104 protein-coding genes and 2 pseudogenes (2 of these 106 cut by a window edge) are annotated in these 113,093 nt (G+C 66.2%); 57 read left to right on the top strand and 49 right to left on the bottom strand.

Annotated features, from left to right (window positions below; genetic code table 11):
• The 17 genes from gyrA to TVNIR_RS08445 all read left to right on the top strand — a co-directional run.
• Window positions 1-467: the end of a DNA gyrase subunit A gene (gene gyrA, locus TVNIR_RS08525; protein ID WP_015258602.1), read on the top strand. Its footprint begins 2,146 nt before the window's first position; only the last 467 of its 2,613 coding nucleotides appear in the window; the start codon falls outside the window, past its left edge; it ends in the stop codon at window positions 465-467.
• The gene (gene serC, locus TVNIR_RS08520) at window positions 464-1,546 is read left to right on the top strand and encodes a 3-phosphoserine/phosphohydroxythreonine transaminase (protein WP_015258601.1); all 1,083 of its coding nucleotides are present in this window, start codon (window positions 464-466) and stop codon (window positions 1,544-1,546) included. The genes gyrA and serC overlap by 4 nt, the downstream gene beginning before the upstream one ends.
• A gap of 13 nt (window positions 1,547-1,559) precedes the next feature.
• Window positions 1,560-2,723: a 3-phosphoglycerate dehydrogenase family protein gene (locus tag TVNIR_RS08515; RefSeq protein WP_043739533.1), complete on the top strand. Its 1,164-nt coding sequence runs from the start codon at window positions 1,560-1,562 to the stop codon at window positions 2,721-2,723.
• Window positions 2,724-2,749: 26 nt separating this feature from the next.
• Window positions 2,750-3,805, top strand: coding sequence for a prephenate dehydratase (gene pheA, locus TVNIR_RS08510; RefSeq protein ID WP_211263190.1), 1,056 nt, complete (start codon window positions 2,750-2,752; stop codon window positions 3,803-3,805).
• A gap of 70 nt (window positions 3,806-3,875) precedes the next feature.
• Complete coding sequence (gene hisC / locus TVNIR_RS08505; RefSeq protein ID WP_015258598.1) at window positions 3,876-5,003, top strand: histidinol-phosphate transaminase; 1,128 nt, start codon at window positions 3,876-3,878, stop codon at window positions 5,001-5,003.
• A complete protein-coding gene (locus TVNIR_RS08500) occupies window positions 5,000-5,881 on the top strand; it encodes a prephenate dehydrogenase (protein WP_015258597.1) in 882 nt (293 codons plus the stop codon). The genes hisC and TVNIR_RS08500 overlap by 4 nt, the downstream gene beginning before the upstream one ends.
• 4 nt (window positions 5,882-5,885) lie before the next feature.
• Complete coding sequence (gene aroA / locus TVNIR_RS08495; RefSeq protein ID WP_015258596.1) at window positions 5,886-7,193, top strand: 3-phosphoshikimate 1-carboxyvinyltransferase; 1,308 nt, start codon at window positions 5,886-5,888, stop codon at window positions 7,191-7,193.
• A complete protein-coding gene (cmk, locus tag TVNIR_RS08490) occupies window positions 7,190-7,879 on the top strand; it encodes a (d)CMP kinase (protein ID WP_015258595.1) in 690 nt (229 codons plus the stop codon). Before aroA ends, cmk begins: the two co-directional genes overlap by 4 nt.
• A gap of 100 nt (window positions 7,880-7,979) precedes the next feature.
• Window positions 7,980-9,653: a 30S ribosomal protein S1 gene (gene rpsA / locus TVNIR_RS08485; protein ID WP_015258594.1), complete on the top strand. Its 1,674-nt coding sequence runs from the start codon at window positions 7,980-7,982 to the stop codon at window positions 9,651-9,653.
• Window positions 9,654-9,884: 231 nt separating this feature from the next.
• Window positions 9,885-10,184 (top strand): integration host factor subunit beta, encoded by a 300-nt coding sequence (ihfB, locus tag TVNIR_RS08480; protein WP_015258593.1) that lies wholly within the window; start codon window positions 9,885-9,887, stop codon window positions 10,182-10,184.
• Window positions 10,185-10,191: 7 nt separating this feature from the next.
• Window positions 10,192-11,400 (top strand): tetratricopeptide repeat protein, encoded by a 1,209-nt coding sequence (locus TVNIR_RS08475; protein ID WP_015258592.1) that lies wholly within the window; start codon window positions 10,192-10,194, stop codon window positions 11,398-11,400.
• 8 nt (window positions 11,401-11,408) lie between these two features.
• Window positions 11,409-12,137: an orotidine-5'-phosphate decarboxylase gene (gene pyrF, locus TVNIR_RS08470; RefSeq protein WP_043739531.1), complete on the top strand. Its 729-nt coding sequence runs from the start codon at window positions 11,409-11,411 to the stop codon at window positions 12,135-12,137.
• A 323-nt stretch (window positions 12,138-12,460) separates the two neighbouring features.
• Complete coding sequence (locus TVNIR_RS08465) at window positions 12,461-12,721, top strand: ComEA family DNA-binding protein (protein WP_015258590.1); 261 nt, start codon at window positions 12,461-12,463, stop codon at window positions 12,719-12,721.
• Between the two features lie 65 nt (window positions 12,722-12,786).
• Window positions 12,787-13,674, top strand: a complete 888-nt coding sequence (galU, locus tag TVNIR_RS08460; RefSeq protein WP_015258589.1) for a UTP--glucose-1-phosphate uridylyltransferase GalU — start codon at window positions 12,787-12,789, stop codon at window positions 13,672-13,674.
• Between the two features lie 53 nt (window positions 13,675-13,727).
• Entirely contained in the window at window positions 13,728-14,513 is a 786-nt protein-coding gene (locus tag TVNIR_RS08455) for an FkbM family methyltransferase (protein WP_015258588.1), read from the top strand.
• Between the two features lie 31 nt (window positions 14,514-14,544).
• Window positions 14,545-15,357 (top strand): creatininase family protein, encoded by an 813-nt coding sequence (locus tag TVNIR_RS08450; RefSeq protein ID WP_043740425.1) that lies wholly within the window; start codon window positions 14,545-14,547, stop codon window positions 15,355-15,357.
• 73 nt (window positions 15,358-15,430) lie between these two features.
• Window positions 15,431-16,228, top strand: a complete 798-nt coding sequence (locus TVNIR_RS08445; RefSeq protein ID WP_015258586.1) for a RibD family protein — start codon at window positions 15,431-15,433, stop codon at window positions 16,226-16,228.
• Window positions 16,229-16,306: 78 nt separating this feature from the next.
• On the opposite strand, the gene TVNIR_RS08440 is transcribed toward TVNIR_RS08445, so the two are convergent.
• The 4 genes and pseudogenes from TVNIR_RS08440 to TVNIR_RS08425 form a co-directional block, all read right to left on the bottom strand.
• Window positions 16,307-17,116, bottom strand: coding sequence for a class I SAM-dependent methyltransferase (locus TVNIR_RS08440; RefSeq protein ID WP_015258585.1), 810 nt, complete (start codon window positions 17,114-17,116; stop codon window positions 16,307-16,309).
• Window positions 17,113-18,149 (bottom strand): annotated as a pseudogene (locus tag TVNIR_RS21260) (glycosyltransferase family 4 protein). The gene TVNIR_RS08440 and the pseudogene TVNIR_RS21260 overlap by 4 nt, the downstream one beginning before the upstream one ends.
• A 26-nt stretch (window positions 18,150-18,175) precedes the next feature.
• A complete protein-coding gene (locus tag TVNIR_RS08430; protein WP_015258583.1) occupies window positions 18,176-18,574 on the bottom strand; it encodes a 6-pyruvoyl trahydropterin synthase family protein in 399 nt (132 codons plus the stop codon).
• Window positions 18,575-18,687: 113 nt separating this feature from the next.
• Window positions 18,688-19,671 (bottom strand): zinc-dependent alcohol dehydrogenase, encoded by a 984-nt coding sequence (locus TVNIR_RS08425; RefSeq protein WP_015258582.1) that lies wholly within the window; start codon window positions 19,669-19,671, stop codon window positions 18,688-18,690.
• A gap of 155 nt (window positions 19,672-19,826) precedes the next feature.
• Here TVNIR_RS08425 and TVNIR_RS08420 point away from each other — a divergent pair, with 155 nt between their 5' ends.
• From TVNIR_RS08420 to rdgC, 4 genes are all read left to right on the top strand, one after another.
• The gene (locus TVNIR_RS08420) at window positions 19,827-20,603 is read left to right on the top strand and encodes a CDP-alcohol phosphatidyltransferase family protein (RefSeq protein ID WP_015258581.1); all 777 of its coding nucleotides are present in this window, start codon (window positions 19,827-19,829) and stop codon (window positions 20,601-20,603) included.
• A gap of 106 nt (window positions 20,604-20,709) precedes the next feature.
• Complete coding sequence (locus TVNIR_RS08415) at window positions 20,710-21,072, top strand: rhodanese-like domain-containing protein (RefSeq protein WP_015258580.1); 363 nt, start codon at window positions 20,710-20,712, stop codon at window positions 21,070-21,072.
• A 381-nt stretch (window positions 21,073-21,453) separates the two neighbouring features.
• The gene (locus tag TVNIR_RS08410) at window positions 21,454-21,813 is read left to right on the top strand and encodes a sulfur globule family protein (RefSeq protein ID WP_015258579.1); all 360 of its coding nucleotides are present in this window, start codon (window positions 21,454-21,456) and stop codon (window positions 21,811-21,813) included.
• Between the two features lie 162 nt (window positions 21,814-21,975).
• The gene (gene rdgC / locus TVNIR_RS08405; RefSeq protein ID WP_043739530.1) at window positions 21,976-22,899 is read left to right on the top strand and encodes a recombination-associated protein RdgC; all 924 of its coding nucleotides are present in this window, start codon (window positions 21,976-21,978) and stop codon (window positions 22,897-22,899) included.
• 59 nt (window positions 22,900-22,958) lie between these two features.
• On the opposite strand, the gene TVNIR_RS08400 is transcribed toward rdgC, so the two are convergent.
• The 6 genes from TVNIR_RS08400 to TVNIR_RS08375 all read right to left on the bottom strand — a co-directional run bounded on the left by TVNIR_RS08400 (window position 22,959) and on the right by TVNIR_RS08375 (window position 27,733).
• Window positions 22,959-23,309 (bottom strand): nucleotide pyrophosphohydrolase, encoded by a 351-nt coding sequence (locus TVNIR_RS08400; protein WP_043739529.1) that lies wholly within the window; start codon window positions 23,307-23,309, stop codon window positions 22,959-22,961.
• A 31-nt stretch (window positions 23,310-23,340) separates the two neighbouring features.
• A complete protein-coding gene (locus TVNIR_RS08395; protein ID WP_015258576.1) occupies window positions 23,341-24,357 on the bottom strand; it encodes a glycosyl transferase family protein in 1,017 nt (338 codons plus the stop codon).
• Window positions 24,358-24,535: 178 nt separating this feature from the next.
• Window positions 24,536-24,712 (bottom strand): hypothetical protein, encoded by a 177-nt coding sequence (locus tag TVNIR_RS08390; RefSeq protein ID WP_237251786.1) that lies wholly within the window; start codon window positions 24,710-24,712, stop codon window positions 24,536-24,538.
• A 25-nt stretch (window positions 24,713-24,737) separates the two neighbouring features.
• Window positions 24,738-25,022, bottom strand: coding sequence for a hypothetical protein (locus TVNIR_RS08385; RefSeq protein ID WP_015258574.1), 285 nt, complete (start codon window positions 25,020-25,022; stop codon window positions 24,738-24,740).
• Window positions 25,023-25,206: 184 nt separating this feature from the next.
• Window positions 25,207-26,826 carry a mucoidy inhibitor MuiA family protein gene (locus TVNIR_RS08380; protein WP_015258572.1) on the bottom strand — a complete coding sequence of 540 codons (1,620 nt, stop codon included), beginning with the start codon at window positions 26,824-26,826 and terminating at the stop codon, window positions 25,207-25,209.
• A gap of 88 nt (window positions 26,827-26,914) precedes the next feature.
• A complete protein-coding gene (locus TVNIR_RS08375) occupies window positions 26,915-27,733 on the bottom strand; it encodes an NYN domain-containing protein (RefSeq protein WP_015258571.1) in 819 nt (272 codons plus the stop codon).
• Between the two features lie 311 nt (window positions 27,734-28,044).
• Here TVNIR_RS08375 and TVNIR_RS08370 point away from each other — a divergent pair, with 311 nt between their 5' ends.
• Entirely contained in the window at window positions 28,045-28,233 is a 189-nt protein-coding gene (locus tag TVNIR_RS08370) for a hypothetical protein (RefSeq protein WP_015258570.1), read from the top strand.
• A 67-nt stretch (window positions 28,234-28,300) separates the two neighbouring features.
• On the opposite strand, the gene TVNIR_RS08365 is transcribed toward TVNIR_RS08370, so the two are convergent.
• Window positions 28,301-29,350: a CobW family GTP-binding protein gene (locus tag TVNIR_RS08365; protein WP_015258569.1), complete on the bottom strand. Its 1,050-nt coding sequence runs from the start codon at window positions 29,348-29,350 to the stop codon at window positions 28,301-28,303.
• An 83-nt stretch (window positions 29,351-29,433) separates the two neighbouring features.
• On the opposite strand from TVNIR_RS08365, the gene TVNIR_RS21040 reads away from it, so the two are divergent.
• Together TVNIR_RS21040 and TVNIR_RS08360 are read left to right on the top strand one after the other, a co-directional pair.
• Window positions 29,434-29,562 carry a hypothetical protein gene (locus tag TVNIR_RS21040; protein WP_015258568.1) on the top strand — a complete coding sequence of 43 codons (129 nt, stop codon included), beginning with the start codon at window positions 29,434-29,436 and terminating at the stop codon, window positions 29,560-29,562.
• 29 nt (window positions 29,563-29,591) lie between these two features.
• Window positions 29,592-30,131, top strand: coding sequence for a hemerythrin domain-containing protein (locus tag TVNIR_RS08360; RefSeq protein ID WP_015258567.1), 540 nt, complete (start codon window positions 29,592-29,594; stop codon window positions 30,129-30,131).
• 24 nt (window positions 30,132-30,155) lie between these two features.
• Here TVNIR_RS08360 and TVNIR_RS08355 read toward each other — a convergent pair.
• From TVNIR_RS08355 to ubiU, 4 genes and pseudogenes are all read right to left on the bottom strand, one after another.
• Window positions 30,156-31,297 (bottom strand): annotated as a pseudogene (locus TVNIR_RS08355) (NnrS family protein).
• A 212-nt stretch (window positions 31,298-31,509) separates the two neighbouring features.
• Window positions 31,510-32,019: a ubiquinone anaerobic biosynthesis accessory factor UbiT gene (gene ubiT / locus TVNIR_RS08350; protein ID WP_015258564.1), complete on the bottom strand. Its 510-nt coding sequence runs from the start codon at window positions 32,017-32,019 to the stop codon at window positions 31,510-31,512.
• On the bottom strand, window positions 32,016-32,939 hold the full coding sequence (locus tag TVNIR_RS08345) for a U32 family peptidase (protein ID WP_015258563.1): 924 nt from the start codon (window positions 32,937-32,939) through the stop codon (window positions 32,016-32,018). Before TVNIR_RS08345 ends, ubiT begins: the two co-directional genes overlap by 4 nt.
• Window positions 32,940-32,955: 16 nt before the next feature.
• Window positions 32,956-33,954: a ubiquinone anaerobic biosynthesis protein UbiU gene (gene ubiU / locus TVNIR_RS08340; protein WP_043740419.1), complete on the bottom strand. Its 999-nt coding sequence runs from the start codon at window positions 33,952-33,954 to the stop codon at window positions 32,956-32,958.
• An 835-nt stretch (window positions 33,955-34,789) separates the two neighbouring features.
• On the opposite strand from ubiU, the gene TVNIR_RS08335 reads away from it, so the two are divergent.
• Complete coding sequence (locus tag TVNIR_RS08335; RefSeq protein ID WP_015258561.1) at window positions 34,790-35,068, top strand: hypothetical protein; 279 nt, start codon at window positions 34,790-34,792, stop codon at window positions 35,066-35,068.
• Window positions 35,069-35,186: 118 nt separating this feature from the next.
• The gene (locus tag TVNIR_RS08330) at window positions 35,187-35,804 is read left to right on the top strand and encodes a YkgJ family cysteine cluster protein (RefSeq protein WP_015258560.1); all 618 of its coding nucleotides are present in this window, start codon (window positions 35,187-35,189) and stop codon (window positions 35,802-35,804) included.
• 464 nt (window positions 35,805-36,268) lie between these two features.
• Here TVNIR_RS08330 and TVNIR_RS08325 read toward each other — a convergent pair whose 3' ends face one another.
• The 6 genes from TVNIR_RS08325 to TVNIR_RS08300 form a co-directional block, all read right to left on the bottom strand.
• The gene (locus TVNIR_RS08325) at window positions 36,269-36,583 is read right to left on the bottom strand and encodes a c(7)-type cytochrome triheme domain-containing protein (protein ID WP_015258559.1); all 315 of its coding nucleotides are present in this window, start codon (window positions 36,581-36,583) and stop codon (window positions 36,269-36,271) included.
• Window positions 36,580-37,161, bottom strand: coding sequence for a DUF2231 domain-containing protein (locus TVNIR_RS08320; protein WP_015258558.1), 582 nt, complete (start codon window positions 37,159-37,161; stop codon window positions 36,580-36,582). The genes TVNIR_RS08325 and TVNIR_RS08320 overlap by 4 nt, the downstream gene beginning before the upstream one ends.
• Window positions 37,162-37,165: 4 nt before the next feature.
• Window positions 37,166-38,563 carry an ethylbenzene dehydrogenase-related protein gene (locus TVNIR_RS08315; RefSeq protein ID WP_015258557.1) on the bottom strand — a complete coding sequence of 466 codons (1,398 nt, stop codon included), beginning with the start codon at window positions 38,561-38,563 and terminating at the stop codon, window positions 37,166-37,168.
• Window positions 38,564-38,682: 119 nt separating this feature from the next.
• Window positions 38,683-39,759: a dissimilatory-type sulfite reductase subunit beta gene (dsrB, locus tag TVNIR_RS08310; protein ID WP_015258556.1), complete on the bottom strand. Its 1,077-nt coding sequence runs from the start codon at window positions 39,757-39,759 to the stop codon at window positions 38,683-38,685.
• 58 nt (window positions 39,760-39,817) lie between these two features.
• Window positions 39,818-41,050 (bottom strand): dissimilatory-type sulfite reductase subunit alpha, encoded by a 1,233-nt coding sequence (dsrA, locus tag TVNIR_RS08305; protein WP_015258555.1) that lies wholly within the window; start codon window positions 41,048-41,050, stop codon window positions 39,818-39,820.
• A gap of 485 nt (window positions 41,051-41,535) precedes the next feature.
• A complete protein-coding gene (locus tag TVNIR_RS08300) occupies window positions 41,536-41,946 on the bottom strand; it encodes a c-type cytochrome domain-containing protein (RefSeq protein WP_015258554.1) in 411 nt (136 codons plus the stop codon).
• A gap of 251 nt (window positions 41,947-42,197) precedes the next feature.
• On the opposite strand from TVNIR_RS08300, the gene TVNIR_RS08295 reads away from it, so the two are divergent.
• On the top strand, window positions 42,198-42,578 hold the full coding sequence (locus TVNIR_RS08295) for a putative zinc-binding protein (RefSeq protein WP_157092227.1): 381 nt from the start codon (window positions 42,198-42,200) through the stop codon (window positions 42,576-42,578).
• A 388-nt stretch (window positions 42,579-42,966) separates the two neighbouring features.
• On the opposite strand, the gene TVNIR_RS08290 is transcribed toward TVNIR_RS08295, so the two are convergent.
• Entirely contained in the window at window positions 42,967-43,809 is an 843-nt protein-coding gene (locus TVNIR_RS08290; RefSeq protein ID WP_015258551.1) for a LysR family transcriptional regulator, read from the bottom strand.
• Between the two features lie 740 nt (window positions 43,810-44,549).
• Here TVNIR_RS08290 and TVNIR_RS08285 point away from each other — a divergent pair.
• From TVNIR_RS08285 to TVNIR_RS08270, 4 genes are all read left to right on the top strand, one after another.
• Entirely contained in the window at window positions 44,550-45,158 is a 609-nt protein-coding gene (locus tag TVNIR_RS08285; protein ID WP_015258550.1) for a CBS domain-containing protein, read from the top strand.
• Window positions 45,155-45,694, top strand: coding sequence for an HPP family protein (locus tag TVNIR_RS08280; protein ID WP_015258549.1), 540 nt, complete (start codon window positions 45,155-45,157; stop codon window positions 45,692-45,694). Before TVNIR_RS08285 ends, TVNIR_RS08280 begins: the two co-directional genes overlap by 4 nt.
• Before the next feature lie 18 nt (window positions 45,695-45,712).
• On the top strand, window positions 45,713-46,069 hold the full coding sequence (locus TVNIR_RS08275; protein WP_015258548.1) for a hypothetical protein: 357 nt from the start codon (window positions 45,713-45,715) through the stop codon (window positions 46,067-46,069).
• 87 nt (window positions 46,070-46,156) lie between these two features.
• Window positions 46,157-46,495 carry a TusE/DsrC/DsvC family sulfur relay protein gene (locus tag TVNIR_RS08270; protein WP_015258547.1) on the top strand — a complete coding sequence of 113 codons (339 nt, stop codon included), beginning with the start codon at window positions 46,157-46,159 and terminating at the stop codon, window positions 46,493-46,495.
• A 317-nt stretch (window positions 46,496-46,812) separates the two neighbouring features.
• On the opposite strand, the gene narL is transcribed toward TVNIR_RS08270, so the two are convergent.
• Both narL and TVNIR_RS08260 read right to left on the bottom strand, forming a co-directional pair.
• Window positions 46,813-47,502 (bottom strand): two-component system response regulator NarL, encoded by a 690-nt coding sequence (narL, locus tag TVNIR_RS08265; RefSeq protein WP_043740416.1) that lies wholly within the window; start codon window positions 47,500-47,502, stop codon window positions 46,813-46,815.
• Entirely contained in the window at window positions 47,465-49,396 is a 1,932-nt protein-coding gene (locus tag TVNIR_RS08260; protein WP_237251785.1) for a histidine kinase, read from the bottom strand. Before TVNIR_RS08260 ends, narL begins: the two co-directional genes overlap by 38 nt.
• A 313-nt stretch (window positions 49,397-49,709) precedes the next feature.
• On the opposite strand from TVNIR_RS08260, the gene TVNIR_RS20970 reads away from it, so the two are divergent.
• From TVNIR_RS20970 to TVNIR_RS08205, 10 genes are all read left to right on the top strand, one after another.
• Window positions 49,710-50,957 (top strand): MFS transporter, encoded by a 1,248-nt coding sequence (locus TVNIR_RS20970; RefSeq protein WP_015258544.1) that lies wholly within the window; start codon window positions 49,710-49,712, stop codon window positions 50,955-50,957.
• A gap of 55 nt (window positions 50,958-51,012) precedes the next feature.
• A complete protein-coding gene (locus tag TVNIR_RS20965) occupies window positions 51,013-52,614 on the top strand; it encodes an MFS transporter (protein ID WP_015258543.1) in 1,602 nt (533 codons plus the stop codon).
• Between the two features lie 33 nt (window positions 52,615-52,647).
• Window positions 52,648-53,997, top strand: coding sequence for an MFS transporter (locus TVNIR_RS08245; protein ID WP_043739527.1), 1,350 nt, complete (start codon window positions 52,648-52,650; stop codon window positions 53,995-53,997).
• A 60-nt stretch (window positions 53,998-54,057) separates the two neighbouring features.
• Entirely contained in the window at window positions 54,058-57,816 is a 3,759-nt protein-coding gene (locus TVNIR_RS08240) for a nitrate reductase subunit alpha (protein WP_015258541.1), read from the top strand.
• A 1-nt stretch (window position 57,817) separates the two neighbouring features.
• Window positions 57,818-59,365 (top strand): nitrate reductase subunit beta, encoded by a 1,548-nt coding sequence (narH, locus tag TVNIR_RS08235; RefSeq protein ID WP_015258540.1) that lies wholly within the window; start codon window positions 57,818-57,820, stop codon window positions 59,363-59,365.
• The gene (narJ, locus tag TVNIR_RS08230; protein WP_015258539.1) at window positions 59,362-60,102 is read left to right on the top strand and encodes a nitrate reductase molybdenum cofactor assembly chaperone; all 741 of its coding nucleotides are present in this window, start codon (window positions 59,362-59,364) and stop codon (window positions 60,100-60,102) included. The genes narH and narJ overlap by 4 nt, the downstream gene beginning before the upstream one ends.
• Window positions 60,103-60,107: 5 nt before the next feature.
• On the top strand, window positions 60,108-60,785 hold the full coding sequence (gene narI, locus TVNIR_RS08225; protein ID WP_006747608.1) for a respiratory nitrate reductase subunit gamma: 678 nt from the start codon (window positions 60,108-60,110) through the stop codon (window positions 60,783-60,785).
• Window positions 60,786-61,077: 292 nt separating this feature from the next.
• On the top strand, window positions 61,078-61,416 hold the full coding sequence (locus TVNIR_RS08220; protein ID WP_015258538.1) for a TusE/DsrC/DsvC family sulfur relay protein: 339 nt from the start codon (window positions 61,078-61,080) through the stop codon (window positions 61,414-61,416).
• Between the two features lie 372 nt (window positions 61,417-61,788).
• The gene (locus TVNIR_RS08210; protein WP_043739526.1) at window positions 61,789-62,562 is read left to right on the top strand and encodes a peptidylprolyl isomerase; all 774 of its coding nucleotides are present in this window, start codon (window positions 61,789-61,791) and stop codon (window positions 62,560-62,562) included.
• A 110-nt stretch (window positions 62,563-62,672) separates the two neighbouring features.
• Entirely contained in the window at window positions 62,673-63,317 is a 645-nt protein-coding gene (locus TVNIR_RS08205; RefSeq protein ID WP_015258536.1) for a class I SAM-dependent methyltransferase, read from the top strand.
• Between the two features lie 75 nt (window positions 63,318-63,392).
• Here TVNIR_RS08205 and TVNIR_RS08200 read toward each other — a convergent pair whose 3' ends face one another.
• Window positions 63,393-64,256, bottom strand: coding sequence for a coiled-coil domain-containing protein (locus TVNIR_RS08200; RefSeq protein ID WP_015258535.1), 864 nt, complete (start codon window positions 64,254-64,256; stop codon window positions 63,393-63,395).
• A gap of 66 nt (window positions 64,257-64,322) precedes the next feature.
• Here TVNIR_RS08200 and TVNIR_RS20655 point away from each other — a divergent pair, with 66 nt between their 5' ends.
• Window positions 64,323-64,700 carry a WD40 repeat domain-containing protein gene (locus TVNIR_RS20655; RefSeq protein WP_015258534.1) on the top strand — a complete coding sequence of 126 codons (378 nt, stop codon included), beginning with the start codon at window positions 64,323-64,325 and terminating at the stop codon, window positions 64,698-64,700.
• Between the two features lie 65 nt (window positions 64,701-64,765).
• Here TVNIR_RS20655 and TVNIR_RS08190 read toward each other — a convergent pair whose 3' ends face one another.
• The 11 genes from TVNIR_RS08190 to TVNIR_RS08140 all read right to left on the bottom strand — a co-directional run bounded on the left by TVNIR_RS08190 (window position 64,766) and on the right by TVNIR_RS08140 (window position 79,291).
• The gene (locus TVNIR_RS08190; protein ID WP_015258533.1) at window positions 64,766-65,593 is read right to left on the bottom strand and encodes a pYEATS domain-containing protein; all 828 of its coding nucleotides are present in this window, start codon (window positions 65,591-65,593) and stop codon (window positions 64,766-64,768) included.
• Window positions 65,590-66,285, bottom strand: a complete 696-nt coding sequence (locus TVNIR_RS08185) for a TIR domain-containing protein (RefSeq protein ID WP_015258532.1) — start codon at window positions 66,283-66,285, stop codon at window positions 65,590-65,592. Before TVNIR_RS08185 ends, TVNIR_RS08190 begins: the two co-directional genes overlap by 4 nt.
• A 103-nt stretch (window positions 66,286-66,388) precedes the next feature.
• Window positions 66,389-68,944 (bottom strand): patatin-like phospholipase family protein, encoded by a 2,556-nt coding sequence (locus TVNIR_RS08180; RefSeq protein WP_211263159.1) that lies wholly within the window; start codon window positions 68,942-68,944, stop codon window positions 66,389-66,391.
• Between the two features lie 83 nt (window positions 68,945-69,027).
• Window positions 69,028-70,359, bottom strand: coding sequence for a TRAFs-binding domain-containing protein (locus TVNIR_RS08175; protein ID WP_015258530.1), 1,332 nt, complete (start codon window positions 70,357-70,359; stop codon window positions 69,028-69,030).
• A 76-nt stretch (window positions 70,360-70,435) separates the two neighbouring features.
• Window positions 70,436-72,205 (bottom strand): N-acetylmuramoyl-L-alanine amidase, encoded by a 1,770-nt coding sequence (locus TVNIR_RS08170; protein ID WP_015258529.1) that lies wholly within the window; start codon window positions 72,203-72,205, stop codon window positions 70,436-70,438.
• 38 nt (window positions 72,206-72,243) lie between these two features.
• A complete protein-coding gene (locus TVNIR_RS20200; protein WP_015258528.1) occupies window positions 72,244-72,465 on the bottom strand; it encodes a hypothetical protein in 222 nt (73 codons plus the stop codon).
• Window positions 72,466-72,766: 301 nt separating this feature from the next.
• Complete coding sequence (tnpC, locus tag TVNIR_RS08160; protein WP_052316629.1) at window positions 72,767-73,966, bottom strand: IS66 family transposase; 1,200 nt, start codon at window positions 73,964-73,966, stop codon at window positions 72,767-72,769.
• Window positions 73,967-74,330: 364 nt separating this feature from the next.
• Window positions 74,331-74,996 carry a DNA adenine methylase gene (locus TVNIR_RS08155; RefSeq protein WP_015258526.1) on the bottom strand — a complete coding sequence of 222 codons (666 nt, stop codon included), beginning with the start codon at window positions 74,994-74,996 and terminating at the stop codon, window positions 74,331-74,333.
• Window positions 74,997-75,059: 63 nt separating this feature from the next.
• Window positions 75,060-76,808 (bottom strand): ATP-binding protein, encoded by a 1,749-nt coding sequence (locus tag TVNIR_RS08150; protein ID WP_211263158.1) that lies wholly within the window; start codon window positions 76,806-76,808, stop codon window positions 75,060-75,062.
• Window positions 76,805-77,911, bottom strand: a complete 1,107-nt coding sequence (locus tag TVNIR_RS08145) for a toll/interleukin-1 receptor domain-containing protein (RefSeq protein WP_015258524.1) — start codon at window positions 77,909-77,911, stop codon at window positions 76,805-76,807. The genes TVNIR_RS08150 and TVNIR_RS08145 overlap by 4 nt, the downstream gene beginning before the upstream one ends.
• 408 nt (window positions 77,912-78,319) lie before the next feature.
• Window positions 78,320-79,291, bottom strand: coding sequence for a DUF4062 domain-containing protein (locus TVNIR_RS08140; RefSeq protein WP_083499408.1), 972 nt, complete (start codon window positions 79,289-79,291; stop codon window positions 78,320-78,322).
• A 291-nt stretch (window positions 79,292-79,582) separates the two neighbouring features.
• Here TVNIR_RS08140 and TVNIR_RS08135 point away from each other — a divergent pair, with 291 nt between their 5' ends.
• Window positions 79,583-85,237: a CHAT domain-containing protein gene (locus tag TVNIR_RS08135; RefSeq protein ID WP_083499407.1), complete on the top strand. Its 5,655-nt coding sequence runs from the start codon at window positions 79,583-79,585 to the stop codon at window positions 85,235-85,237.
• Between the two features lie 32 nt (window positions 85,238-85,269).
• Here the strand turns inward: TVNIR_RS08135 and TVNIR_RS19760 are convergent, their stop codons facing one another.
• Window positions 85,270-85,413, bottom strand: coding sequence for a hypothetical protein (locus TVNIR_RS19760; RefSeq protein WP_157092224.1), 144 nt, complete (start codon window positions 85,411-85,413; stop codon window positions 85,270-85,272).
• 74 nt (window positions 85,414-85,487) lie between these two features.
• Between TVNIR_RS19760 and TVNIR_RS08130 the strand changes: the two genes are divergently transcribed.
• From TVNIR_RS08130 to TVNIR_RS08110, 5 genes are all read left to right on the top strand, one after another.
• Complete coding sequence (locus TVNIR_RS08130) at window positions 85,488-85,916, top strand: antitoxin Xre/MbcA/ParS toxin-binding domain-containing protein (RefSeq protein WP_015258519.1); 429 nt, start codon at window positions 85,488-85,490, stop codon at window positions 85,914-85,916.
• On the top strand, window positions 85,916-86,407 hold the full coding sequence (locus TVNIR_RS08125) for an RES family NAD+ phosphorylase (RefSeq protein WP_015258518.1): 492 nt from the start codon (window positions 85,916-85,918) through the stop codon (window positions 86,405-86,407). Before TVNIR_RS08130 ends, TVNIR_RS08125 begins: the two co-directional genes overlap by 1 nt.
• Before the next feature lie 567 nt (window positions 86,408-86,974).
• Complete coding sequence (locus TVNIR_RS08120) at window positions 86,975-87,571, top strand: Uma2 family endonuclease (protein WP_015258517.1); 597 nt, start codon at window positions 86,975-86,977, stop codon at window positions 87,569-87,571.
• Between the two features lie 301 nt (window positions 87,572-87,872).
• On the top strand, window positions 87,873-91,112 hold the full coding sequence (locus TVNIR_RS08115) for a DEAD/DEAH box helicase (RefSeq protein WP_015258516.1): 3,240 nt from the start codon (window positions 87,873-87,875) through the stop codon (window positions 91,110-91,112).
• Window positions 91,113-91,227: 115 nt separating this feature from the next.
• The gene (locus TVNIR_RS08110; protein WP_043739524.1) at window positions 91,228-91,491 is read left to right on the top strand and encodes an FmdB family zinc ribbon protein; all 264 of its coding nucleotides are present in this window, start codon (window positions 91,228-91,230) and stop codon (window positions 91,489-91,491) included.
• A gap of 122 nt (window positions 91,492-91,613) precedes the next feature.
• Here TVNIR_RS08110 and TVNIR_RS08105 read toward each other — a convergent pair whose 3' ends face one another.
• Complete coding sequence (locus TVNIR_RS08105) at window positions 91,614-92,210, bottom strand: Uma2 family endonuclease (RefSeq protein WP_015258514.1); 597 nt, start codon at window positions 92,208-92,210, stop codon at window positions 91,614-91,616.
• A gap of 246 nt (window positions 92,211-92,456) precedes the next feature.
• On the opposite strand from TVNIR_RS08105, the gene TVNIR_RS08100 reads away from it, so the two are divergent.
• The 4 genes from TVNIR_RS08100 to TVNIR_RS08090 all read left to right on the top strand — a co-directional run bounded on the left by TVNIR_RS08100 (window position 92,457) and on the right by TVNIR_RS08090 (window position 94,589).
• Window positions 92,457-93,053, top strand: coding sequence for a Uma2 family endonuclease (locus TVNIR_RS08100; protein ID WP_015258513.1), 597 nt, complete (start codon window positions 92,457-92,459; stop codon window positions 93,051-93,053).
• A gap of 117 nt (window positions 93,054-93,170) precedes the next feature.
• The gene (locus TVNIR_RS21035; RefSeq protein ID WP_015258512.1) at window positions 93,171-93,302 is read left to right on the top strand and encodes a hypothetical protein; all 132 of its coding nucleotides are present in this window, start codon (window positions 93,171-93,173) and stop codon (window positions 93,300-93,302) included.
• A 102-nt stretch (window positions 93,303-93,404) separates the two neighbouring features.
• Window positions 93,405-93,545: a hypothetical protein gene (locus tag TVNIR_RS20645; protein ID WP_015258511.1), complete on the top strand. Its 141-nt coding sequence runs from the start codon at window positions 93,405-93,407 to the stop codon at window positions 93,543-93,545.
• Between the two features lie 159 nt (window positions 93,546-93,704).
• A complete protein-coding gene (locus TVNIR_RS08090; RefSeq protein WP_015258510.1) occupies window positions 93,705-94,589 on the top strand; it encodes a TauD/TfdA family dioxygenase in 885 nt (294 codons plus the stop codon).
• Window positions 94,590-94,830: 241 nt separating this feature from the next.
• Here TVNIR_RS08090 and TVNIR_RS08085 read toward each other — a convergent pair whose 3' ends face one another.
• Window positions 94,831-95,307, bottom strand: a complete 477-nt coding sequence (locus TVNIR_RS08085; RefSeq protein ID WP_237251781.1) for an EamA family transporter — start codon at window positions 95,305-95,307, stop codon at window positions 94,831-94,833.
• 501 nt (window positions 95,308-95,808) lie between these two features.
• On the opposite strand from TVNIR_RS08085, the gene TVNIR_RS08080 reads away from it, so the two are divergent.
• Genes TVNIR_RS08080 through TVNIR_RS08060 form a run of 5 tightly spaced genes read left to right on the top strand, consistent with a single transcriptional unit; the run spans window position 95,809 to window position 100,945 of the window.
• Window positions 95,809-96,000 (top strand): hypothetical protein, encoded by a 192-nt coding sequence (locus TVNIR_RS08080; protein ID WP_015258508.1) that lies wholly within the window; start codon window positions 95,809-95,811, stop codon window positions 95,998-96,000.
• Between the two features lie 30 nt (window positions 96,001-96,030).
• Complete coding sequence (locus tag TVNIR_RS08075) at window positions 96,031-96,288, top strand: hypothetical protein (protein ID WP_015258507.1); 258 nt, start codon at window positions 96,031-96,033, stop codon at window positions 96,286-96,288.
• Window positions 96,289-96,296: 8 nt separating this feature from the next.
• The gene (locus tag TVNIR_RS08070) at window positions 96,297-97,691 is read left to right on the top strand and encodes an FAD binding domain-containing protein (protein ID WP_015258506.1); all 1,395 of its coding nucleotides are present in this window, start codon (window positions 96,297-96,299) and stop codon (window positions 97,689-97,691) included.
• A complete protein-coding gene (locus tag TVNIR_RS08065) occupies window positions 97,688-99,946 on the top strand; it encodes a xanthine dehydrogenase molybdopterin binding subunit (protein WP_015258505.1) in 2,259 nt (752 codons plus the stop codon). The genes TVNIR_RS08070 and TVNIR_RS08065 overlap by 4 nt, the downstream gene beginning before the upstream one ends.
• A 12-nt stretch (window positions 99,947-99,958) precedes the next feature.
• Window positions 99,959-100,945, top strand: a complete 987-nt coding sequence (locus TVNIR_RS08060; protein WP_257720615.1) for an XdhC family protein — start codon at window positions 99,959-99,961, stop codon at window positions 100,943-100,945.
• On the opposite strand, the gene TVNIR_RS18995 is transcribed toward TVNIR_RS08060, so the two are convergent.
• From TVNIR_RS18995 to TVNIR_RS08015, 10 genes are all read right to left on the bottom strand, one after another.
• Complete coding sequence (locus TVNIR_RS18995) at window positions 100,875-101,564, bottom strand: AAA family ATPase (protein ID WP_015258504.1); 690 nt, start codon at window positions 101,562-101,564, stop codon at window positions 100,875-100,877. The two genes, TVNIR_RS08060 and TVNIR_RS18995, sit on opposite strands and share 71 nt — an antisense overlap.
• Window positions 101,565-102,178: 614 nt before the next feature.
• A complete protein-coding gene (locus TVNIR_RS20640; protein WP_015258503.1) occupies window positions 102,179-103,249 on the bottom strand; it encodes a transposase in 1,071 nt (356 codons plus the stop codon).
• Window positions 103,218-103,403 carry a transposase gene (locus TVNIR_RS20635; protein WP_237251779.1) on the bottom strand — a complete coding sequence of 62 codons (186 nt, stop codon included), beginning with the start codon at window positions 103,401-103,403 and terminating at the stop codon, window positions 103,218-103,220. The genes TVNIR_RS20640 and TVNIR_RS20635 overlap by 32 nt, the downstream gene beginning before the upstream one ends.
• 536 nt (window positions 103,404-103,939) lie before the next feature.
• On the bottom strand, window positions 103,940-104,884 hold the full coding sequence (locus TVNIR_RS08045; RefSeq protein ID WP_015258501.1) for a VTT domain-containing protein: 945 nt from the start codon (window positions 104,882-104,884) through the stop codon (window positions 103,940-103,942).
• Window positions 104,881-105,780 (bottom strand): sterol desaturase family protein, encoded by a 900-nt coding sequence (locus tag TVNIR_RS08040; RefSeq protein ID WP_015258500.1) that lies wholly within the window; start codon window positions 105,778-105,780, stop codon window positions 104,881-104,883. The genes TVNIR_RS08045 and TVNIR_RS08040 overlap by 4 nt, the downstream gene beginning before the upstream one ends.
• A gap of 946 nt (window positions 105,781-106,726) precedes the next feature.
• A complete protein-coding gene (locus TVNIR_RS08035; RefSeq protein ID WP_015258499.1) occupies window positions 106,727-107,404 on the bottom strand; it encodes an ArsR/SmtB family transcription factor in 678 nt (225 codons plus the stop codon).
• 255 nt (window positions 107,405-107,659) lie between these two features.
• Complete coding sequence (locus TVNIR_RS08030) at window positions 107,660-108,943, bottom strand: hypothetical protein (RefSeq protein WP_015258498.1); 1,284 nt, start codon at window positions 108,941-108,943, stop codon at window positions 107,660-107,662.
• A gap of 10 nt (window positions 108,944-108,953) precedes the next feature.
• Entirely contained in the window at window positions 108,954-109,766 is an 813-nt protein-coding gene (locus TVNIR_RS08025; protein ID WP_043740402.1) for an outer membrane lipoprotein-sorting protein, read from the bottom strand.
• 127 nt (window positions 109,767-109,893) lie between these two features.
• A complete protein-coding gene (locus TVNIR_RS08020; RefSeq protein WP_015258496.1) occupies window positions 109,894-112,497 on the bottom strand; it encodes an efflux RND transporter permease subunit in 2,604 nt (867 codons plus the stop codon).
• A gap of 55 nt (window positions 112,498-112,552) precedes the next feature.
• On the bottom strand, window positions 112,553-113,093 hold the 3' portion of the coding sequence (locus tag TVNIR_RS08015; protein ID WP_015258495.1) for an NAD(P)/FAD-dependent oxidoreductase. The gene runs 611 nt beyond the window's last position; the window shows 541 of its 1,152 coding nt (coding positions 612-1,152); its start codon lies off the right edge, out of view; the stop codon is at window positions 112,553-112,555.

Below are 113,093 nucleotides of genomic sequence, written 5' to 3'. Positions count from 1 at the left end.
GTGTGGCCTGCGGTGTGCGCGGGATCCGCATGGACGAGACGCACCGTGTGATCGCGCTGCTGATCGTCGGCGAGGGTTCTGCGCTGTTCGCGAGCGAGTTCGGGTATGGAAAACGAACCGGGTTCGATGAATTCCCGGTCCACCGGCGCGGGGGACAGGGGGTCATCGCGATCCAGTGCGCCGGGCGCAACGGCATGCTGGTGGGGGCCGCGCGCGTGCTCGACGATCAGGAAGTGATGCTGATCACCGATGCCGGGACGCTCGTGCGCACACCGGTCGCGCAGATCCCGCTGATCGGGCGCAACACGCAGGGCGTACGCCTGATCCGCCTGAGCGAGGACGAGAAACTCGTGGAACTCGCGCGCGTGGAACGGCTGCAGGGCGAGGATGACCCCGAAGAGGCGGATGACGACACGGAGCTCGGTGCCGAGGCACCGCCCGAGACCGACAATGGAGAAGCAGAATGAGTCGAGTATTCAATTTCAGCGCCGGACCCGCGGCCCTGCCCGAGAGCGTGCTGCAGCGCGCCCAGGCCGAGTGCGCCGATTTCCGCGGTGCCGGTATGTCCGTGATGGAGATGAGCCATCGTGGCAAGATTTTCATGGAGGTTGCGGAGAAGGCGGAACGGGATCTGCGTGCGCTGCTGAATGTCCCGGACGACTATGCAGTGCTGTTTCTGCAGGGTGGCGCGACCGGGCAGTTCGCGGCAGTGCCGCTGAACCTGCAGCCGGGTGGCCAGGCGATGGATTACCTTGACACTGGCGCGTGGTCGGGCAAGGCGATCAAGGAGGCCCAGAAGTACGGCCCGGTGAACATCGTTGCCAGCAGTCAGAGTCACGGCTATGCGTCGATCCCGGATTCGTCGACCTGGAAGCTGGACCCGGGCGCGGCCTACGTCCATTACACGCCGAACGAGACGATCGGCGGTGTCGAATTCCATTTCGTGCCCGAGACCGGCGATGTGCCGCTGGTCGCGGACATGTCCTCGACCATCCTGTCGCGGCCGATCGACGTCGCCCGCTACGGGGTGATCTACGCGGGTGCCCAGAAGAACATCGGCCCTGCGGGCCTGACGGTCGTGATCGTGCGCAGGGATCTGATGGAGCGCAAGTCGGCCGGGGTTCCGGCGGTGCTCGACTATGCGCTGCAGGTCAAGAACGACTCGATGTACAACACGCCGCCGACCTTTGCCTGGTACCTGGCGGGCCTGGTGTTCGAGTGGCTGATGGAGCAGGGGGGGCTGGCCGGAATGGCCCAGGTCAACGAGCGCAAGGCGCGTAAGCTGTACCATTTCGTCGACAACTCCGAGTTCTACCGCAACCCGGTCGAACCCTCGGCGCGGTCGTGGATGAATGTCCCGTTCATTCTGGCCGACGATGCGCTGGACGGCAGCTTTCTGAAGCAAGCGGAAGAGGCCGGACTTTCCGGCCTGAAGGGCCATCGGTCGGTCGGCGGCATGCGTGCAAGCATCTACAACGCGGTGTCCGAGGCGGCGGTGGATGCGCTGATCGAGTTCATGGCGGACTTCGAGCAGCGACATGCCTGAGCGGGGGGAGAACATGTACCGGATCCAGACGTTCAACAACATCGCCATCCGCGGTCTCGAGCGGTATCCCCGGGAAACCTACGAGGTCGCGTCCAGCCTGCCGGACCCCGACGCGTTCATGCTGCGCTCGCACAATCTGCACGAAACCCCGATTCCGGATTCGGTGGTGGCGGTCGGCCGCGCCGGCAGCGGCGTGAACAATATCCCGGTCGATCTCCTGTCCGAACGCGGCGTTGCGGTATTCAACGCCCCGGGAGCCAATGCCAATGCGGTCAAGGAACTGGTGATCGGCGGCTTGCTGCTGGCGGCCCGCAACCTGATCCCGGCGGCGGAATACCTGCGCGGACTCGACGGCGATCTGCCAGATTTCGAGAAGCGGGTCGAGGACGGCAAGAAACGTTTCGTCGGATTCGAACTCCCGGGACGCACCCTCGGGGTCATCGGTCTGGGCGCGATCGGCGTGAAGATCGCGAACGCCGCACGCGGGTTGGGCATGCACGTGATCGGCTACGATCCGAAGATTACGGTCGAGAGCGCCTGGCGCCTGGCGTCCGACGTCGAGCGCGCGCGCAGCGTCGACGCAGTCGTCAGCCAGGCCGACGTGATCACCTTTCACGTACCGCTCAACGACCAGACCCGCAATATCCTGGACGCGACCCGCATTCGCTCGTTGAAACCCGGTGCGATCGTGATCAACCTGGCGCGCGACGGCATCGTCGACGATACTGCGCTCGGCGCGGCGCTGGACGCAGGCCGCGTGCATGCCTATGTCAGCGATTTCCCGACCCCCGCGCTGATCCGGCACCCGCGGGTAATAACATTGCCGCACCTCGGGGCCTCCACGGTCGAATCCGAGGAGAACTGCGCGGTGATGATCGCCGATCAGCTCCGCGACTACCTTGAGCACGGCAACGTGGTGAATTCGGTGAACCTGCCGGCGCTCAGCCTGGAACGCAAGGGCGATTCCCGGCTTGCGATCGTGAACCGGAACCTGCCGGACCGGGTCGGTCAGATCTCGCATGTGCTGGGTCAGAACGGGGTGAATATCGTCCACCTGGTGAACGAGTCCCGCGGCAACTTGGCGTACACGCTGCTCGACGTCGAAGGGGCGGTCGACGCCGCGACCGCAGAGGCGATTGCCGGCATCGACGGAGTGCTGCGCTTCCGGATCCTCTAGTGAGCGGTTCCGACGAACTCGAGCGAGTGCGGGAACGCATCGACTGGATCGATGCGGATCTGCTGCGCCTGCTGAACGAGCGGGCCCGGTGCGCCGAGGACGTTGCCGCGGTCAAGCGCGGCCAGGGGAATCCCGTATTCTACCGGCCGGAACGCGAGGCGGTGATCCTGCGCCAGGTGCGCGAACGCAATCCCGGGCCGTTGCCGGGCGATGCGGTGGTTCGGCTGTTCCGCGAAATCATGTCCGAGTGCCTGGCGCTGGAGCAGCCGCTGCAGGTCGCCTACCTGGGGCCGGAGGGGACGTTCACGCACCTGGCGACCCGCAAGCATTTCGGCCATGCCGCGACCCTGCTGCCGCTGGCGTCGATCGATTCGGTGTTCCGCGAGGTGGCGTCGGGACGGGTGCAGTTCGGGGTCGTGCCGATCGAGAACAGCACCGAAGGGGTGGTGTCGCACACGGTCGACTGTTTCCTGGAATCGCCTGTGTTGATCTGCGGCGAGGTGGTGCTGCCGGTGCAGCACCACCTGTTGTCCTCGAGTGCGCGCCTGGAGGATGTCCGGCTGGTGATGGCGCATCCGCAGGCCCTGGCCCAGTGCCGGCAGTGGCTGGACCGACGATTGCCCGGCGTCGAGCGCCGCCATGCACCGAGCAACGCGCGCGCGGCAGACGACGCGGCCGGTGTGCCGGGCGCCGCCGTGATCGCCAGCGAGGTCGCGGCCGAGCGCTACGGACTGGAGATCCTGGCGCGCAACATCGAGGATCGGGGCGACAACACGACCCGATTCCTGGTGATCGGAAGGATCGAGACCGATCCAACTGGGCGCGACCGCACCTCGATCATGCTCAGTACCGCCAACCGTCCGGGCTCGCTGTTCCGCCTGCTGAAACCCATCGCCGAGGCCGGGATCAGCCTGACCCGGATCGAATCCCGGCCCTCGCGCTGCGTGAACTGGGAGTACGTGTTCTTCCTCGACCTGATCGGACACCAGCAGGATCCGGCGATTGCCGCATGCCTCGAGGAACTGCGGGAAAGCGCCGAAATGCTCAAGATCCTGGGAAGCTACCCCCAGGCGGCGACCTGAGGCATGGACGGCGAGCGGATGGCCGATATGCGGGGATGCCTTCGAAACCCTTTCCGAACCCTGGGGCACGATGACGATGACTGATTTTTCTTCGTTGGCTGTCGCGGGCGTGCAGGCGCTCCGTCCCTACGAGCCCGGCAAGCCGGTGGAAACTCTCGAGCGCGAACTGGGCATCCGTGAAGCGGTGAAGCTCGCGTCGAACGAGAATCCGCTGGGTCCGAGCCCGAAGGCCGTCGCGGCGATGCAGGCGGCGCTTGGGGGCGTGCACATCTATCCCGACGGCAATGGTTTCGCGCTGAAGCAGGCCCTGGCGGATCGCCACCGGGCGTCCCCGGCACAGATCACCCTGGGCAACGGATCGAACGAGATCCTGGAACTGGTCGCCAGGGCCTGGCTGGCCCCGGGACGCAGCGCGGTGTTCTCGCGCCATGCGTTTGCCGTCTACCCGCTGGTGGTGCAGGCGGTTTCCGCCGATGCGCGCGTCGCCGAGGCATTGCCCGCGGGCGCGGACCAGCCCTTCGGCCATGACCTGGGCGCAATGGCAGCGCTGGTGGACGAGTCCACCCGGGTGGTATTCATTGCCAACCCGAACAATCCCACCGGCACTTGGGTCGGGGGTGCCGAACTCGAAGCCTTCGTCGCTGGCGTTCCGGCACAGACGCTGGTGGTGGTCGACGAGGCCTACGCGGAATACGTCGAGGTGGCCGACTACCCGGACACGACCCAGTGGGTGGCGCGTTTCCCGAATCTGATCGTGACCCGCACCTTTTCCAAGATCCACGGCCTGGCCGGTCTGCGCCTCGGGTACTCGGTGTCGTCCGAGCCCGTCGCCGAGCTGCTGAATCGCGTACGCCAGCCATTCAACGTGAATACGCTGGCACAGGCTGCCGGCCTCGCCGCGCTCGGGGATCCGGGTCACGTGGAACGGAGCGCACGGGTCAACCGGGAGGGCCTGCGCCAGCTCGAGGCCGGGCTGCGCGAACGCGGCCTGGATTTCATCCCGTCGGTCGGCAACTTCCTCACCTTCGATGTGCGCCAGCCGCCCGGTCCGGTCTACGAGCGCCTGCTGCGCCAGGGCGTGATCGTGCGTCCGGTGGTCAACTACGGCTTGCCGACGCAGTTGCGGGTGACCGTGGGCCGGGCCGAGGAGAATGCGCGTTTTCTGCAGGCGCTGGACGCGGTGCTGGCGGCGGCATGATCCAGCGCCTGGTCATCTTCGGTGTCGGCCTAATCGGAGGGTCGCTGGCGCTGGCATTGCGCGAGGCCGGGGCCGTGGGCGAGGTCGTCGGCTGTTCCCGCAACCCGGAGAACCTGGAGGAGGCGCAGCGCCTCGGCGTGATCGACCGCTGGACGACCGACCCGGTCGAGGCCTGCCGCGACGCCGAGGTGGGCGTGCTCGCGGTCCCCCTGGGGTCGATGCAGGGCCTGGCCGCCGCGCTGGCCGGACACTGGCCGAAGGACGCGCTGCTGACCGACGTGGGCAGCAGCAAGCAGGCGGTGATCGACGCGGTGCGTTCCGGGTTCGGGCAGTTGCCGCGCAATTTCGTTGCCGGGCACCCGATTGCAGGGACCGAGAAGAGCGGCGTCGCGGCCGCGTTCCCCGAACTGTTCCGCGGGCGGCTGGTGATCCTGACCCCGGCGGACGAGACCAACCCGATCGCAGCGGACCGCATCGGAGCGATGTGGCGCGCGGCCGGTGCCCGGGTCGAATTCATGACCCCGGGGCATCACGATCACGTGCTGGCCGCGACCAGCCACCTGCCACATGTGTTGGCCTTCGCGCTGGTGGAGTCGCTGGCGCGACTGAGCGAGAGCGACGAGATTTTTCACTACGCCGCCGGCGGGTTCCGCGATTTCACGCGGATCGCGTCCAGCGACCCGGTGGTCTGGCGCGACATCTGCGTGGCCAACCGGGACGCAATCCTCGAGGTGCTCGAGCGCTTCCAGCGCGACCTGGACAGCCTGCGCGAAGTGATCGTACGGGGCGACGCACGCAACCTCGAGGCGCGTTTCGCGTTCGCGAAACAGGCGCGCGACCGTTTCAGCGAGAACATGCAAGTACAACTGGACCAGTGATCCCATGACATCGACCTTCCACCTCGCCCCCGGAGGATCCCTGCGCGGCAGCCTGCGCGTTCCGGGCGACAAATCCATCTCTCACCGCTCGATCATGCTCGGTGCGCTGGCCGAGGGTCGCACCACGGTCAAGGGCTTCCTCGACGGCGAGGACTGCCTGGCCACGCTCGCCGCGTTCCAGGCGATGGGTGTGCCGATCGAACGACCGGAACCGAACACGGTGATCATCGACGGCGTGGGCCTTCATGGGCTTAGCGCGCCGTCGGCTCCCCTGGACATGGGCAATTCGGGCACCGCGATGCGCCTGCTCTGCGGCGTGCTCGCCGGGCAGTCCTTCGACACCGAATTGGTGGGCGATGCCTCGCTGACCCGCCGCCCGATGCGTCGTGTGACCGCGCCGCTGACCACCATGGGAGCCCGGATCGACACCAGCGAGCAGGGCACGCCGCCATTGCGGGTACACGGTGGCCAGCGTCTGCATGGCGAACATCACACGCTCGAGGTGGCCAGCGCCCAGGTCAAATCGGCCGTGCTGCTGGCCGGGCTCTGGAGCGAGGGCGAAACCTGCGTGACCGAACCCGCGCCGACTCGGGACCACACCGAGCGGATGCTCGCAGGCTTCGGCTACGAAGTGCGCCAGGACGACCGCACCGCCTGCGTGACCAGCGGAGGGCGATTGAGCGCCTGCGCGGTCGATGTCCCTGCCGACATCTCCTCGGCCGCGTTCTTCCTCGTCGGTGCGAGCATCGCCCAGGGGTCGGACATGCTCCTGCAGCACGTGGGCGTGAATCCGACGCGGACCGGCGTGATCGATATCCTGCGCCTGATGGGTGCGTCGATCGAGGTGCTGGACCGGCGGGAAATCGGCGGCGAGCCGGTGGCCGACCTGCACGTGCGCTGGGCGCCGCTGCGGGGTATCGCGATTCCCGAGGAACTGGTGCCGCTGGCGATCGACGAGTTCCCGGCGCTATTCGTTGCCGCAGCCTGCGCCGAGGGCGAAACAAGGCTGACCGGCGCGAGCGAACTGCGGGTCAAGGAGAGCGATCGCATCCAGGTGATGGCCGACGGCCTGGCCACGCTCGGCGTGGAATGCGAGGTGCGGCCCGACGGGATCCGCATCCAGGGCCGGGAAATGCTCGGCGCCGGTGCCATCCAGAGCCACGGGGATCACCGTATCGCGATGTCGTTCGCGATGGCCGCGCTGCGGGCGACCGGGCCCATCGTGGTGCACGACTGTGCAAACGTCGCCACCTCGTTCCCGGGCTTCCCCGAACGGGCACGCGGGGCAGGCCTGGCGATCACCGCGGCATGATCCCGGTTCTGACCATCGACGGGCCCGGCGGCTCGGGCAAGGGAACGGTCAGCAAGCGTCTGGCGCGCGAACTCGGCTGGCACCTGCTGGACAGCGGCGCGCTGTACCGGCTGGTTGGCCTCGCGGCCCGCAACCGTGGGATCGACCTTGCAAATGACATACAACTTGCGGAAGTTGCGGAAGGACTCAATGCCCGGTTCGTGGTGCCCGACACCGGCGAACTGGTCCAGACCTGGCTCGACGGCGAGTGCGTCGACGAGCACCTGCGTTCCGAGACCGCGGGTGCGGATGCCTCGGTCGTGGCCGCGCTGCCGAAGGTCCGGACCGCGCTGCTGGCGCGCCAGCGGGCGTTTGCCCGCCCTCCTGGCCTGGTCGCGGACGGCCGCGATATGGGCACCGTCGTGTTCCCCGAAGCGACCCTCAAGGTCTTTTTGCACGCCAGCGCGGAAGAGCGCGCGAGAAGGCGTTACAAGCAGTTGATGGAACAAGGACTTAGTGCTAACCTTCGCGCCCTTCAGGAAGAAATGGAGGTGCGGGACCGCCGGGACTCCGAGCGTGCCACCGCGCCCCTGAAGCCGGCGGCGGACGCCTGGATCCTAGATTGCACCGATATCGGCATCGAGACGGTGGTTTCCATGATCCGGGAGCGCCTGCAGCAGGTGCTGCGCGCCGCAGACATGCAGTAGACCAGGCAGTATCCGTTCCCGCAGGTGCGGGGTGTGTTCAATCCAAGCCCGGCTGTGGCATCCCGCTGCAGACCGTTCCAATCACAGGTTCAACAAATCCATGACCGAAAGTTTTGCGCAACTGCTCGAAGAGAGCATGGCCTACACCCAGATGCAGCCGGGTGCGATCCTCAGTGCCACCGTCATCGATGTCGGGCCCGACGTCGTCCTCGTCAACGCCGGTCTGAAGTCCGAAGGCGTGATCCCCACCGAGCAGTTCATGAACGAGCGCGGGGAACTCGAGGTCATGGTCGGTGACGTGGTCGAGGTCGCGCTGGAGACCCCAGAAGACGGCTTCGGCGAAACCCGCATGTCGCGTGAGAAGGCCAAGCGCGCGAAAGCCTGGGATCGCCTGGAACACGCGATGGAGGAAGAGAAGTACGTCGTGGGCCAGATCTCCGGCAAGGTCAAAGGCGGGTATACCGTCGAACTCGGCGACATCCGCGCGTTCCTCCCCGGTTCGCTCGTCGACGTGCGCCCGGTGCGCGACACCGCGTACCTGGAAGGCAAGGAGCTGGAGTTCAAGCTGATCAAGCTCGACCGCCGTCGCAACAACGTGGTCGTGTCCCGTCGCGCGGTGGTCGAGCAGGAATACAGCGCCGAGCGCGAGGAGCTGCTGAAGAACCTGCAGGAAGGCATCGTCGTCAAGGGTATCGTCAAGAACCTGACCGACTACGGCGCATTCCTGGACCTGGGCGGTATCGACGGCCTGCTGCACATCACCGACATGGCCTGGAAACGGGTCAAGCATCCGTCGGACGTGGTCAACATCGGCGACGAGGTCGATGTGAAGGTGCTGAAATTCGACCGCGAGCGCATGCGTGTCTCGCTGGGCCTGAAGCAGCTCGGCGAGGATCCGTGGGAGAACATCGCTCGCCGTTACCCGACCGGAACCCGCATCTTCGGCCGCGTGACGAACATCACCGACTACGGCTGCTTCGTCGAGATCGAGGATGGTGTCGAAGGCCTGGTGCACGTCTCCGAAATGGACTGGACCAACAAGAATGTGAACCCGGGCAAGGCCGTGGCGATCGGCGACGAGGTCGAGGTGATGATTCTCGACCTGGACGAGGAGCGCCGCCGCATTTCGCTGGGCATGAAGCAGTGCCAGGCGAACCCGTGGGATGACTTCGCTGCCAATCACAACCGCGGCGAGAAAGTCCGTGGCACGATCAAGTCGATCACCGACTTCGGCGTGTTCGTCGGCCTGGACGGCGGCATCGACGGCCTGATCCACCTGTCCGACCTGTCGTGGCAGCAGCCGGGTGAAGAGGCGATCCGCAACTTCAAGAAGGGCGACGAGGTCGAGGCCGTGGTGCTGTCCGTCGACCCGGAGCGCGAGCGCATCTCGCTGGGCCTGAAGCAGCTGGATCGTGACCCGTTCTCGAGCTTCGTCGCCGAGCACGCGAAGGGCAGCATCGTTTCGGGTGTGGTGAAGGAGGTCGACGCCAAGGCCGCGGTGGTCGAACTGGCCGACGGCATCGACGGCATCCTGCGTGCTGCCGACATCTCGCGGGACCGCGTCGAGGATGCACGCACGGTGCTGAACGTCGGCGACAAGATCGAGGCCAAGTTCATGGGCGTGGACAAGAAGACCCGAGCCATCAGCCTATCGATCAAGGCCAAGGACGTCCAGGAAGAGGCCGAGATCATGCAGGACTACTCGAGTTCGACCGCCACCACCTCGCTGGGTGCGCTGCTGAAGGAAAAGATGGGCGGCGGCAAGAGCGACTGACCCCGGTCGGCGCTCGCTCCGGGGGGCTGCGGCCAATGCCCCGGAGCGCCCCATCCGGCCGCCGGGTTCGCCGCCTTCGGTGTCTTGTGCGCCAGAGGCGGCGTGGCCGGGGCCCGGCCGCGGGTGGGTGCAGAAAAGCACGACCGGACATCGGCAAGCCGGCATCTGACCGGCGGGGGCAGCGCTACGAGCCCTTCCGAAAAACGAAGAACACTGCAAGGGGGGAGTGGAATGACCAAGTCGGAGTTGATCGAACGGCTCGCGGAAAAGACTCCCCACCTGCCCGCCAAGGACGTCGAACTCTGCGTCAAGGCGGTGCTCGAGCGAATGAGCCAGGCCCTGGCCCATGGCGACCGGGTGGAGATCCGCGGTTTCGGCAGCTTCTCGCTGCATTTCCGTCCCCCGCGGATCGGCCGCAATCCCAAGACCGGCAAGGGTGTGGCGCTCGCGGGCAAATATGTCCCGCATTTCAAGCCGGGCAAGGAACTGCGGGAACGTGTAAACCAGGCCTTCGTGGAGTCGGACCCGTGATGCGCGCATGAGCGTGCACTGGCTTCTGCTGTTGTTGCCCGTCGCGGCTGCGAGCGGGTGGGCGGCCGCGCGCTATTCGTCGCCGCGGTCGAGCGCCGGGCGGGAGCCGCCGGTCGATCGCTACCTGGAAGGTGTGCGCTACCTGCTGGACGACCAGACGGATCGTGCGCTGCAGGCGTTCATCGAAGTGGTCGAGATCGACCACGAGACCTTCGAGACCCACCTGATCCTCGGCCGCCTGTTCCGGCGCCGTGGCGAGGTGGATCGGGCGATCCGTATCCACCAGAATCTCGCAGCGCGTCCGACGCTTACGGATGTGCAGCGGGCACGTGCAACTTTCGAAATGGGGCGCGACTTTCTTCTAGCCGGCGTGCTGGATCGGGCCGAGGCCGTGTTCCGGGAACTCGTGGATTCCCCGTCGATGGGTGTGCCGGCGCTGGAAGGCCTGCGTAGCGTGTACGAGACGCAGCGCGACTGGGTCCATGCGGTGGAGACCGGCCTGCGGCTGAAGGCGCACGGGGTCGCGTCCGAGGGGCTGCGCATCGCCCACTACGAATGCGAACTCGCGTTGCTCGAACTCGAGCAGGATCGACCGGACCGTGCGCTGTCGCACGTCGATCGTGCGCTGGGGCTTTGCCCCGGCTTGTCGCGGGCCCTGCTGTTGCGCGCGGAAGTCGCAGAGCGGAACGGTGATGTCGCGCTGTCGATCCGGCTGGGGCGCGAGGCCATCGAGCGGACTCCGGCGCTGGCCACGCTGGTGGTGCCGAAGCTGGAACGCCTGTACCTGAATTCGGGGCTGCCGGGGGCGACCGCCAGCCTCGAGGACACCCTGCAGGCGCTGGCGAGCACGCACAAGATCACGGTAGCCAGCATCGCGCTGATGCGCCTGTATCGACGCACCAACCGCCTTGAAGAGGCGCTGACCCAGCTGCACCGCATCCTGGCCCAACGTCCGGTGCCGACTTCCGGTCTGCTCGAGGCGGTGCGCTGGATGAAGATCCTTCCCGCGGTGCACACCTACAGCAGCGAGTTCGCAGCATTCGAGAAGGCATTGATGGAGCAGTTGCGCAGCCAGCCGCTGTACCAGTGCACCAACTGTGGCTACCAGGGGCGGGCACATGTATGGCAATGCCCGAGTTGCCGACGCTGGGACACACTGCGCGGCATCGACCTCGACCTTGACCAGCCGCCGAACCAGACTTTCAAGACACCATGACTGAACGCATGCAGAACGTATCGCAACCATCGGATCCGAGGCTCATCGTGGCGCTGGATTTTCCCGACGCCCGCGCCGCGGTGGATCTGGCGGGTCGGCTGGATTCCCGTCACTGCGCGGTCAAGGTCGGCTTTGAGCTGTTCGTCGCCGAAGGGCCCGCGTTGGTGGAACGCCTGCAGGAAATGGGCTTCCGGGTGTTCCTCGACCTGAAATTCCACGACATTCCGAATACGGTGGGTGCCGCCTGCCGGGCTGCCGCGCGGCTCGGCGTCTGGATGCTTAACGTGCATGCCGGGGGTGGGCTGGAGATGATGCGCACCGCGGCGGACGCGGTGCGTGCGGTCTCCCCACAGAGCCGCTTGATCGCGGTGACGGTGCTGACCGCGACCGATGCCGCCACGCTGCAGTCGGTCGGGGTCGACCGCAGCCCCGACGAACAGGTCATGCTGCTCGCGGATCTGGCGATCGCGCAGGGCGGTCTCGACGGGCTGGTCTGCTCGGCTCTGGAGGCCGAGCGGCTGCGCCGGACCCTCGGCCCGGCGCCGTGCCTGGTGACGCCAGGAATCCGGCCCGCCGGTGCCGGCGTCGACGACCAGAAGCGAATTTCGACGCCGGCAGCCGCGATCCGCGCCGGGGCCTCGCATCTCGTGGTGGGGCGCCCGATCACCCGGGCGCCGGACCCGGCGCAGGCCGCCGCCCACCTGCTCGCCGAGATTGAGACGGCTTCCGGGGGCTGAACCGGCCGCGCGACCGGCGCTTTCCCGTAACCCCCATGGATTGCATCGCGTCCCCGAAGTCTTCGGGATTGGCCCATATTCGCGCCAGAAAACAGCCCCTTGGCACAGATGGTTGCGATGCAATCCATATCCATGCGGAAGAGCGCAGCGGCCGCGGTGAACCCGGCGAGGGAACGGTGGATGACGGCCTTCGGCCCCTTTCGCCCCACGCGTCCACGTTTCTTTCGGTTTCGGGGGTGGTGGCCGAGCGCTGCGCCGGTTAGGATAACCGTGGTGCCTGGATCGGCACCGACCGTTTGAACCATGACATGGAGGTTGTACCCATGAAGAAGAGCTTTGCCGCTGTTCTGATCCTGCTGTTTTTCTGTCTGCCGGTAGCCTGGGCCTCCGGTCCGGTAAACCCGAACACGGCCTCGGTTGAGGAGTTATCCCAGCTCACCAACATCGGGCCGGCCAAGGCGCAGGCGATCGTCGCCGACCGGGAAGAGAATGGACCGTTCCGTTCGGTCCAGGAACTCACCCGGGTGAGCGGGATCGGCGAGCGCACGGTGGAGATGAATCTGGATCGGATCCAGCTGGACTAGGCCCTCGGCGGGCCGGGGTCTCCGCGGAGGCCCCGGCCTGCACCGGACAACCGCGCGGAGACAGAATGACGAAGAATGAGCAGCGTATTCGCATGGCGGTTTTTCCCGTCGCAGGGATGGGCACGCGCTTCCTGCCGGCGACCAAGGCGAATCCGAAAGAGATGCTGCCGATCGTCGACAAGCCCTTGATCCAGTATGCAGCGGAAGAGGCGGTCGCGGCGGGAATCGAGACACTGGTGTTCGTGACTGGACGCAACAAGCGCTCGATTCCGGATCATTTCGACAAGGCCTACGAACTCGAAAGCGAACTGGAACAGCGGGGCAAGACCCGGATGCTGGAACTGGTTCGAAACATCCTCCCGCCCGAGGTGACCTGCGTATATGTTCGGCAGGCGGATGCCCTCGGCCTCGGCCACGCGGTCGGCTGCGCCCGGCCGATCGTGCAACACGAACCCTTTGCGGTGATCCTCGCCGACGACCTGATTGAAAGCGAGCGGGGCGGTGCGCTGGCGCAGATGGTCGAGCAGTTCAACGACACCCAGTGCAGCGTGCTGGGGGTGGAGGAGGTGCCGCGGCAGGACACCGGCAAGTACGGCGTGATCGACCCGGTGGCGACCGATACCCCGGGCCTGTGGGACGTGAAGGGGATCGTCGAGAAACCCCGGCCCGAGGACGCTCCCTCCAGCATGGCCGTCGTGGGCCGCTACGTGCTGACGCCCCGCATTTTCGAGTTGCTGAAGGCGCAGGAGCCCGGAGCGGGAGGCGAGATCCAACTGACCGACGCGATTGCCCGCCTGCTGGAGCAAGAGCGTGTCACCGCCTTCGAATTCTCGGGCAGGCGTTTCGATTGCGGAAGCAAGCTGGGGTATCTGCAGGCGACCGTCGAATTCGCCCTCCAGCACCCGGAGTTGAGCGAAGATTTCAAGGCCTATCTGGACGCAAGAAGAGCCTGACCTCGCACCGTCGGACGTCCGCGGCGCGCAACCAGGGGATTTTCCCGGCCAACATGGCGCGGCACGACTGGCAGACCGGGTTCGGCATCCTCCGCTCGCTGGTGATCTACTGGCGTCCGGGCCGGCAGCGATCGCTGCGCCGTCTCTACCAACCGTTCGTCCCCGCGGGCGGTCTGGTCTTCGACATCGGCGCCCATCTGGGCGACCGCACCCGGGCCTTTGCGGACCTCGGGGCCCGCGTCGTCGCGCTCGAGCCGCAGCCGCAGCTCGAGCGCTGGCTGCGGCGTCTCGTGGGGTCACACCCGTCGGTCGTGGTTCGCCCGCAAGCGGTGGGACGTGCTGCCGGGCAGGCGCGGCTCGCGATCAGCCGCCTGCATCCGACGGTGTCGACGCTTTCGGCTGACTGGCAGGAAGGGCTCAGCCGTCGCAACCGCTCGTTCCGTCGTGTGGCCTGGGACCGGACTGTCTCCGTCGAGGTCACCACTCTCGACGCCTTGATCCGGGAGTACGGGGTACCGGATTTCTGCAAGCTCGATGTCGAAGGCTTCGAGGCGGAGGTGCTGGCCGGTCTCAGCCGGCCGTTGCCCGCGCTTTCGCTGGAGTTCGTGTCCGGTGCACTCGAGGTCGCCCGGGACAGTGTGCGCCGCCTCGCCGAACTCGGCCCTTATGCGTTCAACGCAATCCCCGGCGAGCGGCGCGAATTCCTGTTTCGCGGGTGGCGGCCACCGGACGCGCTGGCAGCCTGGCTGGAAGCGGGCGCAGGGGGTATCGCGTCCGGAGACCTGTATGCGCGGCTGCAACCCGCACGTGCCGGCAGTTGGCCCGGGCATGGCGCTTGACATCGCGGCATCGCAGACGAACCATGCGCTGATGACGCCGACCGGATTTCCGCTCTGGCAGCAGATGACCAGCCCCGAAATCGCCGCGGCTGTGACGCAGGATCCCGTCTTGATCCTGCCGCTGGCGGCGATCGAGCAGCATGGGCCGCAACTGCCCCTGTCGACCGATCTCGAAATCGGGCTCGGGCTGCTGGATACCGCGGCGGTCGCACTCGGCGACGACGTGGCGGTCTGGGTGCTGCCGCCGTTGGCGGTCGGCACCAGCATGGAACACGACGGCTTTCCCGGAACGCTGAGCCTCGAACCGGAGACTGCGCTGGCAGTGATCGAGCAGTACGGTGCAGCCGTAGCGCGGAGCGGGGTACGCCGGCTGCTCCTCTGCAACAGCCATGGGGGCAATACCCAGGTCATGGATCTCGCGGCGCTTCGGTTGCGGCGCGACCATGGCCTGCTGGTGGTCAAGTGCAGCTACTTCCGACTCGGGCACCCGGACGGCATCGGTCTGCCCGCGACCGAGTTGCAGCACGGGTGGCACGGCGGGGCCATCGAGACCGCGATGATGCTGCATCTCGCACCCGATTCGGTGCGTGCCGAAGGCGGCCCGGACACCGGATCGCTCGGGCAGCGGCTCGAGCACGAGTTCGCACTGCTGGGTCCGGAGGGGCGGGCTTCGTTCGCCTGGATGGCGCGGGATCTGCACGTATCGGGTGTGGTCGGCGATGCGAGCCTGGCGGACACAGCGCTGGGCGCACGTCTCGTCGCGTACTACGGCGACGCGATTGCACGCGTGATTCGTGAGACCCGGGCGTTCCCGCTCGGGGCACTGCGCCCGCCGGTCGCATGAACGCGCGCGTTGCTTCGGACCAAGAGGAGGGGCGCCGGGGCGTGCGTCCGGGTTTGGCCACCGGTAGGCCCGGATGAGCCCGGGGTCGCCCGAGGATGCCGCCTGGCGCGCGATCCTGGACCGGGTTCCCGGGCGCACGGGGGCGAAGTCCGGCAATGTGTCTCCCGCGGGTGCCGGATCTCAATCCGGGATCGAGTCGCTCTGGCAGATCTATCTTCCGCTCGCGTCCTGCGAGACGCTGGCAATCGCGCAGCTGGGGCAGACCCTGGATGGCTATATCGCGACCCGCACCGGGCATTCCCGGTACGTGACCGGGCCCGAGGACATCCGCCACCTGCACCGCCTGCGCGCACTCGTGGACGCGGTGGTCGTCGGTGCCGGAACGATCGCTGCCGACGATCCGCTGCTGACCGTGCGCAAGGTGGTGGGACCAAGCCCGGTGCGGGTGATTCTGGATCCCTCGGGTCGTGTGGATCCCCGCGCCCGAGTGTTCCGGAATGCCGAAGCCCGGACGCTGTGGTTGCGCAGTGCTCGGCGCGCTCCGTCGGTGCCGGCACCGCCGTCGGTGGAGACGGTCGCGCTGGAGGAACGGGAAGAGGACGGGTTCGCGCCGGCGGACATCCTGCGGCTGCTGGCAGAGCGCGGGTTGCCGCGGGTCTTGATCGAGGGCGGAGGCATCACGGTTTCGCGGTTTCTCGCCGCCGGCGTGCTCGACCGGCTGCATGTAACCGTGGCGCCGGTGGTGCTGGGTTCGGGGCGCGCTTCTCTGACCCTGCCCCCGGTGGACCGCCTGGACCAGGCACTACGTCCTCGCTGCCGTTATTTCCCGCTCGGCAATGACATGCTGTTCGACCTCGACCTGCGCCCGTGACCGCGCCGGCGTCCGCCAGGGCTCGGCGGAAGACCCGCGTACGGGCGCGATCCCGGTATCCAGGCAGCCTCGGCGGGGTCAGGGAGCGACCGATGGCAGCGCCAGCAGATCCAGGTGGCCGACGCAGAACCGAACGCGTCCGGAGCGGATGTCGCGTTCCCGCCGCTGCGCCCATGCACGGTAGCGTTCGCGATCGGCAGGAACCTGCTCGCAGGCGGCCGCCAGCCAGCCGCGAATCAGCGTGGTGGCCAGTTCTTCGCTCTCGCTGCCGAGATGCCAGGGGCTTCGCGCGATCAGAACCCGAAATCCGGCGGCCCTGAAACCTGCGGCGGCACACGCCGCGGCGCGGGGACCCAGCGCGGGGCCCAGACCCTTGTCACGCTGCTGGTGGGCGTTCACCGCCCGCCTCACGGCGCGGTCGTCGGGGTCGGGCGGCGCCCCCCACAGGCGTCCGTCGTAGCTGAGTGCGAACAGGGCGGCCGCGCCCATTTCGCGGCAGCTCTGAACCAGATCGTCGAGCCAGGACGCGCCCACGAGATCCAATAGCGCGGCGGCGGTGACGAGGTCCGGGAGCCGGGATTCGCCCAGTACGCCGCGCCACTGGCGCAGGTCGGCGCAAACGCTGCGCACGGTCGGTCCTCGGTCCGGGATATGCACCCGCGCGAGCAGCGCAGGATCGTGGTCGATCAGCGTCCAGTATTGTCGCACCGGCAGCTGCGGGGCCAGAAAGCGCAGGTTGGCGCCGGTGCCCGCTCCGAGATCGACGACGTGGAGGGGGTCGCGGCCCCGACTCCAGGCCCGGAACCCCTCGACCAATCTGGCCGACCGTGCGCGTCGATCGGCGGGTTCGCGCAGCGACAGCCAGTCCGCCTCGAACCGGCTGCTCATGGTCCCGCCAGCTCCCGGATCGCCGACGCGAGGCGTTGCGCGACCTCCGGCCAGTCGGGCAGCGTGCGGGCATGGCGCCGCGCCCCCTGGCCGAGACGGGCGCGGGCCGACGGATCCTGCAGGAGATCGGCAAGGGCCTGCGTCAGCGCTTCGAGATCCCCCGGGGCGACAAGGACTCCGGCGTGTGCCGGAACGGTATCCGGGATCGCGCCCCCATGTGTGCCGATCACGGGCAGACCGTGAGCCATTGCCTCGGCAAAGGCCATGCCGTAGCCCTCGTACCAGGAGGGCAGCACGAACAGACCGGATGAGTGGTACAGATACTCGAGTCGAGCCGAGGTGCATTCGCGGACCAGGTGCACCCGGTCGTCGATCCCGGCCTGGCGGATCTGCTCCCGTACCTGGCGCGCAAATTCCGGGTGCCTCTCCAGACTGCCGGCAATCACGCAGTGCCAGGGGATGTCGCGCAGCGCAGTGAGCGCGCGCACCAGCAGGTCCTGGCCCTTGCGGGGATCACCGTTCCGACGCAGAGGATGCGCGGGGGCGCGTGGGCACCCGGGGCCGGTGCCTCGATGGCCGCGGCGGTACCGGGCAGCACGCAGCGAATACCGATCCGGTCCGGTATCCAGGCCCGGAGCCGACGGGCGGTGTAGGGGCTGCTGACGATCACGCCACGGCAGTGAGCGAGGGCGCGGCGCTCGAGTGACTCCAACTCTGCAGCGCGCGCGGGCGACAGACCGGTTTCGTCACGGAGGGGGTGGTGCACCAGGGCGATCGGGTGCAGCCTGGATGCGTGCGCTGCCAGCGGGTCGGGCAGACCTCCGAGCGCCAGCCCGTCGATCAGCACCGGCGCTCCATCGGGCAACGCGGCGAGAAGTCGTGACAGCGCACGTTCGGCCTCCGGATCCGGACCCGGGAAACGCCCACCGAGTCCGTGAACGAAGACCTGCCACCCGAGCGCGCGCAGGCCTTCCGCCATGCGTGCGTCGTAGAGGTAGCCGCCGGTTCGCTGATTCGGCGGGCCGGGAACCACCAGGTGCAGGGTCGAGGTAGCCGGCGTCAAAGCGGTCCTTCGAAACTGGCCCAGGCCACGTGAGATTCGTGCAGGGTGACGCAGAGGGCGTCGATTCCCGACGCGGATGGGCCGAGTTTGCCGCGCTGGATCGCATCGGCAAGACGCTGATGGATCTCGCGGGCCAGGAACTCGGTGGTCGTGTTGCGGCCTTCGAAGTCGGGGTGATCGTCGAGGTTCTGATAGTTCATCCCGGCCAGCACCGCCCCCAGCTGGGCGCCTGCCAGAGCGATGTCGACCACCACCCCGTCCGCGTCCAGTTCCCTCCGACGGAAGGTCGCGTCGACGACATAGGTCGCGCCGTGGAGCCGCTGGGCGGGTCCGAACGCTTCGCCGGTGAAGCTGTGGGCAATCATGAAATGGTCACGGACGTTCACGCTATACATGAGGGCCTCCTCGGGGCCAGCCGGGAAAGGGGAACATGATCATCGAAAGGAAGCCCGGTGGCACCGGTTTCGGCCCGCCGAGCGCGGCCAGTGCGGTGGGTCGACGCCCGGGTTCACGGGTACCGCACCCGGTGGCAGAGCGTGTCTCCGGGGTCCGAGGCAAGCCGTGCGATGACCCACGGCAGATCCGCGAACCCGTCCTCGCCGGTCACCAACGGGTCGATGCGCTCGTCGCGCAGCAGTTCGAGAGCGAGCCGTATCCGGCGCGCATGATCCCAGCGTGCGGCGCGCGCCGCCGGGATCCGGCCGACCTGGCTGCTGCGCAGCACCAGGCGCCGGGAATGGAAGGCCTCACCCAGCGGCAGGGCCACCATGCGGTCCCCGTACCAGCTGAGTTCCAGTACGGTCGCCTCGATAGCGGCCGCGCCCAGCGCCTGGACCAGCCCTTCCGGCTGCCCGCTGGCGTGGATCACGAGGTCGGCGTTCATGTGCTCGACCGGCGCATCGCGGAACTCGAGTCCGAGGGCCGCGGCGAACCGATCCCGCCGCGGATTCGTGTCCACCAGCGTCACCTCGGTACCGGGAACGCGGCCGCATAGCCAGGCGGTCAACAGCCCGAGGACACCACCGCCGATGACCAGGATGCGGTCTCCAGCCAGAGGCGCCGCATCCCAGAACGCGTTGACCGCCGTCTCCATGTTTGCGGCCAGTACCGCGCGTTCGGGAGGCAGGCCCTCGGGCAGCCGAATCGCCGCGGCTCCCGGCACCCGGTACAGGTCTTGGTGCGGGTACAGACAGAAGACGTGTTCCCCGATACGCTCGGCCGGGCCTTCCTCGATCCGCCCGACATTGATGTAGCCGTACTTGACCGGCCCCGGGAATTCGCCGGCCTGGAACGGCGCGCGCATTGCGGTCCGCTGACTCTCGGGAACGCGTCCGGTGAACACCAGCGCTTCGGTCCCCCGGCTGATCCCGGAGAAGAGGGTGCGAACCAGCACGTCGTCTGGTCCGGCGTCCGGCAGGGACTCCTCGCGCAGTTCACCGCGGCCGGGGCCGAGCACCCAGAAGGCTCTTGCGGTTTTCGAGGCGGCGCGCATGGGGGTTCCAAGAATGCCTGAGTTCGTCGAATGGTAATCGGCGCCGCTGCCGGGTGCCAGCAAACCAATTGAGCGCGCAGGGGTCGAAATCGAGTGGACCGCCGCCCCGTCCCGGCCCGCGCAGTTGCTGACGGGTTCTTCGCGTCCGGAAACAGATGAACGCACCCAACGAACACGACTTTCCCGCGACGCCGCTGCGGCGGCTGCCCGCGCAGGCGAGCGCCTGGCGCCTGCAGCTGGCGATCGGACTCGGGGCCTGTGGAGGCACGGCGCTGCTGCTGGTCCACGCTGCGGACGTGCCGGGGACGGTCGCTGCGTACTCGCTGTTCGCGTACGCGTTGCTGGTGGGCGGGCTGCTGTATCGGTCGCCTCCCGTGTTCCTGCGACAGGGCCCGGGCGCCGCCAACGGCATCACGCTGCTGCGCGCCGCGCTGGCAGCGCCAGTCTCGATCGTGGCGCTGCATCCCGGCTCATGGGATACGCTCACCACGGTCTGGCTGATCGGCATCTCGGCCCTGGTCGTGACGCTGGACGCGGTCGATGGAGCGGTGGCCCGGCGTACCCGGCGCACGGGCGCGTTCGGCGCCCGCTTCGACATGGAGGTGGACGCATGGCTGATCCTGATACTGTCGCTGCTCGTCTGGCGTACCGGGCAGGCGGGTGCGTGGGTGTTGCTGATCGGGTTGCTGCGCTACGCTTTTGTTGTGGGTGGCTGGTATTGGGCCTGGCTCAGCGCGAGGTTGCCGCCAAGCCGCCGCCGTCAGACGGTCTGCGTGCTTCAGTCCCTGGCGTTGCTGGCGGCACTGGCACCGGTGATGCCCGCGCAGGCCGCCAGCATCGTGGTGTTGGCGGCGCTTCTCTCGCTGAGCTACTCGTTCGCGGTCGATGTCCTGTGGCTGTACCGCCACGCCAATGGCGCCCCGACACGGTAAGCGGGGGTTCGGCAGGCCGGCAATGCCGGATCCCGGGCAGCGGTGATCCGGGGCTCGCGGACCTTCGCGGTCGGTGGCTGTATCCCGCGATGGCTGGAGGCGCTTGATGATGATCCTCGACACGATTCGCAGCTGGTGGCCCTTCGGGGCCGTTCCGGAAGTCAGTGCGGAGGAACTCCGCAAGCTGTCCACGCGCGGGGGCGTCCAGATCGTCGACGTCCGCACCCGGCTAGAATTCCGGTATAGCCGTATACCCGGGGCGCGGAGCCTTCCGATCACGCATTTCACCCGTTCCGGCCTCCGTTCCCTGGATCTCGATCCCGGGCGCCCGGTCGTCGCGGTATGTTTGACCGCGCATCGCAGCGTCCCCGCGGTGCGCATCCTGCGCCGGCAGGGCTATGACGCTCGGCAACTGCGTGCCGGCATGCGTGCCTGGTGGCGCGCCGGGCTTCCCTGCGAAACCGGCTAGCGGTGAAGGCGCGCGACTGCTACTCCGGGCAATGAAGGAATCGGGGTAGGGTGAACCAAGCGCATCGGGGGTTGGCGGTGCCGACGCAGGAGCAGGAGGCACAACAACGCGCGCCCCCACAGCCTCCGATCCAGGGTCATTGTGCGGCGCCCGCGACTGACTTCGTGCCTTCGGCACCACTTGCGGCGGTGGGTGCGGGTGGGGCTTCACTTTTCTGAAGATTGCCATATAATTCTTTCCTAATGGATGGTTCGGGAACGCGATCAAGGGTCCCAACCCCCTGGACGAAAAACCGGCATTGCTTCAACCCGCGACGTGCGGCCCTTGGCGAAGCGGGAAAGATATCCAGCAAGGGCATCTTCGCAAGAAAGGAGAAACGTCATGCGCAAATCTCTGAAAGTTCTCGCTGCCTCCGCTCTCGTTCTGGCTTTTGCGGCACCGATGCAGTCCAGCGCCCAGTGGTGGGGGCCGGGCTATGGTTATGGCCCGTACTACGGTCCGGGATACGGCTACGGTCCGGGCTGGGGCCGCGGCATCGGGGACTGGTTCGGTCTGGGTGACCTGTTCGGTGATTTCGGTTTCTCGATACGCGGCAGTGGCCGTGGTCTGGGTCGCGGCTACGGCGACGGCTATGGCTACTATCACCCCTACTACCGCGGCTACGGTTACGCGCCGTACTACGGTCCGGCCCATCCCGCTCCGTGGGCGGCACCCGCTCCGCAGCAGGACGAGTCCGAGTAAGCTCCCGACCCGGGGGTGCCGTACGGAAAAGCCCGGTCCTCTGGACCGGGCTTTTTTTCACCCGGGAATCGGATGACCCTGCTGCCCCGGCATCGGGGGCTGAAGCGATGGTCGGGATCGGGTAGGCTTGCGCGTCCCAAAACTGCCCAGGAAGGGGTTGCGATGTGGTTCAGGAATCTCCGGCTGTACCGGCTTGCCCAGCCGTTCACGACCTCGCCCGAGGAGTTGCACGAGGCCCTGCAGGCCGCCGCGTTCCGTCCCTGCGGCAGCCTGGAACCGGAAACCGTTGGCTGGGTGCCGCCGCTGGGGCGGCAGGCGACTCAGCTGGCGCACGCCGCGGCAGACGCCATTCTGGTTTCCGCCCGCAGGGAGACACGCATGCTGCCCGCGTCGGTGATCAACGAGACACTGGCGGAGCGGATCGAGACGCTGGAGGCCGCCGAAGGGCGGGATATCGGACGCAGGGAGAAGAGCACCTTGCGCGAGCAGATCGTGCACGAACTGCTGCCCCGTGCGTTCACGCGGTCCAGCGTGACCGCGGCGGTGGTGCTGCCGCAGGATGACTGGCTGCTGGTCGACACGGCCAGCAAGGCCCGTGCGGAGGAGCTGCTGAGCCTGCTGCGCAAGGCGCTCGGGTCGCTGCCGGTGGCACCGCCGAAGGTCGGGACCGATCCCGCGAACTTGATGACGTCCTGGCTGAACGGTGCCACATTGCCGGCCGGGCTGGCGCTCGGCGACGAGTGCGAACTGAAGGAGGCCGGAGACGATGCCGGCGTGGTCCGTGTCAAGCGGGTCGATCTGCTCTCGGACGAAATCCGGACCCACCTGGACGTCGGGCGCCGTGTGTCCCGCCTGGCGCTGGTGTTCGAGGATCGGATGCGTTTCGTGCTCGACGACGAGCTGAATATCCGCCGCCTCGGCTTCGAGGACGAGGTTCTCGAGTCACTCGACGATGTCGACAGCGACGACGAACTGGTCCAGCTGGATGCGCGCTTCGCGCTGCTGAGCCTCGAGGTGCAGCGCCTGCTGCCGCAGCTGGTCGGGTGGTTCGGCGAGGCGGCTGAGCCGGAGAGCGCAGCGGCCTGACAACGCGCCGGCGGACCGCCGATCCAGGCGCCGGCCGTCGCGGGCCGGCGCCTCGTGTGCTACCTGGAGGGGTCGTAGTCGGTGTACTTGCGCGCGCTGCCGTAGACCTTCTCGACCGGGTACTTGCGTTCGTTCACCACGATCTTGTTTTCGACCGCGTCGGCGATGCTGACGCCGAGCTTGTCCGCCAGCCGTACCAGGTAGATCTGGATATCGGCGATCTCGGAGGCGACCTTCTCCAGTGTGCGCGCATCGAGCTCGGCGCTTTGCTGCTCGGTCAGCCACTGGAAATGCTCGATCAGCTCGCCGGCCTCTCCGGCGAGCGCCATCGCGAGGTTCTTCGGGGCATGGAACTGGTCCCAGTCACGGCGCTCGGCGAAGTCGCGCATCCGCCGCTTCAGATCGTCCATTTCCTGCCATTCCACCCGAAATCCCCCGGGTTCAGGCTGCGGCCGGAAGGCGGTCGCGGCGGCGCGCCTGCCACATTTCGCGCGCCAGCGCGGTCGCCGCCTCGGGTGTGGGCGCCCGGTTCATCAGGTGCAGCGCGATCGCCGCGGTGCCGACCACCGCGGCCTCGCCGTATTCCTCCTCGGTCTCGCCGCGCCAGCACCGGACCAGCCGATCGATGTCGAGCGTGTCTTCCCGGGGATGGCGCCGGGCGAACATCGCCGGCCATTCTTCTTCCTCGAGCACGCCCTCGCGCACGCGCTGCACCAGACAGGGCGAATCGGGATTACGCTCGATCTCGCCGCCTTCGCCCTTGATCACCGCGACATTGGCCTCTCCGAGCAGCATCGCCGCCTCCTGGTGCACCGGCCGGTAGCCGGGGTGGAAGATCCCCTGCATCACGTAGGGTGCACCGAACGGGTTGATGCTCCGAGCGACGGTGTGCACCGGCGAGCGCAGGCCCATCAGTGGCCGCAGTTCGATGATCTCGTGCAGTCGGGGACAGAGGTATTCGATGTCGAGATAGGCGAAGTTCTCCCGCCCCATGCGCTCGCAGGCCTCTTCGATCGACCGCGACGGGGGGATGCCCAGAGCGCCCAGCACGTCCCGGGTATAGATACGGCCGTTGGTATGCCCGCTGGCCCCGTGCATGAACGTGGTGATCCCGTTTTGTGCCAGCAGCAGCGTGGACAGCAGGTACCAGGGCAGCACGCGGCGCTTGCCGGCGTACGAGGACCAGTCCAGGTCGACCTCCGGGGCATCGGCAGGCACCCGGATGGCGTCGCGCACGGCGCGCACGAAGCCCACCAGCTCCTCGCGCGTTTCCTCCTTGACCCGCATCAGCATCATGTAGGCACCGAGCTGGACCGGTTCGACCTTCCCGTCGAGGATCATGCGCATGGAGTCGAACGCCTCCTGCTCGGTGAACGGGCGGGTACCGTTCTTGCCCTTGCCGAGGATGCGCACATACTGCGCGAAGGGATGTTCTTCGTACTGCGTGGGCTGGACCATGGGGTTCCTCCGGATTCGGGTTGCCGGATCCCTCTCCGGGGTGGGAAGGGGCGGCGCTGGCGCAGCATCATACCGGCGAGGAATCGGCGCGCAAGAAACGCCCCGGTGAACCCCCAGGATTTCAGCGCGATCGCACGGACGCCGCTGTGCCTGGCTCCCCGGGGGCGGCCGGGCGATGTCAGCGGCGATCCGGACCCGGGCCGTCGCCCGGGTTGTGTTTGGCCGCGGCCTCGGCCGCCGCCGAGGCATCCATCAGCCGCTTCATCAGGCCACCGATCAGGAACTTCAGGCCCACCAGCACCACGACCAGCGCGAGCGCAACCCAGACGAAGTGTTCCACCAGCCAGGCGGCCATCACCGGCACTCGGTGCGACCGGGCATCAGGAGGCCTCTCCGGCGACGGGCCGGAGCGCCCGGCGCGTCGTTGCGACTGGCTCGTCCGGGCCGCGCAGGCGGCGCAGTTGATGCGGGCGGGCATCGACGACGATGCCCTCGGAAGCCAGCACCTTGACCCGGTAGCTGGGACTGGTGCGGTAGCGCATGGACAGCAGGTCCATTGAAGTCCGGGGGGCGAGCGGGCTTACGATCACTCCCAGCGCACCGTTCCATTCCGTGTAGTAGCTGGCGTTCTGCATGATCACGAGTTCGCCGACCTTGAATGTCATTGTGCCTGCTCCCGTTCGACGGAGAGTTTCCAATCCGGCGCATGGCCCGTGGGCCGGTCCGGCTTGCCCTGCGGCCGGGCGACGCCGCCATGCCCCGGGAAGCGTCGATGCGCCGCGGTGCGATCCATGGGTCGAGTATAGCGGACGCGGCGCGCCGGACCGTGGTGCACCGGTGTGCGCGGGTTCATGGCCGCGGGTCGTCGAACCCGTGGATCGACTCGACATCTTCGGGCCAGGACACCACATAGCTGAACAGTATCGTTCGCGACTCGCCTGGAGCCCAGTCCCCGGTCCAGGCCAGCACCCCGAGACGGCCGTCGACGTCGCGCTCGGTGGGTGGCGTCGCCGCCGGGCTCAGCTCGACGGTAATGCGCTGGTCGCGGGGGACCGGCAGGCGGTCGAGCACCGTGACCTCCAGCGCGCGCTCGTGGCGATTGTCCACCGTGATCCGGTACCCCCGTTCGAGCCGCTGCTGGCGGCGCAGAAGGCCCTCGCGGCCGATGCTGTCACGCTCGATCTCCCGGTGAACCTCGATCCGGTCGTCGACGCCGAAGGCGAGCCTGAGGGGCGCACCGGGCGCCAGCGCGTCGAGGCGCGCCTGTCCTGCAAGCTGCCCGTCCTGGAACAGCGTCAACGGCCCCGGCAGCAGAGGCGCCTCGCCGGCAAATTCGGTTTCCGCGAACAGGTAGGCATGGGGCGAGAGCACGGGCACCGCGCGGCCCGAGATCGCCGCCTCGTGGCGGTGGCTCGCGAGGACGAACCGTTGCTGCCGGCCGTCGGGCGGCAGGCTCACGCGGCCCGGTACCCGGTAACGGGTGGCGAACCCGGTCGTTTCCAGCATTGCCTCGCTCACCGCCGCGGGCGCACGGACGGCCATCGTCTCCGGTGTGGCTGTGTCGTCGCGCATCAGGGCCCGAGGCGGCGGCCGAATGTCGATGAACCAGGGCGACAACCTGGGCAAGCGGCCGCCGAGCGCCGGACGAGCGGTCGCCAGATGCAGGATCACGTCGTCCCATTCCTCGCCGGTGTTCTGGCGCACCTCGGCACGCTGGACGAATTCCAGCAGCCCGTCCGCGGTATCGAGGCGCGCCTCGTAGACCGGTTTCCAGCCTGCCCCGGGGATCTCGTACTCGAGCGTGACCCGCGCCTCGCCCGCGGCGTTGGCCTGGTAAAGGATCGCGACCTCTGTGGTGTCGCGCCGCCCGGTGCGCAGGTTGTTGAGCTCGCGTTCGATGCGCTCGATCTCGGCATCGATATCGCGCAGGGCGATGTCGATTCGCGCGATCTGTTCGAGCACGTCGCGGGCGCCGTCACCGATCAGGCCCCAGGCACGGTGCCATTGATCGGGCGGCAGCCCGGGTTCCACCGCGCCGGCATGCTCGGTCAGATGCTCGATGAACGACAGCGTCATGGATTGGGCCTGCCGATCGTCGGCGAGCCTGCGGCGCTCGTCCCGAGCCACCTGCAGGGCCTCGGTCAGCGCACGTTCCTCGGGGTGGGCCAGATCCCGGCCGTGGACGGTCCGCGTCTCGACATGACTGAGGATCAGACCGTCGGGGCCTTCGGCACGCACTCGCAGGCTGTCCGGAACCAGCCGGGGAGGGAGCGGGTGAATGCGGATCGTCCCCTCACCGGCCACGATCGCCGCCTGGTGCTCGCGGATCACGGTGGCCCGGTCCGGATAGACGGTGACGGCGCGCACGCCAGCATCTGCAGCCAGAGATCCCGGGACGGAGAGCAGGACGGACAGGCACAGCAGCAGCAGCAGCAGCGGCGGCGCCGCACGATACATCGCGGATTTCATCGGCTGGGTCCTCCGGCACTGGGGGTGCTGGCCGGCGGGTCGCCGGCCGGTTCGAATCGTGTATGCGTCGCTACCGGGGCCACAGAATTCAGTCCTCGGTCAGGATGATGTAGCCCCCGGAGCGTTGGTCGCGCTCGAGGCCGATCAAGCCGGATCGGCCGGCTTCCTCGAGCAGTGCGCTGAACGAGCGAAATCCGTAGTAGCTTTCGTTGAACCCGGGTTTGCGGCGCTTGATCGCCTGCTTGACCATCGAGGCCCAGACCGGCTCGTCCTCGCCACGCTCGGCGTGCAGGGCCTCGGCGGTCTCGACGACCAGGTCGAGGGCCTCCTGCCGCCGGTCCTCGCCGTTCGGTTCCGCCGGCCGGGACGCTGCTTCGTCGCGGTCGCTGGCCTTCGCGGGCTTGCGCGCCTTGCGTTTCTGGCGGGCTGCCTCGCGCACCAGGTCGTCGTAGTAGATGAATTCGTCGCAGGCCGCGGTCAGCAGGTCGGAAGTCGATTTCTTGACCCCGACTCCGATCACCAGCTTGTTGTTCTCGCGCAGCTTGGCGACCAGGGGCGAGAAATCCGAGTCGCCGCTGATGATCACGAACGCATCGACATGTCCTTTGGTATAGCAGAGGTCGAGTGCGTCCACGACCATGCGGATGTCGGCCGAGTTCTTGCCCGACTGGCGCACGTGGGGGATTTCGATCAGCTCGAATGCCGCCTCGTGCATCGGCGCCTTGAACTCCTTGTAGCGGTCCCAGTCGCAGTAGGCCTTGCGCACCACGATGTTGCCCTTCAGCAGCAGCCGTTCGAGCACGCGGCGGATGTCGAACTGCGGGTAGTGGGCCTCGCGCACCCCGAGGGCGATATTCTCGAAGTCGCAGAACAGGGCCATGTTGCGGATTTCGGACGCACCGGGCATCAGGACGGCCCCCGTCGGAGTGAGTGGGTTTCAGAGTAGCAAGCGCATTCGGTGCAAGGCCACCGCAAGCGCTGTCCGTAAGCCGCCGCTCGCGGAACGGCGCTTCGGCTGGTGCGCCGAGCTGCATCCCGGAGGGCATCTCAGGGAGCGGCACTCGCCTTTCTTGACGGCTGTGCGGAGGCGGAGTAGGGTCGCGTGAACCATAGAAGGGCTTTAGCGAAGGGCTTTAGAAGGGCTTTGTTCCCGGGCCTGCCGGCGTGCCTCGCTCGTCTCCAGGGTCGGTCTTATCCAGCAAAAGCTCCGGAGGAGTGATGGAAGCAATCGCCACTGCAGTGCTGCATCCGCAGGTCTTCATCCTTGCGGTCATCGGTTTCATCGCCTTTTATTCGTCCTGCTCGGTCGGTATCCGTGCGGGCTGGCTGGCGTACCACCCCTCGGTATGCGGGACCGTCGGTGCATTCGGCGGCGCCGGCCTCGGGCTGCTCGTAGCCTCCGTCTAGTCTTCCCCCGGTAGCCGCCTGCCCGCGCCTGTCGCCGGGCGCGGGCAGGGTGCATGACGGGTCGCGGTCATGCTCCTTCCGGGAGTTCCCGGGCCGCCGAGCGCAGCCGGTAGTCGAGAGCCTGCCCGTCCAGCGGCTCGCGATGCACGACTTCAAGACGGCCCTCGCTGGCCCCCGTCGCGCGGGGTTCCAGGTCGCCGTCGGCGCCCACGCGGTTCAGCTGCATCCAGCCGTCATCGGTGCGCAGCACGCCCTTGACGCGGTCGTAATTCGCCGCTGCGATCCATCGTGCGAGGCGCTTCCGGTCGAAACACACACCGGGCCCGAATCGCCAGCTGCAGGAGTGAAACCCGTCGCTGCGACCTTCGACCCGTTGCCAATCGCCGGCGGCGACAGGGGCGTCGGGCGCTGGAGGCGTATCATCGCCGCGCTCCGGTGGCACCCCGAACACTGCCCCCGGCGCCGATCCCTCGGCCTCGCCCGGCCGCCGGGGCAGATTCAGCCACTCCGGATCCAGTGCGCCGTTCACGACCATCGGGATCTGGTGCGGGGCCGGCTGCTGCCGTGCGGTGAACCGAGCCCATGCCTGCCGGTCGTCCTCCGTGTACAGGTCCGCCTTGCTGGCCACCAGCACGTCGGCGACGCGTACCTGATCCTGCCAGGTGGCGTGCTCGCGGTGGCGCGGGGACGACAGGTGGCGGGCATCGACCAGCGTGATCGTGGCTCGCAGGTCGAACACGCCCCGGTAGCGATCTCCGGTCAGCGTCGCAATGACCTGGTCGGGATGCCCGAGGCCCGTGGGCTCGATCAGGATGCGGTCGGGGCGCTGCTCGCGAACCAGTCGGTTCAGGCCGACGGAAAACGCCTGGCTCGATACGCAGCACAGGCACCCCCCGGGTACCTGGCGCACAGCCACGGCGTCTGCTTCCCCCTGCAGCAGGGACTCGTCGACGCCGACCTCGCCGAACTCGTTCACCAGCACCGCCCAGCGCTCCGTTCGGGGCCGCAGCCGCAACAGGTGACGGATCGCGGTGGTCTTGCCCACGCCGAGAAAACCGGTGATCAGGTTCACCGGGATCGGCCGGGACACGAAGGTTCGCTGGGGCGGTGCGGGCATTGCGAAATCCGGGGACGGGCGAGGGGTGACGCACGGTAACCGCTGCAGCGGGTGCAGCAGACACCGACGCAAGCCTATCACGTGTGTGGCCGGCGCAGCCTCTGTCCCGCATCGGCATCGGCATCGGCATCGGCATCGGCATCGGCATCGGCATCCGCATCCGGATCCTGGCCAAGGTCAAGGGCATAGGTGCCGGCTGCATGGCACGATAGAGTGCATGTCACCGGGAGGAAAACCGAACATGCTGGAACTGCCCAAAGCCGCGCCTGGCTTCGACGATCCGATTGGCCTGCTGCGTGCCTGCCACGCGCGGATCAGCGAGCGCCTGGACCTGTTGGAGCGACTGCCCGAGTACCTGGATACCCATGGCCCGGATGCGTCGGCCCAGGCCGCAGCCCGGCGCGTGCTGGACTATTTCGACAAGGCCGCGGCCCACCATCACGAAGACGAGGAGCACGACCTGTTCCCGCTGCTGCGTGGCGCGGCGGGACGCCCGGGCTGGCAGGCGGAACTGCCAGCGGTGCTGGATCGCCTCGCCGCGGAGCACGGCACCCTCGCGCAGGACTGGGCCCGGCTGCGCCCCGAGCTCGATGCGCTGGCCCGGGGCGAGTCTGCGGCGGATCTGCGCTGCGAGGCGGTGATCGCCGCCTACCGACAACACATGGCGCTCGAGAACGAGCGGGTGTTTCCGTTCGCGGAGCAGCTGCTCTCAGCTCGCGAACGGGCGGCACTGGGCGCATCCATGCAGGCACGGCGAGGGATCGCGCCGGCCCCGGAGTAACCGGCACGGGCCCGGCACCGGGGCTCAGGTCTTGCGGGGGGTCAGCAGGATCGGCGTGTAGTACAGGGCGAACAGCGCGAACGCGCCGGACCAGAGCAGCCCGGTGGCCAGCAGCAGCCAGCCGGCCACCGGGAACGCAGCCATCGCCAGCCGGGCCAGCGCAGCCAGTGCGATCAATGCGAAGACAAGGACGATCACCGGGGGGGCTCCAGCGGCCGGCCGGTGTGGCCCAGCGACACTCGCGACATCATCCCAAGGATCAGCCCGCCCAGGGCTCCGACCATCAGCGCGTGGATCCCGATCGACCACGGTACCGGGGCGCCCAGCAGGTGGAGGCCCTGCAGCAGGAAGCCGACCGGGATCCAGAAATAGGAGACGTGCAGGATCCACAGCAGCGGCACGCCCGCCGTGCCCCAGGGTCGCCAGGCGACCAGCCGCACCAGGTTCAGCACCGCGGCGGCAAGCAGCAGCGGCGCCAGCACCGGATCGCGGCCGAGCCAGAGGTAGCCTGGAAGAATCGCGAATGTCGCCAGCAGCGTGGCCCAGTCCACCGCCGGCCAGCGCCGCACGCGCAGCTCCGGCAACCGGCGCTCGGTGAAGTAGGGGATCACCCGGCCGCCCATGAATACCAGCAATCCGGTCACGAGGTACACCGTCAGATGCAGTGCCGGCATCCCGATGCCTGGCAGCAGCCCGTGAAAGTCCAGATGGATCGCGAGATTCAGCGCCGCGAAGGCCAGCAGCAGCGGCACCAGCAGGTAGTTATTCCGGTTGCGGGCGCGCCAGAGCACGCGCGCGACGATCAGCGCCAGCAGCGGGAAAAAGGCAAGGTCGGCCACGCTGGTGAGCCACAGCGGGATCCAGTCGGGAAACAGGAAGCCGAGCCGGGCCAGCGTCCAGACCGCGAACAGCGCGCCGAGGCTCGCGGGGGTGGTCGACGTAAGCCCGGTCCAGTTCTGCGATGCGGTCAGCAGGAATCCGGCGATCACCGCCGCGGCCAGGCCGTAGAGCATCTCGTGACCGTGCCATAGGATCGGATGCAGGCTGCCCAGCGAAGGGCTGCCCTTGAGCAGGAAGCTTACCCAGAGCAGTACCCAGGCGGCGCCGAACCAGCCGGCAGCGAGGAAGAACGGGCGAAAGCCGATCGAAAACAGCGTGCGTAACATGCGCGGGAATCCTGAGGAGGCGCCGACGGCAGAGGGCATGGTTCCGGCCACCCCGACCATCAAAGACGCGTAGGGCAGCAGAAGCCGAAGGCCGTCATCTGCCGCTCCCGTGCCGATGTTGCACCGATCACCGGTAAAGGTCCAGACGCTGCGGGGGATGACGCTGCACTCTTGCGCCGGTAGCCCGAAACGTCACTCGTGCGATGGTCACGTCAACGGGGTAGGGCCGGCGTGGAAACTGATTGCGCTCGTCGCCGTTCGACGCCGTCGGCCGCGTGGTCAACCAGCGCCTGCAGTGGCGCTGGAATCCGTGTTAAATCAATGGTATCAAGAACATTTTTCACAGCTAAACCGAGCTCAGTGTCGCCGGAGAGGCGCAGGCGCCGGTGGAAGAACAGCGTGTCCGGGTCGGTCCGGCGCGCGACCAGCAGCAGGAGGTCGTCCGCGCTCGCCGTCACCGTCACGTCCGCTGGGCCTGCCCCGGCGCTGTGCAGGCGACCCCGGTCGAGCGTGAAACGCATCCGCAGCGTCGGCTCGGAGACCGTCACCGCGAGGATCCGACCCTCCAGCAGCTCCAGCGAACCGTCTTCCAGGGCCTCCGACAGCAGTTGCTGGGTCGCACGCGCGACCAGCGCCTCCGCCAGGGGATGAGGTAGCGCGCCGAGCGGCCACAGCAGGACGGCCGTGGAGGGGGCGGGCAGGTACGGCAGCGGGAGGGTCATCGCGTTCGCTCCAGAGGTGTGCGAGCAGGCGCCACGGCCGTCATGCCGGGCTGTCCGAACCAGTAGCCGTTGCAGCTGACGGCGGGTTGCCGGCCAAGTTCGTCGGCGGCGTCGGGATCCCCTTCGCGCGCCCGGTGCAACGCGTCCAGGGCCTCCAGCGTACCGCCCGAAAGCGGGCTGAAGCGCAGGATCTCGGCGCCCGCAGCCACCAGGTCGCGCCAGGCCGGCACCAGGTCGCATACCCGGCCCGACTGGGTCTGGATTCCGTTCAGGGTCAGGAACTCCTCGCCCTCGCGCGTAGCCACCGTAATTCCCGCCGGGTAATCGAGGCAGCGCAGCCCGCACTGGTCCTTCGGGAGGTCATGGTAGCGGGCGGTGAAACAGCGGGCCGACCAGGCCAGCGGCAGCCGGCCGTGCACGAGCACCTCGGTCTCGACCCAGGGCAGGGCGGCGTCGTCCAGGATGTCCTGCAGCGCGTCGCGCCCGAGCTCGACCGGCAGCACCCAGCGGCGCAGCCCCAGGCGGTGGTAGTGCCGCAGCGTCGCGGCGTTGTAGATGTTCACCGAAGGGCCGGTGGCGAACGGCAAGCGCTGTTCGTGCAGCACCTGCATCGCGGCCACATCGTTCGCTTCCACCAGGAATTCGCCGTTGCTGCACAAGCGGCGCACCACGCCCATTTCCGAGCGCGCCTCGATCAGCGTCAGCGTGGACAGCACCACCTGCTTGCCGGCGGCAGCCAGCTCGCGCCCCAGTGCGATCCAGTCGTCCGGGCGCAGTTCCCGGCGCTTCGCGCAGACGGTCTCGCCCAGGTACACGATGTCGGCGGGGCTGTCGGCGACGGCGGCGTAGAAGGCCTCGACCCGGTCGCGGGGCCAGAAGTACTGGCAGGGGCCGATCGAAAGGCGCGGGGTCGGATTCATCGCGGCGGCTTCCTCGTCAGTGCCAGGGGCGGTGGTAGGCGCCCAGCGTGGTCTGGCTACCCTCGGAGAGATCGGCCAGCGTGCTTTGCCATTCCGGGCGCGCGCGGTACGCCTCGCGATTTGCCAGGCAGGTGTCGATCGCCGCGCGCCAGATCGCGGTCACCTGCGCCACATAGGCTGGGCTGCGTTGCCGGCCCTCGATCTTGATCGCGGTGATCCCGGTATCCAGTAGCTCCGGTAGCAGCTCGAGCGTGTTCAGGCTGGTCGGTTCCTCGAGGATGTGGCCAACATGGTCCCGGACCTGGAAGCGGCCCTTGCACAGTGTCGGGTAACCGGCCCGCTCGCCGGCCTGGAAGCGGTCGATCAGCACCCCGTTCAGACGCGTCTCGAGCCTGCCGTCGGGCAGGTCCTGCCAGCGCACGTGCGCGGCGGGCGAGCAGGCGCCGACGGTGTTCGGGGATTCGCCAGTGGCATACGACGACAGCAGGCAACGGCCCTCGGCCATGATGCACAGCGAGCCGAAGCCGAACACCTCGAGTTCGATGTCCGTGTCCTGTGCCAGCGCCTTCACCTGGGCGAGTGACAGCACCCGGGGCAGTACCGCCCGGCGGATCCCGAACTGCTGCCGGTAGAACGCGAGCGCCTCGCCGCTGGTTGCCGACGCCTGGACCGAGAGGTGACGCGGCAGTTCCGGGTGTCGATCGGCCGCGTAGCCGAGCACCCCCGAGTCCGCGAGGATCACCCCGTCCACGCCCAGCGCCGCGGCATGGTCGACCGCCGCGGTCCATTGCGTCCAGCCCTTGGGCTGCGGATAGGTGTTGATCGCCATTAGCACCCGTCGCCCGCGAGAATGCGCATATTCCACGCCTTGCGCGATCGATTTCGCAGTAAAGTTTAACCCTGCAAAGTGTCGGGCGTTCGTCGCATCCTTCAGCCCCGTGTACACCGTGTCCGCGCCGGCATCGACCGCCGAGCGCAGCGCGGGCAGGCTCCCCGCCGGACAGACCAGTTCCATACAGCAAGACTCCGTTCGAACGATCCCGCAGTCTGCGAGGGGTGGTTCCAAGAAACCTTGATCTGCATCAATGCCGCGGGCGATGGGGACGTAGGCATCGATGATCTCTGGTTGCAGGCCTTGGAGCTTGAGGCGCTCGAGGTGGTTCCCGTACATCCGGTTGAAGTCGGACGGAGTTGCTGGTCTCATGGTCGTGCAGTCTCACGGTTCTTCCCGGAACGGCCCGTCAGCAATGAGGGGGCTGCATTCTGGATGTTACCCGGCGCGGCCGCCCTTCGCCGCGCAGCGGCTTCGTCCAACTGCTGCGTCCCCACCACGGTGTGCACCAGACCGGACACCGCGTTCACACCGAGTCGCCGCGAATTCCATGGCGGAAAAGCCCATCTGGGTCATGCACTTGCCTCCCGCCCATTATCCCATGCACCGGTGGTGGGTTCAGCCTCGGCAGCCACTTGGCGGCCGAATTGGTAACAGGCGCTTCGGGATTTCCGGAGTATCGTTCGGAGGAAGGAGTATCGTTCTGAGGAAATGGCCGCTTGAGCGGCTGAAACGAATGGGGCCGTGCATGCGGCTTCCCGGGCACGGACAAGGATCTCACCCTCAAGATCCCACGGGCCGACGTCGCCGACTTCATACTGAAGCAGTTGACGGATCGGACATACCTGCGCAAGGCTCCGGGGCTTTCGTAGTGAGTGCGTGACGGCATCGGGAAGCATCGCGGGTGTATCGGGAAGGATTGCGCGTCGAGGTGCAATTCCAGCGTGGATGCCGCTATAGTCCAGCTCGTTGCCACGGGACCACGGATCTGACGATGAAAGGAAGGACTGCGCAGGGCATGACGGCGGTGCTGGCGCTTCTGGGAGCCGGTATCGGGATTTCAACGGCGCAGGCAGGCGTGACGCCGGGTCTGTCGAGTGAGAAGCCGGATTCGCTGCACACGGCACAGGTGCCAGCTCCGGATTCGCGTCAGATCAAGATCGACGGAGTCGACGGCGTGGGTGTTCCCGCATCGCGCCAGCCGAGGATCGACGTTGTGGCACCTCGCGAGTCGAACCAGATCAAGTGGGAGTATGCACCTCACCGCGAGCGGCACCAGCTCAAGCTCGATCGTTGACGCGGAGGCGTTTCGGTCGCGGTGGCGCGAGCACGTGCCGGCGTTTCCGGCCGGCTCCCAGGTGGCACGGGCGATCTGCGCGGCGGGCAGGGCCGGCGACGAACCGGCAGGGTGAACGATGACCGGCGAGTTGTCCCGCACCTCGGCGTTTTCGTACGAATGCAAGGCCTGTAACCGCTGCTGCCGCGACAAGAAGATCCAGTTGAATCCGTACGAACTGGCACGGCTCGCATTCGCACTCGAGTTGCCGGTCGTCGAACTGATCGAGCGATTCACCATGGACGGCGTCCATCTGCAGCAACGGCCAAAGGGTACCTGCGTGTTTCTGGGACCCCGCGGCTGTTCCGTTCATCGGCATCGCCCGCTGGTCTGCCGCCTCTACCCGCTGGGGCGAATCGTAAATCCGGAAGGGGAGCGTTTCGTTCCGGTGCAGCCGCACCCGCGGTCCGAAGGCATCCACGGTGAGCACGGCCGCGTGGCCGACTACCTCGTCGACCAGGGTGCGGCGCCGTTCATGGCCGCGGCGGACGCCTACTATGCGCTTTACCTGCAGTTGGCCGATCTTGCTGCCGACGCGGCAGCGGATATCGACCGCATGGAACTGCTGGATCTGGACGCCACGGTCGTCGCGGACTGCAAGCGCCGCGGTGTAGCGCCGCCGGCGACGCTCGAGGAGCGCGTGCAGCACCACGTGGCCGTGCTGGTCGCACGCTGCGACAGCACGCAACGAAGCTGAACTCCAACGAGCTGAGCAGCAAGGGGGATCCCTTGGGTACCCGGTAGCTTGGCAGCGAGATCATCAAGGCCCTGAGCGACGTATGAGCCGCGAAAGCTAAAGCGGGTAGGGAGCACGTTTGACCCGCTTTCCGTTACCACGTGACATTCGGGCCCGGCACGCAGCCGGGGCCGGTATCCGGACCTGGTCCCCGCCTCTGTTGTGCCTGCCGGCACAACCTACGCTACCTGTGGAGCGTCCGAGTCTGGTCAGTCTGCGGGAAAACCCCCTGGGCACCACATCATCTGGCAGTCCGTGCGCCGGCCGGATCTGTGCGGTAGAGAGGATGTTCACCGAGCGCGGGTACGCGACAAGGGGCGCAGGAGTTCTCCGACGCGCTTCAGGCGCCACTCGGCGGCGCACGGCGCAGGCAATATTGGGTGACTTCATCATCGGCACAACCTTTCCGGGGAACACCCGGCAACTCACCAATCGTCCTGGTGGCAGCTGTCGCAATTCCCGCGGGCTGCGAATGCGGTCTCGCCGTCGTGGCAGCCGAAGCAGAATTGGTCGCTGCGGTGGTCGGCGCGGCTGATGCGCGCGGAGCGGCTGACGTCGAAGATCGACAGGTGACAGTTTGCGCAGCGCAGATCGGCGTCGGCGTGGGTGGTGCCAGAGAAGGTCACGTCGCCCGCGTCGTCGTTCAGGAAGTCGAGCGTCAGGCCCGGCGGCACCGCCTGTAGGGGACCGGCAACGGTGGCGAGCAGGGCGAGCAGGGACAGGAACACGGCGGTTTTCATCGGTCAGCCTCCCTGAACGGGGTGCCTGCTGGCGCCCGGCGGGCGAGGATTGCGATGGCCAGCATCGCAACCACGACGATGGCCTGGACCACGAAAACCCAGCTCGGGAAATAGAAGGTCGCGTAGACCTCCCAGCCGACCTCGCGCAGGATGTCACTGAGGTAGGTAGGGGCGCCGTGGAGGTGGCCGCCCAGCGTGCCGGTGATGGTCAGCAGTCCCGCGCCCAGCGCGCCCAGGCCGAGCATGATCAGGCGGTTGAGCAGCCCGTCCCAGACCCGTTCGCCGGCCCACCAGCGCAGCACCAGCACGGCGGCCCAGTAGAACAGCGACCAGGTCGCCGCCATCATGTGGTTGCGCCCGAGCGGGGTGGTCTGCAGCGTGTCGGGCGGCCAGACCATCAGGCCGATCGCGTAGGCGAGCACGCCGGTGATCACGCCGAGCACCAGGAACGGCACCAGCACTCGGTCAAAGGCCTTGGCCAGCGGTCCTTGCGACAGCGCGCGGACGATGAGAATCACGGCTGCGGCGGTCCAGAACGCCACCGGAAAGTGCACCATCAATGCGTGATAGGGACCCATTGCATCAGCTCCTGTCGCGGCCGAGAATCAGGCTGACCGAAAGCACGAAACTGGCGATCAGCAACAGGCCGGCCACGAGGCTGATCCACCATTGCCGGCGGATCTCGTTTTCGAACTCGATCTCGACTCCGTACTGTGCGAGCTGTGCCTCCTTGTGCCGGAATTTCACCGGCACGCCCTCCGCGATGTAGGGTGCGCCGGCGTGGATCTCGCTGGTCAGCCGCGGCCAGCTGACCTGGCCGGGGTAAAACAGGGTGATCTCGCGAACGTCGACGCGATCCCAGTCCGGTAGCTCGCCGTCGAATCGGGTCGCGACCCATTCCGCGGGCCGCTCGAGCCCGATCTGCAGCGGCATCGACACGTAGTGCCAGCGGCTCGCGGTCCCGTCCCGGTGCACCGCGACCGCGACATCGTAGATGCCTTTCGGATGCAGGATCTTGTCTTCCAGGGGGTAGCCGGTATCGAGGGCGCGGCGCAGCGTCACGTCCCAATGCCCGTCGGCCCAGCGGCCTTCACCCTGGACGCGGATCGCGGCGCGCGCCCCGGTCGGTTCGCGCAGGACCTGGCCCGGGATCACGGTGCCTTCGCGCCACTCGTGCCGGGAATCGAACCGGACCGCGGATTGCTCTTCAAGGTAGTAGGGTGTGGCGTCGTCGGTGCGGCCGGAGGTCACGTCCTCCCAGCGTAGCGCACGGATGCCGGTGCGCTCCGGGTCGAACATCAGCCGTGGCTGCTCAGCCGTGCCGTCCCAGTTGCTGGTGAACGGCCCGTCGCCCGAGTCGTAGAGACGGTACCAGGAGATGTGCTGGTCGTCCGAGCGGCCGATCGGGTTCGACAGCTGCGCCCGCCAATGCCAGAGATCGAGGAAATAGCCGGCGCCGTGCAGGCCGTCCAGCGTGGCGGCATCGGCGATCGAGTACCAGTCGTTCGCGTCGGTTCGGGTCGCAGGGAGGTACTTGCGCCGGTATCCGTCGTCTTCGCCGAGGGCGGGATCGTGGCGCGTGAAGTCGCGCATGTCGGCGCCGACCGTGATGTAGCCGCCGTAACGCTGGAATTCGGGCACGCTGCCGTCGTCGACCATCATCGTCAGGCGATCTTCGGTCAGGCCGTGCGGATCCGGACCGACCGGGGGGCGGTCAACGCGCTGCCAGCGGCCGTCGGTGTAGTGCAGCAGGTCGGCGAAGCGGTGCGGACGGTCCGCCGGCCAGCGGTAACGGAAAAGGATTTCCTCTTCGTTGAACGCAACCTGAAGCTGCAGCGGGACGGTCAACCGTTCCGGAATCCAGATGTTCCGCTCCGGATCGTTGTGGACCACGCCAGTCCCGTGCACGTACAGCGACAGGAGCATCACGCCCACGAACAGCAGGGAGACGGCGAGCAGCGCGGATCGGCGCCGGAGCATGGACGACCTCCTTGGGCCTTCGGGCCCTTCCGTTCAGGCGCCGGTCGGAACTGGCGCTGCGCCCCTCCCGGCCGGGGACCGGGAGGGGGGTTACAGGGCTGGCGCGTCCGGGACGCGGCCTAGAACCGGATGTGCGTGGAATGGTTAAAGGTATAGCGGGCTCCGGTCCAGGTGTCGACGTGAAAGCGCGTGAACGGCAGGCCGGTCAGCTCGAAGAACCGCGGCCAGCCGATGCGCTCCACCCATTCGCCCAGCCGTTCCCAGTCCCTCGCATCTTCCTGGTAGACGCGGAGAATCTTCTTTACCAGCGCGGAGACTTCCGGCCAGCGGGGGGGGTTGTTGGGCAGACCGGCGGCGACCAGCTTCTGGAAGCTCGGGCGGGAGCGCGCGTTCGAGTTCTTGCCACCGATCCAGATCGCGAGCTTGGAATGCTCGGGATCGTTGATCTGCATCGGCGGGCAGGGCGGGAAGCAGGCGCCGCAGCAGATGCATTTGCGCTCGTCCACTTCGAGCGTCGGTTGCCCGTTCACCAGCGCCGGCCGGATCGCCGCAACCGGGCAGCGTGCGACGACCGCGGGGCGTTCGCAGACGCCGGCGACGAGGTCATGCCTGATTTTCGGCGGCTTCGTGTGTTGCACGTTGACCGAGATGTCGGCCTGGCCGCCACAGTTGATCTGGCAGCACGAGGTGGAGATGCGCACGCGGTTGGGCATGCGTTCATTCACGAACTCGTCGTACAGCTCATCCATCAGCGACTTCACCACGCCGGAGGCATCGGTGGCGGGAATATCGCAGTGCAGAAACCCCTGCGTGTGCGAGATCATCGACACCGAGTTGCCGGTGCCGCCGACCGGGAAGCCTTCCTGCTCGAGCTTCGCGACCAGCGGGTCGACCTGAGCCGCGCTGCTCACCATGAACTCGATGTTGCTGCGGATCGTGAAGCGGACGTGCCCCTCGGCGTACTCGTCGGCGATTGCGCAGAGCTTGCGGATCGTGCCGGTATCCATCTGACGCTGGGTGCCGGCACGCACCGTCCAGATTTCGTCCCCGTTCTTCGCAACGTGGTGCAAAACGCCCGGCCGCGGCCGGTCGTGCCAGTCCCACTGGCCGTAGTTCTTGGCCATCAGCGGGTGCATGTAAGGGAACGCGTCTGGGACGCCGCTCTCGATCGCCTGACGGAATTGCTGTTCTGACATGATGTTCGACTCCTGATCTGGAACCCAATGGGATATGGTGTACCGCCGCTCGGGCCGGTCAGGCCGCGCCTTCGGCCTGGCGGGCGCGCCATTTTTCGGCTTCTTCGTCCCACTTGTCCGTACGGATGTAGGAGCTGGTGCGTGGGTGCACGATCATCGACGGATCCACATCGAGGCCGATGCCCTCGAGGAAGTTGGCGAGCCCGATCCGGTCGATCATTTCGCCGCAGCGCTCGTGCTCGAGCCCGTTCTCGGCCCAGAAGTCGATGATGCTTTCGCCCAGTGCGACCAGCCGGTCGAGGTCTTCCTCGGTGTCGAGTTTCATGAACGGTACGATCACGGTGCCGAACAGGTCACCGATCTTCAGCGTCCGCTTGCCACCGACGAGAATCGTCGCACCGCGGTCCTGGCCCGGTGAGAGCGCCTTGGTCATCACGTTGATGCAGTGCATACAGCGCACGCAGTTGCGGTTGTCGATCTCGATCGTGTCATCGTCCTTCAGCGTGATGCAGCGCGTGGGACAGCGGGTGATGACGTTGTCGATGACTTCATGCCGACCGCGCTCCTGCACGAACTTGCGCACTTCGTCCTGCTTGACCTGGATATCGTCGCGCCAGGTTCCGATCACCGCCATGTCGGCGCGTTGGATCGAGTTCATGCAATCGTTCGGGCAGCCCGAAAACTTGAACTTGAACTTGTAGGGAAGCGAGGGACGGTGCAGATCGTCAACGAACGAGTTCATCACTTTTCGATGCGCGTTCGCTTCGCTGTAACAGGAATGTTCACAACGTGCGCTACCGACGCAGGACATGGAAGTGCGCACCGACGGTCCGGCTCCGCCGAGGTCGAACCCCAGCTCGTTGATCGCATCGAACGCGGGCTGGACCTGTTCCGAGCGGGCACCCTGGAACATCATGTCACCGCTCTGGCCGTGCAGTGCGAGCAGGCCGGACCCATGCTCGTCCCAGACATCGCAGAGCTTGCGCAGGATGTCCGTATTGTAGTGCATTCCGGGGGCCGGCATGATGCGCAGGGTGTGGAACTCGGCCGCATCGGGGAACTGGTCAGCCACTTCCGAAAAGCGCGGGATCACGCCGCCGCCGTAGCCGCGCACGGTGAGGGTGCCGCCTTTCCAGTAGCCCTTGCGAGTCTGGTAGGAGTGTTCGAGCTGCCCGAGGACATCGCCGATCATGTCGCTGCGTTCGGCGAGCCGCTTCAGGCCCGTGACGAAGCTTGGCCATGGGCCACTCTCCAACTGGTCGAGATTGGGCGTTTCGTGTTTCTTTGCCATGGGTCACTCCGTCGTTGTAGTCAGGGCCCTGCCAGGCACGTGTAGAGACCGGATTGATGCCGGTGTGTGGTCCCGTCTACCTTAACAGTGTGAGTTCCTGCATCCATTTCCCGGTGTGCATAGCCAGATGGAGGTACCACGCGTACTCATTGAGCGCTTTGCAACACGTCATTATCGGCAAGTCATGTTGCAAGGATTGAGAAAATGAATCAGTGATCCGGATAGACTCGATGTGATCGGTCGGCGTTATCGCGTGGGCCTGAGAAAACCAAAGGGGGCATGCCTGGCGCTGCCCTGTTGAAAGGCGAGGCAAACGATGGCGGACGGACCGCAATCGACGGTTCAGCCAGGTACGCCTCTGGGGTTGCCTGGCTCATGCCAGCGTGGGAGCAAGGGTGCGACGCGCAGGTCTTTCGCGTCCGCCGGATGGTGTTGAGGTACTTCGGTGGTGCGGCCGGGAGGGATTGCTCGTCTCTGGCGAGCCGTCAGTTGTCGCGGGCGCCTTGTGCGACCCAGTCGCGCAGAGTGGCGATCTCGGAGTCGGGAAGCCGCTGGCCGCCATGCGGCATCGCGATCGAGGGATCCGCGCGGCCTTCCACCAGTTGGTTCAGCACACTGATCAGCGGATCGCCTGGCTCGACGATGGGGCCGTACCGGGTGCCAGCCATCAGCGCGGCGTAACTCGTGAGCTCGAGACCGCTGGCTTCGTATCCTGGCTCGCCCGGAACGTGGCATTCGACGCAGCGCTTGTCGAGGATCGGCTTCACGTCGGCGCTGAAGCTGACGACCCGCTCGCCGCAGCCAATGACGAGCACGGCACCCGCGAGGGTGATGCCAACCGCGTTCAGCACAGTGCGCGGTGAGCGGTGCGGCAGGGTCGTTTCGTTTCGATTCATCGATCCTGTCTCCCTGGAGGCGGGCACATCGAGGGTGGAGGCGGCCATGTACCATGAAGGTAGCCGGAGCGGGTGGTTCAGGCAAGGCGGTGCGCTCGATCACGGCCGGGTGGCTGCGGTGACGTAAAAGGTCTGCCGGTACGGACTCCTGACCTTGCATGCAGCTCTAGTGCCAGCGTGTCAGCGGGGGCAGATGGCTGTGGCCGTCCAAGTAGTTCGATGATGCACGTTTTGGGAACGGGGGAGGAGCCTTGAACGCGAAAAGAGATGCGAAGCCACGGGTGCTGGTCTATTCCTGCTCGGGTTGCTCGGACGTGGCACAGCTTGCCAATGAGGCCGCTCTGCGGCTGGACCATGCCGGGGTCGCGGAGATGTCGTGCATCGCGGGCGTCGGCGGCGGCGTGCCGGCACTGGTCAAGACTGCACGCTCGGGGCGCCCGATCATGGCGATCGACGGCTGTCGTCTGCACTGCGTGCTAGCGAGTCTGGAACGCGTCGGCGTACAGCCGTCCGAGCACGTCCGGCTGTACGAGCGGGGCTACCGAAAACGCCGGGGGCTGCGCTATTCCGAAGCCGATGCGGAGCATGTGGTCGCAGAGCTTGCCGAGAGGATCGCGGCGCTCGACTCCTGACCCTCCATGGCCTCGGGCGCGAGGGATCCCGAAGCATGACAGCGGCGGGCGGGACAGGCCGAAGGCCGTCATCCGCCATCGAGCACCAGGGGTGCCGCGGGCGCTACGCCGCTCCGAACGTCGCACGGCGGATGACGCTGCGCTCTTCCGCCCTACCCGTCGCTTCGGAAACCAGTCGTGTTGTTTCACGTCAACTGTCATGGCCAGCGGCCACCCTGCAAGATGAAAAGGCGAGCCACGGAAAGCACGGACAGACACGGAAAAAGGATTTGATCCGTTTCATCTTCCGTGATTTCCGTGCTCTTCCGTGGCTGGATTTCACGCTACGGGCGACGATATCGGGTGGGGCGGCGTGTGCGGGGTCGATGGGCGCGGCCTGCAGCCCCGATCAGTAGCTGGCGCAGAGCTCCCGCAGGCCCTCGAGCGCGGGCTGCAGCATCGGGGAATCGCTGTCGAGTGCGTAGACCACGTAGGCAGGGAGGCTGAAGCGGGGACTTCCAGGCGGGATGAACAGCTCGCCAGCGGCGATCCGGGGCGCGGCCATGCGTTCGGGAACGAAGCAGGATCCGCCGTTCTCGAGAATGATCTGCAGCCCCAGCCAGCCGATGTTCGCGGTCAATGCCGGCCGTTCGGTGTCGGGGAAGCTTGCGCTGTGCTGGGCGAAGAACGCCGGTCCCCAGTCGACGTGCACGTAGTTCTCGTCGAGCTGGCGTTGCTCCGGGTCCGTGCTCAGCAGCACCAGCTTCTCGTCGAACAGGTGCTCGACGTGGAGCCCGGGGCTGTGCTGCGGGGTGTACATCAGAGCGAGGTCCAGCGTCCCCTCCACCGCCCGGCGCATCAGGTCTTCCTCGAAGCCGATCTCGGTGCGTATGGAAAGCTCGGGAGCAATCCGGCGCATGTGTCCGACCCAGGCCGGCAGGTAGCCTTCCCAAAGGGCAATGCGCGCGCCGATGCTGATCGAGCTGGTGAACCGGCTTGGCAGCCCGACGTCGTGACGCGCCTGTTCGAGCGTCAGCATCAGGGCTTTCGCATGCCGCAGGAGCTGGCGCCCTGCCGGGGTCAGCGTGGCACCGGACCGGTTGCGAACGAACAGGCGGACGCCCAGGTAATGTTCCAGCCCCTGGATGCGGGTGCTCACCGTGGACTGTGTGACATGCAGCCGCGACGCGGCGTCGACGAAGCTGCCGTGTGCCGCAACCGCGAGAAAGGTCCGGATCTGTTCGGTTTCCATGCCCTCTCCGTGTGAACTGTGGGTGCGGTGATATCGGGAACAGTGATGGTAAGGCCGGTTGGATCAAGATTTCCATCAGGGATTGGTTGGGTTGATCTGTCGACAGGCGTGCTCCGCTGCTCTGGCGCAATTCGGTTGCAAGAAAAATTGCCCACCGGGGCATGGAAATCCGTGAGGGAAACGCTGAACAAAGGGGTTCGTCATTGCGAGCGAGGCGCAGGTCTTACGCGCGTAGCGCGTTGAATTGAACAGTCGCAGGCTGGCCCGCAGGGCAAGCGCAGCGAGTAATCCAGTCGCAGAAGGCAACATCCGTGCCTTATGGATCACCGCGTCCCGCCGCGCTGCACGCGCGGCTAAAGCCTGCGCTCGTCGCGATGGCGCATTGATGAGCACTCTCTGAGGGAAGGAAAGAATTGTGTGCGAACGCGCGAACGGTCACGGGCTCGGCAGTTGTCCAGTGCCTGAGCAGCGGCCGCGAGGCGGGCTCCCCACCGGGCACGAAATGGCAAGTGATGTGCGGGATCTGCGACCTCAAGCATCGAATTGTCGAATATCAAGCACAGATAAAATTCGTTTGTCATATCCTAGGGTGATCGATATCCTGAGTGTCACGCAAGGAATTGGTCATCCGCCCGCAGATTCTCGGTGCAGCTCCAGCCGACCGAGATTCCGCACCCGATGCCGCACTGACCGAGCTGCAGGCGCCGACCAGATTCAGGCTAAATGCGATCGGGAGAAACATGTTGCACGAGGACACAGGATTCCCCAGGCAGACGCAGATCGACCTGTCCGACGAGGATATCCGGGCCGCGATGAACGAGATTCCCGGCTACCTCGACATCAGCATGGGAGACTTCCGCGAGCTGTACCAGCACGCGTTCCGGCACGCGTTGGAACGGCTTTCCGGCTGTACCACGGCCGGGCAGATGATGGTCCAGCCGACCTGGACGGTCGGTCCCCACATGCTGCTCGACGAGGTCATTCACGGCATGGCGGAACGGGCGCTCAAGGGGTTGCCGGTGCTCGACGACAAGCGCCGTGTCGTCGGGGTGCTGACCGAGACGGACCTGCTGCGTCATTTCGGCGTGGCGACTTTCACCCAGTTCCTGCACCGATACCTGGCCGATCCCGACATACTGGAGCACTCGCTGTACGAGACCCCGGTGTCGGCGATCATGACCAGCCCGGTGCTCACCGTCGAGGTCGATGCGCGCTTCAGCCGGATCGTCGAGCAGTTTCATGCGAAACACTCGAACCGGCTGCCGGTGGTCGACCGCAATGGCGTGCTGGTCGGCGTGCTGTCGCGCAAGGATTTCATCCACGCCTTCCACCTCGAGGGCCTGGTATGAACTACTTGCGCAAGATGCTGGGCACCACCCGCGGCAACCTGCCGAGGGTCTCGAACACCGAGGTGTTCTGGTCCTGGTGCGGGGCGTTCATCGGGATCGCGGTGGTCGGGCTGCTGCATCAACAGTTCTTCGAGGGCACTGCCTACCTGCTACTGATCAGTTCCTTCGGTGCCTCGGCCGTGCTGCTGTTCGGGGCACCGCGAAGCCCGCTGGCGCAGCCCCGCAACCTGGTCGGCGGGCACCTGCTGTCGGCATTGATCGGTGTTGCCGCGTTCAAGCTACTGGGAGGCCAGATCTGGCTCGCCGAGGCGGGCGCGGTGGCGACCGCGATCGCGGCAATGCACCTGACGCGCACGCTGCACCCGCCGGGCGGGGCGACGGCCCTGCTCGCGGTGATGGGAGGCGAACAGGTCCACAGCCTCGGATTCCTGTTCGTACTGCTTCCGGTGGCCGCAGGCGCGCTGATCCTGCTCGCCGTGGCCGTTCTGTTCAACAACCTGCCCAAGACCCGGCGTTATCCCGAGGTCTGGCTGTAACGACAAGGAGAAAATGACATGCGCCGCCTGCGCCGATCCAGCCGCAACCCGACATCGGGGGATCCGGTCATCGACCGCCAGAACCAGGCGTTGTCGCGGATCCTGTTCGACATGGGTGACGAGCTTCGCGCGACCGAACACTGCCAGGACATGAACGAGTTCTACGACGACCTCGTGGACCTGGCGGAGCAGCGTTTCGACGCAGCGGCGGCTGGCACCCTCGACGTTCCCGAGGCCGACGAAGAGATCCGGGAGTTTCTCGCCGAGCGCATGCCGTTGCCCGCCCGCGACGGACCCGCCTGCCGCGACTGCGGGCTGTGCGAGAAGCTCGAGGATCGGGTCTGCGCATGGCTTCCGGAAACGGTGGAAGCCTGAGATTTGCCGCAGGGCAGGGTGCCTGTCTGCCCTTGGCACCAACCCGATCCCTGCATTGATTCGACATACCGACAAGAGGAGGCCGAGATGGCAACCGAGACGATCGAAAGAACCTACGTGACCGACGAAGAGGGTTACCTCGTCGATCCGGAGTCCTGGACGCCCGAAGTGGCGGAGCAGTTCGCCGAGCAGGAGGGCATCGCGCTCAGCGACGAGCACTGGGCCGTGATCCGCTTCATCCGCGAGTACTACGACGAGCACCAGATCGCGGTGGATGCCCGCTTCGTGATCAAGTTCCTCGACGACGAATTTGGCTACGGCGCCAAGGCCCACAATTACTTGTTCAAATTGTTCCCCTACGGCTATGTGAAGCAGGCCTGCCGGATCGCCGGCATGCGCCGCCCGCGCGCCTGGAGCACCGGCTGAGACTCGCATCTGCCGCCCCACACGAGTCCCCGCTGTAGGGCGGAAGAGGCCGAAGGCCGTCATCCGCCATCCGGGCGTTGGGGGTGGCACAGACCTTCGGGCTCCGGCACGCGCCGACCGGCGGATGACGCTGACGCTTTTCCGCCCTACAGATCGCCACGGCAAGGTAGGGCGGAAGAGGCCGAAGGCCGTCATCCGCCATCCGGGCGTTGGGGGTGGCACAGACCTTCGGGCTCCGGCACGCGCCGACCGACGGATGACGCTGACGCTTTTCCGCCCTACAGGTGGGCCGCGCGGGCGGTGGCGCGGTTATCGCGTCAGTGTGGCCGCCGCTGTTCGACCATCCAGACCGCGGCTTCGACCCGCGAGCGCAGATTCAGCTTGCGCAGCAGGTTCTTCACGTGCACCTTCACCGTGCCCTCGGTGATGTCGAGGTTGCGGGCGATGTGCTTGTTGCTCAGGCCGTCGGCGATCTGATTCAGGATCTCAGTCTCGCGTTCGGTCAACCCGGCCCGGTCCAGCGGCGTGGGCTCGTGTTCCCGACGCACGGCGCGCGCGAGATGCTCGGTCAGCCCTTCGCTCAGCACCAGATGCCCTTCGAGCACCTGGCGCAGGCGGTCGAGCAGGTCCTCCGGCTCCATGTCCTTCAGCAGGTAGCCGGACGCCCCGGCCCGCAGCGCTTCGACGAGATCCTCCTCGCGGTCGGAGACGGTCAGCATCACGACCCGCATATCCGGATCGGCCTGATGCAACCGCCGGAGCGTTTCGAGGCCGTCCATCTCGGCCATGTTCAAATCCAGCAGGACGAGGTCCGGCCTGATCTCGCCTACCCGGCGCAGACCTTCGGCGCCGGAACTGGCCTCGCCGACGACCTCGAAGCCGGTGCCTGGCTCCAGCAGTTCACGCGCGCCTTTCCGGAACAGGGGATGGTCGTCGATGATCACCACCCGGGCGTCGGCTCGGGGCTCGTCAGGTTTGGGACTGGGCTTTCGGGAGTGCTGTGGCATCATCCGTGGTGGTCTCGTGCAAGGGTTCAGTATAGGCCGCGGGAAGCGCGGCGGGTTCGAACAGCACCGTCACGATGGTGCCGCCATCTGCCCGCGGCAGAATGTCGAATTCTCCGTTCAGGTTCCGGGCGCGCTCGCGCATGATCGCGAGGCCGTAGTGGCCGCGTCTTCCGGCAGGCTGGGGCATGCCGCGGCCGTCGTCCTCGAGCGTCACCCGTATTCTGCCATCAGTTGCGGTCTCCAGGCCGACGGTTGCGGAACGTGCACCGGAATGCTTGATCACGTTCGAAAGCGCTTCGCGCACGATTTGCAGCACGTGGATTTCCTCGTTCACCCCGATCTGTCCGTCCGCCACCCGGTTGTCCAGGCGGATCGACAGCTCCCCGCGGTCGGCGAACTCGCGTACCGTTGCCTCGAGTGCCCGGTTCAGGCCCTGTTCGTCCATGCGGATGCGGAATGTGGTCAGCAGTTCGCGCAGTTCGCCGTAGGCGCTGTTCAGTCCTTCACGCAGGTCGCGCAGCGTAGACTCCATTTGGAACTCGCGCCCCGGGGTCTTCAGCATCCCCTGCAGGCGGCTCACCTGGATCTTCATGTACGTCAGCGCCTGAGCGAGCGAGTCGTGCAGCTCACGCGCGATGGTCGCGCGTTCCTCGAGCAGCGCCAGGCGGTTGAGCTGATCCGCGCGGAGTTGCCGGCCGATCGCGGTCCCGAGGTGCTGTGCGACACCCTCCGCGAGCTGGATCTGCCAAGGTTCGAGCGTGATGCCATCGGGAACCTGCATCCGCAGCAACCCGTGGGTGCGCTCGCCGTCGCGCAGCGGCACGGTCAGCACGCGCCCGTTCTCGGCCTGGCTTCGGGCGGGGCGGTTGAGACGCGTCCGCCCGTCCTCGAGGCAGTCGCGGCAGGACTCGAGGGTGCAGAACACCTCGGGCCGTCCGGCAGAGGATTCCGATGTCGCCATGCGGAAGCCCTTGCGGCCGTCGGGCTCGACCACGCAGACGCTGCCCGCACCCAGCCCGAGAAACCGCTCGAGCTCCCGCAGCGTGCGCGAATAACTGGCGTCCGCGGGATGAGCATCCTGCAGGTGCATCAGCGACCGGTACATCAGCGCGAGCGAGCGGTTGCTGCGCTCGAGCGCCCCGGTCTTCTCGCGGACCCGCGCCTCCAGTTCCTCGTAGGTCTGGGACAGGTCTTCAGCCATGAGGTTGAAGGTCGTGCCGAGACGACCGAGCTCGTCGTCACCGGTGTGCAGGGTCCGCCAGCCGAAATCGCGGCGCCGCACTGCCTCGGCGGCACGCAGCAACTCGCGCAGGGGTTGCAGCACCTCGGTCCGTACGAAGTACATCGTGATGAAAATCACCACAAGAGTCAGGAACAATGACAGGCCCTGCGTGAAGCGCAGCAGCTGCACCTTGGATTCGGTCTTCTGTTCGAGCAGGCGCACCAGTTCGTCGATCTGCCCCACGAATGCGTCGACCTGCTCCCGCAGATCGGCGACTTCTTCCGGGATCAGTGGACCGTCGACGGCAGCGAGTATTCCGGGTCGTATCGCCTGGTGCCAGACGCGACCCACCTCGTCGTAGGCCTGGCGGGCGGGCTCCGTCTGGCGTCTGGGCACGATGCGGGTCAGCGCCTCACTACGGTAGCGCGAGTCGAACCGGTCGAGGGCGCTCTCGACCCGTGCACGGCGGGCGTCGGATGTCTCGGCACGGGGTTCCAGCAACTCGGTGCTGATGATGTACGTCTGCATGCGCAGCGCACCGGCGCGGTTGATGGCGGTCGCCTCGCCGCGCAGCGTCTCGGCGATGATCACCGAGGAGATGATCCCGAACAATGCCAGCACCGCGATCAGTGTGAACGCGAGGCCGAGACGCAGCATCAGGGAACGTTTCATGTCGCGCACCATAGTAACCCTCTGGCCCGGGCCGCGCACAAAGCCCCCGCACGAGCCCAGCCAGTGGGTTCTCACCGGGGTTTTCCGGCATACCCATACCGGATTTTTCGTGCTGTGCAGGCGCCGGGACGCGCGCGTGGCCTGAGTAAAGAATAACGCAGATTCAAAGTTTTGCAGGATGTGGTCAGGAGTACCCACAACGGGTTAGTCGAGCAGGGAACCCCCCGCACCGGTACCCGAATGCGCATTTACCGCCCGGTGTACGGGGCGTAGAAAAGGCTGCAAGCCCAGCTTCAAAACAAGGGGAACAACCGTGGCGACCCCCCGCTACCAGCAGATCTCCGTACTCACGATGAACACCCTGGCCTTCACGGTGTGTTTCGCCGTGTGGACCATGTTCTCGATCATCGGCATCCCGTTAAAGGAAGACCTGGGACTTTCAGAGACCGAGTTCGGCATCCTGGTCGCGATGCCCATCCTGACGGGTTCGCTGATCCGGCTGCCCCTGGGCATGCTGACCGACCGCTACGGGGCGCGGATTGTGTTCACCGTGCTGATGGCGGTCACCATCGTTCCGATCTGGATGGTGTCGACCCTCGAGCAGTACTGGGCGCTGCTGGTCGCGGGCCTGTTCGTCGGCATGGCCGGCGGTTCGTTCGCGGTCGGCATCTCCGGTACCGCGCGCTGGTTCGAAAAGAAGAACCAGGGTTTCGCGATGGGGATCTTCGGCGCGGGCAATGCGGGGGCGGCGGTCACCAAATTCGTCGCACCGACGCTGGTCGTGGCCTACGGCTGGACCATGGTACCGCGTGTCTATGCGGTGGCAATGGCGGTGATGGTGGTTCTCTACTGGTTCTTCACGTTCAAGGAACCGGTCAGCCACCTGGTCGACAAGTCCGTGACGATCCGCGAGCAGCTCGCGGCGCTGAAGGATCCGAAAGTCTGGAAGTACAGCCAGTACTACTCGCTGGTGTTCGGCGGCTACGTCGGCGTCTCGCTGTGGATGACCAAGTACTACATCAGCGAATACGGCATCGGTATCCAGGTTGCCGCGCTGCTCGCCGCGATATTCGTACTGCCGTCGGGGGTGATTCGCGCTCTCGGCGGTTGGCTGTCCGACCGTTTCGGCGCCCACACCGTGACCTGGTGGGTGATGTGGACCAGCCTGATATGCCTGTTCTACATGGCCTATCCGCAAACCGAGCTGGCGATCCGCACGGTCGACGGCGGGACGCTGACCTTCAGCTTCGGCGGCAACATCTACCTCTTCACCGCGGCCCTGTTCGTGATGGGCATCGCCTGGGGCTTCGGCAAGGCCTCGGTGTTCAAGTACATCGCCAACGAGTATCCGCAGAATATCGGTGTGATTTCCGGGATCGTCGGATTGATCGGCGGCCTCGGCGGATTCCTGCTGCCGATCATGTTCGGCGCCCTCGTGGACGTCTTCCAGTTCAACCAGATCGTCTGGTGGTTGCTGTTCGGTGCCACCGGCGTGTCGCTGATCTGGATGTGGTGGACCGAACGCAAGCCGGCCGCCCCGGCGGCGGTGGGTACCCGGTGACGGCCGTGCCGGAAAACAACGACAAAGATAGCGACTGACATGGGAGCCAACTGCAATGGCCGCTGATATCAAAGAATGGGACGTCGAGGACAAGGCGTTCTGGGAATCGAAGGGCAAACGTATTGCGAACCGCAATCTCTGGATCTCGATCCCGAACCTGCTCGGTGCCTTCGCCATCTGGCTGATGTGGGGCATGATCACGGTGCAGATGATCAACCTGGGGTTTCCGTTTTCCCAGGCCGAACTGTTCACCCTGACCGCGATCGCCGGCCTGACCGGTGCGACGCTGCGCATCCCCGCCTCGTTCATGATCCGCGTCGCCGGCGGGCGCAATACGATCTTCCTGACCTCGCTGCTGCTGATTCTGCCCGCGCTCGGGGCTGGCTTTGCCTTGCAGACCCAGGACACACCGCTGTGGGTGTTCCAGCTGCTCGCGCTGCTCTCCGGCGTCGGCGGCGGCAACTTCGCGGCGTCGATGAGCAACATCAGCACCTTCTTTCCGAAGAACCGGCAGGGTCTGGCGCTGGGATTGAACGCCGGTCTCGGCAACTTCGGCGTGACCACGATGCAGATCCTGATCCCGGCCGTGATGACCGTCGGCCTGTTCGGGGTGATCGCCGGGGATCCAATGACCCTGCTGAAGGACAGCGGCACGCTGATCGGCAGGATCCCGGCGGGCTCCGAAACCTGGATCCAGAACGCCGGCTTCATCTGGGCGGCGATCATGATCCCGCTGGTGGTGCTGGCCTGGTTCGGGATGAACAACCTGCGGCCGATCACCCCGGAACCCGGTCACGCGATCACGGCATTCGGCAAGATTCTCAGCCTGTACCTGATCGGTTTCCTGACCGCCGGCGTCGGCCTGTACCTGTACCTGCCACCCCCGACCGGCCTCGGCATCCTGAACATGTGGATCGCGATGCTGCTGATCATCGTCGCGACGCTGTTCCTGATGCGCATCATGCCCGGAAAGATCGGGGCCAACTCCAAACGCCAGTTCACGATCTTCAAGGACAAGCACACCTGGTCGATGACGGTGCTGTACATCCTGACCTTCGGATCGTTCATCGGCTTCTCGATGGCATTGCCCCTGTCGATCACGGTCATCTTCGGCTTCAGCAGCGTCGAGGTGGACGGGGTGATGGAACGGGTCGCGAACCCGAACGCCCCGTCGGCGCTCACCTACGCCTGGATCGGGCCGTTCGTCGGCGCGCTGATCCGCCCGGTGGGTGGCTGGGTCTCCGACAAGGTCGGCGGTTCGATCGTGACCCAGATCATCGCTGGGGTGATGGTGATCGCCTCTGCCGCGGTCGGCTACATGATGATGCTGGCGTACAACTCGCCCAACCCGGAGCAGTACTTCTTTGCCTTCATCGCGCTGTTCATCGTGATCTTCGCGGCGACCGGCATCGGCAACGGGTCGACGTTCCGCACGATCGGCGTGATCTACAACCGCGAACAGGCCGGCCCGGTGCTCGGCTGGACCTCGGCGGTCGCCGCCTACGGCGCGTTCGTCGCTCCGCTGGTCATCGGTGAACAGATCCGCGGCGGCACGCCGGAGATGGCGATGTACGGCTTCGCGGTCTTCTACGCGCTGTGCATGGTGCTGAACTGGTGGTTCTACCTGCGCCGCAACGCCTACGTGAAGAACCCGTGATCCGCAAAGACGACCATTGCTGCGTCGACCGTGATGAACGCCCGCGCCATCGACTCCTGGGCCCCGGACGACCCCGCCTTCTGGCAGTCCCGGGGCAAGCTGATCGCGCACCGGAACCTCTGGATCTCGGTGCCGAACCTGCTGGTCGCGTTCGGGGTGTGGACGATCTGGAGTGTGGTCGTGGTGCTGCTGCCGCCGGCCGGGTTTGGCTACTCGACCACCGAGTTGTTCCTGCTGGCGGCAATGCCGGGCCTGAGCGGGGCGGTCCTGCGCCTTGCCTACGGGCTGGTGGCGACACGGGTCGAAGGCCGGCGCCTGACGATGATCACGACGCTCGCGCTGCTGGTCCCGGCGGTCGGGCTCGGGGTCGCGGTGCAGGATCCGCAGACGCCATACCCGGTGATGCTGCTGCTGGCCGGATTGTGTGGGCTGGGAGCCGGGAGCTTCGCGTCGAGCATGACCTCGCTGACTCTGCTGTTCCCCCGCTGGGAACTCGGCAGTGCTCTCGGCCTGAACTCGGGAATGGGCAACCTCGGCGTCAGTATGGCGCAGTTCCTGGTGCCGATCGTGGTGACGCTGTCGGTGTTCGGGGCATTGGCCGGGGCGCCGCAGACGGTGGAGTTGCGCGGCGACGCGCAGCTGCTCTGGCTGCAGAACGCGGGGTTCGTCTGGGTTCCGGCGATCCTTCTGTGCGCGCTGTTTGCACGTTTCGGCATGCACGAGGTGCCGTTCCCGCCCGCGCGGGAGGCCGGTGTGTCGGTGTACGCGCAGCGCCGGTACTGGGTGTTGTCCCTGATGTATCTGGGGACCTTCGGTTCGTTCATCGGCTTCACCGCCGCTTTCCCGCTGTTTGCGCACACGCAATTCCCGGAGATCGACGTGCTGCAGTACGTGTTCCTGGGGCCGTTGTTCGGTGCGCTCGCACGTCCGCTGGGCGGCTGGCTCGCGGACCGCTACGGCGGCGGGCCGGTGACGTTCTGGGCCTTCGCGCTGATGGGGTCCTCGGTGCTGGTGTCCATGAATTTCCTCCCGGGGTCGGCCACGGCAGGGAGCTTCTGGGGGGTGATGGCCGCGTTCATGGTGCTGTTCCTGGCCGCGGGACTGGGCAGCGGGTCGATGTTCCGCATCGTGCCCGACCTGATCGAGGGCGAGCGGCCGGAGCCGGCGCCGCGGCGTTCGATCCGCGAGTCGGGGCAGGTCATCGGCCTGGTCTCGGCGGTTGGGGCGCTGGGTGCGTTCGCGGTGCCGGTGTTGTTGGCCCTGGCGCTGGGCACCTCCGGGGGAGTGCACGGCGCACTGACGATGTTCGTGTTGTTTTACCTGGTTTGCATGGCGCTCACCTGGTGGTGTCACGTCCGTACGCGGTCGGACCCCGACTGGTGAGCCTCGACGACGAATGCGGTGGGCGCGCCGTGCCCACCCTGGTGTAACAGGAGAGTCCGAATGAGCCATTTTCTCGACCGACTGACGTTCTTCAACCGGGTCAAGGACCATTTCTCCAGCGGGCACGGAGAGGTCACCCGCGAAGACCGCCGCTGGGAGGACGGATACCGCCAGCGCTGGCAGCATGACAAGATCGTGCGGTCCACCCACGGAACCAACTGCACCGGTTCGTGCAGCTGGAAGATCTACGTGAAAAACGGGCTGGTGACCTGGGAGACTCAGCAGACCGACTATCCCCGGACTCGCCCGGATCTCCCCAACCACGAGCCCCGCGGCTGCCAGCGCGGTGCGAGCTACTCCTGGTACATCTACAGCGCGAACCGGGTGAAGTACCCGCTGGTCCGCAGCCGGCTGGTGAAGCTCTGGCGCGACGCGCGGCGCACGCTGGGCCCGGTCGAGGCCTGGGAGAGCATCGTCGAGGATCCGGCGAAGGCGCGTTCCTACAAGTCGATGCGCGGCCTCGGCGGTTTCGTGCGCGCGGAATGGGACGAGATCAACGAGATCATTGCCGCCGCGAACGTCTACACCGCCAAGGCCTACGGGCCGGATCGCATCTACGGGTTCTCGCCGATTCCTGCGATGTCGATGGTTTCCTACGCGGCGGGTTCCCGGTACCTGTCGCTGATCGGCGGCGCCTGCGGCAGCTTCTACGACTGGTACTGCGACCTGCCGCCGTCGTCGCCGCAGACCTGGGGTGAGCAGACCGACGTTCCCGAATCCGCGGACTGGTACAACTCGACGTTCCTGATGATGTGGGGTTCGAACGTGCCGCAGACGCGCACGCCGGACGCCCATTTCATGACCGAGGTGCGCTACAAGGGCACGAAGACCGTCGTGGTCTCGCCCGACTACGCCGAGGCGACCAAGTTCGCCGACATCTGGCTGCATCCGAAGCAGGGCACTGACGCCGCACTCGCGATGGCGATGGGCCACGTGATCCTCAAAGAGTTCCACGTCGAGAACAAGAGCGAGTACTTCACCCAGTATGCGCGCGAGAAGACCGACTTCCCGCTGCTGGTGCTGCTCGACAAGCAGGACGGCCACTACGTGAACGGCCGCTTCCTGCGCGCCTCCGACCTGAAGGATTCGCTGGGCCAGAAGGCCAATGCCGAATGGAAGACCCTGTCCCTGGACGAAACCTCGGGCCGGCTGGTCGTGCCCAACGGCTCCGTAGGGTTCCGCTGGGGTGAGACGGGCGACGATGTCGGCCGTTGGAACCTGGAAGCGAAGGATTCGGCCACCGGCGCGGAGGTGCAGCTCGCACTGACGGTGATCGGCGATTCCGATGAAGTGGTGCCGGTCGCGTTCCCGTATTTCGGCGGCGCGAAGCATCCGCATTTCACCCACACCGACCATGACACGCTTCAGGTTCGCAACGTGCCGGCGAAGAAGATCCAGCTGGCCGACGGTTCAGAAGCACTGGTTGCGACCGTGTTCGACCTGACCTGCGCGAACTACGGTGTGGACCGTGGCCTCGGCGGTGGGAACGTCGCCGCGAGCTACGACGACGACGTGCCCTACACGCCGGCCTGGCAGGAACGCATCACCGGCGTGAAGCGTGATCAGGTGATCACCGTCGCGCGCCAGTTCGCGGAGAACGCGGACAAGACCCATGGCAAGTCCATGGTGATCATCGGCGCGGCGATGAACCACTGGTACCACATGGACATGAACTACCGCGGCATCATCAACATGCTGATGATGTGCGGCTGCGTGGGCCAGAGTGGTGGCGGCTGGTCGCATTACGTGGGGCAGGAGAAGCTGCGTCCGCAGACCGGCTGGCAGCCACTGGCATTCGCGCTCGACTGGCACCGCCCGCCGCGGCACATGAACAGCACCTCGTTCTTCTACATCCATTCGAGCCAGTGGCGCTACGAAAAGCTGTCGATGCAGGAGATTCTGTCGCCGACCGCGAAGCCGGAGGACTGGACCGGGAGCCAGATCGACTACAACGTGCGCTCGGTGCGCATGGGCTGGCTGCCTGCCGCGCCGCAGCTTTCCGAAAACCCGCTGGCGGTGTGCCGCGAGGCCGACGCCGCGGGCAAGGCGCCCGCCGAGTACGCGGTCGAGCAGCTGCGCGCCGGCAAGCTCGGCTTCGCGTTCGAGGCCCCGGACGATCCGAAGAACATTCCGCGCAACCTGTTCGTCTGGCGCTCGAACCTGCTCGGTTCTTCGGGCAAGGGCCACGAGTACATGCTGAAGTACCTCCTCGGCACGACCCACGGGGTGCAGGGCAAGGACCTCGGCGGCGAGGGCCGCGAGAAGCCGGAGGAGGTCGTCTGGGCCGACAAGCCGATCGAGGGCAAGCTCGACCTGCTGGTGACGCTGGACTTCCGGATGTCCACCACCTGCATGTACTCGGACATCGTGCTTCCGACCGCGACCTGGTACGAGAAGCACGACCTGAACACCTCCGACATGCACCCGTTCATCCACCCGCTGACGGCGGCGGTGGACCCGGCCTGGGAGTCCCGGACCGACTGGGACATCTTCAAGGGGATCGCGAAAACCTTCTCGAAGGTCTGCGAGGGTCACCTCGGTGTCGAGAAGGACCTCGTCGCGTTGCCTCTGCTGCACGACACGCCGGCCGAACTGGGTCAGCCGCTGGAGGTAAAGGACTGGAAGCGCGGCGAGTGCGACCTGGTTCCCGGCAAGACGATGCCGGGGCTGGTGGTGGTCGAGCGTGACTTCCCCAACACCTACAAGAAGTTCACGGCGCTGGGGCCGCTGATGGTCAAGGCCGGCAACGGCGGCAAGGGCATCAACTGGAACACCGAGGAAGAGGTCAAGGCGCTCGGCGACATCAACTACGTGGTGACGGAAGAGGGCGTCAGCCAGGGGCTGCCCCGGATCGAATCGGATGTCGACGCGGCCGAGACGATCCTGATGCTCGCGCCGGAAACCAACGGCCACGTGGCGGTGAAGGCCTGGGACGCGCTGGGCCAGATTACCGGTCGCGATCACAAGCACCTAGCATTGCCGAAGGAGCACGAGAAGATCCGCTTCCGCGACGTAGTCGCGCAGCCGCGCAAGATTATCTCCTCGCCGACCTGGTCGGGACTCGAGGACGAGCACGTGTCCTACAACGCCGGCTACACCAACGTGCACGAACTCATCCCGTGGCGCACGCTGACCGGGCGCCAGCAGTTCTACCAGGATCACCCCTGGATGCGCGCCTTCGGCGAGCCGCTGTGTGTCTACCGCCCGCCGGTGGACATGAAGACGGTCGATCCGATCATCGGCACCAAGCCGAACGGCAACGGTGAGGTGGTGCTGAACTTCATCACTCCGCACCAGAAATGGGGCATCCACAGCACCTACACCGACAACCTGATCATGCTCACGCTCTCGCGGGGTGGGCCGATCATCTGGATCAGCGAGGTCGACGCGGCGAAGGTCGGCATCGAGGACAACGACTGGATCGAGGCCTACAACGTGAACGGCGCGATCGCCGCCCGCGCGGTGGTCAGCCAGCGGGTGCCGGAAGGCATGTCGCTGATGTACCACGCGCAGGAAAAGATCACCAACACGCCCGGATCCGAGACGACCCAGACGCGCGGCGGCATCCACAACTCGGTGACCCGCGCGGTGCTGAAACCCACCCACATGATCGGCGGCTACGCCCAGTTGAGCTACGGCTTCAACTACTACGGGACCGTCGGTTCCAACCGGGACGAATTCATCATCGTCCGCAAGATGAACAAGATCGACTGGATGGAAGAACGCGCCCCAGCCGCTCAAGCCGTGGAGGCTCGCTGAGATGAAGATTCGTGCACAGATCGCAATGGTGCTGAACCTGGACAAGTGCATCGGTTGCCACACCTGTTCGGTCACCTGCAAGAACGTCTGGACCTCGCGCGACGGGATGGAGTACGCCTGGTTCAACAACGTCGAGACCAAGCCCGGCATCGGCTATCCGAAGGAGTGGGAGAACCAGGACCGCTGGAACGGCGGCTGGCGCCGCCGCGAGGACGGGCATATCGAGCCGCGCATGGGCGGCAAGTGGCGGATCCTGGCGAACATCTTCGCGAACCCGGACCTGCCCGAGATCGACGACTACTACGAGCCCTGGGACTACGACTACGCGCATCTGCAGGACGCGCCGGAGTCGAGGGCAATGCCAGTCGCTCGCCCGCGTTCGCTGGTGAGCGGGAAGCGGATGGAGAAGATCCACTGGGGGCCGAACTGGGAGGAGATCCTGGGTACCGAGTTCTCCAAGCGCTCGAAGGACTACAACTTCGAACAGGTGCAGAAGGACATCTACGGCCAGTTCGAGAACACCTTCATGATGTACCTGCCGCGCCTGTGCGAGCACTGCCTGAACCCGGCCTGCGTCGCATCGTGCCCGAGTGGCGCGATCTACAAGCGCGAGGAAGACGGGATCGTGCTGATCGATCAGGACAAGTGCCGCGGCTGGCGCATGTGCGTGTCCGGTTGCCCATACAAGAAGATCTACTACAACTGGAACACCGGGAAATCGGAGAAGTGCATCTTCTGCTATCCGCGCATCGAGGTGAGCCAGCCGACGGTCTGCTCGGAAACCTGCGTCGGACGCATCCGCTACCTCGGAGTTTTGCTGTACGACGCGGACAAGATCGAGGAAGCTGCCAGCGTTGCCAGCGAGCGGGATCTGTACGAGAAGCAGCTGGAAATGTTCCTGGATCCGTTCGACGAGAAGGTGCTCGCTGCCGCCCGCAAGGAAGGCATCCCCGAGTCCTGGCTCACCGCCGCCCAGCAGTCGCCGATCTACAAGATGGCAATGGAGTGGAAGATCGCGTTCCCGCTGCACCCGGAGTACCGCACGCTGCCGATGGTGTGGTACGTCCCGCCGCTGTCGCCGATCCAGTCCGCCGCCGAGTCCGGGAAGATGGGTATGAACGGCATCATCCCCGACGTCGACTCGCTGCGCATCCCGGTGCGCTACCTCGCGAACATGCTGACGGCCGGTGACGAAAAGCCGGTGACGCTGGCGCTGAAACGCATGCTTGCGATGCGCGCCTACATGCGCTCGAAGACCGTGGACGGCGAGTTCAACCAGGCCGTGCTCGACGACGTCGGTCTGCGCATGGACCAGATCGAGGTGATGTACCGCTATCTCGCGATCGCGAACTACGAGGACCGTTTCGTGATCCCGAGTTCGCACCGGGAGTACGCGAGTGCGACCTACGACGCCTACGGCGAGCGCGGCGGTTGCGGCTTCAGCTTCGGCAACTCCTGCGCCGACGGGGCGACCAAGACCAGCATTTTCGGCACCAAGCGCCTGACCGACCGTCAGGGCAAGCCGATCCGGGTGGAGGTGAAGTCATGACCGACACGGATCGGATCGAACCGATGAAAACGCTGAAGGTGATCTCCCGGCTGTTGTGTTACCCGCGAGCCGACCTGCTCGGGGCGCTGGAGGAGCTGGCGGCGGCGGTGGAAGAGGAACGGCTGCTACCTCCGGAGCTGCGGCGGCGTATCGGAACGCTGATCGCCGAATTGCGTATCACGGACCTCTACGTGCTGCAGGAGGACTATGTGAACCTGTTCGACCGTGGCCGGGCGGTGTCCCTGCACCTGTTCGAGCACGTGCACGGGGAGTCGCGCGACCGGGGCCAGGCGATGGTGGACCTGGTGGACCTGTACCGCCGTCACGGCTTCGAGCTGAGCGCGCGGGAACTGCCGGACTACCTGCCGCTGTTCCTGGAGTTCGCCTCCGAGCGGCCGGTGAACGAGGCCCGCGAACTGCTCGGCGACGCGGCGCCGGTGCTTGCACTGATTGGCGAACGACTGGCATTGCGGGGCAGCCGGTATGGGGTTCTGTTCGACGCGCTGCTGGCCTTTGCGGGTGCGCCCGAGAACCTCGACGAGATCCGAGAGCAGGCGGCTGCCGAGGGCCCCGACGAAACGGTGGTGAACATGGACAAGTACTGGGAAGAAGAGGCGGTGACCTTCCTCGCGCCGGGCGGCTGCGGCAGCGGGCAGGCGACTGAACAGCCGATCCACTGGGTGAAGCCGGAACCCGCCGGCACCGTGCCCGCCAAGCAATCCGTCTTCGGAGGTTGACTACAATGGATTATCTGAACGAACTCGTCTTCGGGTACTTCCCGTATCTGGCGCTCGCCGTGTTCCTGCTGGGCAGCCTGGTACGTTTCGAGCGCGACCAGTTCACCTGGCGCAGCGGCTCGAGCCAGATGCTGCGCACGAAGAACCTGCGTCTCGCGAGCAACCTGTTCCACATCGGGATCCTGCTGCTGTTCTTCGGTCACCTGTTTGGTCTGCTGACGCCCGAGTGGGCGTACAAGGCGATCGGGATCTCGACGCCGGCCAAGCAGCTGATCGCGATCATCGCGGGCGGCATCTTCGGCCTGATGACCTTCGTGGGGCTGAGCATGCTGCTCTATCGCCGCCTGTTCGACGCCCGTATCCGGGCGACCAGCAGCGGGTCCGATCACTTCATCCTGGTCCTGCTGTATGTGCAGCTGATTCTCGGGCTTGCCACGCTGCCGCTGTCGATGACCCACCTGGACGGCGCGAACATGGTGGCGCTGGCGAACTGGGCGCAGCACATCGTGACCTTCCAGCCGGGTGCCGCCGCGTTCATCGTCGACACCCACTGGATCTTCAAGGCGCACATCGTCCTCGGGCTGACGATGTTCCTGGTGTTCCCGTTCACCCGGCTGGTGCACATCTGGAGCGCCCCCGTCTGGTACCTCGGCCGCAGCTACCAGCTGGTGCGCCGCCGCTGAACCCTCCCCGGAACTCCCTCCCTACGAGCGGGAGAGGGTTGGGGAGGAGGAAGCGCATGGTCATCCCCGCGTGCACTCAACCCTCACCCCCGGCCCCTCTCCCCGCAAGCGGGAGAGGGGGAGCAAACGCCCTCCCCGCCTGCGGGGGAGGGCTGGGGAGGGGGAAGTGCACGGCACCATGCACCCCCGAACCCGACCTTGATCCCGCATGCGGGAGGGGGACGGAGGCGAAGGCCGAAGCTTTCACAACGACCGACAACCGATGACGCAAAGACCGACTGGAGAATGCCCCATGGCCATCGAATTCAACGACACGACCATCGCCACCGACGAGGAAGGCTACCTCGTCGACCCCGAGGCCTGGACCTCGGGCGTCGCGGAACACATCGCCGCGGAAGAGGGGATCGACCTCACTGACGAACACTGGGCCGTGATCCGCTTCATCCGCGAGTACTACGACGAGCACCAGATCGCGGTGGATGCCCGCTTCGTGATCAAGTTCCTCGACGAGGAGTTCGGCTACGGCGACAAGGCCCACAACCACCTGTTCGAGCTGTTCCCCTACGGCTACGTGAAGCAGGCCTGCCGGATCGCCGGCATGCGCCGCCCCCGTGCCTGGAGCACCGGCTGAACGGCGCGGGCCATGCAGAACGACACCGACCCGCAAGGGGCGTAGGGCGGAAGAGGCCGAAGGCCGTCATCCGCCGTGCGGCACCGCGCGAACCCCGGCGGGTGTGCCTACCCCGAAGCTGAAAGGCGGATGACGCTGCGCTTTTCCGCCCTACAGCGGCTTGAACCGCCGGCGGTGGTTTTGGTCCCGCTGGACAGCAGGGTAGGGCGGAAGAGGCTGAAGGCCGTCATCCGCCGTGCGGCGCCGCGCGAACCCGGGCCTGTGTGCATTCACCGAGGGCGAACCGTGGATCACGACGCGCTTTTCCGCCTGACCTGAACATGAACCGGCGGCGGCTTTTTGGAACCCGACGGAAAGACGAGAGACGATGCCATGACGATAACCGTGAACGGTGTGGAGATCCCCGAACAGGCGATCCACCGCGAGATGCAATATCACCCCGCCCCGTCGGCCGATGTCGCCCAGTACGAAGCGGCCCGGGCGCTGGTGATCCGCGAACTGCTGCTGCAGGAAGCCCGCCGCAGCGAGTTGAGCCCGCCCCTTGATGCGACCGATCCGGAGGAAAGCCTGATCCAGGCATTGATGGCTCGGGCAGTCCAGGTCCCGAAGGCCGATAACGCGGCCTGCCGGCGCTACTACGACACGCACCGGGAGCGCTTCCGCAGCCCCGTCGTGCACCACGTGTCACATATCTTGCTCCCGGCGGCCCCGGACGATCATGAAGCTCGACGGGAAGCGATCGCCGGGGCTGAAGAACTGCTGGCCGAGATCGGCGATGATCCCGGCGCGTTCACCGCGGCGGCGATGACCCATTCCGCCTGCCCGTCGCGCGACGCGGGCGGCGACCTGGGTCCGATCGGCCGCGGCCAGACCGTGCCCGAGTTCGAGAAAGCGCTGGAGCGCATGGAGCCCGGCAAGATCGCATCGCGCCCGCTCGAGACCCGCTACGGCGTGCACCTGGTCTACCTGCGGGGTCGGGAGGGTGGCGAACAACTGCCGTTCGAGGCCGTGCAGGCCCAGGTGGCGGAGTACATGGAACAGCACGTGCTGCGCCGCGCCGTCGCCCAGTACCTGCAGCGCCTGGTCGGCGACGCCCGCATCGACGGCCTCGACCTGGACGGCGCCGACACCCCGCTGGTGCAATAGCCAAGCCTTGGCACCGCGACAATGCAGCCACGGAAGAACACGGAAGCCGCGGAAGGTGAAAGGGATTCACCCCCGTTTTCGTGCGAATGACGGCCAGGCCAGGAACTCCGATGGAATCCAAAGAGCACTGGGAAAAAGTCTACGCTTCGAAAAGCGAAACCGAGGTCAGCTGGTTTCAGGAACATGCCCGGCTGTCCCTGCAGATCCTCCGGGACGCCGGGGTGCCCAGGGATGCCGCGATCATCGACGTTGGGGCAGGAGCCTCGCACTTCGTCGACGACTGCCTGCGCGAGGGCTACCGCGACCTCACCGTGCTGGACGTATCCAAAGCGGCGCTGGCCGCGGCCCGCGCAAGGCTGGGGAAGCGGGCGTCGGACGTACACTGGCTGGAGGCCAACGTGCTCGATGCCGATCTGCCCGCTCATGCTTACGACGTCTGGCACGACCGGGCCGTGTTCCATTTCCTGACCGACTCCTCGGGTCGCCAAGCCTACGTGCGGCAGGTGCTGCGCGCGGTGAAACCGGGCGGCCTGGTCATCGTCGCGACCTTCGCCAAGGACGGACCGACCCTGTGCAGCGGACTGCCGGTGATGCGCTACAGCCCGTCGGCGCTTCACGCCGAGTTCGGTGCCGCATTCACGCTTCTCGGCCACCACCGCGAGGCGCACCAGACACCGGCTGGCAAGGAACAACCGTTCGTCTACTGTCTCTGCCGCATGGACAGCGGTGCGCTCGAGGCGAGTCCGGAGGACTGACGTAGCGCGAGGCGCAGCGTCGTACCTCGGTCAGACACCGGCGCCGATTCCCGGACGGATGGCCGTTGTGCCGGCTTAGCAGATAGACGTCACGAGCCAGTGCCGGCTTCGGAGCGGCCTGGCATCCGGTCCCAGTCGATGGTGACCGCGTTCACGGACTGGCAGGGCAGAAATCCCGCTTTTTCCAGCCGCTTTTTCCAGCCGCTTCATCCATGCGGGACGCCCGCCATGGGCCGCCAGCAGTTTTTCGAGATCGCGGCGAAACTCCTGTTCGCGTTCGGCGGCCTGCAGGGCCTCGGCGAGGTCCTGCAGGCGTTGAAGGGCCTCGTCGTAGGCGGCACCGGTGCGGCGCTCCAGGAGGGTGTCGATCTCGTCCCAGACACGATCCGCCTGTTGGGCCACAGTCGAGAGATAGCGTGCGTGTTCTGCCTGGCGCTTGGCCTCCTTGGCGGCACGCGCTTCGCGTTCGCGTTCCAGGCGCAGGCTGCGTGCCGCTTCCACGCCGGCCTCGATCTCGGCCAGCGTTCGTCGATCCGAGCGGGGGATCATCGGGTGCTGATTGCGTTGCCAGGCGAGGAACTCGCCGTGTAGCCTACGTTCCGCCGCCAGCGGCTGGCCCAGCAGCATCAGCCGCAGCGGGGCACGCAGGGCGTCGGCAGTCTGCGTGGCCAGCCAGGCGTCGACATCCGATTCTGCCGCTTGCGGCGACCGCAGCTCGGGACTTGCCACAGCGGCTGCGGCAACCAGGTCTGGGTCGAGCAGGAGAAACTCGGCCAGTGCCTGTTGTGCCGGGGTGAGCGCGCCCAGACCCGCCGGCCGTGGCGGTTCCGGCTCCTCCGCGTCGAACTCGCCCTCGCTGACGCGCGCAAGCCACCCGAGATAGAGCGGGCGGGTGTCTCCGCGCAACAGTTCCTCGCGCAGGGGCAGCAGGCGCGCCATCCAGCCGGGACCATTTCGCCCGAGGGTGGGAGACTGGTCTCGGCCGGGGGTGACGGCACGCTGCGGGTGTGGGATGCGGCGAGCGGGGAGCGTCTGCGGACGCTGTGCGGGCACGAGGGCTGGGTGTTGTTCTGCGCGTATTCGCCGGACGGCGCTCGGCTTGTGTCGGCGGGGGGTGAGGGGACGCTGCGGGTATGGGATGCGGCGAGCGGGGCCTGCCTGCGCGTGAGTGCGATTGCGCCGGCCGGGCATGTGGTCTGGGAGCCCGACACTCAGCGGATCATCGAGGCCGGCGGCGATTTTTGGCGCTGGTTTTCGTGGACCGGCATCGACCCCCGGAGCGGACAGATCACCCGTTACCCCGCCGAGTACCGCGGCCCGCTCCCGCAACCCCGCGAGGACTTCTACACCAACGCCCCGGCCCCGCGTTTCGGCCCCTGGTAGCCCCACGCCTGTGCGCTCCCCTTGCGTGCTCGAGCGCTGCAGTCATAGCCACGACCTCTCGGCCATCACCCGCGTTCTCTTGCCACTGAACTCTTGAGGACATCCAGGGCCACCGTTTCAAGTTCCTTGTCATCCGAGACCCGGAATGCCTGCCACCCTTGGAGTTGCTGCGGCGGTTCAACTTCGGTGCCGATGAGTACGGGAACCACGAGTCCGGTGCCGATCTCAAGGGTTAGCTCGATCTCCTGCATCAGGAAGAGGCTGGGGCGGCGTGAGAGGACGAACACCGCAACGTCTGCGTTGCGGATGCGCTCACGTATGGCGTGTTCCCACGGCAGTCCGGAAGCGATGTCCTCCGCTGTGGTGACCTTGGCACCGTGACGTTCGAGCACCGCCCTGATGTTCCGTATGGCCGGCATATCCCCGACGCTGCCCGACAGGAACACGGTGAGAGGCAGCGTCTCCGTCTTGGGCGCGACGCCTCTCGTGGCAGCGCGGCGCGGAGGGCTGCTGCCAACCAGATCGTTCGTGGCCATGCCCCGTTTCCGGGCTTTTCGTGGAACCTCCGAGTGTGTTGATTTGATTCTGGGCAGTCCTTGGTCTGGTTTCGTAGGCGGCTGTTCGAGCGTGAGCCAATGATGCCGCTTCAGGGTCTCACCGCTCTTGAGTGTGACTTCCGCAAAGATCTCGAACTCTCCCCAGCCGGCCGAAGAGATCCGGAAGTCCGAACTGCGATCGTCGGTGTGGCGAACCGGTGTGGGGAAGGTGGGGTGCAGCGTGTAAACCACATGCGACACGTCGTCGAGTTCCGCCGGAGATCCATCCAGCCAGACGGACCAGCGCCACCAGTTCTTGCCCTGGTAATGGGCGTCCTGTGCGATGCGGAGGCTCATGGCTGATTACCCACTGAAGAGAGTTTGATGTGCATCCATTGCGACGTGGCGACGGACTGCCAGACCTTGTTGTACTCTTGGACCTCCAACTGAATCAGATGCTCGTCGTCGACACCGTTGATGTAGAGGAAGGTACCGCCGCCCTCGGGCACCGGAGTACTCTCCCGCCAGTCAGTGAACTCGCCCCGTAGCCAGAGCCGATAGCGGCACCGGCTATTGTTGCCGGCGGCTCCGAGCCGCCGGGCCAGCATTGCCGGAAGCAGTTGTACCTTGACCGTGCGACCCACGGCGCGCTTCCACAGGCCGATGGTTTCCGAGAGGATCAGCAGGGATTCGACGGGTTGGTCGCGGTTCAGCGCGATCCGCTCATGCGGCTGGTACATGCCGCCGTTGTTAACTCCATCCTCGACCACGGCGATCGCCCGCTTGTTGTGGGCGCGGGCGTAGGCCAGTTCGTCGAGCACCCATTGGTGGGTGGTCCAGCCGCCACCCAGCAACTCGTCTCGACGCGTGAGCAGGGCCACGAGGGCGTCGCTGCTGTCGATTCTCCTTTGTACGGCCGGGGTAAGCTGCTCCCCGGCTAGACGTTCGCCTGTGATCGCCTGCACGTGGTGACTGGCCAGGAGCTGCTCGACGAAACCGACGAGGGCCTTGTCGTCGTCCCGGAAGGAAAACGCGAGAAAGATCTTCACCGAGCCCTCTTGTGGGTCGCCGAGAGGTACCGGCGCAAGTTTCCGTGCCAGGCGCGCCAGCGTACCCGATACGGAGGAACAGCGCCGAAGTGTGCGTTGTCACTCATTTCAGGCCGAGCAAGCGGCCGACCCGGCCGCGCGCGAGATACAGGCGGTCAAAGAATGCCAGGTGCACCCTGGAGGCGACAAATCCCGCGACCGCGATCAGTCCCTTGCGCAGGTGCCCCCGCATTGCGCGCTCCGGCTGGACCCACTTCAGCGCCGGGACCATGAGACCAGCCGCGATCAGCGCGAGTATCAGGACAAGGGCTCCCAAGGTAGGCGCCAGGCTCGGTAGCGGGGTGTTCCAGAACGTTGCCGTCAGCGTCGCGATTGCCAGCAGAGCGGCAATCAGAGCCGCCCAGCCGGCCACGCGAAATGCCGGGACCAGCCTCCAGACCTTGAAGAGGCGAGCCGCACCGACCTGGAGCTGTAACCCCAGATCCTTGCGGCGAACATCCGGGCTGTCGGGCGGTTGCCCCAGCAACTCCTCCAACGCTAGAAACGACCAATCGCCGCGCGGCGCGCCGACATCGTAGTCCCCCCAGGTGCCGGGCTGACCTTCCTTCTCGTGGCCTTGCTGCAGTTCGCGGAACTGGTGTTCCGTCATCAGGTAGCCGCTCAGCATCAGGGCGTGTGCCTCGACCTCGGTGAAGCTGTCCAGATCCGTACGCAGCGCGGCCAGTTTGGATTGCAGGTCACGATCCACGCCGTAAGGGGTGCGCTGACCGGTGTGTTGCGGCTCGGACCTGGGTTCGTCGGAGCCGATCCAGTCGAGGGGTTCGGACGCGAGATCCTTCTTCAGGTGCACGAAGAACAGCCCTTCGATCGCGCGGCTGTCGAGGCGGGCGACGAGATCCTGGTACTGGATATCGCGCACCCGCTTCATCAGGATGCTGTTCGCCCGTAACGGGACACCGACGAGCCTGTCGGACGGGTTGCTCTGGTCGTCCATCTGGCCCGAGGCGTCGCTGCACAGGATCAGCGTGCAGCCTTCGTCGAGCAGGCCGGCCACACCCTGGTTGTCGTGGACCCCACCGTCCACCAGACGCACGGTTCGTTCCGGGTACAGACCCTCGATGACCAGCGGTTCGAACAGGCCGGGCACACAGGCTGACGCGGCCACGGCGTGGCCCAGGCGATACTGGCGCAGGGCTTCGGTGGGCATGTCCCTGTAGTACGGGCGGCGCAGTCGCTCATTGACGTCCACCTCCGTGCCGATCAGCCCGGGCGGCTCGCCCATCCAGCGGGCGCTGAACTGCCAGGCATGTCCGGTGTTCAGAGACGTGGCGTTCAGCAGCAGCGCCGGCACCCTGGCGCGGCGCCGCCAGTTCGAGAACCTGGGTTTGAACGAGTCCGGATCGGATTCACCCGCCGGTTTGATCAGCAACTCGGCAAGGACACGCGGCTGGTCCAGAAGGTGCCCGTCGGCCACCCGGCCGTACAGCGCTTCTTCGAAGATCTCACCGAGTCGGTGGCTCCGGGAGCGGTCCTTGCGGAAGATCATGCGCAGATTCTCGCCCAGGCGCGCGAGTACCTGCATGCGCGGATTGCGCTGTACGCCGGCGAGGAACTGCTTTTGCAACTCGCTTACCATCGCCAAATAGTCGCTACGGGAAATCCCGCGGTCCGGATGGCTCTGAAGCCAATGACGCACGGCCAGGTAATAGTGCGCCCCGACGATGCTGCCCCCGGACACCGTGGACAGCACCTCGACGCTGCGCAGCACATCCGTTTCCGCCAGGCGTGCCAGCACTCCCAAATGGAAGAACGAGGCGCGAAAGCCGCCGCCCGACAGGGCGAGCCCAACCTTGCCCCGGTAGCAGGAAAGGGCCAGCTCGGTCTCCTCTCCCAACAGCTCGGCAAGCGCCTGCCACGCGGGATGCCATTTCACGCTGTCCCGATTCTCGATGGGTGCTTCGATGCCCTGGAGACGGGCCAGGGTGACCAGTTGCCGGAACGTGGTCTGGCGCTCCCATTCCTTCGTCTCGATGTTTCTGGCCTTGGCCAGCCACTCTCCCGCCTGGGTGTAGTTTCCCAAGCCGAACTGGATCTCCGCCAGCGTTGCAACGTACCAGTACTGCCCCTCAAGGGCAGGGTTCCTTTCCGCGGCTCGCGGTAGCTCGACGGCCATGTCCTCGCGCAGTGCTCGAGCCTTCGCGCGGAGGGCCTCGGCCTCGACCGGATCCGTGCCGGTGCGCGCGGCCACGCTCGCCGCGCGGGCCGCCAGCCGGTCGAGCACGAAAGCCGCGTTGACGCCACCATAACCCATGTCCTCTTCCGGGTTGCGCTCGTAGGCTGCCCGATAGAAGACCAGTGCTTCGTGCAGGTCCTCGAGCTTTCCGAACTGCTCCCACCGGCGCTTGTATACCGCTCCGCCCAGCGCCAGGGTTTCGGCGTTACGGTTCCCGGGATCGCGCAGGCCGATCCCCTCCAGCAACGCCAGGGCCTCGGCAAATCGGGTGGCTGGCGGCCGCTCCTCGTCCTTGTAGGCGCACAGGGCCAACTGCTGGACGATCCAGATATCGCCCGGGGCGTGGTGCCTGGCCCGGGCCAGGACCTGGCTTGCCAGAGCGAACTCCAGAGCGCCCTTCAATTCCTTGACGAGCTTCCGGAGCACGGACCCCTCCGGTGATGGCTGTTCCCCCTGCAGTAGGGTTCTGGCTTGCTTGATGGACTCGTCCATGTTCCCGTTCCCCCTGTTCATGTTCTGCGGCCCAGTACCCGCTCGATCTCCTCGGTCCAGGACGGGCTCTCGCCCCGGCGCAGGCGTGCCTCGCGGATCAGCCGGAGGTTGCGGGCGGTGGTTTCCGGCTCCCAGGGCTCCCGAATCGCGGCGAGCGCATCCGCGAGCGCGGCCTGCGCCGCGTCCTCGTCCTTGGCCAGCACGGCGAGTTCGAGCCGGGTGGCGTGATCCCAGTAGTCGGGTTTGCCCGCGGCGATGCGCCGCTCGACGGCATAGGCGACGACCGGGAGCAAACGCTCGCGGCGCGGATCCGGCGACTCGCGCAGCTCCATCAGCGTGACCGCGTTGACCCCCGGGTAGGCATCCCGCCAGTCGGTCTCGAAACCCTTCAGGTAGGCCTCGATCGCCTGGTTGAGCTGACCCCGCGCGAGCAGGGTATCGCCGTCCTTCAGTGCCCGTTCCCAGCGATCCTTGTACACGCGTCCGAGGATGCCGTAGGTCTCGCTGCTGGGCCCGCGCCGGGTGATCAGGTCGAGCAGCACGCGCTCGGCCTCGTCGCCGCGACCAGCGCGGTTGAGCGCCAGTCCAAGCTGTTCCTGAACGAGCACGGTGGCGGCCAGTGGCGGCGCCATCTTCGGCACCAGCGCGATCATGTCCTCCCAGGCCTTCACCGCCCGATACGACAGAAACAGGTCGATCACCACCCCCGACTCGACATCGGCGAGAGCGCCGAGTTGGTTCTCCACGCCACGTACGGCTTCGACGCCTTCGTTGCGCGCGGCGGCCAGGCGTTGCTTCAGCGACTCGGAATAGGCCACCCGCTCCCGGAATACGTCGGTCTTGAGCCGCTGGATGTCGGGGAAGCCCTCGACCAGTTGAAACACCGGGCTGTCGGTTGCCCCGTGGCGGGCCTCGCGCAGCCGCTCAGTCAGTGCCTCACGGATTACCGCCGTATCGACCGGGATGCCGTCGGGACCCAGCCGGTAGGGGATCGCGCGCAGCGGAGCGACGTCGAACGGGAGTTGCCCGGTGTCCTCGGCATAGAGAGTCACCGTGCTCGCCGGGCGCACCGCGTGCCGCAGACCCAGCTCGTAGAACACGTTCGCGTTGGCGGTGGTCAGGTCCGCCACCGCGTACTCGCACAGAATCAGCCGCTCGAACATCGGCTTGTGGATGATGCCCCCGGTCATTTCCTCGTCCGCGCGTAGCGGGTCAAGCCCGGCCTGCTCGATCGCGGGCGCGATCAGACCGCGGTAGATGGCATCGAAGTCCACCACGGTGCCGCCGACCGTAGGTTTCTTGCCGAAGGGCATCAGGACGAAGCAGAGGGGAAGCTGAGCGGCGGGCATGATGCGGTTTCTCGGTCAGAGTGGGGTGGTGTAAGGCAGCGTGGAGCATCTGCTCAAGCGACGATGGGCCATAGGATCAGCTCATGCTGGAAAGGTAGCGCTCGGCAATACGCGCGATTCGGGTGCCGCGATCGTCGGTGTGCCCGGAGTCCACGCGGGCCTTGTCGCCGTTGATCACTTCGCGAGCATTGTAGAAGTCCGCGACGTCGTCGTTGACGTACCTCGGCAGCTTGTGCGCCGGCCTGAAAGTCCCGTCGCGCATGCCCTGGACCAGAATGCGGGCCGCGATGCTTGGATCCTGGTAGGTGAGGTCTGGCCTGGAGAGTAGGTCGATTCCCAGCCTTTTCGACCAGAACCTGTAGTTGTGTCGGCCGGTGATCTGCACATAGCCCCTCCCACGAAAGCGGAAGCCGTCCCCTTTCTGTGTATTGTCGAGATCCTTACGTCCCTCGTAGCGCTTTTGATCAGGAGTGGGTCCCCAGATCTCAACCATGAACTTCCCGCACTGCGATTCGTGCTCAGAGGTCGCCAGCACGTAGGCAATCTGTGTTCGCGTATTCACTCCGCTGGCCAGGCACTCGGCCAGGATCACGGGGATGGACTCTTCAGCGAATCTGCGAAGTCCTGCGTCCACACTGCCGACGCAAGCTGCCGCCAAGGCATGAATCGTGGAACCGTCCAGCCATGTTAGCTCCTCGGGGACTGGCAAGGCTTCAATGGAGGGGGGCGCGAGCTCCTCGGATACCGCCGCTCCGGCGAGGCCCGGGATCAGCACCACGTCGCCTGGCGCGAGGAGGCGCGCACTGGCCTCGTCGAAAGGCTGACCATCGGATTGAAGCAACTCGTGCCAGCGGGCTCCGTTGCCCAAGTGACGGGCGGCAAGAGCGTAGAGCGTATCCCCAGGCTCCACGACCCAGCGGCGGTGCTCCGGAGGCTTGGTCGAGCGCCGGGGCGGCTTATCGCCGATCTCGATCCGATTCTTCTCCAGGTCGAACACAAGCGGCAACTCCAGAGCAGCCGCTGCCGCGGCTGCTCGCACATAGCCGTGGGACATCATCAATTCGGCCACCTCGCTCTCGGTCGCCTCGTCCGGGACCACCGTCTCGCCATCGAGAAACACGCCGTTCAAGAACAGCGGCATCGTGTGACCGGAAGGCAGCAGGGCCAGAGTGTCGCGGGAGGCGTTGAGGAGTTGCCAGCCTACATCCTGGACCAGGCTTTCCACCTTCAGGAACGCCTCTTCGTCAGCATGAAGCGAGCCCTTCAATGCCACACCCAGTATTTTTGCATCCAGATCCGCACCCAGCGATTCGTCCGGGACGACCCCGTCGATGAAAGCGCGTACCAGCTCGCGAAAGCGTTCGCCCACCTGTTCGGTGGGCAGCCGTGGTTCCCAGGGCAGGACCATGGGGTCCCACTTTCCCGACTGTGCCACACCGAGATTGCGCTGGACCTCACCATGGCCGAGCACCGTGCGTGACGTGACGGGAATCTCGTAGGCCACGCAGAGATCTGCCGCGGCCTGAGCCATGGTGCGCCACTGCCGTTCGGTCATTGGAAATCGTCCCGGATCGAACGGGCGTTCCCGCGCCCCCGCCATACAGCAAACCGTCAGGCCGATCGATCCGGTGTTGAGCCGCGCGGTATGCGCGGCGTATTTCCCATCGGTAGTGGACTGGTTGTCTGCGATGCTGTGTTTGCCCCGTACCAGGTTCCCGTCACCCTCAACCAGGATGTGGTAGTGCTTGCGATCAAGAGCGGAGGCTTGGTAGGTGCCGGCTGTCCAGTGACAGACGATGCGGCGCATCTGCACTTTGGGCATCCAGGTCTTGGGAATCTTGGACATGATTGCACCTCCTGGTGGGTTTCCTTTTTTGATGCCAGTCATTCAGAGCGCAACTGGATGGCGTCGCCCGCAGCGAACCAGATCTCGAAATGTCGCGGGCGGATCGCGGTGGAGTCGCCGTAGCGGCGGCTCAGATCGTTGAGCCGGAGCTGCGGTTCGGCAAGAATCTCGTTGGTGATCGCCAGCAGCTGATCGCCCTCGTTGCCGCATTCCTCAGCCCGGAAGCACCGCAGTTCACTGCGCCGCGGCGCGGCGTTCACTAATTCAATTCCCGGTGCTTGGATGCGTGAACCATCCTTCAAGCCCCGTTCTTCGAGTTGCCGTTCGAGTCCCTGAGCAGGTACGCGTTGCGCATCCTCGGCGATATGAACGAATACCCGCAGCGGAAAATCTTCTGCAGCCTGCGCGGGAATCTCTAAGGCATTAGCCTGATCTGAAGCTGTATCCCGAGGAAGTAGTATCCTCTCCTCGTGGCCGGGGGAAGTATACGGTCTCGTTCCCGGGTATGCGTTCACTCCCCCAGGCTTGAGTGCTGGTATTACAACCGCATGCGGCGAAAGGTCATGGTGCCGGGGCGGGTTCAGGCAGAACGGGGGCCGGCTCGCCTTTGCGCCGCTGCTGGACCACCTGAGCCAGGTAGGGCCAGGGCGAGACCCCGCGCTTGCGGCAGGTTTCGATCACGCTGACGAGGAGCGCGAAGGCCAAAGAACCCTGCTCGGTCCGGGTGCCCTGGCTGATGCGACGGCTGATCACCCAGTGCCGCAAGGCCTGTTCGGCCCAATTGTTCGTGATGGGCAACCGCGGAAACTCCAGAACGGCCCAGATCGCCTCCCAGTCATGGGTGAACTCGCGCGCCAGTTGCCGCGTCTTTTCGTGCGCACAGTCCCAGTGATCCACGCATAGGTCGTTGAAGGCGTCGAGCTTGCCGCGGTTTTTCTGGTACAGATCGGCCGGAGGCTGTGGTCCTTCCCGGGCCTGGTAGACTTGCTGGAGCAGGTCCTCGAACAGGGCCAGGGTGGCGGCACCAAACGGTCGCGCCAGTGGGTCGAGGCTCTGGTCCAGCCCATGGGCCTTGCGGATGAGATGCGCCAGGCAGCGCAAGCGGCGATCGTAATCGCGATAGGCCCAGAAGCCATCGCTCATCAACCAGCCAACGAACGCTTCGCCCAGGATCTTGTGCAGCATCCTGCGGGAACGCCTGCCGATGGCAAACAGGGTGGCGGTGGTGCAGGTAAAGACCCACAGCCACAAGAGCTGGTTTCCCTCTTTCCAGCCGGTTTCGTCGACATGCAGCAGTTCGGCCTCGCGAATCAACGGCACGATATCGCGCTCGATCACCGGCGCGACCGCGCGACCGGCTTCGTGCAGGCATTGGTGGATCGCCGCGATGCTCAGGGATACGCCCAGCCAATCGGCCAGAAACTCCTGGACACCCCGGCGCGAAACGCGCTGGCGCAGCGACAAGGCGCAGATCAGCGCCACCAGCATCGGACCGGCCAGGTGCCATTCGGTCAGTTCGACCTGCCAGTCCGTATTCTCTGCACAGCGTCCCGGTTCCGCATGCGTCCAATGGCCGCAGGAACATTGCCGTTGCAGATAGACGTGCTTGGTGTGACGGACTTCAAGGCCTGGGGAACCCGAAGTGGGGGCGACCACATCGAGTGCATAGCGACCATTGTAGCCCTTGGTCGGAGCATCCGCGGGAAAGGGCGTGCCGCAGCATCGGCAGCGATCGGGGCTGTGCAGGATCTCCTCCTGCACCGGCAACGTGACCAGACGGCCGCAACCGGGTGCGCCGGGCGCTTGCCGGGTTTGCCGGCGGGCGCCTTGTTCTTGTCGGAGGCGGGCGTGGTCGCCGCAGATGACGGGGTTCTGACGCGGGTGCCGTCGGATCTTCGGTTGGGTCCTCCGTCTCTGCTGCGCTGGCGGCTTCCCAAGGGGGCTGGCTGCTCGATGGCCGGGAACTGTTGGCCGGGTTTTGCCCCAGGCGATCATGCGCCTCTTTCAAATCCACCAGCAGATTCACCGCAAGCACGCGCAGCGCGGCTTCGCTCAGGGCCGCGATGAACGCCTCGTCGATCTGCCGAAGATCGTGTGGGCTCAGGCGCATCCTCCGCGACCCACCTCAATCCTCGGCCTCAACCGCCATCAGGGCCGAGAGCACCGCCAGGCGCTCCGCCGCGGGCATGGCCCGGTAGCGCTCGCCCCAGCTCGCGGCCTTGCGCTTGATCCGTTGCCGGTCGGTGAAGTTCTTGCCCGCATAGCGCGGCCAATGCACCCGATCGGGCGTGAAGTTGAACCAGAGTTTCTCGGTGCGCACCCGACCCTGGATCATCACCTGCACTTCCAGGCTCCGCCAACCCGTCAGATGCTCGTCGTACAGCGCCGAGGGGTAGCCCGACAGGATGACCGAACAGGGGAGCGACTGGAGCAGCGCAAGCAGCTCGAGATGGTCGGCCTCCTGGTATTCAAATCGATAGCGCCGCCGCGAGGTGCGGGTGGCATGCAGATACGGCGGATCACTGTAGACCAATTCCCGGCCCTGGAAATCGAACCCGGCCAGAAACGCATGCGCGCAGGCGTTCACCTTCTCGATCGGATAGGGGCCCGCAAACTCCCGCAGTGCTTGCGGGTCCAGGTCGATGCCAATATTGCGCAACGCCGCCGGCTTGCGCTGCATGATCGCCCCACCACCGAGATGGGTTTCGATGTAGGTGTCGTGCGGCGGCATCAAGGCAATGATCGATTGGCACAACCCGACCGTCGCCTTCGAACCGAAATAGCCGCCCATCGCACGCCTCCCATCCCCGTGATCATGGAGACCACCATAGCCGCGACGCGCTATACCGTCAAGTCATCGCAGCTTTCTCCAGGGGGGGCTGAACGGATACGTTCCCGGTTCGCCTTGCCACAACCGCTCACGTGCCAGTTCGCGTTGAAAACCCTCCGCCTCCGAGGAGGCCTGCTGTACTTGTGATTGCTGCCACCACCCCCAGCCCAGCAATCCCATAATGACGGGAAGGATGATCAGAGCGGCGGTGACGTTCTGCAATCTTCGCCGGCTGCGTTCGACGGCTTGGATACGCTTGCTTTCGCGCATGCTTGCAGCCAGAAGCTTTTGTACCCGCTCCCAGCCGCCGCCGTAGCGCTGTGCCCAGGCGGGGTTGCGACGTTCAAGCCACGCCGCACGCTCCTCGGTGGTACCTGGGCCAAGGAGATTCGCGCGGTCGCGTTCGAAGCTGTCGGCCTGAACCAGCAGGGCACGCCAGATCAACCCACTGCGGAACTCCCGGATCAGCCAGCCCTTCTCGGGATCGGCGATTCGTTGCCAACACCGGATCAGCGCCTCGTGGCTGATATCAATCCGATCCTGGGCCTCCAGGGGAGCTTCACCGTAGGGCCTCAGGAACGATACGCCATCCTTGCGAAAGGCTTCGAGTACGCAGCGGAGCGTGCCCTCCGTCGCTCCTGTCACGGCGAGTAGCTCGGACAGACTGCAGGGCCGCCGGATGGCGTGGCCATCGGCGTTGATTTCCGTGAGCGCTCGAAACAGATCTTCGATCAGGCGAGGTGAATCGCCGCCACGGATGCAAGTCTCCTGCGCAACCGCCATGACCTCGTCGGCGTGATCCGACAGGAGGCCATTGAGGCCGTGCTTCCCCTGGTAGTGCTCGCTCTCCAGACGCCAGCGAGGAGAGGTTGATTCAGCCCCATCGAGTTCCGGCTGCGGGTCGGCGGGTGCGGGCCTGTCTGTGCTGACAAACCTCTGATGCAGGCGCATCAGCCCGTGCTGGATCAAAGGCAGTTGGTCCTGATCGCCTCCGGAATCGGCGATGAGGCGATTCGCCAATTCCCGGCTCACCCAGCCTGAGTAGAGCTTTGCCGGCTCGCGGATCGCGCGCAACAGGTCCGCGTGTTCCATCCGTGGTAACAGGTACTGGTTGGCATTGACCGTTTCCGCAAGGCCACGGTATCGCGCGCAGGCACCCAGGAATTCCGAGCGCATTGTGAGAACCGTGTAGAAACCGGCCGGTGGGTTCTGTGCCAGGCCCACCAGCAGATCCGCGAGCAAACGGGCCTGCTCGTCACCATGGCGACGGGCGTGTTCGAACAACTCCTCGAACTGGTCGACCAACAAGCAGAAGGGGCGATCGGCATCCGCTCCCAGGAACTCCGCGAGATCCGCCACGGCGCCGGCCCCAAAATTCAGCATTCTCCGGATCGCGACGACCCGTTCCTCGAAATCATCGCCCGAATTCGGGGTGTCAGGGGTCGCCGCCAGGACCTTGGCGAGGTTCCACAAGGGCGCGTGACCCGGGAGCATGATGCCGACGTGCCAGACAGCACCTCCGCGGGCACTGTCCTGCTCCAGCCAGGGGAGGACACCGGCGCGGATCAGGGAACTCTTCCCGCAGCCCGAATCCCCGTGCACGACGACGAAGCGATTGTGGATCAGGCGGTTCACGACCGCATCGACCATGCGCTCACGACCGAAGAAAATCAGCCACTCGTGTTTCTCGAACGGTCTTAACCCGGGATAAGGGCGCGGGGGGCGGTCGGAACCGAAGGGGGTACCCGCCGGCTCCGTGGTACGGCCACTCATTCGTCGTGTCTCAGTTGTGCACTGTGGCCAGCAAGCCACTGTCGGACGGCAGGCGTCCAGGGGTCGTCGGTTGCATCCAGCCAATCGGCCTGGACATTGCGTGCGGTGGCCCGACGCACCGGTGTCACGATGCCATCTCCGACGGTGTTCAGAAGGCCGCAGGGGAGGGGACGGCTGGAACGCGCGCGCGCCGATTGCCGGTCATGCTTGCCGATCACGATGAGATCGGTGTCGACGGCGCGGGCGTCGTCGGTACCCAGAAGCAACACAGCATCGCTCTCAGCCATGATCTCCACGCGGCGTTCGCGGGCCTCCTGGCGCTTCACGGGATCTTTTTCAACGGTGTCAGGTTCACCGGGCACAATCGCGAATCCCTCCTGCGTCAGCGCGATCGCTGTGTCCTCCCATCTGCGGGCCTGGTCGACGCGGCCATGCAGGTACAACACCTGTCCATCGGTGTGAGCCAGTCGTTCCGCCCCGGCCCGAGCCTTGAGCTGTTCCTCGAGCACGCGCTGCATATCGTCGAGTTTGAGGTGAAGACGCCCGACGATATCGAGTAGCGCTTCGTCGAAATCCTGGCCGAAGGGGCGGGGGCCGGGGAGTACGGACCAGCCGAGCGGCCGGGCAGGAATCTTGCCACTGGTGTGGAATCGGAACCCCTTGAGCCGATGTCCACGCTGATCGGAAAAAACATCGGGCCACGTCTCCTCGGTGGGCAGGATCTGCACGATGACGACGCGCCCCTCGATGGGCAAACCCGTGGCGGTCTGGCGCTTGCACCACCATTCCCTTTCGTCCTCGCACCATGGGGACGCCAGGTAGTCGGGTGACATCAATACGAGCAGCAAGGCCGAGGCCTCGATTTCCCGGCGTAGCTGATCGGTGAGGGGCGCCAGGGGATCCACGCCATGCCCCGGGCGGTGCTGCTGGTCGAGGAAGATCCGCAGCGGTTCCCGGTACCTGCGATCGACCTTGAGTTCCCGCTCCAACTCAGCGGCGAAAGCCACCGACCAGGGTTGCAGATAGGATTGGCCGTTGCCATCGTCGCCATGGCTGTAGCTGACAAAGATGTCGTGCGAGAAAGGCGGACCGACGTAGCTCACCGGAGTCCCGCTTCGTGCCACCGGTTTGCCGCGAGAGGGGATGCGAAAAGCCGCCGCTGCCGATCGACCACGGATAGCAACGAATCCTTCACCTCGTCGGTGGGGTTACCGTACATCCTGCGTCTCCTCATCGTCCGGGAGCCGCGATCCTGTGTTGACGCGCCCAGGGTCCGGTTCCCCGCGGCGCTAACCCTTTTCGGGAATCCGCGCGTGTCACCCCTGTATCAAGAGTAGACCAAGCGTTGCCAAAACCAAGCGGGGCAGTATGGTACGGGGCACTGGGCAGGTCGTTAGCCATTGCTGGTCGGGGAACAGTTCCCGCTCTGCTCCCCTTGGGGGAGATGCGGGGCAGGCATGGGGGTGAATCCTTCGCGGCTAAAGGCTTCGTTCCTCGCGATGACGAATGAATCAGCGCTTCCCCACTTGAACATGCACATTCTCGGTTCCGGCGAGATCGCGAATCAGCTCCAGCGGCACGCGCAGGCGATCGGAATGCTGCACCAGCAGATCCGCCAGGGCATCAAGCTGGTCGAGCAGCATCACCACCGGTCCTTCCTGTGCGAGGACTCGCACACAAGCCGCGGGGCTGCCGGGCAACTCCAGGTAGTCTGCGAGAGCCATGTCGTCGGCCAGTTGTTGCGGCAGATAGTCCGCCTTGATACCGAGCACCGGAATCGATTGCTGTTCGAGGAGAGCGCCGAGGCGCGCGAGCAGTGCCGACTTGCCGCAGCCCGGCTCACCCAGCAGCAGGTGCACCGAATGAGTTGCTTCCCCGATGTGTTGAAGCAGATCGTCGAGTTCGGGGCGAGCCAGCCAACGGTCTTGGGGCAGGGTCGTGGGCCAAGAAAGCAGATCCCGAGAAGCACGCTGGAATCGCTCGCGCAGATCGGGTGCCGAAAGTCGGTTGCGACGGCTCTGCTTGTCAAGCTCGCGGTTCACCCCCATCCTGAGATGATCGCGCAAACCGGTGAGGTCCTCGAACTCGGCCGGACGAACTGCACGCCGAACCTCTCGGTGAAAATCCTCCAATGCCCCCAACGGCTCCGGATCCTGAATAACCGAGACTTGGGTATTGTGGATGGTGGTACGGAACAGCGCGACCACCGGGATGCCTGCGGAACGGGCGCGACGAAACTCCAGGTGGGTGATCGACAGCCCCTCCGGGTTGTTGTCCTCCGGTCGAAATCCGTAGCGGTGCCCCAGGATCAGCACGACGACATCGCACTCGGAAACGTCCTCCAGGCAGCTATGCCGCACAGTCTCGCTGGCCGCCGTGTAGCTGTGCACCGGCTGGTGGCCGGCAGCGGTCAGCCAGTCCATCGCGGCTTGGCGTTCGGCTTGCAGGTCGAGCTTCGTTGAGGAGATGTAGATCCTGGCCATGGGTTCCGTTTACGGCAGGCTGGCAACGCACGAATTCGCAACTTCCTTCCGAGATGTTACCCGTAGCCGTCAATGACACCAATTGCGTTCCACCCCATGGCAAAGCCCGGTCGCACCGCGAGACGACTGTTGCCTGGTTTTTCGCCGATAGTCTTGAGTAAACGACCGGCGGGTCGTTTCTCGGGGACTCCGGCAAGCGTGTGCCCTGTATTGGCCTTGGAATGACGAGGAGGCTGCCGAGGCTCTGCTATAAGGTAGGTGTCACAGCAGCAAGACCAGGGAGGGGATGCGATGTTGCAAACAACCATCACGCTGACTTTTACCACGCAGCCTGGGGCGAGTCGTGGACTGGCCCGTTCCGACCGGGCTTCCGAGTCCGAACGCGAATCCATCAACGAGTGCTCGGCGGGGCTGTTCGAGATCGATTCGATCGAGAGCTTCGAGGTCGGTGCTGCGCGAGCTGGCGGGGAGGTGGTCAGCAGGGACCTGGACCCCGGCGATGTCGTGCGAGTCGAGCTCGACGACGGCGGCGAGCTGTGGCTGACGGTGGAGCGATTGCAGGAGCTTGCCGGGCAGGCGGATGGGGATCTGGTGCTGGGTTCCGAAACCCCGCTGGCACGTGGCGGCGCGCCTTCGCGCGGGATTCGGCGGTGGCTGAGGCGCCTGTCGATCGTGCGGGTGCGCTGGAAGGACGAACTGAAGGATGCAGCAGCGACGCAGGCGGTGCTGACGGGGATCCGGAAGATCGAGGGGCAGTTGCTCGAGGGGCGCACGGGCCTTTATCGCTGCTTATTCCCCGGTAACGCGGAGGCCCCGTTGTTCGATGCGGTTCGGGGGGCGTTTCCGCGTTCCGACACCCCGATCCTGGTTCTGCTGCACGGCACGGCCTCGTCGACGCTCGGGAGTTTCAGTGGGCTCTGGGGCGCGAAGAGCAGCAAGGGGGGCGGGAAGGCTCGGGAGCGGTGGAACGCCTGGCGGGAAAAGGTGAACGCCCTGTACGGCGGCAACGTGTTCGCGCTGGAGCATTGCAGTCTGAGCGAGAGCCCGATCCTGAATGCCTGCACGGTGCTGGAACACCTGGCGCCGGACCAGCCGCTGCATCTGATCTCGCATTCGCGCGGCGGCCTGGTCGGGGAATTGCTCTGCCGGGGGCGGATCGGGAACCGGGCGGAGCCGGTTACGCAGGAGGATATCGACCGCTACCTTTCCGCGTACCGGAACGAGGACGGGAGTTTCCCGGCGGACACCGATTCCGTCGCGGCGCGCGTGCGCATCCGCGAGGAGTTGGAGCGGCTGAACCGTCTGCTCGCCGAGAAGCGCCCGCGGGTGGAGCGGTTCGCGCGGGTCGGCTGCCCGGCGCGTGGAACCACCCTGGCCGCGAGCCGGCTGGACGTGTATCTGAGCCTGGTGCTCTCGGGAGTGCAGCTCGTCGGCACGAAGTTCCTCGGTCCGAAGGCGGGTACGTTCATCGGCGGGTTGAAGAGCCTGCTGATCGCGATTGCGCGAAAGCGTTTCGACGACGGGCTGCTGCCGGGCATCAAGGCGATGGTGCCGGATGGCGGCATGGCCCGGTTCATCAACGATCCGGAATTGAGCGTCGATGGCGATCTCGCGGTGATCGCCGGCAACGCGGACGTGGGCGGTGGGCTGCGCCAGACCTTGCTGGTCGCGTTGACCAATCTCTACTACTGGCAGGGCAACGACTGGGTGGTCGAAACCGACGCGATGGTCGGCGGCCATCCCCGCGCGTTGCACCCAATGCGGTTCCTCGATCGTGGAGACCGCGACCAGCCGGTCAACCACTTCTCCTACTTCGCGAACGACCGGACCTGCCAGGCGATCCTGCGGGTGCTGGAGGGCACGCACCGCGCGCATCCCGAATTCACCTCGCTCGCGGACGAGCCGGTGAAGACCAAGAGCCGGGGCGAGCGCGCGGCGCCGCGAAACTGCATCACCGTGATGCTGCCAGGCCTTCCGGGCAGTCATCTGCGCGCGGACGATGACCGGGTGTGGCTGCATCTGGGGAACATCGCGTTGGGCCGTCTGCACCGGCTCGACATTACCAAGCCCGAGAGGGAGGTGGAGCCGGCCGGCTGGTTCAAGAGCCGCTACGCCGCGCTGCAGGCGGAGCTGGAGAGCCGGGGCCACCGGGTGGTGCCGTTCGACTACGACTGGCGCCTCTCGCTCGCCGACAACAGCCGGCGACTCGCCGAGACGCTCGGTGCGCTGTCGGTGGCAGCGCGGCGCGAGGGTCTGCCGCTGCGCATCCTCGCGCATTCGATGGGCGGCTGGGTGGCGCTGCACTGGCTTGCCACCGAGACCGAAGGCCTGTGGGACCGTCTGTGCGTTGAACACGACATGCGGCTGGTCATGGCCGGCACGCCGCTGCAGGGGACCTTTGACACCGTGCGGTTGTTGACCGCGCGGCATCCGCTGTTGCGCATGCTCGCGGCAGTGGACCTGAAACGCAATCGCTACGCACTCGCGGATCAGTTCCGCCATTACCCGGGCCTGCTGGAAACTCTGCCGTCACCGGCGGGCGAAGCCGGCCGACCGAATTTCTTCGACGACCGCGGCTGGGCGGTGATTGCGGATGCACTGAAGCGCAACCGCTGGACATCGCCGGAGCAGAGCGCGCTGCAGCAGGCCTTCGCGGTGCGCAGCCGGGTGGACGTGGAGGCACCGCCGCTTAATGCGAGCCGGGTGATCTATCTCGCGGGTCAGGATGAAAGGACCCCCAACGGCGTCGAGGGTTCGCGGGGGCGGCTCGCCTTTGCGCAGACTTCTGAGGGCGATGGCCTGACCACCTGGGCCAGCATTCCGGAGTGGCTGAAGGACGGGCACTGCTGGTACCTGCCGGGCGTGAAGCACGGTGACCTGCTGCGCGTTGGCAGTGCTTTTCCGGCGATCCGCGAACTGGTCGAGACCGGTAGCACCGGCCTGTTGCAGCAACGTCCACCCGCGGTGCTGCCGGGGAGAGTGGCGCGCGGGGCTCCCGCGGACGCGGTCGGAGTTTCGGAGGAAGAAATCGAGACGCCGTTTCTGTTCCCCACCGAAGACGAACTCGAGGCCGCCGCACTGCACGGAACGGCCTGGACCGCCGGTGCCGAGCGGGAAACCGTGGCGCCGTGCCATGTGCGCATCCGACACGGGAATCTGCTGTACGCCGACGTACCGGTGATGGTCGGGCACTACGAGCACGAAGGCATCACCGGTTCTGAGGATGTGCTGGACCAGCAACTGGATGGCCGCTTGCGTGCGTTGCACCGGGTGGGTTTGTACCCGGGGCCGCTGAATTCGGTGGAAATTCTGACGAAGCCCGGCGACGGTCGCACCGACGGCGCGGTGGTCGTCGGGCTGGGTCCGCTGGGCGGGCTGACCGCGCCGCTGTTGCGGCGGACCCTGCGTCATGCGCTGATCCGCTTCGCGCGGCAGCACGGCGAGTGTCAGCGCTATTGCCGGCATGATAGCGAGCTGAAGCTTGCGTCGCTGGTAATCGGCTCGGGCGCCGACGGCATCCCGCGCGAAGCCGCGGTGAATGCCTTGCTGGAGGCGGTTGTTTCCGCGAACCGGCAGTTGGCTGAGCTCGGTGCACCGTTGGTGCAGCAGCTCGATATTGTCGAAATGCTGGACGATGCGGCGATCGCCACCGCCCATGCCTGTGCCCGAGCGCGCAAATACCTGGAAGGGCCGCTGAGCTTCGACTTCTCGATCCAGCCGATGCCCGGTGGCCGCCAACGGACCGTTTGTGCCGACCCCGACCCATGGTGGCGGCGCATTCAGATCACCGTCACCGAGGACGACAACGGGCAGGAGGTGCTGGACTTTGCGCCGCTCACCGAGCGCGCCGGGATCGACGTGACGTCGCATACCGTGCAGAGCGCAATGCTCGACAGCTTGCTGGCCGAGGCGACCGCCGACACCGGGAGCGACTCGGGGTTGTCCACCGCGCTGTTCGAACTGTTGGTTCCCCGTGCCTTCAAGGCCCAGATCGAGGCGCAGGGCGGGATGGTGCTGCTGGTCGACGATGCTACCGCGCGCTTTCCCTGGGAGTTGCTGAACGATCGGCGCAGCCGCGAGACCGAGCCGCTCGCCTGCCGGATCGGGCTGGTGCGCCAGCTTTACCAGCGGTCCGACGGACCGGTCCCAACCGCGCGCAACCGCAAGGCACTGGTGGTCGGCGATACCCAGGCCGGCGGTTCGTTCGCCGAGCTGCCCGGCGCGCAGCAGGAGGCGAAGGCGGTGGCCGGTCTGCTCGAACGCCACGGCTTCGATGCCGGCCGGCCGCTGATCCGTGCCACAGCCGGTGAGGTAATCCGCACCTGGACGGTCGACGATTACCAGATCATGCACCTGGCCGGCCATGGGGTGCTCGACCACGCGATGGGTACCTCGCGCAGCGGCCAGGAAGTCCGCAGTACCGGGCTGATACTGAACGAGCGCAGCGTGCTGGGTCCGCTGGAGATCGCGGCCCGTGACCGCATGCCTGAAATCGTTTTCGTCAATTGCTGCCATCTCGGGGCGAACCGGGAACCACCGCCCGGCGGCCCGCGCAACGAACTGGCGGCCAATCTGGGGACACAGTTCATCCGTGCCGGGGTCCGGTGCGTGGTGGCGGCGGGGTGGGAGGTCGACGATGCGGCGGCGGAACTGTTTGCCAGGACGTTCTACGAACAGATGCTATCCGGGGAGACGTTCGGGCAGGCTGTGCTCAAGGCACGCCGGGCCACCTTCGACGCGTATCGACATTCCGACACCTGGGCTGCGTATCAGTGCTACGGCGACCAGTCCTTCCGCCTCGTCGAGCGCCACGATGATGCTGCGTCTGGCGGCAAGCGGGACTACTACAGCCCGCGAGAGGTCGAGGTCGAGGCCGCGAACATCCGCGCCGATCTGTTTCAGGCGAGAGGCGCGTCCTGGGAAAGGCTAGAGGAGCGCCTCGAAGAGATCGAAAAAGCTGTTGAGGATCATCCGCATCTGAAGACCGGGGCTTCCTGCACGGCCGTCGCCCTGGCCTGGTACGAGTTCGGGGCATTCGACAAGGCGATTCACTGGAGCAAAGCAGCACTGGCGTGCAACGACTCCGGCGCATCGCTGCGGGCCATGGAATGCCGGGCGAATGCGTTGGCTCGGCTCGCCGAACAGATGGCCATGAGCGCAGGTTGCGATGGTGACATTCACGGGCCCGGGACGGGAGACGGCGAAACGGGAGCGGAAGCCGTGGCGGACGAGAGCCCCATCACGGACGAGCGGCGCGGGGCAGTTTTCGCCGACGCGGAGTCGAACGCCAGTGAGGCTGTCGAACAGGCGCAGGAACTCCGGAAATTCGCCGATACCCCGGAACGCATCCAGATCGAGGCCAGTGCCCATAAACACCTCGGAATCGTTCGTTGGTTGAAGGACGACTCCGAGAGTCCCGGCTCCGGGCGCGAGCGCCGCGTGGCTCCGAAGCAGGTGCGGGAACCGCTGGCCCGTGCCTACGCGTGTCATCGCGAAGCCGTCGAACTGGCGTATTCGGTCAGTGGCCGATTCAGCGGTTACCCGTTGCTGAATGCCGCCGGGCTGTGGCTTTTTCTCGCCCAGCACGGCGGGCGATCCAAAGAGGTCGTCGATCTGCTGCAGCCGCGTGATTCCGTATTGGACGAACTCGACCGCCTTGGGCGCCAGTTTGAATCGGCGCCCCGCGCCGAGGGTCCGGAGCGTTTCTGGGATCGCACCGACCGCATCCATCTCGATCTCTACCGTGGGCTGCTGGCCGAGAATCTGCACGAGCCGGCCGAGGCGCCCCTTTGGAGGAATCTCGCTGAACGCTACCGGGAGGAGTTTCGGCTTGCCTCGAATCGCGAGCGCGATTCGGTGATCAAGCAGATCCGGCTGCTGGGCAGGATGCTGGGGAACAAACCACCGGCGCTGAAGGAGTTGCTCGACGCAATCAGCAAGCCGTGACGTTGGCCGAACCCATGAACCGCCATCCGCCATCAGGTGTCACGGCAGGCGCGGAGGAGCTTCTGCGACTGCATGAAGTCTGCGAGCCGCTCACCGTAGCCGGCGTAGTCGCTCGCGACCCGGTCTGATTCGCTGACCAACCGGGCACCCGGCGTTGCGGCAATCGCCGAAGGCATGATCGTCATTCGGATGTGATTTAGACGTCGGATTGATTCATACTCAACGGCGATCCTTTCCTCTGGAGACCGTGATGGGACCTTCCAACGCCCAGGCTTTCCTCGACCAGTTGCCGATTCCGGAGCGGGCCTTCAGCGATCCGGCCGACTACATCCGGCTGGTGCGGACCGGGATCCCGGGAGAAGTGGTGCGTCAGGCGGTGCAGTTGCTCGGCCATCGCGAGATGTTCGTGCGGCTGCTGCACACGAGTTCAGCCAACCTGAGCCGGTTCTATCGGCGCAAGGCGCTCGACCCGGTGGCCAGCGAGGAAGTGCTCGACGCGCTCCGGCTGTTTGCCGAAGCCGAGCGTGTCTGGGGGAGTCTGGATACCGCCGGGACCTGGCTGAACACGCCTGTCCCCGCCCTGGCAGGCGAGCGCCCGCTGGACCTGTTCGATACCTTCGAGGGTCGGCAATGGGTGCGTGAAGTCCTGCGCAAGATCGAGTTCGGCGAGTTCAGTTGATGCGGCTGTACCGCATCTGTCCCGAGCGCTACCTCGAAGACTACAGCGGCCGCGGCGCGAGCTACCGGGACGGTGCCCGCTGGAACAGCGCTGGCCACCCCGTGCTCTACTTTGCCTGCTCGGCTGCCACCGCGCTGCTGGAACTGGCGAACTACCTGCCATCCCCGCGCCTGGTTCCCGCCGACTACCGGCTGGGGGTGTACCAGCTACCCAACGAGATTGCACAGGAAACCCTTGCGCGCACAGCGCTACCGCCCGACTGGGCGGCCTACCCGTATCCGGAGACGACCCGGCGCAAGGGCGACGCCTGGCTGAAAGCGGGCAAGCATCTGATCCTGCTCGTGCCGAGCGCCGCGGTTCCCGGCGGTCTCGACAATATCGCCGTGTTCAATCCCGTGCATCCGCAATCGGCCAGGATTCGGCTGAACAAGGCCTACGCCGACCTGTACAACGCGCGCACATTCCGGGGAATCGGGGCCGAGGAGAAGTAGACGCATTGCTGCAGGCCACACGGCCCTGGGAGCCTGCGTCCGCTGCACGACCACTGTGTTCGGTTCCATGCAGGCGATCGCCTTGTGGCCACTTCGGAACTCGATTCACGGCCCGAATCGGTCTGGACCATGCTGCGATGCTCGATGTTACGACCGCCATGCAGTGGATCGGTATCCGTTCAGTCCCCCCCTCCCAAATCCGAGTGCGAGGGTTAGGAAAGCGCCTGTCATTGTCATTGCGAGCGAAGCGCGGCAATCCAAACGACGCAAATTGAATCACCGCCTTATGGATCGCCACGTCGCTTCGCTCCTCGCGATGACGCATTTTCCTGGGCAGGGGGGCGACGAGGATGCGGACGGGGGCCGAACGCATTTGTGGATCGTGGCGACTCCGCGTCGGTCTCGGCGCGATGCGGTATCCGCTCCCAGTCGAGGGTAACGATCTCGGCCGACCGGCAGGGCAGGCTGCCGGTCAGGTCGGAAATGTCGCGTCGCTCGGCAGCCCACCTTGGTACGGGGTCGGTTTCCCGTCTACCATGAAGCACGAAGCGATTCCGGAGTCGAGCGATGGTCGAAGCGGCACCGAGAACCCGGTTGAGCGTCAACGAATATCTTGCCGGAGAACTCGCCAGCGAGATTCGCCACGAATACGTGGGGGGTGAGGTGTACGCGATGGTCGGCGCGAGCGATCGGCACGGGCTGATCGCGGGCAACCTGTTTGCGGCGCTGCGTCCCCGGCTGCGTGGGACCCCCTGCCAACTGTTCATGGCCGACATGAAACTGCGGGTGCGGGTCGCAGGGGACACTGCGTTCTACTACCCGGACCTGCTGCTGTCCTGCGACCCGGAAGACCGCGAGACCTATTTCCGTACCCGGCCCTGCCTGGTGGTCGAAGTGCTGTCCGAAACAACCGAGCGCATCGACCGGCGCGAGAAGCTGTACGCCTACACTGCCATCCCGACGCTGCAGGAATACCTGCTGCTGTCGCAGGACCGGGTCGAGGCCGAGCTGCGCCGCCGCGCAGGCGACGGCTGGGAGGTACACCGGATCACCGAGGGTCACGTTTCGCTGACCTGCCTCGGACTCGAAGTGCCGCTGGACGCCATTTACGAGGACGTTCCGCTACCCGGATCGGGCCTACCGTCCGCATCGCCTTCCCGGTAGGAGGGCGCGCCCTCCCGGCGACCTGGCGCTGGAAATCCCATCGGCCAGGGGCTGGTCTCCTTCATCCGCGCCCGTGGGAGCGGAACGAATTTGACCACCGGCGGCGCATACGTGCCGATTGGGTGCGCCAATCGGCGCTGCGCAAGCCCCAACCGTTATTCCTGCCCCGGAGCCCGATGGCGGATGACGCTGCGCTCTTCCGTCCGACGTAATGGCTGCGGGCGGGTACAATGCTGGCCTTTGGTCGAACAGGGTTGCAAGTCCTGCGCATCCTCCTTCCGTCGCCCATCCCGGAGTCTTCATGTCCAGCCCGATGCCCCCGTCAACCGCCGTTCCGCACCCCGAGCCAGTCTCCGCTGTCGATCCGCTGCGCCTCGATACCGAACAGATCGAGGTTTTGGCACTGCCGGAAGTGATCCGGGCCGCGTTGCGCCACAGCAGCGAGCGGCGGGTGACGGCGCTCGACCGCACCGACGAAAGCCTCTGGGCCCAGGTCGAAGACGAGCAGACCGGCGAGAAGCTCGAGCTGGAGATCGTGGTCCGCGACGATGGCAGTCTGGGGAGCCTTTGTGGCTGCCAGGGGGCGGGACCGGACGATACCGGATTCGGCGCACCCTGCGTGCACGCGATCGCGGCCTTGTTCGCCTACACGCAGGGCCAGGGCGAGGCCGGGAAGCTGGCCGATGCGGCACAGGAGGCGCGTGCGGAGCGGATCGCGAAGGCGCGTTCCGAGGTGCGCGTGCAACCGTTGACCGAATCCGCCGGGGAGACAGGGAAGGGCCTCTGGTCGGCGCGCTCGATCCAGTCCAGCACCCATTTCCCGACCCGCTACCGGGTGCATATCCGCTCGCTGGAGCGGCGTGCGAATCACTGCACCTGCCCGGATTTCGCGACCAACCAGCTCGGCACCTGCAAGCACATCGAGGCCGTGCTGCACCGCATTCGCAAGCGCCCCGACTATGACACGCTGAAGGCGCTGCCGCTGGCCAGGCCTTACGTGCATCTGGACTGGGAATGCGATGATCCACCGGTGCTGCGCCTGCACCGGGCCGCCGGGATGGCCGCCGATCTCGAAGCCTTGCTGGACGAACACTTCGACGCCGGCGGGGCGTTTTCGCGACGGGTTCCCGACGACTTCCTGCGTTTCGCCGAGCGCGTTCGCGACCGCGACGATATCGATCTCGGCGACGACGCGCTGACGCATGCGCGGCGCTTGGCGGAAGACGCGGCGCGGGCGGTGCGCGCGGCGGAAATCCGCGAGCGTATCGACAGCGGCGGCGGTCATCTTCCCGGCATCCGCGCGCGGCTGCATCCGTATCAGGCGGAAGGGGTCGCTTTTCTGGCCGGCCGCGGCCGTGCGCTGCTGGCCGACGACATGGGCCTCGGCAAGACCTTGCAGGCGATCGCTTCGGCGTACTGGATGCGCCAGCACGACGGCGTGGAACGGGTGCTGGTGGTCTGCCCCGCGTCGCTGAAATTGCAGTGGGCGCGCGAGATCGAGAAATTCACCGGTCTGGAAGCGCAGGTGGTGCAGGGGCCGGTGGACACGCGCGGCGCGCAGTACCGCAACCCGAGCCCGTTCCATGTGGTGAACTACGAACTGGTGATGCGTGACCTGCCGGTGATCAACGACACGCTCCGCCCCGATCTGCTGATCCTCGACGAGGCGCAGCGCATCAAGAACTGGCGCACCAAGATCGCGAGCGCGGTCAAGCGGGTCCAGTCGCGTTACGCCTTCGTGCTCACCGGTACGCCGCTGGAGAACCGGCTCGAGGATCTGTACAGCCTGATGCAGGTGATCGATTCGCGCGTGCTCGGCCCGCTGTGGCGCTACCTGGTCGACTTCCACGTGACCGACGACCGCGGCAAGGTGTTGGGATACCGCAACCTGTCCGAGCTGCGCCGCCGGCTGCGTCCGGTGATGCTGCGCCGCGACCGTTCGCTGGTGCGCGACCAGTTGCCGGAGCGCATCGTGCAGCGCATCGACGTGCCGATGTCGGGTGAGCAGGAAGGCATTCACGAAGCCGCACTGAAGGCCGCCGGCCAGCTTGCGCAGATCATGCGTCGCCGGCCGCTGACGCCTTCCGAACAGAACCGGATGCTGGCGGCGCTGCAACAGGCGCGCATGGCCTGCGACGCCGCCGGACTGGTCGACAAGGAGACCGATGGGTCGCCGAAGCTCGACGAACTCGAAACCCTGCTCGACGAGCTCTGTCGCTCGGCCGGGCTGAAGGCCGTGGTCTTTTCGCAGTGGGAGCGGATGACCGAGATGGCCGAGCAACGCGTCCGGCGGCTGGGGCTGGGCTCGGTGCGCCTGCATGGTGGCGTGCCCACGCAGAAGCGTGGCGCGCTGATGGACCGCTTCCGCGAGGACGATGCGGTACAGGTGTTCCTTTCCACCGATGCCGGCGGGGTCGGCCTGAACCTGCAGAATGCGGCGGTGCTGATCAACCTGGACATCCCCTGGAATCCCGCCGTGCTGGACCAGCGCATCGCGCGTGTGCACCGGCTCGGGCAGAAGCAGAAGGTGCAGGCGATCCTGCTGGTTGCGCCGGGTTCCTACGAGGAGCGCGTGCTCGGACTGGTCGAGGGCAAACGGCAGCTGTTCGACAACGTGGTGGACCCGGAGGCGACCGAGGAGGTGGTCAGCGTGTCGCGACGGCTGGCGGAAATTCTGGCGTCGGATCTCGTGGCGATGGACACGCAGCGCGACGACGCCCCCGCTTCCGGATCGGACTCCGGCGCTGGTGCCGAGACGCCGGAAGTGATTTCGCCGGAACTGGAGCCAGGGGCGGAAGTGGCGGCCGAGACAGCGGCGGATGCTTCCCAGCCGGCAACGGCGGCGGAACGGGAGATCGCGGCCACCGGCCAGCCGGACCGCGACGCTGCGGTGCGCGACTGCATTGTCGCGATGCAGCGCGAGTTCGGAGCGCGCATCGAGCGCATTCTCGGCCAGCGTGGCCAGGCCGACGGCGGAATACAGGCGGGCCTGGTATTGGTGCTGGACCATGTCGACGAACAGGACGATCGCGCGATCGCGGGGCTGAGCGGCGATATCCCGGTTGCGTTGATCGATCGCCGTACCCTTTCCAGCCTGCACCGGCTCGGCGCCGCGTCGCCGCTGGCCGGGGCCGAACCCGTGTACGCGCCGGAGGAAGCGAAGCCGGCGCGGCCCGCGGTCCATCCGCTGGCGCGCAAGGCCACCGAGAACCTCGCGGCGGCGCGACTCCTGCTCCAGCAGGGTTCCGCGGGTCCGGCGCTGGACCTGCTGCTCGGCGCGCTACTGGCCGCGGCCGCACTGCGCACCGGTCGCAACGACGCGCCGACTCCGCAGCAGGCCGGCGTGTGGCTCTACGGGGAAGCGCTGCCGTCGGGCCAGATCGACCCCACTGATGCCGCGGTACTGATGCAGGCCCTCGCACTCGCCCAGGCCGGCGACAGCGTGCCGGAAGCATTGCTCGGCGGCATGCTGATCGCTGCCGAAACGTTCATCCAGTCCAGCCTGTCCGGTTCGGGAACAAAGGCCGTGGCCGGATCCTGAGCGGCGGCGGCGGCCGAGGTCGCCGCGATCGGGGCGCGCAGGCTTGCGAACGGTGCAGCGATCGGGCCTATAATTGCCGTGTATAAGCAAACGACGATACACGAGGAAACATCCAATGCCGACCTATGACTATCGTTGCGACACCAATGGGCGCGTCCTGGAAGTCAGCCACCGAATGAGTGAGAACCTCTCCACCTGGGGCGAACTGTGTGCGCGGGCCGGAGTCGATCTTGGCGAGACTCCGGCAGAGGCGCCGGTCCAGCGTCTCGCCACCGGCGGCAATATCATCCGTAGCAGCAGCCAGGGAAGCGGCGCCGCCCCGGCCTCCGCCTGCAGCACCGGAACCGGCTGTCCCACCGGGTTCTGCGGTCTGAATTGAGGCGATTTCTGACAAACCGGATACCGGCTTGACCGTCCTATGCCCCGCTGGGGCAATTCGCAATCCTGTGCGCGCAGGGGTGGAAACCCGACAGCACAGGCAGGAGGCTTCTGCAGGGAACGTCAGTGGTCCGCGTCGGTTTCGCCGCGATGCGGCATCCGGTCCCAGTCGATGGTGACGATCCCGACCGACCGGCAGGGCAGGGTGCCGGCCAGTTCGGAAATGTCGGGGCGCCCGTAGGCCCCGTCGGTCAGGCGGTACACCGTCACCGTGCGGTCGGTCGGGTGCACGACCCAGCATTCCGGCACACCGGCGCGCTCGTAGGCGCTGAGCTTCACGGTCTGGTCGTGCGCGGCGGTGGCCGGGGAGAGCACTTCGATCACCCAGTCGGGCGCGCCACGGCAGCCGCGCCGGTCGATTTTTCCGGGATCGCAGACGACGGTCAGGTCGGGCTGCACCACCGTGTCGATGGCATCGTCCGCCTCGTCGGCTTCCGGCAGGCGCACGTCGAACGGTGCGACGAAGACCTCGCAGCGATGGCCGTCGAGCGCATCGGCGATCTGGCGGAAGATATCCCCGACGAGTCGCTGGTGGTCTACTGACGGCGCTGGTGCCATCAGAAACGCTTCGCCGCCAATCAGCTCGTAACGTACGTCCTCCGGCCAGGTCAGGTACTCGCTGTAGGTGTGCTTTCTGGAATCTCGCAGGGGCAGTCCCATGTAAGCCTCCGCTGAACGTCGAGCCCGTACGAGTTGAAGCGTAGCAACTTTTCGCGGGCAGCACCCGGCCCTGCTCCAGCGCTCTGCCCGTGCATCCCGGCCGTTTACGCTTTGACTCACAGATCAATGCCTTTGGATTCTTGCGCTGGTTATCATGGGGCGTCAGGCTATCAGACTGAACGGCGATCGTGACCGGCACCGGTTTCCCGTTTACCATGAAACACGAAGCGATTCCGGGGTCCAGCGATGGTCGAAGCAGCACCGAAAACCCTGTTGAGCGTCGACGAGTATCTTGCCGGAGAACTCGTCAGCGAGATTCGCCACGAGTACGTGGGGGGTGAGGTGTACGCGATGGTCGGCGCGAGCGATCGACACGGGCTGATCGCTCTCAATCTCGCTACTGCGCTGCGTCCCCGACTGCGGGGGACCCCCTGCCAACTGTTCATGGCCGACATGAAATTGCGGGTGCGGGTCGCAGGGGACACCGCGTTCTACTACCCGGACCTGCTGCTGTCCTGCGACCCGGAGGACCGCGAAACCTACTTCCGTACCCGGCCCTGCCTGGTGGTCGAAGTGCTGTCCGAAACAACCGAGCGCATCGAACGGCGCGAGAAGCTGTACGCCTACACTGCCATCCCGACGCTGCAGGAATACCTGCTGCTGTCGCAGGACAGGGTCGAGGCCGAGCTGCGCCGCCGCGTCGGCGACGGCTGGGAGGTGCACCGGATTACCGAGGGTGGCGTTTCGCTCGCCTGCCTCGGACTCGAAGTGCCGCTGTCCACCATCTACGAGGATGTTCCGTTACCCGGATCGGGCCTACCGTCCGCATCGCCTTCCCGGTAGGAGGCGCGCCCTCCCGGCGACCTGGCGTCCGAAATCCCATCGGCCAGGGGCTGGTCTCCTTCATCCGCGCCCGTGGAAACAGAGCGAATTTGACCAACGGCGGCGCATACGTGCCGGATGCCCCCGTCTTTCGCCACCCCGCAGTCCGAGCAAGCACACGGCGTCGATCCGCTGCACCTCGATACCGAGCAGATCGAGGCATTGGCGATTCCGGAAGTGATCCCGGGCGGCGCTCGACCGCGACGCTGAGGTGCGCGACTGCATCGTCGCGGGCAGCGCCAGTTCGGCGCACGCATCGAACGCATCCTGGGGCAGCGGGGCCACGCCGATGGGCGGATCCACGCGGGCCTGGTGCTTGTGCTGGACCGCGTCGACGAGCAGGACGACCGGTCAGTGCAGCCCCTGAGCGGAAACATTCCGGTCGCGCTGATCGACCGGAGCACGCTGGCCAGCCTGCCCGGATCGGGAGCCGCCGACACCGCGGATCCCTGACTTGAGAGTATGGGCTGCTGCCGCAAGGGCAAACACCCTCGTTGGAACAGGAGTAGAGAAACCTGCCCGATTTCTCGGCCCATCACTTGATCCCGATCATGCGCATGGCGCCGGACAGGCGGTATACAGGGGTGTCCAAAACCCGGCCGGAGACCACCGATGCGACCGAATCCATTCGACCTCGACGACCACGACGCCTACCAGGCATGGCGCGAGCATAAGCTTGCCTCGGCGCCGACCCGGATCGAGGATCTGCTGGTCGAGGTCGAAGACCCGCGCGCCCTGAGCCCGGCCGAGCACGAGGCACTGCTCGGGCGCTGCCGCCAGAGCAACATGGCCGTCTACGCGAGCCGATTGGAGGAGACCGAGGGGACCGAAATCCCGCGTCGCTGCGGTGAGCAGTTCGGGCTGTTCAACCTGGACCACAACCGCGGCGCCGGGGCGGACGCCGTGACCTCGCTTACCGTGCAGAGTGACGCACTGCATGCACGCTACATCCCCTATACCGATCGCGCGATCCACTGGCATACCGACGGCTATTACAACCGCCTGGACCTGCAGGATCATGGCCTGCTTCTGCACTGTGTGCGCCCGGCCCGGCACGGCGGTGAGAACGCCCTGATGGACCACGAAATGGCCTATCTGCTGATGCGCGATACCAATCCGGATCACGTGCGCGCGCTGATGCAGGAGGACGCCATGCAGATCCCGAGGAACGTGGTCGACGGCGTCGAACTGCGGCCCGACCGGTCCGGCCCCGTCTTCATGGTGACGGCCGAGGGCAGGTTGCACATGCGCTACACCATGCGCAAGCGCAACGTGGTGTGGAAGGACGACCCGGCAGTCCGCGCCGCGGTGGCCTGGCTCGAGGAGCTGCTCACCGGCGATTCACCTTACATCTTTCGCGCCACCCTGCAACCCGGCTGGGGGCTGGTCAGCAACAACGTGCTGCACGACCGCAGCGCCTTCGACGACGACCCGGACCCGGCACGCAAGCGACTGCTGTACCGGGCACGGTACCACGACCGCATTCGTGGAACCTGAACCACGCCGACACCCTCCGCGGGCCCGGCGGCGTCGCGAAGCGGATACCGAGGGTGCAATTGTTGGCGGGATTGTGTGCGTTGCCGTTCGTCCTGTCCACATGCACGCCGTCGCCACGGACCCCTGTTGGGTCCCGAGCCGGGGGCTGTCGGGCCACGGGACCCGGCGGCGGTCAGCTCAGCGCGCGATCTCCCGCTTCGGGATCTGCCGGATGCGGTGGGGAGTCGCCGGATCCCCCAGTTCAAAGACGGCCAGCCCGGCGATCAACGGTGGTAATTCCGGCGGCCGCCCCGCCGCTGAAGATTGCCGCAAGTCCACCCACTCCCAGCAGGGCGCCCGCCAGGCGCACGCGGGTCAGCCCCTGACCAGGGAGCCAAAGGGCGGCCATGGCGCTGGTGGCGATGGGTGTGAAGCCGAAGATCACCGAGATCCAGCCCCACGGAATCTGCTGCGCGGCCCAGTAGGTGCTGAGCGTCGCGCCGTAAATCCCCAGGGCCACCACCATGTACACGCCAAAGGCATCCCGTCGCCAGACACGCAGCCTGGATAGACGTGCGATGGCCAGCGCCAGCACGGCGCCGATGGCCGCGCGTGCGGCCACGCCGAAGAGGAAGCCGGGACCGTCGCCGCTCCACTGAATGGCGAGCGAGGTGGTGGCCCAGATGAGGATCACGCCCAGATAGGCGGCCGGGACGGACATCGTGGCTTTCGCCTCCATGGGTGTCTGTCGATGCAAAGAGAAAGGGGCGGCAGGTGTGCGCCTGCGACCCCTTTGGGGCAAATCCGGATGGACGGTTGTCAGATGCGGTTACGTCTCTCCGAACGGCGCGCGCAGGCGACGCCCAGTAGCCAGCCAGTCGCGCATGCGTCGGACCTGTACGAGAAGCGTACCCATCCCGGCGGTGTCCGATGGCAGCGGGAGGGAGTCAAGCGCTCGCGCGCCACCCATGACGGGGGGTCGACCGGAGGGAGCCGGCGGCAACGAGGCTAGCACCGTCGCAGGGCTGAACATCAGGGTGCGCCGCTCACGCCATGGCAGCCGCACGCGGTGCGGGTTGTTGTCATGACAGCGATCGAACACGATGCCACTGCCCATTGCAGGGAGCCTTCGTTTTGATGCTGGCCAGCCTGGCGGGACCTTCCGCCAAACTCGACGCAGTGGAGTTCGCACTGGGGGTAGTCGGCGCTGGACGATGCGGCGCGAACCACACTCGGCCGAATGGCCGAGACCCTGAACCAACGACCGGCTGTGAAACTGCAGATTCGCGGCATCGCCGACCGCAAGGAGGACACTCTCGCTTTGACCCGCTTCACACGGCGGCGCAGAATCCGCGTGGAGACGTACCGCCGCATGCTGCGAAACCAGCGGCCCGACCGCATCGACGCCGTGCAAGTCACGGGGGCTGAATAGCGACAGTATCTGCCCGATCTCTACAAGGAAATGATCGGCCCCTGCTCCGCCCTGGGGGCAGGGGCCGAAGAGGAGCGCCTGCGCTTTGTCGAGGCCGCATTGCAGAAAAGCATCATCGTGGAAGAAGTGGAATTACGGGTCTTGGCTCAGGCCCACGCCATCCGGGAGTTTCTGGTGGATGCCATGGAACTGACGGAACGCCGCCTTTTGCTCATGGACGTTCAGACCGAGGCGGTCGAAGGCGCTGGCGCCATCGCCATCGTTTCCCGGCCCACCCTTGGAGGCTGAAGCCAGACGTGATCGACTTTTTTCTGAATGACCATGCGGTCTCCACCCGTGCCCCCATCGGGCGGCCGCTGCTCGATTACTTGCGCCGTGATCATTCCCTGACCGCCGCCAAGGAGGGTTGCCGCGAAGGAGACTGCGGAACCTGTCTGGTTTTGTTGGGGAGCCTCGATGCCAACGGCTTGACCTATCGCCCCGTCAACAGCTGCCTGTTGCCCCTCGGAGAAGTGCATGGCAAGCATGTGCTGACAGTGGAAGGTCTGAACCGGCCGGAGCTGACGCCTGTTCAAAAGGCCCTTGTCGAGGAGGGTGCCATTCAATGCGGGTTTTGCACGCCAGGCCTCGTCATCGCCCTCAGCGCCTACCTGCTCAACGCACCGCGTCTGGACACGGAACAGGTCCGGACTTTTCTCGGCGGCAATCTCTGCCGCTGCACCGGCTACGCCGGCATCCGGCGCGCAGCCGCGAAAATCAGCGCACAGTTCTCCCTGACGCACCTCAGCCCAAGACAACGGATCGCGGTGCTCATCGATGCCCGCGTTCTGCCTACCTGTTGCTCCCAAATGGCCGGTCAGCTCGGCCGGATCCCGCCATTGTCTGAACCGTCGCAACCGGGCGCGCTGCGGGTGGGCGGCGGCACTGACCTGTGGGTCCAGCGCGGGACAGAGCTGGAACAGGCGCGACTCAACCTTACTTTCGATTGCCCCGAACTCCACCGCATCCGAGAGGAGAACGGCCAGTGCCTGATCGGTGCCGCCACGAGTGCGGAGGAGATCCGCCTCTCCGCGGTGTTGCAGGGCTGCTTCACCGACCTGGCGCGGGATTTCGCCAAGGTCTGTTCCGAGTCGGTGCGCCAGTTCGCCACCGTCGGCGGCAATTTAGTGAATGCCTCGCCGATTGCCGACATGGCGGTACTGTTCCTGGCCCTGGATGCGGAGCTTCGGCTCACCGACGGGAGGGCGGACCGATGGCTTCCACTGCGGGCGTTTTACCGCGGCTACAAGCAACTTGCGATGGGGGAGAAGGAGTGGATCGAAGCGCTGCGCTTTCGCCTGCCGCCCACCGGCACCGTCTTCAGCTTCGAAAAAATCAGCAAGCGCCGCTATCTGGACATTGCCAGCGTCAATTCAGCTATGCAACTGCACATCGACAACGGCATCATCGCCGTCGCTCACCTCTCTGCCGGCGGCGTCGCGCCTTATCCGCTATATTTGATCGAAACCTGCCGGATCTTGAAAGGGCGGTCCCCCGATAGAGAAACCCTCGCCTTGGCGTGCGATACCGCCATGGGAGAGGTCGCACCCGTTTCCGATGTGCGCGGCTCTTCCGATTACAAGCGTCTTCTGCTGCGCCGGATCATCACAGCCCATTTCATCAAGTTCATCGGCACCGAGGTCGCGGTTTGATCCGATTTGACGACTCCGCGCTCCATGCCCGCGGCGAAAGCCGCTTCGTGGACGACATACCCGCGCCGACGGGGCTTCTTCAGGCTGCCGTGGCCACTTCCCCGGTGGCTCACGGCCGCGTCCTGGCTATCGATACCGCCGCCGCCTTGGCCGTGGACGGTGTGCTGGCGATATTCACCGCCCGGGACATTCCCGGTGAGAACCAGATCGGCAACGTCATCCCGGACGAGCCGCTGCTGGCCGACACCGAAGTGACCTATGTGGGCCAGCCCTTGGCCTTGGTGGTGGCCACCTCCGCGGAGGCCGCACGGCTGGGGGCGCTGGCTGTCGATCCCAATATCGAGGTCTTTCCGGCCCTGTTCGACGCCAGGGAAGCCTATCGTCAGGGCGCACTGATCGCCCCGGAACGCTGTTTCGCCATAGGCGACACAGAAGCGGCGTGGGCGCAGTGCGATGTCATTGTCGAAGGCCGTGCCGACTCCGGCGCGCAGGAGCATGTCTACCTGGAGACCCAGGCGGCGCTGGCCGTACCGGTGGAGCAGGGCCAGCTCAGGCTGTTTTCCGCCACACAGTCGCCCGGTGCGGTACAAAAGACGGCGGCGCGGGTCCTCGGCTGCCCCATGAACCGGGTGGAAGTGGACGTGCTCCGGTTGGGCGGCGGCTTCGGCGGCAAAGAGGATCAAGCCACCGGTTGGGCGGTGATGGCGGCGTTGGCGGCGGACCGCTTGCAACGGCCGGTGAAACTGGTCCTTGATCGCCGGGAGGACATGACCCGCACGGGTAAGCGCCACCCCTATTCGTCCGATTTCAAGATTGGCCTGACCCGCGATGGCGTGATAGTCGCTTACCAGGTGCGTTTCTACCAAAACGCCGGAGCTTATGCCGACCTTTCCACCGCCATCCTGGAACGCAGCCTACTCCACGTCACCAACGCCTACCACATTCCTAATGTCACCGCCCATGGTGCCAGTTGCCTTACCCATCTGCCGCCCAATACGGCATTCCGAGGTTTCGGCGCTCCTCAGGCCATGTTTGTCATGGAAGCCGCCCTTTACCAGGCGGCCGTCCGCATGGGCCTCGATCCGGCGGTGATCCAGCACCGCAATCTGCTGAACGAAGGCCATGTGCTGCCCTACGGAATGGCGGTGGCAAACGCCCGCTCCATGACCTGCTGGCACGAACTGGAACGTCGGTGCCAGCTGGAACGTCAGCGCGCCGCTGTCGACCGCTTCAATGCCGGCAGTCACTGGGTAAAAAAGGGCTTCGCCCTGATGCCCATTTGTTTCGGAATTTCCTTCTCCAGCACCTTTCTCAACCAGGCCAGCGCCCTGGTGCATGTGTATACCGACGGCAGTGTCAGCGTCTCCTGCGGCGCCGTGGAAATGGGCCAGGGAGTCAAAACCAAAATCCAGCGCGTGGCGGCGCGGGTGTTTTCTCTACCTCTGGAGCGGGTGAAAGTGGAAAGCACCAATACCACCCGCATCGCCAACATGTCGCCCACCGCCGCCAGCGTCAACGCCGACATGAATGGGCAGGCCACACGCTTGGCCTGCGAGGTCATCGTCGAGCGGCTGAAAAGCGTGGCCGCCACGCTCCTCGACGCCGACGCAGCGGACATCAGCTTGCGGCAAGGCACGGTGCATCGTCGCGGCGCCCCCACGGCGCTTGACTGGTTGAGCCTGATCACCGAGACCCATGCACAGCGAGTGGCTCTCTCCGCCCATGCCCATTACGCAACCCCTCACATCTATTTCGACCGCCAGCAGGAGAAGGGACGACCGTTCCTCTACCACGTATTTGGCGTCGCAGCGGTGACGGTGAGTCTGGACTGCCTGCGCGGAATCTATCAAGTAGAAGGCGTGAATGTGGTGCACGACGTGGGTCAGAGCCTCGACCCCGTGGTCGACCGCGGCCAAGTGGAAGGCGGCGTGGTGCAAGGGCTCGGCTGGATGACCCTGGAGGAGATCCGCCATGACGCAGAGGGTCGACTCTTGACTAACACCCTCACCACCTACAAGATCCCGGACATTCAGTTCGCCCCGGAAATCACTGTGCATTTCCTGGAAAACGCCGACAACCCGTCGGGACTGTTCCATTCCAAAGCCATTGGCGAGCCGCCTTTCATGTACGGCATCGGCGCCTATTTCGCCCTGCTAAACGCTGTGCGTGCCTTCCGGGCGGACGTGGAGCCGACTTTCGACGCCCCCTGGACACCGGAAAAGATCCTCATGACACTTTGCGACGATGGGCATTGAGCGAGGTGCTGTTTGACTGATAGCCAGACCCTCTGGACTTGCCTGGCACAGACTCTGTCTCGAGGCAAACCGGCCATGCTGCTCGTTGTGGTCGACCATCGGGGCAGTAGTCCCGGCACCACAGGTGCGAAGATGATCGTGAGCAAAAGCGCCGTCTGCGGCACCGTCGGGGGCGGCGCCGTGGAGCAAGCGCTGATCGAGCACGCGCGGGAAGTCATGGCGGCGGGTGCTGCTGCCCCGACCCTTGTACGCCATGACCACCATGACCACCATGGCGGACAAGCCGGCTTCGTTTCGGGCATGCTCTGCGGCGGATGCCAAACCACGCTCTTGTACCCGGGCGATAACCGTTTGCTGGCGGCAGCCGAGGGGATCCTGGCGGCCCTCGAGAACGGGCAGCGCGGCGTTTTGCGCCTGACGCCGGCGGGCGTGACGTTTGAACCCGGCACGTATGTTCCGGAAGATTCCCATTTCGTTGGAAACGGAAGCCAATGGTGTTACGAGGAGAACGCCGGACTATGGACTGCCTACATCATTGGCGGTGGCCACGTGGGTCTGGCGCTGTCGAGGGTTCTGGCCATGCTGGATTTTCACATTACGGTGATCGAGCAACGGGAAGGCGTCGAAACCTTTCGGAAAAATCGCTTCGCCCGGAATAAGCTCGTAGCCTGCTACGACCGCGCCGGCGCCTTGATTCCGGGTGGCCGAAATTGTCATGCTTTCATTATGACCCACGACCATGATCTCGACCAGTATGTGCTGGCCCAGCTCATTTGCAAACCCATGCGGTATCTTGGGCTCCTGGGCAGCCGCCGCAAAGTGAAACGTACTCTCGGAAATCTGGGATTGAACGGGAAGAACATCCCGCCCTATTTTTACGCCCCAATCGGTCTCCCCATCCACAGCCACAAGCCTGCGGAAATCGCCATCAGCATCGCCGCGCAGGTGATCCTGCTGCGCAATGCCATGCTGGCCCAGGCGCCGGTACCACCGCCATAGACCCGTCTTGCCGGTCATTCCAGGAATTCGATGCCCGCGCGATGAGCATCCCGGCTCGCGCGTGGCACGCACCAGCGCGACCACGTACTGCTCGATCAGCGGCGACATCGACACTCGGATCCTGTCGGGCCGATGCCGGGCTCCGATGGGCCGCGCGGTCGCGGCGCAGGATCTCGAGTTCTTGGTCTTCTGACGGGTAGTCGATCAGCACGTGCAGCATGAAGCGGTCGAGCTGTGCCTGCGGGAGCGGGTAGGTGCCGGCCTGATCCAGCGGGTTCTGTGTGGCCATGAGCATGAACGGCTTCGGCAGCGGGCGCGTCTCGCTGCCGACGGTGACCTGTCGCTCCTGCATCGCCTCGAGCAGCGCCGACTGCACCTTGGCCGGGGCGCGGTTGATCTCGCCGGCGAGCACGATCTCGTTGAACAGCGGTCCGGGGATGAAGCGGAACGAGTGATGGGCGGCGTCGAAGACGTCGGTGCCGGTCAGATCGCCCGGGAGCAGGTCGGGCGTGAACTGGATGCGCTTGAACCCCGCGTGCACGCCCGCGGCCAGCGTCTTGACCGCCGTTGTCTTGGCCAGGCCGGGCGGTCCCTCGACGAGAACGTGCCCGGCGCACAAGCAGGCCGATGACCAGACGGTCGAGCAGCGCCTGCTGGCCGACGATGGTTCCCGACAGGGCCTCCCGCAGTTCGACGATACGCGCCTGGACCCGGTCGGCATCCGGCGCTTCAGGGAGCGAGGCTTCAGTCACGATTCTCTCCATCCAGGGCGGACCGTGGTGCGCCTGCGGTCCGAGGTTGACAGCCAAGGCCCGGGGCGACGCCTGACGATGAGACAAACGAAGGGCGGAAATGGCGGAACGCCGTCATCCGCCGACCAGCGCCCGGGGTGGCCGCACGCTCCTGAGCTTGCAAACGCCGCATGGCGGATGACGCTGCGAGACCGTGAAAGAATGGGCACCGATGCTAGGGAGCAGGCGTGAAACGCACTGGGACGAACGGAGCCGCGCGTGGACGGTGCGAGCCGCTAACGGTCCCGGCCATGGGCCACGGGTCATCGCGACCCCAGAACGGCTGGCAGAGGCGCTCGAGGAGCCCGTACCAAGCCGCAAGAAAGCCGCGCGCAACGCCCCGCGCCTGGCAGTAGGCGATGAAGGCCGCAACCCCAGGATGCTGAGCACGCGGCGGAAGTTGTAACTGTGCACGATCATCGCCATCTCACCGCGCACCTTGTCAAACCCCCGTACCAGGAAGTGGTCCCACCCCAGCCAGCGCTTCAGGGTTCCGAACGGGTGTTACGCAGAGCGCCGCGCGCTGGCGCATCACCCTGCGGCGCCGCCGCCATCCGTTCCCGATGCCGCTCCACCGCCTCGGGCGTGGCTCGGAGCGGAGAATCTCCCGACGCTTGCCGGCCGGCGGCAGGCACTGCGCCTTCAGAGGACAGGACTGGCAGACCGACGCGCGGCTGCGATAGCGCCGGTAGTTCACGCCGTTACGGGTATCCGGCTGGCCGTACGGATGCAGGGCTTCCCCACCCGGACAGCGGTACCGGTCCTGCTCGGCGTCGTAGACAAACTCCCGGGCGCTCAGACGGCCGGCCCGCTCGGCCGCACCGGTCTTCTCCGGAACCGGCACATACGGCACGATGCCCCGCGACGCGCAGGCCGCGATGTCGGACTCGGTGAAATAACCGGCATCCGCCAACACCTCGAGCGGCTGTGCGGCTTCCGTGGTCTGCCCATCGAGCAGCATCTGCCGGGCCTGTTCCGCCATCGGCACCAGTTGGCCCAGGTCGTTTCCGGCGTTGGTGACCTCGTGGGTCAGGATCAGGTGGTGCTGGTCATCGACCGCGCTCTGCACGTTGTAGCCGGTCACTTTCTGCCCGTTCTTGCTCAGGCGCCGGGCGTCCGGATCGGTCCGCGAGATCTGGGTCTCGCCGGTCCGGGCCAACTCCTCGAGTTGCTCTCGCCGGCGCTGCGCGCGCGCCTGCAGATCCGCAAGCTGCTGCGCGCTGACCGTTGTCGCTTCGGCCGCCGCTGCGTCGGCGTCCCCTCGCTCCAGCGCTGCCAAGTAGCCGTCGATGTCCTGTTCCAGTGCGGCCAGCTCCGCTTCCAACTGCTTCTTGGTCTTGACGCTGGCGGCACTCGCATTGCCGTGGAAGAAGCTCCCGTCCACCCCCACCCGGGTCCCGCTGATCAGCCCCAGCTCCCGGCACAGCAGCACAAACTCCCGGTTCGCCGCCTTCAGTGCCGCGGCGTTGTTCTTACGAAAATCAGCGATCGTGTGATACGTTTTGGGCCGCACGCCCGTTCAGCAACCACATCACCTCGAGGTTGCGGCGGCACTCGGCCTCCAGACGCCGGCTGGAATGCACCCGCTCCTGATAGCCATAGAGATACAACTTCAGCAGATCGCCGGGCGCGTACGCCGGCTGCCCACCGTGAGCGCACCCCGGCATGCCGAAAGCCCAACCGCTCCAGGTCCAGCATCTCCACGTAGGCCGCGATCGCCCGCACCGGATGGTTCGCCGCCACGTAGTCGTCCACGCACGCCGGCAGCAGCAGCGGCTGCTCTCCCGACGGCCCTTCCTTGTACCGCCGCGACCGGGGCAACGGCGGGCGCGGCTCCGGACCGGCCGCCGCCGGGGGTCCACCGTCCTCCGGGGACGGCCACAGGGTCAACGCTTCCGGTGGTGCAGACTCAGGCTCGCTCAGCATCGGCTTTCCTCAATCGCCCCATGCACGTGGGGGGGGCATCACAGCGTGCGCCAATTCTACCAAGCCCCCACCCCCGAACCGAGACTCGGGGCGAATACTTTCACAGTCTCTGCGCTCTTCCGCCCTACAGCTTGGTTCTCTGTTCAGGTCGTTCCCTGGGTACCGGTACCCTGGCATCCTGCGAACACGGATCTGCTGCCGCGCTCTTGCTCGATGGTGGCAAACGGTCGGCCGGCACCCGATATTCCAGGGAACACGGGATGCTGCGCCCACCGGATCAACGACGCCACGCCGTCATGCCCTTGCGGACGACTGCGACCTGCGTGTAGCCGCGTCCCTGCAGCAGCCTCGCGGCGGTGCGGGAGCGCCGGTCGGTATGACAGACCAGCGCGAGCGGGCGATCGGCGGGGAGTTCGTGCAGGCGCGATTCCAGTTCGTCGAGCGGCAGGTTCAGCGCGCCGTCGATGCACCCGAGTTCACCGCGAAACTCCTTCGGGCTGCGGACGTCGACGACCACCGGCGGGTTGTCTCCAGCCAGCTGGGCGGCCAGTTGCGGCGCGCTGATCCACGACGCCGCTCCGCGCACGCGCTTCACCAGCCTCGGAATGAAAGCCACCGCGGCGAGCAGCGCGAGCGCGATCAGACCGGTCTGGATCGCGGCCTCCCCGCCGGCGACGGCCTGGCGCCCGGCGTAACCCACGTAGGTATACGCGAACGCTCCCGGGGCCATGAACACGAAGGTCGCCACGATGTAGGCGAGCAGCCGGATACGGGTCAGCCCCAGCGCGTAGTTCAGCAGGTTGTAGGGGAACAGCGGGACGAGGCGGACAAAGGCGACGAAACGCCAGCCCTCGGCCTCGACCCCGGCGACCAGTTCCTTCAGGCGTCCGCCGAGCCGGCGCGACACCCAGTCGGCGCCCAGGTAGCGCGCGACCAGGAACGCAGCCATGGCACCCAGCGTCGCGCCAAGGAGGTTGATCAGCGTGCCCCAGACCGGCCCGAACAGCGCGCCGCCGGCGAGCGTCATCACCATGCCCGGCAGGAACAGCACCGAGGCCAGCGCGTATACGGCGACGAACACCACCGGCGCGGTGATGCCGAAGCCGGCGATCCAGGTCTCCAGCGCGGCCGGGTCCAGGCGGTCGCGGAACGTGACCGCGAGCGCGATCGCCGCCAGCAGCAACGCGCCGAGTGCGATCCGGAACCAGGGCCAGGTTTTCATCGAGCCGCCCCCGGCTTCGTGCCGGAATGCTCATCCGGGCGGGGCCAGTTCTTGGCCTCGCCTTCCGGTCGACGGTTGATCGGGTAGCTGTCGGCCGGGCCGGTGAAGGGTTGCACCAGCATCTTGTCGAGGCGCTCCCATTGGGGGTCGCGGAACAGGTTGATGCCGATGGTCATGCCCTCGTGGCCGTCCTGCGGCTGGGCGCGGTACGTGCCGAGCAGCCGGTCCCAGAGCGACAGGTTGAAGCCGAAGTTGGAATTGGTCTCGTGCGGGTACCAGGAATGGTGTACGCGGTGGAAATCCGGGGTCACGATGAACCACCGCAGCACCCGGTCGATCCCGATGGGCATGCGCACGTTCGAGTGGTTGAACAGCGCCAGCGAACTCAGGATCACCTCGAAGATCAGCACTGCGATTGCCGGGGCCCCGATCATCACGATCACACCGGCCTTGATCACGAACGACAGCAGGATCTCGATCGGGTGGAAGCGCAGGCCGGTGGTCAGATCGAAGTCCAGGTCGGCGTGGTGCATGCGGTGCAGCCGCCACAATGCGGGCACGGCGTGGAACATTACGTGCTGCGCCCAGATCGCGAAGTCGAGAACCACCAGCGCGATCAGCACGGTGAGCCAAAAGGGCAGGTCGAGCACCTGCAGCAGCCCCCAGCCCTGGCTTTCGACGAAGAACGCGAGGCCGACCGCGCCGGCCGGGAAAATCAGGCGCGTGAGCACCGTGTTCGTGATCACGACCCCCCAGTTGTTCACCCAGCGATAGGCCTTGCCCACGGTCAGCGCACGCCGCGGTGCCAGGATTTCCCACAACGCCATGATCCCGACCACGCCAAGCAGGAAGCCCAGCCGCACGACCGGCTCCTGCTCCAGAAACCATTCCACCATCATCGCTTTCCTCGATGGATTGCCAATAGGACTTTTATCAAACGAGGATTTGACCGTAACCGGAGCGGCCGGGCCCGTCAAGTCCACGGATGCGAATGGCGACAATGTTCCCCGACTCCCACCGATCGCTGAGCGGGCCCCCACGCGGAAACGGCTCACACGCGGCGGAAGAGGCCGTCATCAGCCGTTGTGGCGCCGAACATACAAGGGCGGAAGAGGCCGCAGGCCGTCATCCGCCGTTCCGACGTCGAATCGAGTTCCGACCCTCGTGGCCAACCGGACTTCGCGCGGCGGATGACGCTGCGCTCTTCCGCCCTACCGGTGTCTACCGACCGCCAACAGGGGCACCCGCGCGGACTTCCACGCCCACCGGATGGGCGGCGACCGCGGGAAAGCCGCCCACCGGAACGGACGCGGGAAGCAGGCGCTCGATGATCCTGGCCTTGGGATCAACAGGCGGGGTCGAAAACCGCCCATCGGCATGCCACGGGGCCAACGCCGGGCAGTGCGGCAAACCAGCGGCGGGCCTCGTCGCAGCGGTCCCAGCGAGCGCCGCGGTAGGCACCGCCGCAACAGCCGCAGTTCGAGCCCGGCGATCCACCGGCCTCGATCGGTTTGATACCAGGCGTCGTACGCTACGGGATCGACCGACCTGATTATCATGGAAGCTCCGCAAGCTGGATTGGGCCATCTTCGAAACCAGCGTCATCGCGAGGAGCGAAGCGACGTGGCGATCCAGAGGGCGATGGTCTGCCCCGCGCCGCCTGGATTATTCGCTGCGCTCACCCTGCGGGCCAGCCTTCGGCTGTTCAATGCGCTGCGCGCATTAGTGCCGCGCTTCGCTCGCAATGACGACCGACGCGGGGAGGTATCGCACTGGCTGAGGAGGTTTCGTGATAATCAGGTCGGCCGATGCATCCACCGCGACCGCGCCTGCCGTAGCCGCCTAACGTGTCGCCCGGGCGACCGGCAGGCGGGCTGCTCTCCACTCGGGATAGCCGGCCTCGAGCCTGCGCGCGCGAAACCCGTGCCGCCGCAGCTCCTCGACCGCGTCAAAGGACAGCACGCAGTAGGGACCACGGCAATATGTGACGATCTCGCGGTCCCGGGGCAGTTCGGCCAGATGTTGCCCCAGTTCTTCGAGCGGGATGTTGATCGCACCCTTGATGTGGCCGGAATGGAACTCGTCCCGCGGGCGCACGTCGATCACGGTCACCTCGCCGCGGCGTGCGAGCTTCATCACCTCGCGCGGATCCATCGGTGTCACGGTATCCCGGCTGGTGAAGGCCTCTCGGACAATCCGGTCCACTTCGGCGAGCTGCGCTTCCGCGATGCGGCGGATGCCCGCGATCACCTGCGTGATCTCGGTCTCGTCGCTCAGCGAATAGATGACCTGTACGCCGTCGCGGCGCGATCGGACCAGGCCGCCGTCGCGCAGCACCTGCAGATGGTGCGAGGCGTTCGCCATTGGCACACCGGCGGCGCGCGCCAGTTCGTCCACGCTATGCTCGCTCTGCGCAAGCGCTTCGAGGAGCTCCAGGCGCACCGGGCTCGCCAACGCCTTGGCCACCCGGGCAAAGTGCGTGAACAGCTGCGTTTTCGACGATGGCTCGATTGCATTCATTCGCGGATCACCACAGACCGTATGCCGGTACGTTGATCAGCAAATTCTAAAGAACATTGGTGCGTCGCGCAAAAAAGAACGTGATCGAGGTGAGTCCGTTCCACTGCCGCGTCCGGGGGGGGGGCGTCAGCAGCCGGGGGGTGCGCTTGCCACGGCTTGCCCCACTACTGGAGTTCGGCCACCTGTCTCCAATGCCGCATGGACTCACAAAAGAACGACGATTGGAACATAGGGCAACCTACCGCATGAAATGCCTCAGAAGCTGTAGCGCGCCCGGACGAACAGCGAAGAGTCATCCCGAAACTGGCCGTAGAAGCTCTGCGGCTCGGAGCCGCCGAACAGGTTGGCGCCGCCGCTCAGGCGCAGGCGGTCGCTGTAGCGGTACTCGATCGTGGGCCGCAGGAAGTAGTCTTCGTCGCTCGGCGAGTAGAAGTTCATCAGCGACAGCACGAGATTGTCCTGGAGCATGCGGTAGGTCAGACGCAGCGTGAACAGGTGGCGGTACTCGTCCGGAGCGAGGTCCGCGTCGAAGGGCCAAACCGCGCGCAAGCGGTCGTGGTTCTGTAGCCACTCCAGGTAATACTGGCCGCCGAGCGTCAGGTGGGTTACCAGCTCGCGCTCGTAGCCCGCCAGCAGGCGCAGCTCGGAATTGGGAAGGTTTGGATTGTCGCCGCTGCGGTCGTCCACCGAGTCGTACCACGCCAGTTCCAGGTTGTAGAGTCCTCCGGCGAGCGGACCGCGCAGGCTGGCGCCGTAGGCATCGAGGCGCGCAAACGTCGGGCGGCCGGTTTCGGGGTCGAACGCGGTCGGCTGCCCGAAGAAGCCGCGGTAACCGTACAGCGCCCACTCGGTGGGTCCTATCAGCCCGTGCAGGCGCAGCGCGATCTCGCCGTTCTCGAACGTGCGCGGCGGCGCGTCGGCCCGGAGTCGGGGCGGCGCCGCGACTCGCTCGCCACGGGCGGGGTCGAAGAAGGTCACGCGCTTGCCGTCGACGAAGCGGTCCGAGGTGAATACCGGGGCCCACACTGCGTCCAGGTTGGCACGATCGCCGAACCAGTTCAGCCGCAGCGCGTCGCTGGGCGCCTTGAGATACTCGTCGTCCCGCCCGATCAGGAACGACGGCCAGTCCTTCGGAAACAGGTCGTTCAGGAACAGCAGGTCGCCGGTACCCCAGGTCAGCACCTGCCGTCCCAGGCGCAGATCGGCCCGAGTGCCCAAGGGCAGGCTCACGCTGGCCTCGCGCAGGTCGCCGTCCAGGCGTTCTTCCACCGCATCGGCGATTGCGTCGGCCTTGAAGCGCCAGGTGGCGGTATCGCCGTGGTACAGCGCCTCGAGCTGCAGGCGCAGTTCCCCGAGCGAGGCGTCGCCCGAGATCAGCGGCTGGTCGCGCGTGCGCAGTCCCCCGGCGGCTTCGACGAACCCGTGGACTTCCCAGGGCGAGACGGTTTCATCGCCCCAGGGATCGTCGTCCCAGGCCAGCGCGCCGGACGCGGCGAGGGCAAGACCGATTGCTGCGACGGCGGCTGGCTGTGCCCGCATCGTGGCCGTCCTATTCGCCGGGCCGCTGCAGCCACTGCCGGGGCGGGTTGCGCAGCGAGCGTTCGGTGAACACGCCGTCCGGGATATCGAGGTCGTAGGCGATGAAACGCATCTCGGCGATCGTGTGTCCGCCGCTGTCGAGATCGGACATGCGCATGCGTGTGGCGGTGGGGTATCGATCGATCGTCTCGACCTCCAGCACCTCCATGCGCCGGTAGACGGTGCCGTCGGGCTTTTCGTACTCGGCGCGCATTGGCAGCCAGTTATCCCGGTCGATCCACGTGGTGTACGCGGCGAATTCGACCGAGCGCGGGTCCCGCGGCGTGCTACGGATCACGAACTGCCCGTCGGTGGTCGCCTGCACGCTGTGGCGATCGTCCTCCAGGTGCCTGCCGGATACGTCCTCGTAGAAGAAGTGGGAACCCACGAAGCTCGTGCGCTTGTCCCCCGGAGCGATCCGCCGCACCAGGTCGAGCCCCGGCAGGTACAGCCAGCGGTCGTCGTCGGCACCGGGGCGCTTGTGCACCAGAAAGGCGGTTCCGCGCACGTCGGACGGCCGGCTGAACACCAACAGGTAGTGCTGTTCGGCGTCTTTCCCGTTGCGCCTGAGCATCGTGAACTGGCGTACCTGTTCCCGCCCGCGGGCATCCAGGATCTGCATGCGGGCATCGGCGCGTCCGTCCCTGCCGGCATAGTAGGCAGCCGCGTTGGCCCTGGTCACGATCTCCATCGCTTCGGGGGTTTCTTGTGCCTGTGCCGCCGGCAGCGTGAAGGTCAGTGCACACAGCAGCAGGGGCAGGAGTCTGCTTGTCAGAAGGGTCATCGTTGGCACCTCGTTGAAGCGTGTCGCCATGAATGCGGATGCGGCGGGTCGGCCACCGGGATCCGTGCCGTCCCGGCCTCGATTGAAACCCCGCGTCTCGATCGACGGGTGCTGCCGGCGGAACGGATCACGGCAGTCGCCACGACGCCATGGGGCGCGTCGCCACGGCCTGCGCGCCGAAGAACAGCCGTGGCCAGGTCTGGAGAATGGCCGGCAGCATCAGCAGCGTGACCACGGTCGACGCGATCATGATGCTGGCCATCACCACGCCCACGGTGACGTAGGTCAGCAGCGGTGCAGCCAGCAGCGGCAGGAAGCCGGCTCCGATCACGACGGCGTTGCGGGTGATCGCGCGTCCCGGTTCGGTGAATACGTAGTCGAGCGCTGCACTCCAGTCGTCGGATTCCGCAAGCGCGACGCGCAGTCGCTGCAGGAAATGGATCGCGAAGTCCACCGACAGCCCGAGACTCAGCGACGAGAGCACGGCAACCGGCATGTCGTAGTCCTTGCCGACCAGCCCCATCACCCCGTAGATGGTCGCGATCGTCAGTGTCAGCGGCAGCATCGCCAGCACGCCGTAGATCAGCGAGCGGAACAGCAGGACCATCATCAGCAGCACGACCGCGAAGGCCGAGAGCAGGGCGTGCAACTTACCAACGACCATCTCGCCCTGCCAGACGAGGTTGATGTACGTCAGCCCGCCCCACTCCAGCGTCACGCCATCCGGCAAGGGGTTCGCCGCCAGGAAGGCCTCGGCCGCTTCGACGACCCGCTGCATGTGCTGGTTGTCCCCCTGGGGGATCTGCAGCCAGATGCTGGTCGCCCGGAAATCGGGGGACGCGAAGTGCCAGAGGTCCTCGGGACGGTGCGAGGACTGGAAGCTCAGGATCGCCTGGGCGACGCCGGCCGCACTCTCGGGAATGCGGTAATCCTCGGGCTCGCCGCTGACAAGTTCGCGGTACACGGTGCGCACCAGGTCCGCCAGCGAATGGGTCTTGCCCACATGGCCGGAGGCCTCGAGGTGTTCCTGCAGCGCCGCCAGGTAGGCGAGCGCTTGGGGATTCTGGAAATAGAGCGACTCGCTCTGCACGGTCTCCGCGATCGCGATCAGCCGTTCCCAGACCTCGGCCTGCGCCGCGGCCGCCTGGTCCTCGAGCAGGAACAGCAGCCGGTCGAGAGACACGGTGGCCTCGTCGGACCGGGCTTCTTCAAGCGCAAGACGCCACGCCGCGTCGAGCCCGGGGCGGGTTTGCGCGGCCTCGCGGATCACCGGGCCTGCGCGCTGCAGCAGTTCGGGTTCCAGGTCGGCGCCGGCCCGTTGCTCCAGCACGAGGTAGGCCTCATAGGTTCCGGCGAAATGCTCGTTGAGGACACGGTCGGCGATGCGGATCGGGTGATGCTCCTTGAACCAGGTGGTCGGGTTGTCGTTGATCTGGATCTGCGTCAGGCCGAACACGGCGAGCGCCATCATGGCGACGAACAGGCCGAGCACCGGCCCGGAATGCCGCCGCGCGAAATGTCCCATCGCGGCGAGCGCCTCGCACAGCAGGCAACGTCCGCGTGGCTCTCCAGCGCCCTGCTGGCGCCCGACACGGCGCGCCATGCGTTCGATGACCGGCCTGGGCAGGGCCGCAACGTAGGCCGGAACGAAGGTCAGCGTGAGCACCATGGCCAGCAGAACTCCCAGGGCCACGAAGCCTCCGAAGACCTGGCTGGGGGGGATGGGCGCGAGCATCAGCGACGAGAAGGCGACGGCGGTGGTCAGCGCGGTGAACAGCACCGGCTTGAACAGCGTGCCCATCACGTCGGCCATCACCGCCTCGGGATCATCGCCCGCACGGAAGCGGTCGGAGAACGTCGACAGCACATGCACCGAGGCCACCACCGCGATCGGCATCAGGAAGATCGGAATCATCGAGCTCATGATGTGCACGGTGAAGCCCGCGCCGATCAGCAGGCCCATGGTCGCGATCACCGTGGCCATCGCCAGCAGCATCGGGGCCATCACCAGCGCGACGCTGCGGAAGAAGTAGAGCATCAGCAGGAAGATCACCAGCCCGGCCAGCGGCGCGGAGATCGCCATCTGCTGGAACATCTTCACGCCGAAGGTGTCCTGCGCAACCGGCTGACCGGTGATGTGGAAATCGTCCGCAGTATGCAGCGTGTCGATCGCCGCCTGGATCTCGCCGGCGATGCGGTGGCTCTCGTTCTTGTCGACGATGGGCACGTAGATGCCGGCCGCGCGTCCGTCTTCGGAGACCAGGGTGCCGTGGACCATCGACAGGCGCTCGACGGCCGCACGCAGCGCGAGTGCGGTTTCGCGCGTGGTTGGCGGTTCCGCCATCAGCCAGTCGAAGCGGATCGTACCCGGCGCCACCTGTTCGACATTGTCGACCGTGGCCAGCGACAGCACGTCGCGCGCGACCACACCCTCGATCCCCTCGGCGGTGCGGGTCAGCACATGCAGTGCATGCAGCGAATCGGGGTTGTAGATGCCGTCCGGATGCCGGTCGTTCACCACCCCGACCACGATCAGGTCGTGCAGGTTGAAGCGCTCCTTGATCGCGGCATGCTGCAGCCGGGCCGGATGCGCGTCCTCGAGCATGTTCTCGGGGTCGGTGTCGATGTGGATCAGCGGCATCATTGCGCCCGTGATTCCCACGAGCAGCAACAGGGCCGCAAAGACCCAGCGCCGATGACGCATCGAGAATTCCGCCAGTGTCTTGCCCATCGGTGCTTCCTCCCGCGTTGCGTTCCGACCATGCGCCGGCCCGTGTGACAGGGCTCTAGAACCAGCGCCGCAGCCAGTACTGCTCGAACAGGATCTTGACCATGTGCCAGTGCCAGGCCGGCCTCCGCAGGCGTACGTCCGGTGCGGGATCGGCATAGAAGTTGCCCTTGCCCATGCCGGCGCGTCCGCCACCGACCTCGACGAAACAGGCGCCGTGGCCCTCGAACCGGGCGACACGGCCCTTGCCGTCAATGGCGTGAGCGATGTTGTCCGCGACGACCTCGGCCTGCCCATGCGCGAACACCCCGGCTTTCGGCAGGGGCTTGCCATGCCTCAGGGGAATTCCGGCGACGTCCCCTAGCGCGTACACATGTTCCCAGCGGGTCTCCAGCGTGTGCTTGTCCACCGCCACGTAGCCACCCTCGGGGGCCATTGCAGCCTGCTGAACGACCCTGGGCACACGGTGTGGCGGAACATAGGCGAGCAGATCGAAATCGGCGTCGACGCCGTTGCCGAAGTGCAGCCGTCGCTGCTCCGGGTCGGCCTCGCGGATCACGTGGTCCGGGAAATAGCCGATGCTCTTGGCCTCGATCATT

Origin of the sequence: Thioalkalivibrio nitratireducens DSM 14787 (assembly GCF_000321415.2) — a bacterium.
Taxonomy (GTDB): domain Bacteria; phylum Pseudomonadota; class Gammaproteobacteria; order Ectothiorhodospirales; family Ectothiorhodospiraceae; genus Thioalkalivibrio; species Thioalkalivibrio nitratireducens.
The sequence above is the reverse complement of the archived record's forward strand: the minus strand, read 5'-3'. Positions and strand labels throughout refer to the sequence as shown.

What these genes read in the sequence shown, in the direction of transcription:
- TVNIR_RS20635 (WP_237251779.1), bottom strand. Translation starts at nt 103,403, where the DNA reads ATGCCGGGGTGCGCTCACGGTGGGCAGCCGGCGTACGCGCCCGGCGAT.
- TVNIR_RS08390 (WP_237251786.1), bottom strand. Translation starts at nt 24,712, where the DNA reads ATGGCCGCCTGGCTGGTGGAACACTTCGTCTGGGTTGCGCTCGCGCTG.
- TVNIR_RS08465 (WP_015258590.1), top strand. Translation starts at nt 12,461, where the DNA reads ATGAAGAAGAGCTTTGCCGCTGTTCTGATCCTGCTGTTTTTCTGTCTG.
- TVNIR_RS08315 (WP_015258557.1), bottom strand. Translation starts at nt 38,563, where the DNA reads ATGCTCCGGCGCCGATCCGCGCTGCTCGCCGTCTCCCTGCTGTTCGTG.
- TVNIR_RS08170 (WP_015258529.1), bottom strand. Translation starts at nt 72,205, where the DNA reads ATGTCCAAGATTCCCAAGACCTGGATGCCCAAAGTGCAGATGCGCCGC.
- TVNIR_RS19760 (WP_157092224.1), bottom strand. Translation starts at nt 85,413, where the DNA reads ATGCCTTCGGCGATTGCCGCAACGCCGGGTGCCCGGTTGGTCAGCGAA.
- TVNIR_RS08440 (WP_015258585.1), bottom strand. Translation starts at nt 17,116, where the DNA reads ATGAGCAGCCGGTTCGAGGCGGACTGGCTGTCGCTGCGCGAACCCGCC.
- narI (WP_006747608.1), top strand. Translation starts at nt 60,108, where the DNA reads ATGGATTATCTGAACGAACTCGTCTTCGGGTACTTCCCGTATCTGGCG.
- TVNIR_RS08090 (WP_015258510.1), top strand. Translation starts at nt 93,705, where the DNA reads ATGCGACCGAATCCATTCGACCTCGACGACCACGACGCCTACCAGGCA.
- rdgC (WP_043739530.1), top strand. Translation starts at nt 21,976, where the DNA reads ATGTGGTTCAGGAATCTCCGGCTGTACCGGCTTGCCCAGCCGTTCACG.
- TVNIR_RS08130 (WP_015258519.1), top strand. Translation starts at nt 85,488, where the DNA reads ATGGGACCTTCCAACGCCCAGGCTTTCCTCGACCAGTTGCCGATTCCG.
- TVNIR_RS08430 (WP_015258583.1), bottom strand. Translation starts at nt 18,574, where the DNA reads ATGTATAGCGTGAACGTCCGTGACCATTTCATGATTGCCCACAGCTTC.
- TVNIR_RS08410 (WP_015258579.1), top strand. Translation starts at nt 21,454, where the DNA reads ATGCGCAAATCTCTGAAAGTTCTCGCTGCCTCCGCTCTCGTTCTGGCT.
- TVNIR_RS08370 (WP_015258570.1), top strand. Translation starts at nt 28,045, where the DNA reads ATGGAAGCAATCGCCACTGCAGTGCTGCATCCGCAGGTCTTCATCCTT.
- TVNIR_RS08345 (WP_015258563.1), bottom strand. Translation starts at nt 32,939, where the DNA reads ATGAATCCGACCCCGCGCCTTTCGATCGGCCCCTGCCAGTACTTCTGG.
- TVNIR_RS08360 (WP_015258567.1), top strand. Translation starts at nt 29,592, where the DNA reads ATGCTGGAACTGCCCAAAGCCGCGCCTGGCTTCGACGATCCGATTGGC.
- TVNIR_RS08455 (WP_015258588.1), top strand. Translation starts at nt 13,728, where the DNA reads ATGGCGCGGCACGACTGGCAGACCGGGTTCGGCATCCTCCGCTCGCTG.
- TVNIR_RS08400 (WP_043739529.1), bottom strand. Translation starts at nt 23,309, where the DNA reads ATGGACGATCTGAAGCGGCGGATGCGCGACTTCGCCGAGCGCCGTGAC.
- TVNIR_RS08205 (WP_015258536.1), top strand. Translation starts at nt 62,673, where the DNA reads ATGGAATCCAAAGAGCACTGGGAAAAAGTCTACGCTTCGAAAAGCGAA.
- TVNIR_RS08450 (WP_043740425.1), top strand. Translation starts at nt 14,545, where the DNA reads ATGACGCCGACCGGATTTCCGCTCTGGCAGCAGATGACCAGCCCCGAA.
- serC (WP_015258601.1), top strand. Translation starts at nt 464, where the DNA reads ATGAGTCGAGTATTCAATTTCAGCGCCGGACCCGCGGCCCTGCCCGAG.
- TVNIR_RS08475 (WP_015258592.1), top strand. Translation starts at nt 10,192, where the DNA reads ATGAGCGTGCACTGGCTTCTGCTGTTGTTGCCCGTCGCGGCTGCGAGC.
- TVNIR_RS08085 (WP_237251781.1), bottom strand. Translation starts at nt 95,307, where the DNA reads ATGGAGGCGAAAGCCACGATGTCCGTCCCGGCCGCCTATCTGGGCGTG.
- TVNIR_RS08245 (WP_043739527.1), top strand. Translation starts at nt 52,648, where the DNA reads ATGAACGCCCGCGCCATCGACTCCTGGGCCCCGGACGACCCCGCCTTC.
- TVNIR_RS08300 (WP_015258554.1), bottom strand. Translation starts at nt 41,946, where the DNA reads ATGAATCGAAACGAAACGACCCTGCCGCACCGCTCACCGCGCACTGTG.
- cmk (WP_015258595.1), top strand. Translation starts at nt 7,190, where the DNA reads ATGATCCCGGTTCTGACCATCGACGGGCCCGGCGGCTCGGGCAAGGGA.
- TVNIR_RS08140 (WP_083499408.1), bottom strand. Translation starts at nt 79,291, where the DNA reads ATGGCCAGGATCTACATCTCCTCAACGAAGCTCGACCTGCAAGCCGAA.
- TVNIR_RS08200 (WP_015258535.1), bottom strand. Translation starts at nt 64,256, where the DNA reads ATGGCGCGCCTGCTGCCCCTGCGCGAGGAACTGTTGCGCGGAGACACC.
- TVNIR_RS08115 (WP_015258516.1), top strand. Translation starts at nt 87,873, where the DNA reads ATGTCCAGCCCGATGCCCCCGTCAACCGCCGTTCCGCACCCCGAGCCA.
- narH (WP_015258540.1), top strand. Translation starts at nt 57,818, where the DNA reads ATGAAGATTCGTGCACAGATCGCAATGGTGCTGAACCTGGACAAGTGC.
- TVNIR_RS08020 (WP_015258496.1), bottom strand. Translation starts at nt 112,497, where the DNA reads ATGGGCAAGACACTGGCGGAATTCTCGATGCGTCATCGGCGCTGGGTC.
- TVNIR_RS08040 (WP_015258500.1), bottom strand. Translation starts at nt 105,780, where the DNA reads ATGGTGGAATGGTTTCTGGAGCAGGAGCCGGTCGTGCGGCTGGGCTTC.
- TVNIR_RS08385 (WP_015258574.1), bottom strand. Translation starts at nt 25,022, where the DNA reads ATGACATTCAAGGTCGGCGAACTCGTGATCATGCAGAACGCCAGCTAC.
- TVNIR_RS08240 (WP_015258541.1), top strand. Translation starts at nt 54,058, where the DNA reads ATGAGCCATTTTCTCGACCGACTGACGTTCTTCAACCGGGTCAAGGAC.
- TVNIR_RS08150 (WP_211263158.1), bottom strand. Translation starts at nt 76,808, where the DNA reads ATGAGTGGCCGTACCACGGAGCCGGCGGGTACCCCCTTCGGTTCCGAC.
- dsrA (WP_015258555.1), bottom strand. Translation starts at nt 41,050, where the DNA reads ATGGCAAAGAAACACGAAACGCCCAATCTCGACCAGTTGGAGAGTGGC.
- aroA (WP_015258596.1), top strand. Translation starts at nt 5,886, where the DNA reads ATGACATCGACCTTCCACCTCGCCCCCGGAGGATCCCTGCGCGGCAGC.
- pyrF (WP_043739531.1), top strand. Translation starts at nt 11,409, where the DNA reads ATGCAGAACGTATCGCAACCATCGGATCCGAGGCTCATCGTGGCGCTG.
- TVNIR_RS08320 (WP_015258558.1), bottom strand. Translation starts at nt 37,161, where the DNA reads ATGGGTCCCTATCACGCATTGATGGTGCACTTTCCGGTGGCGTTCTGG.
- ihfB (WP_015258593.1), top strand. Translation starts at nt 9,885, where the DNA reads ATGACCAAGTCGGAGTTGATCGAACGGCTCGCGGAAAAGACTCCCCAC.
- narJ (WP_015258539.1), top strand. Translation starts at nt 59,362, where the DNA reads ATGACCGACACGGATCGGATCGAACCGATGAAAACGCTGAAGGTGATC.
- ubiU (WP_043740419.1), bottom strand. Translation starts at nt 33,954, where the DNA reads ATGGAACTGGTCTGTCCGGCGGGGAGCCTGCCCGCGCTGCGCTCGGCG.
- TVNIR_RS20965 (WP_015258543.1), top strand. Translation starts at nt 51,013, where the DNA reads ATGGCCGCTGATATCAAAGAATGGGACGTCGAGGACAAGGCGTTCTGG.
- TVNIR_RS08415 (WP_015258580.1), top strand. Translation starts at nt 20,710, where the DNA reads ATGATGATCCTCGACACGATTCGCAGCTGGTGGCCCTTCGGGGCCGTT.
- TVNIR_RS21035 (WP_015258512.1), top strand. Translation starts at nt 93,171, where the DNA reads ATGCCCCCGTCTTTCGCCACCCCGCAGTCCGAGCAAGCACACGGCGTC.
- TVNIR_RS08080 (WP_015258508.1), top strand. Translation starts at nt 95,809, where the DNA reads ATGGCCGAGACCCTGAACCAACGACCGGCTGTGAAACTGCAGATTCGC.
- TVNIR_RS08135 (WP_083499407.1), top strand. Translation starts at nt 79,583, where the DNA reads ATGTTGCAAACAACCATCACGCTGACTTTTACCACGCAGCCTGGGGCG.
- TVNIR_RS08260 (WP_237251785.1), bottom strand. Translation starts at nt 49,396, where the DNA reads ATGAAACGTTCCCTGATGCTGCGTCTCGGCCTCGCGTTCACACTGATC.
- TVNIR_RS08025 (WP_043740402.1), bottom strand. Translation starts at nt 109,766, where the DNA reads ATGACCCTTCTGACAAGCAGACTCCTGCCCCTGCTGCTGTGTGCACTG.
- TVNIR_RS08420 (WP_015258581.1), top strand. Translation starts at nt 19,827, where the DNA reads ATGAACGCACCCAACGAACACGACTTTCCCGCGACGCCGCTGCGGCGG.
- ubiT (WP_015258564.1), bottom strand. Translation starts at nt 32,019, where the DNA reads ATGACCCTCCCGCTGCCGTACCTGCCCGCCCCCTCCACGGCCGTCCTG.
- TVNIR_RS08365 (WP_015258569.1), bottom strand. Translation starts at nt 29,350, where the DNA reads ATGCCCGCACCGCCCCAGCGAACCTTCGTGTCCCGGCCGATCCCGGTG.
- TVNIR_RS08500 (WP_015258597.1), top strand. Translation starts at nt 5,000, where the DNA reads ATGATCCAGCGCCTGGTCATCTTCGGTGTCGGCCTAATCGGAGGGTCG.
- galU (WP_015258589.1), top strand. Translation starts at nt 12,787, where the DNA reads ATGACGAAGAATGAGCAGCGTATTCGCATGGCGGTTTTTCCCGTCGCA.
- TVNIR_RS08155 (WP_015258526.1), bottom strand. Translation starts at nt 74,996, where the DNA reads ATGGGCGGCTATTTCGGTTCGAAGGCGACGGTCGGGTTGTGCCAATCG.
- TVNIR_RS08425 (WP_015258582.1), bottom strand. Translation starts at nt 19,671, where the DNA reads ATGCGCGCCGCCTCGAAAACCGCAAGAGCCTTCTGGGTGCTCGGCCCC.
- TVNIR_RS08100 (WP_015258513.1), top strand. Translation starts at nt 92,457, where the DNA reads ATGGTCGAAGCAGCACCGAAAACCCTGTTGAGCGTCGACGAGTATCTT.
- TVNIR_RS08280 (WP_015258549.1), top strand. Translation starts at nt 45,155, where the DNA reads ATGAACTACTTGCGCAAGATGCTGGGCACCACCCGCGGCAACCTGCCG.
- TVNIR_RS08075 (WP_015258507.1), top strand. Translation starts at nt 96,031, where the DNA reads ATGATCGGCCCCTGCTCCGCCCTGGGGGCAGGGGCCGAAGAGGAGCGC.
- TVNIR_RS08125 (WP_015258518.1), top strand. Translation starts at nt 85,916, where the DNA reads ATGCGGCTGTACCGCATCTGTCCCGAGCGCTACCTCGAAGACTACAGC.
- hisC (WP_015258598.1), top strand. Translation starts at nt 3,876, where the DNA reads ATGACGATGACTGATTTTTCTTCGTTGGCTGTCGCGGGCGTGCAGGCG.
- TVNIR_RS08220 (WP_015258538.1), top strand. Translation starts at nt 61,078, where the DNA reads ATGGCCATCGAATTCAACGACACGACCATCGCCACCGACGAGGAAGGC.
- TVNIR_RS08210 (WP_043739526.1), top strand. Translation starts at nt 61,789, where the DNA reads ATGACGATAACCGTGAACGGTGTGGAGATCCCCGAACAGGCGATCCAC.
- TVNIR_RS08380 (WP_015258572.1), bottom strand. Translation starts at nt 26,826, where the DNA reads ATGAAATCCGCGATGTATCGTGCGGCGCCGCCGCTGCTGCTGCTGCTG.
- TVNIR_RS08330 (WP_015258560.1), top strand. Translation starts at nt 35,187, where the DNA reads ATGACCGGCGAGTTGTCCCGCACCTCGGCGTTTTCGTACGAATGCAAG.
- rpsA (WP_015258594.1), top strand. Translation starts at nt 7,980, where the DNA reads ATGACCGAAAGTTTTGCGCAACTGCTCGAAGAGAGCATGGCCTACACC.
- TVNIR_RS08515 (WP_043739533.1), top strand. Translation starts at nt 1,560, where the DNA reads ATGTACCGGATCCAGACGTTCAACAACATCGCCATCCGCGGTCTCGAG.
- TVNIR_RS08325 (WP_015258559.1), bottom strand. Translation starts at nt 36,583, where the DNA reads ATGAAAACCGCCGTGTTCCTGTCCCTGCTCGCCCTGCTCGCCACCGTT.
- TVNIR_RS08035 (WP_015258499.1), bottom strand. Translation starts at nt 107,404, where the DNA reads ATGAATGCAATCGAGCCATCGTCGAAAACGCAGCTGTTCACGCACTTT.
- TVNIR_RS08285 (WP_015258550.1), top strand. Translation starts at nt 44,550, where the DNA reads ATGTTGCACGAGGACACAGGATTCCCCAGGCAGACGCAGATCGACCTG.
- TVNIR_RS08335 (WP_015258561.1), top strand. Translation starts at nt 34,790, where the DNA reads ATGACGGCGGTGCTGGCGCTTCTGGGAGCCGGTATCGGGATTTCAACG.
- TVNIR_RS08290 (WP_015258551.1), bottom strand. Translation starts at nt 43,809, where the DNA reads ATGGAAACCGAACAGATCCGGACCTTTCTCGCGGTTGCGGCACACGGC.
- TVNIR_RS08030 (WP_015258498.1), bottom strand. Translation starts at nt 108,943, where the DNA reads ATGCGGGCACAGCCAGCCGCCGTCGCAGCAATCGGTCTTGCCCTCGCC.
- TVNIR_RS08110 (WP_043739524.1), top strand. Translation starts at nt 91,228, where the DNA reads ATGCCGACCTATGACTATCGTTGCGACACCAATGGGCGCGTCCTGGAA.
- TVNIR_RS08270 (WP_015258547.1), top strand. Translation starts at nt 46,157, where the DNA reads ATGGCAACCGAGACGATCGAAAGAACCTACGTGACCGACGAAGAGGGT.
- TVNIR_RS08175 (WP_015258530.1), bottom strand. Translation starts at nt 70,359, where the DNA reads ATGCCCGCCGCTCAGCTTCCCCTCTGCTTCGTCCTGATGCCCTTCGGC.
- narL (WP_043740416.1), bottom strand. Translation starts at nt 47,502, where the DNA reads ATGCCACAGCACTCCCGAAAGCCCAGTCCCAAACCTGACGAGCCCCGA.
- TVNIR_RS08190 (WP_015258533.1), bottom strand. Translation starts at nt 65,593, where the DNA reads ATGAGCCTCCGCATCGCACAGGACGCCCATTACCAGGGCAAGAACTGG.
- TVNIR_RS08445 (WP_015258586.1), top strand. Translation starts at nt 15,431, where the DNA reads ATGAGCCCGGGGTCGCCCGAGGATGCCGCCTGGCGCGCGATCCTGGAC.
- TVNIR_RS08395 (WP_015258576.1), bottom strand. Translation starts at nt 24,357, where the DNA reads ATGGTCCAGCCCACGCAGTACGAAGAACATCCCTTCGCGCAGTATGTG.
- TVNIR_RS08045 (WP_015258501.1), bottom strand. Translation starts at nt 104,884, where the DNA reads ATGAAAACCTGGCCCTGGTTCCGGATCGCACTCGGCGCGTTGCTGCTG.
- dsrB (WP_015258556.1), bottom strand. Translation starts at nt 39,759, where the DNA reads ATGTCAGAACAGCAATTCCGTCAGGCGATCGAGAGCGGCGTCCCAGAC.
- TVNIR_RS08105 (WP_015258514.1), bottom strand. Translation starts at nt 92,210, where the DNA reads ATGGGACTGCCCCTGCGAGATTCCAGAAAGCACACCTACAGCGAGTAC.
- TVNIR_RS08275 (WP_015258548.1), top strand. Translation starts at nt 45,713, where the DNA reads ATGCGCCGCCTGCGCCGATCCAGCCGCAACCCGACATCGGGGGATCCG.
- TVNIR_RS08375 (WP_015258571.1), bottom strand. Translation starts at nt 27,733, where the DNA reads ATGCCCGGTGCGTCCGAAATCCGCAACATGGCCCTGTTCTGCGACTTC.
- TVNIR_RS08120 (WP_015258517.1), top strand. Translation starts at nt 86,975, where the DNA reads ATGGTCGAAGCGGCACCGAGAACCCGGTTGAGCGTCAACGAATATCTT.